At 67.8% G+C, this 114,206-nt stretch carries 100 protein-coding genes, 2 tRNA genes and 1 pseudogene (1 of these 103 running past the window's edge); 62 read left to right on the forward strand and 41 right to left on the reverse strand.

Features of this window, described 5'->3' with window-relative positions; translation table 11 throughout:
- Positions 1-38: 38 nt before the first annotated feature.
- The 3 genes from ACI3KU_RS04150 to ACI3KU_RS04160 are packed head-to-tail and all read left to right on the forward strand — an operon-like array spanning position 39 to position 3,078.
- Positions 39-665, forward strand: a complete 627-nt coding sequence (locus ACI3KU_RS04150; protein ID WP_404921145.1) for a PH domain-containing protein — start codon at positions 39-41, stop codon at positions 663-665.
- Positions 662-2,344: a PH domain-containing protein gene (locus tag ACI3KU_RS04155; protein WP_404921023.1), complete on the forward strand. Its 1,683-nt coding sequence runs from the start codon at positions 662-664 to the stop codon at positions 2,342-2,344. Before ACI3KU_RS04150 ends, ACI3KU_RS04155 begins: the two co-directional genes overlap by 4 nt.
- The gene (locus ACI3KU_RS04160; protein ID WP_404921024.1) at positions 2,341-3,078 is read left to right on the forward strand and encodes a DUF2520 domain-containing protein; all 738 of its coding nucleotides are present in this window, start codon (positions 2,341-2,343) and stop codon (positions 3,076-3,078) included. Before ACI3KU_RS04155 ends, ACI3KU_RS04160 begins: the two co-directional genes overlap by 4 nt.
- Position 3,079: 1 nt before the next feature.
- Here ACI3KU_RS04160 and ACI3KU_RS04165 read toward each other — a convergent pair whose 3' ends face one another.
- Genes ACI3KU_RS04165 through ACI3KU_RS04175 form a run of 3 tightly spaced genes read right to left on the reverse strand, consistent with a single transcriptional unit; the run spans position 3,080 to position 7,598 of the window.
- Complete coding sequence (locus ACI3KU_RS04165; RefSeq protein ID WP_404921025.1) at positions 3,080-6,904, reverse strand: SCO7613 C-terminal domain-containing membrane protein; 3,825 nt, start codon at positions 6,902-6,904, stop codon at positions 3,080-3,082.
- Positions 6,901-7,122, reverse strand: a complete 222-nt coding sequence (locus ACI3KU_RS04170; protein WP_404921026.1) for a helix-turn-helix domain-containing protein — start codon at positions 7,120-7,122, stop codon at positions 6,901-6,903. Before ACI3KU_RS04170 ends, ACI3KU_RS04165 begins: the two co-directional genes overlap by 4 nt.
- A complete protein-coding gene (locus tag ACI3KU_RS04175) occupies positions 7,122-7,598 on the reverse strand; it encodes a DUF2975 domain-containing protein (RefSeq protein WP_404921027.1) in 477 nt (158 codons plus the stop codon). Before ACI3KU_RS04175 ends, ACI3KU_RS04170 begins: the two co-directional genes overlap by 1 nt.
- Positions 7,599-7,883: 285 nt before the next feature.
- Between ACI3KU_RS04175 and lysS the strand changes: the two genes are divergently transcribed.
- The gene (lysS, locus tag ACI3KU_RS04180; protein WP_404921028.1) at positions 7,884-9,419 is read left to right on the forward strand and encodes a lysine--tRNA ligase; all 1,536 of its coding nucleotides are present in this window, start codon (positions 7,884-7,886) and stop codon (positions 9,417-9,419) included.
- 95 nt (positions 9,420-9,514) lie between these two features.
- Here lysS and ACI3KU_RS04185 read toward each other — a convergent pair whose 3' ends face one another.
- Positions 9,515-10,627, reverse strand: coding sequence for a DUF4192 family protein (locus tag ACI3KU_RS04185; RefSeq protein ID WP_404921029.1), 1,113 nt, complete (start codon positions 10,625-10,627; stop codon positions 9,515-9,517).
- A 171-nt stretch (positions 10,628-10,798) separates the two neighbouring features.
- On the opposite strand from ACI3KU_RS04185, the gene ACI3KU_RS04190 reads away from it, so the two are divergent.
- From ACI3KU_RS04190 to ACI3KU_RS04200, 3 genes are all read left to right on the forward strand, one after another.
- A complete protein-coding gene (locus ACI3KU_RS04190) occupies positions 10,799-10,987 on the forward strand; it encodes a hypothetical protein (RefSeq protein ID WP_404921030.1) in 189 nt (62 codons plus the stop codon).
- A 65-nt stretch (positions 10,988-11,052) separates the two neighbouring features.
- The gene (cls, locus tag ACI3KU_RS04195) at positions 11,053-12,501 is read left to right on the forward strand and encodes a cardiolipin synthase (RefSeq protein ID WP_404921031.1); all 1,449 of its coding nucleotides are present in this window, start codon (positions 11,053-11,055) and stop codon (positions 12,499-12,501) included.
- A gap of 41 nt (positions 12,502-12,542) precedes the next feature.
- Positions 12,543-13,271 carry a hypothetical protein gene (locus ACI3KU_RS04200; protein WP_404921032.1) on the forward strand — a complete coding sequence of 243 codons (729 nt, stop codon included), beginning with the start codon at positions 12,543-12,545 and terminating at the stop codon, positions 13,269-13,271.
- A 21-nt stretch (positions 13,272-13,292) separates the two neighbouring features.
- On the opposite strand, the gene ACI3KU_RS04205 is transcribed toward ACI3KU_RS04200, so the two are convergent.
- Entirely contained in the window at positions 13,293-14,285 is a 993-nt protein-coding gene (locus ACI3KU_RS04205; protein WP_404921033.1) for a diacylglycerol/lipid kinase family protein, read from the reverse strand.
- Positions 14,286-14,346: 61 nt separating this feature from the next.
- Here ACI3KU_RS04205 and serS point away from each other — a divergent pair, with 61 nt between their 5' ends.
- The 5 genes from serS to ACI3KU_RS04230 all read left to right on the forward strand — a co-directional run bounded on the left by serS (position 14,347) and on the right by ACI3KU_RS04230 (position 18,147).
- Positions 14,347-15,612, forward strand: coding sequence for a serine--tRNA ligase (gene serS, locus ACI3KU_RS04210; protein WP_404921034.1), 1,266 nt, complete (start codon positions 14,347-14,349; stop codon positions 15,610-15,612).
- On the forward strand, positions 15,609-16,415 hold the full coding sequence (locus ACI3KU_RS04215; protein WP_404921035.1) for an HAD family hydrolase: 807 nt from the start codon (positions 15,609-15,611) through the stop codon (positions 16,413-16,415). The genes serS and ACI3KU_RS04215 overlap by 4 nt, the downstream gene beginning before the upstream one ends.
- 99 nt (positions 16,416-16,514) lie before the next feature.
- Positions 16,515-16,599 (forward strand) — tRNA-Ser (locus tag ACI3KU_RS04220).
- A 75-nt stretch (positions 16,600-16,674) separates the two neighbouring features.
- On the forward strand, positions 16,675-17,967 hold the full coding sequence (locus ACI3KU_RS04225; RefSeq protein WP_404921036.1) for an LCP family protein: 1,293 nt from the start codon (positions 16,675-16,677) through the stop codon (positions 17,965-17,967).
- Positions 17,968-18,053: 86 nt separating this feature from the next.
- Positions 18,054-18,147, forward strand: a tRNA-Ser gene (locus ACI3KU_RS04230).
- A 79-nt stretch (positions 18,148-18,226) separates the two neighbouring features.
- Here the strand turns inward: ACI3KU_RS04230 and ACI3KU_RS04235 are convergent.
- Positions 18,227-19,132: a LysR family transcriptional regulator gene (locus tag ACI3KU_RS04235; protein ID WP_404921037.1), complete on the reverse strand. Its 906-nt coding sequence runs from the start codon at positions 19,130-19,132 to the stop codon at positions 18,227-18,229.
- Positions 19,133-19,378: 246 nt separating this feature from the next.
- Here ACI3KU_RS04235 and ACI3KU_RS04240 point away from each other — a divergent pair, with 246 nt between their 5' ends.
- The 10 genes from ACI3KU_RS04240 to ACI3KU_RS04285 all read left to right on the forward strand — a co-directional run bounded on the left by ACI3KU_RS04240 (position 19,379) and on the right by ACI3KU_RS04285 (position 32,558).
- Positions 19,379-21,808, forward strand: coding sequence for a CoA transferase (locus ACI3KU_RS04240; protein ID WP_404921038.1), 2,430 nt, complete (start codon positions 19,379-19,381; stop codon positions 21,806-21,808).
- A gap of 25 nt (positions 21,809-21,833) precedes the next feature.
- On the forward strand, positions 21,834-22,691 hold the full coding sequence (locus ACI3KU_RS04245; RefSeq protein ID WP_404921039.1) for a crotonase/enoyl-CoA hydratase family protein: 858 nt from the start codon (positions 21,834-21,836) through the stop codon (positions 22,689-22,691).
- Positions 22,692-22,693: 2 nt separating this feature from the next.
- Positions 22,694-23,854, forward strand: coding sequence for a thiolase family protein (locus ACI3KU_RS04250; protein ID WP_404921040.1), 1,161 nt, complete (start codon positions 22,694-22,696; stop codon positions 23,852-23,854).
- Positions 23,855-23,866: 12 nt separating this feature from the next.
- A complete protein-coding gene (locus tag ACI3KU_RS04255) occupies positions 23,867-24,265 on the forward strand; it encodes a Zn-ribbon domain-containing OB-fold protein (protein ID WP_404921041.1) in 399 nt (132 codons plus the stop codon).
- A 30-nt stretch (positions 24,266-24,295) separates the two neighbouring features.
- Entirely contained in the window at positions 24,296-25,708 is a 1,413-nt protein-coding gene (locus tag ACI3KU_RS04260; protein ID WP_404921042.1) for an MFS transporter, read from the forward strand.
- A 460-nt stretch (positions 25,709-26,168) separates the two neighbouring features.
- Positions 26,169-27,203, forward strand: a complete 1,035-nt coding sequence (locus tag ACI3KU_RS04265; RefSeq protein WP_404921043.1) for a LacI family DNA-binding transcriptional regulator — start codon at positions 26,169-26,171, stop codon at positions 27,201-27,203.
- A 62-nt stretch (positions 27,204-27,265) separates the two neighbouring features.
- On the forward strand, positions 27,266-28,612 hold the full coding sequence (locus ACI3KU_RS04270) for an ABC transporter substrate-binding protein (protein WP_404921044.1): 1,347 nt from the start codon (positions 27,266-27,268) through the stop codon (positions 28,610-28,612).
- Complete coding sequence (locus ACI3KU_RS04275; RefSeq protein ID WP_404921045.1) at positions 28,609-29,547, forward strand: carbohydrate ABC transporter permease; 939 nt, start codon at positions 28,609-28,611, stop codon at positions 29,545-29,547. The genes ACI3KU_RS04270 and ACI3KU_RS04275 overlap by 4 nt, the downstream gene beginning before the upstream one ends.
- On the forward strand, positions 29,544-30,440 hold the full coding sequence (locus ACI3KU_RS04280; protein ID WP_404921046.1) for a carbohydrate ABC transporter permease: 897 nt from the start codon (positions 29,544-29,546) through the stop codon (positions 30,438-30,440). The genes ACI3KU_RS04275 and ACI3KU_RS04280 overlap by 4 nt, the downstream gene beginning before the upstream one ends.
- 30 nt (positions 30,441-30,470) lie before the next feature.
- A complete protein-coding gene (locus tag ACI3KU_RS04285; RefSeq protein ID WP_404921047.1) occupies positions 30,471-32,558 on the forward strand; it encodes a beta-galactosidase in 2,088 nt (695 codons plus the stop codon).
- A gap of 54 nt (positions 32,559-32,612) precedes the next feature.
- Here ACI3KU_RS04285 and ACI3KU_RS04290 read toward each other — a convergent pair whose 3' ends face one another.
- The 9 genes from ACI3KU_RS04290 to ACI3KU_RS04330 all read right to left on the reverse strand — a co-directional run bounded on the left by ACI3KU_RS04290 (position 32,613) and on the right by ACI3KU_RS04330 (position 47,509).
- Entirely contained in the window at positions 32,613-34,367 is a 1,755-nt protein-coding gene (locus ACI3KU_RS04290; RefSeq protein ID WP_404921048.1) for a DUF5605 domain-containing protein, read from the reverse strand.
- A 12-nt stretch (positions 34,368-34,379) separates the two neighbouring features.
- Entirely contained in the window at positions 34,380-37,169 is a 2,790-nt protein-coding gene (locus ACI3KU_RS04295) for a family 78 glycoside hydrolase catalytic domain (RefSeq protein ID WP_404921049.1), read from the reverse strand.
- Positions 37,166-38,680 carry a family 43 glycosylhydrolase gene (locus tag ACI3KU_RS04300; RefSeq protein ID WP_404921050.1) on the reverse strand — a complete coding sequence of 505 codons (1,515 nt, stop codon included), beginning with the start codon at positions 38,678-38,680 and terminating at the stop codon, positions 37,166-37,168. The genes ACI3KU_RS04295 and ACI3KU_RS04300 overlap by 4 nt, the downstream gene beginning before the upstream one ends.
- 28 nt (positions 38,681-38,708) lie before the next feature.
- The gene (locus tag ACI3KU_RS04305) at positions 38,709-39,839 is read right to left on the reverse strand and encodes a serine hydrolase domain-containing protein (protein WP_404921051.1); all 1,131 of its coding nucleotides are present in this window, start codon (positions 39,837-39,839) and stop codon (positions 38,709-38,711) included.
- On the reverse strand, positions 39,836-42,241 hold the full coding sequence (locus tag ACI3KU_RS04310; RefSeq protein ID WP_404921052.1) for a glycoside hydrolase family 3 protein: 2,406 nt from the start codon (positions 42,239-42,241) through the stop codon (positions 39,836-39,838). Before ACI3KU_RS04310 ends, ACI3KU_RS04305 begins: the two co-directional genes overlap by 4 nt.
- Entirely contained in the window at positions 42,238-43,089 is an 852-nt protein-coding gene (locus ACI3KU_RS04315) for an ATP-binding cassette domain-containing protein (protein WP_404921053.1), read from the reverse strand. Before ACI3KU_RS04315 ends, ACI3KU_RS04310 begins: the two co-directional genes overlap by 4 nt.
- Positions 43,086-44,969 (reverse strand): dipeptide/oligopeptide/nickel ABC transporter permease/ATP-binding protein, encoded by a 1,884-nt coding sequence (locus ACI3KU_RS04320; protein ID WP_404921054.1) that lies wholly within the window; start codon positions 44,967-44,969, stop codon positions 43,086-43,088. Before ACI3KU_RS04320 ends, ACI3KU_RS04315 begins: the two co-directional genes overlap by 4 nt.
- Positions 44,966-45,907, reverse strand: coding sequence for an ABC transporter permease (locus ACI3KU_RS04325; RefSeq protein WP_404921055.1), 942 nt, complete (start codon positions 45,905-45,907; stop codon positions 44,966-44,968). Before ACI3KU_RS04325 ends, ACI3KU_RS04320 begins: the two co-directional genes overlap by 4 nt.
- Positions 45,908-45,982: 75 nt before the next feature.
- Entirely contained in the window at positions 45,983-47,509 is a 1,527-nt protein-coding gene (locus ACI3KU_RS04330) for an ABC transporter substrate-binding protein (RefSeq protein WP_404921056.1), read from the reverse strand.
- A gap of 191 nt (positions 47,510-47,700) precedes the next feature.
- Here ACI3KU_RS04330 and ACI3KU_RS04335 point away from each other — a divergent pair, with 191 nt between their 5' ends.
- From ACI3KU_RS04335 to ACI3KU_RS04345, 3 genes are read left to right on the forward strand one after another with little or no spacing between them, the layout of a single operon-like run.
- The gene (locus ACI3KU_RS04335) at positions 47,701-48,363 is read left to right on the forward strand and encodes a TetR/AcrR family transcriptional regulator (RefSeq protein WP_404921057.1); all 663 of its coding nucleotides are present in this window, start codon (positions 47,701-47,703) and stop codon (positions 48,361-48,363) included.
- Positions 48,360-50,804 carry a glycoside hydrolase family 2 TIM barrel-domain containing protein gene (locus tag ACI3KU_RS04340; protein WP_404921058.1) on the forward strand — a complete coding sequence of 815 codons (2,445 nt, stop codon included), beginning with the start codon at positions 48,360-48,362 and terminating at the stop codon, positions 50,802-50,804. The genes ACI3KU_RS04335 and ACI3KU_RS04340 overlap by 4 nt, the downstream gene beginning before the upstream one ends.
- Positions 50,801-51,586, forward strand: coding sequence for an IclR family transcriptional regulator (locus ACI3KU_RS04345; RefSeq protein ID WP_404921059.1), 786 nt, complete (start codon positions 50,801-50,803; stop codon positions 51,584-51,586). The genes ACI3KU_RS04340 and ACI3KU_RS04345 overlap by 4 nt, the downstream gene beginning before the upstream one ends.
- 2 nt (positions 51,587-51,588) lie before the next feature.
- On the opposite strand, the gene ACI3KU_RS04350 is transcribed toward ACI3KU_RS04345, so the two are convergent.
- The 3 genes from ACI3KU_RS04350 to ACI3KU_RS04360 are packed head-to-tail and all read right to left on the reverse strand — an operon-like array spanning position 51,589 to position 54,992.
- Positions 51,589-52,341: an IclR family transcriptional regulator gene (locus ACI3KU_RS04350; RefSeq protein WP_404921060.1), complete on the reverse strand. Its 753-nt coding sequence runs from the start codon at positions 52,339-52,341 to the stop codon at positions 51,589-51,591.
- A 9-nt stretch (positions 52,342-52,350) separates the two neighbouring features.
- Positions 52,351-53,487 (reverse strand): alanine racemase, encoded by a 1,137-nt coding sequence (alr, locus tag ACI3KU_RS04355; protein ID WP_404921061.1) that lies wholly within the window; start codon positions 53,485-53,487, stop codon positions 52,351-52,353.
- Entirely contained in the window at positions 53,487-54,992 is a 1,506-nt protein-coding gene (locus ACI3KU_RS04360; protein ID WP_404921062.1) for an amino acid permease, read from the reverse strand. The genes alr and ACI3KU_RS04360 overlap by 1 nt, the downstream gene beginning before the upstream one ends.
- A 278-nt stretch (positions 54,993-55,270) precedes the next feature.
- Between ACI3KU_RS04360 and ACI3KU_RS04365 the strand changes: the two genes are divergently transcribed.
- Together ACI3KU_RS04365 and ACI3KU_RS04370 are read left to right on the forward strand one after the other, a co-directional pair.
- Positions 55,271-56,326, forward strand: coding sequence for a homoserine dehydrogenase (locus ACI3KU_RS04365; RefSeq protein WP_404921063.1), 1,056 nt, complete (start codon positions 55,271-55,273; stop codon positions 56,324-56,326).
- Complete coding sequence (locus tag ACI3KU_RS04370; RefSeq protein ID WP_404921064.1) at positions 56,323-57,723, forward strand: aldehyde dehydrogenase family protein; 1,401 nt, start codon at positions 56,323-56,325, stop codon at positions 57,721-57,723. Before ACI3KU_RS04365 ends, ACI3KU_RS04370 begins: the two co-directional genes overlap by 4 nt.
- A 95-nt stretch (positions 57,724-57,818) precedes the next feature.
- Here ACI3KU_RS04370 and ACI3KU_RS04375 read toward each other — a convergent pair whose 3' ends face one another.
- On the reverse strand, positions 57,819-58,262 hold the full coding sequence (locus ACI3KU_RS04375; RefSeq protein WP_404921065.1) for an Lrp/AsnC family transcriptional regulator: 444 nt from the start codon (positions 58,260-58,262) through the stop codon (positions 57,819-57,821).
- A 108-nt stretch (positions 58,263-58,370) separates the two neighbouring features.
- On the opposite strand from ACI3KU_RS04375, the gene ACI3KU_RS04380 reads away from it, so the two are divergent.
- Both ACI3KU_RS04380 and mmuM read left to right on the forward strand, forming a co-directional pair.
- Complete coding sequence (locus ACI3KU_RS04380) at positions 58,371-59,618, forward strand: trans-sulfuration enzyme family protein (RefSeq protein WP_404921066.1); 1,248 nt, start codon at positions 58,371-58,373, stop codon at positions 59,616-59,618.
- Positions 59,618-60,508 carry a homocysteine S-methyltransferase gene (gene mmuM, locus ACI3KU_RS04385; protein WP_404921146.1) on the forward strand — a complete coding sequence of 297 codons (891 nt, stop codon included), beginning with the start codon at positions 59,618-59,620 and terminating at the stop codon, positions 60,506-60,508. The genes ACI3KU_RS04380 and mmuM overlap by 1 nt, the downstream gene beginning before the upstream one ends.
- Here mmuM and ACI3KU_RS04390 read toward each other — a convergent pair whose 3' ends face one another.
- Complete coding sequence (locus tag ACI3KU_RS04390; protein ID WP_404921067.1) at positions 60,509-61,735, reverse strand: MFS transporter; 1,227 nt, start codon at positions 61,733-61,735, stop codon at positions 60,509-60,511.
- An 82-nt stretch (positions 61,736-61,817) separates the two neighbouring features.
- On the opposite strand from ACI3KU_RS04390, the gene ACI3KU_RS04395 reads away from it, so the two are divergent.
- Entirely contained in the window at positions 61,818-62,123 is a 306-nt protein-coding gene (locus ACI3KU_RS04395) for an ArsR/SmtB family transcription factor (protein ID WP_404921068.1), read from the forward strand.
- Between the two features lie 13 nt (positions 62,124-62,136).
- Here ACI3KU_RS04395 and ACI3KU_RS04400 read toward each other — a convergent pair whose 3' ends face one another.
- From ACI3KU_RS04400 to ACI3KU_RS04415, 4 genes are all read right to left on the reverse strand, one after another.
- Positions 62,137-62,502 carry a VOC family protein gene (locus ACI3KU_RS04400; RefSeq protein ID WP_404921069.1) on the reverse strand — a complete coding sequence of 122 codons (366 nt, stop codon included), beginning with the start codon at positions 62,500-62,502 and terminating at the stop codon, positions 62,137-62,139.
- Between the two features lie 67 nt (positions 62,503-62,569).
- Entirely contained in the window at positions 62,570-63,214 is a 645-nt protein-coding gene (locus ACI3KU_RS04405; RefSeq protein ID WP_404921071.1) for a dihydrofolate reductase family protein, read from the reverse strand.
- A gap of 15 nt (positions 63,215-63,229) precedes the next feature.
- On the reverse strand, positions 63,230-63,523 hold the full coding sequence (locus ACI3KU_RS04410; RefSeq protein WP_404921072.1) for a DUF4287 domain-containing protein: 294 nt from the start codon (positions 63,521-63,523) through the stop codon (positions 63,230-63,232).
- A 21-nt stretch (positions 63,524-63,544) separates the two neighbouring features.
- Positions 63,545-63,901 carry a cupin domain-containing protein gene (locus ACI3KU_RS04415; RefSeq protein WP_404921073.1) on the reverse strand — a complete coding sequence of 119 codons (357 nt, stop codon included), beginning with the start codon at positions 63,899-63,901 and terminating at the stop codon, positions 63,545-63,547.
- Positions 63,902-63,982: 81 nt separating this feature from the next.
- On the opposite strand from ACI3KU_RS04415, the gene ACI3KU_RS04420 reads away from it, so the two are divergent.
- The gene (locus ACI3KU_RS04420) at positions 63,983-64,993 is read left to right on the forward strand and encodes a DUF5937 family protein (protein ID WP_404921074.1); all 1,011 of its coding nucleotides are present in this window, start codon (positions 63,983-63,985) and stop codon (positions 64,991-64,993) included.
- 111 nt (positions 64,994-65,104) lie between these two features.
- Positions 65,105-66,628, forward strand: coding sequence for an ATP-dependent DNA ligase (locus tag ACI3KU_RS04425; RefSeq protein WP_404921075.1), 1,524 nt, complete (start codon positions 65,105-65,107; stop codon positions 66,626-66,628).
- 30 nt (positions 66,629-66,658) lie between these two features.
- Here the strand turns inward: ACI3KU_RS04425 and ACI3KU_RS04430 are convergent, their stop codons facing one another.
- On the reverse strand, positions 66,659-67,585 hold the full coding sequence (locus tag ACI3KU_RS04430) for a Gfo/Idh/MocA family protein (protein WP_404921076.1): 927 nt from the start codon (positions 67,583-67,585) through the stop codon (positions 66,659-66,661).
- Entirely contained in the window at positions 67,582-68,751 is a 1,170-nt protein-coding gene (locus tag ACI3KU_RS04435) for an ROK family transcriptional regulator (protein ID WP_404921077.1), read from the reverse strand. The genes ACI3KU_RS04430 and ACI3KU_RS04435 overlap by 4 nt, the downstream gene beginning before the upstream one ends.
- 125 nt (positions 68,752-68,876) lie before the next feature.
- On the opposite strand from ACI3KU_RS04435, the gene ACI3KU_RS04440 reads away from it, so the two are divergent.
- From ACI3KU_RS04440 to ACI3KU_RS04470, 7 genes and pseudogenes are all read left to right on the forward strand, one after another.
- Positions 68,877-69,623 (forward strand): amino acid ABC transporter ATP-binding protein, encoded by a 747-nt coding sequence (locus ACI3KU_RS04440; RefSeq protein ID WP_404921078.1) that lies wholly within the window; start codon positions 68,877-68,879, stop codon positions 69,621-69,623.
- Between the two features lie 36 nt (positions 69,624-69,659).
- On the forward strand, positions 69,660-70,622 hold the full coding sequence (locus tag ACI3KU_RS04445) for a glutamate ABC transporter substrate-binding protein (RefSeq protein ID WP_404921079.1): 963 nt from the start codon (positions 69,660-69,662) through the stop codon (positions 70,620-70,622).
- A gap of 83 nt (positions 70,623-70,705) precedes the next feature.
- Entirely contained in the window at positions 70,706-71,350 is a 645-nt protein-coding gene (locus tag ACI3KU_RS04450) for an amino acid ABC transporter permease (RefSeq protein ID WP_404921080.1), read from the forward strand.
- The gene (locus tag ACI3KU_RS04455) at positions 71,347-72,222 is read left to right on the forward strand and encodes an amino acid ABC transporter permease (RefSeq protein ID WP_404921081.1); all 876 of its coding nucleotides are present in this window, start codon (positions 71,347-71,349) and stop codon (positions 72,220-72,222) included. The genes ACI3KU_RS04450 and ACI3KU_RS04455 overlap by 4 nt, the downstream gene beginning before the upstream one ends.
- Positions 72,223-72,306: 84 nt before the next feature.
- Positions 72,307-74,058 (forward strand): hypothetical protein, encoded by a 1,752-nt coding sequence (locus ACI3KU_RS04460; RefSeq protein WP_404921082.1) that lies wholly within the window; start codon positions 72,307-72,309, stop codon positions 74,056-74,058.
- Between the two features lie 126 nt (positions 74,059-74,184).
- Positions 74,185-74,283 (forward strand): annotated as a pseudogene (locus ACI3KU_RS04465) (helix-turn-helix domain-containing protein); the annotation flags it as partial.
- Positions 74,284-74,506: 223 nt separating this feature from the next.
- Positions 74,507-75,088 carry a HipA domain-containing protein gene (locus tag ACI3KU_RS04470; protein WP_404921083.1) on the forward strand — a complete coding sequence of 194 codons (582 nt, stop codon included), beginning with the start codon at positions 74,507-74,509 and terminating at the stop codon, positions 75,086-75,088.
- Between the two features lie 23 nt (positions 75,089-75,111).
- Here ACI3KU_RS04470 and ACI3KU_RS04475 read toward each other — a convergent pair whose 3' ends face one another.
- A complete protein-coding gene (locus ACI3KU_RS04475) occupies positions 75,112-75,864 on the reverse strand; it encodes a GntR family transcriptional regulator (protein ID WP_404921084.1) in 753 nt (250 codons plus the stop codon).
- A gap of 175 nt (positions 75,865-76,039) precedes the next feature.
- Here ACI3KU_RS04475 and ACI3KU_RS04480 point away from each other — a divergent pair, with 175 nt between their 5' ends.
- The 6 genes from ACI3KU_RS04480 to ACI3KU_RS04505 are packed head-to-tail and all read left to right on the forward strand — an operon-like array spanning position 76,040 to position 82,565.
- Positions 76,040-76,978, forward strand: coding sequence for a phosphate/phosphite/phosphonate ABC transporter substrate-binding protein (locus ACI3KU_RS04480; RefSeq protein WP_404921085.1), 939 nt, complete (start codon positions 76,040-76,042; stop codon positions 76,976-76,978).
- A gap of 41 nt (positions 76,979-77,019) precedes the next feature.
- A complete protein-coding gene (phnC, locus tag ACI3KU_RS04485) occupies positions 77,020-77,853 on the forward strand; it encodes a phosphonate ABC transporter ATP-binding protein (protein WP_404921086.1) in 834 nt (277 codons plus the stop codon).
- Positions 77,850-79,580, forward strand: coding sequence for an ABC transporter permease subunit (locus ACI3KU_RS04490; protein WP_404921087.1), 1,731 nt, complete (start codon positions 77,850-77,852; stop codon positions 79,578-79,580). The genes phnC and ACI3KU_RS04490 overlap by 4 nt, the downstream gene beginning before the upstream one ends.
- Complete coding sequence (locus ACI3KU_RS04495) at positions 79,577-80,692, forward strand: TIGR03364 family FAD-dependent oxidoreductase (protein ID WP_404921088.1); 1,116 nt, start codon at positions 79,577-79,579, stop codon at positions 80,690-80,692. Before ACI3KU_RS04490 ends, ACI3KU_RS04495 begins: the two co-directional genes overlap by 4 nt.
- Positions 80,693-80,725: 33 nt before the next feature.
- Positions 80,726-81,412, forward strand: coding sequence for an HAD family hydrolase (locus ACI3KU_RS04500; RefSeq protein WP_404921089.1), 687 nt, complete (start codon positions 80,726-80,728; stop codon positions 81,410-81,412).
- On the forward strand, positions 81,387-82,565 hold the full coding sequence (locus ACI3KU_RS04505; protein WP_404921090.1) for a zinc-binding dehydrogenase: 1,179 nt from the start codon (positions 81,387-81,389) through the stop codon (positions 82,563-82,565). Before ACI3KU_RS04500 ends, ACI3KU_RS04505 begins: the two co-directional genes overlap by 26 nt.
- A gap of 7 nt (positions 82,566-82,572) precedes the next feature.
- Here the strand turns inward: ACI3KU_RS04505 and ACI3KU_RS04510 are convergent, their stop codons facing one another.
- Complete coding sequence (locus ACI3KU_RS04510) at positions 82,573-83,418, reverse strand: NAD-dependent epimerase/dehydratase family protein (protein WP_404921091.1); 846 nt, start codon at positions 83,416-83,418, stop codon at positions 82,573-82,575.
- Between the two features lie 83 nt (positions 83,419-83,501).
- Here ACI3KU_RS04510 and ACI3KU_RS04515 point away from each other — a divergent pair, with 83 nt between their 5' ends.
- Together ACI3KU_RS04515 and ACI3KU_RS04520 are read left to right on the forward strand one after the other, a co-directional pair.
- Positions 83,502-84,062 (forward strand): hypothetical protein, encoded by a 561-nt coding sequence (locus ACI3KU_RS04515; protein ID WP_404921092.1) that lies wholly within the window; start codon positions 83,502-83,504, stop codon positions 84,060-84,062.
- A 17-nt stretch (positions 84,063-84,079) separates the two neighbouring features.
- On the forward strand, positions 84,080-84,799 hold the full coding sequence (locus ACI3KU_RS04520; RefSeq protein WP_404921093.1) for a hypothetical protein: 720 nt from the start codon (positions 84,080-84,082) through the stop codon (positions 84,797-84,799).
- Between the two features lie 40 nt (positions 84,800-84,839).
- On the opposite strand, the gene ACI3KU_RS04525 is transcribed toward ACI3KU_RS04520, so the two are convergent.
- Positions 84,840-85,544: an IclR family transcriptional regulator gene (locus ACI3KU_RS04525; protein WP_404921094.1), complete on the reverse strand. Its 705-nt coding sequence runs from the start codon at positions 85,542-85,544 to the stop codon at positions 84,840-84,842.
- Between the two features lie 123 nt (positions 85,545-85,667).
- Between ACI3KU_RS04525 and ACI3KU_RS04530 the strand changes: the two genes are divergently transcribed.
- Together ACI3KU_RS04530 and ACI3KU_RS04535 are read left to right on the forward strand one after the other, a co-directional pair.
- On the forward strand, positions 85,668-87,548 hold the full coding sequence (locus tag ACI3KU_RS04530; RefSeq protein WP_404921147.1) for an FAD-binding monooxygenase: 1,881 nt from the start codon (positions 85,668-85,670) through the stop codon (positions 87,546-87,548).
- Positions 87,549-87,797: 249 nt separating this feature from the next.
- Positions 87,798-89,657, forward strand: a complete 1,860-nt coding sequence (locus tag ACI3KU_RS04535) for an alpha/beta hydrolase family protein (RefSeq protein WP_404921095.1) — start codon at positions 87,798-87,800, stop codon at positions 89,655-89,657.
- Positions 89,658-89,725: 68 nt separating this feature from the next.
- Here ACI3KU_RS04535 and ACI3KU_RS04540 read toward each other — a convergent pair whose 3' ends face one another.
- Complete coding sequence (locus ACI3KU_RS04540; RefSeq protein ID WP_404921096.1) at positions 89,726-90,217, reverse strand: FBP domain-containing protein; 492 nt, start codon at positions 90,215-90,217, stop codon at positions 89,726-89,728.
- A gap of 471 nt (positions 90,218-90,688) precedes the next feature.
- Between ACI3KU_RS04540 and ACI3KU_RS04545 the strand changes: the two genes are divergently transcribed.
- Positions 90,689-91,351, forward strand: a complete 663-nt coding sequence (locus tag ACI3KU_RS04545; protein ID WP_404921097.1) for a copper resistance protein CopC — start codon at positions 90,689-90,691, stop codon at positions 91,349-91,351.
- 422 nt (positions 91,352-91,773) lie between these two features.
- On the opposite strand, the gene ACI3KU_RS04550 is transcribed toward ACI3KU_RS04545, so the two are convergent.
- The 3 genes from ACI3KU_RS04550 to ACI3KU_RS04560 form a co-directional block, all read right to left on the reverse strand.
- A complete protein-coding gene (locus tag ACI3KU_RS04550; RefSeq protein ID WP_404921098.1) occupies positions 91,774-93,219 on the reverse strand; it encodes a DUF6421 family protein in 1,446 nt (481 codons plus the stop codon).
- Between the two features lie 92 nt (positions 93,220-93,311).
- Complete coding sequence (locus tag ACI3KU_RS04555) at positions 93,312-93,869, reverse strand: RNA polymerase sigma factor (RefSeq protein ID WP_404921099.1); 558 nt, start codon at positions 93,867-93,869, stop codon at positions 93,312-93,314.
- Complete coding sequence (locus ACI3KU_RS04560) at positions 93,820-94,332, reverse strand: hypothetical protein (RefSeq protein WP_404921100.1); 513 nt, start codon at positions 94,330-94,332, stop codon at positions 93,820-93,822. The genes ACI3KU_RS04555 and ACI3KU_RS04560 overlap by 50 nt, the downstream gene beginning before the upstream one ends.
- Positions 94,333-94,586: 254 nt before the next feature.
- Here ACI3KU_RS04560 and ACI3KU_RS04565 point away from each other — a divergent pair, with 254 nt between their 5' ends.
- The 4 genes from ACI3KU_RS04565 (at position 94,587) to ACI3KU_RS04580 (ending at position 98,948) form a co-directional block, all read left to right on the forward strand.
- Entirely contained in the window at positions 94,587-95,831 is a 1,245-nt protein-coding gene (locus ACI3KU_RS04565; RefSeq protein WP_404921101.1) for a sensor histidine kinase, read from the forward strand.
- 11 nt (positions 95,832-95,842) lie between these two features.
- Positions 95,843-96,490, forward strand: coding sequence for a response regulator (locus ACI3KU_RS04570; RefSeq protein WP_404921102.1), 648 nt, complete (start codon positions 95,843-95,845; stop codon positions 96,488-96,490).
- A gap of 245 nt (positions 96,491-96,735) precedes the next feature.
- Positions 96,736-97,497, forward strand: coding sequence for an ABC transporter ATP-binding protein (locus ACI3KU_RS04575; protein ID WP_404921103.1), 762 nt, complete (start codon positions 96,736-96,738; stop codon positions 97,495-97,497).
- Positions 97,494-98,948: an FtsX-like permease family protein gene (locus tag ACI3KU_RS04580; protein ID WP_404921104.1), complete on the forward strand. Its 1,455-nt coding sequence runs from the start codon at positions 97,494-97,496 to the stop codon at positions 98,946-98,948. The genes ACI3KU_RS04575 and ACI3KU_RS04580 overlap by 4 nt, the downstream gene beginning before the upstream one ends.
- A 168-nt stretch (positions 98,949-99,116) precedes the next feature.
- On the opposite strand, the gene ACI3KU_RS04585 is transcribed toward ACI3KU_RS04580, so the two are convergent.
- The gene (locus ACI3KU_RS04585; protein WP_404921105.1) at positions 99,117-99,638 is read right to left on the reverse strand and encodes a GNAT family N-acetyltransferase; all 522 of its coding nucleotides are present in this window, start codon (positions 99,636-99,638) and stop codon (positions 99,117-99,119) included.
- Between the two features lie 49 nt (positions 99,639-99,687).
- Between ACI3KU_RS04585 and ACI3KU_RS04590 the strand changes: the two genes are divergently transcribed.
- Positions 99,688-100,260, forward strand: a complete 573-nt coding sequence (locus ACI3KU_RS04590; protein ID WP_404921106.1) for a GNAT family N-acetyltransferase — start codon at positions 99,688-99,690, stop codon at positions 100,258-100,260.
- Positions 100,261-100,264: 4 nt separating this feature from the next.
- Here the strand turns inward: ACI3KU_RS04590 and ACI3KU_RS04595 are convergent, their stop codons facing one another.
- On the reverse strand, positions 100,265-100,774 hold the full coding sequence (locus tag ACI3KU_RS04595) for a hypothetical protein (protein ID WP_404921107.1): 510 nt from the start codon (positions 100,772-100,774) through the stop codon (positions 100,265-100,267).
- Between the two features lie 52 nt (positions 100,775-100,826).
- Between ACI3KU_RS04595 and ACI3KU_RS04600 the strand changes: the two genes are divergently transcribed.
- Positions 100,827-101,465 (forward strand): 2-phosphosulfolactate phosphatase, encoded by a 639-nt coding sequence (locus ACI3KU_RS04600; RefSeq protein WP_404921108.1) that lies wholly within the window; start codon positions 100,827-100,829, stop codon positions 101,463-101,465.
- Positions 101,466-101,469: 4 nt separating this feature from the next.
- On the opposite strand, the gene ACI3KU_RS04605 is transcribed toward ACI3KU_RS04600, so the two are convergent.
- The 4 genes from ACI3KU_RS04605 to ACI3KU_RS04620 form a co-directional block, all read right to left on the reverse strand.
- Positions 101,470-102,492 carry a hypothetical protein gene (locus tag ACI3KU_RS04605; protein ID WP_404921109.1) on the reverse strand — a complete coding sequence of 341 codons (1,023 nt, stop codon included), beginning with the start codon at positions 102,490-102,492 and terminating at the stop codon, positions 101,470-101,472.
- A gap of 215 nt (positions 102,493-102,707) precedes the next feature.
- Positions 102,708-103,721 (reverse strand): hypothetical protein, encoded by a 1,014-nt coding sequence (locus ACI3KU_RS04610; RefSeq protein WP_404921110.1) that lies wholly within the window; start codon positions 103,719-103,721, stop codon positions 102,708-102,710.
- Positions 103,722-103,743: 22 nt separating this feature from the next.
- Positions 103,744-104,814, reverse strand: coding sequence for a hypothetical protein (locus tag ACI3KU_RS04615; protein WP_404921111.1), 1,071 nt, complete (start codon positions 104,812-104,814; stop codon positions 103,744-103,746).
- Between the two features lie 35 nt (positions 104,815-104,849).
- Positions 104,850-105,338 carry a SprT-like domain-containing protein gene (locus ACI3KU_RS04620; RefSeq protein WP_404921112.1) on the reverse strand — a complete coding sequence of 163 codons (489 nt, stop codon included), beginning with the start codon at positions 105,336-105,338 and terminating at the stop codon, positions 104,850-104,852.
- Between the two features lie 104 nt (positions 105,339-105,442).
- On the opposite strand from ACI3KU_RS04620, the gene ACI3KU_RS04625 reads away from it, so the two are divergent.
- Entirely contained in the window at positions 105,443-106,354 is a 912-nt protein-coding gene (locus tag ACI3KU_RS04625; protein ID WP_404921113.1) for a sugar kinase, read from the forward strand.
- Positions 106,355-106,458: 104 nt separating this feature from the next.
- Here the strand turns inward: ACI3KU_RS04625 and ACI3KU_RS04630 are convergent, their stop codons facing one another.
- On the reverse strand, positions 106,459-107,136 hold the full coding sequence (locus tag ACI3KU_RS04630) for a hypothetical protein (RefSeq protein ID WP_404921114.1): 678 nt from the start codon (positions 107,134-107,136) through the stop codon (positions 106,459-106,461).
- 107 nt (positions 107,137-107,243) lie between these two features.
- Positions 107,244-108,110, reverse strand: coding sequence for a spermidine synthase (locus ACI3KU_RS04635; protein ID WP_404921115.1), 867 nt, complete (start codon positions 108,108-108,110; stop codon positions 107,244-107,246).
- A gap of 336 nt (positions 108,111-108,446) precedes the next feature.
- Between ACI3KU_RS04635 and ACI3KU_RS04640 the strand changes: the two genes are divergently transcribed.
- The 5 genes from ACI3KU_RS04640 to ACI3KU_RS04660 form a co-directional block, all read left to right on the forward strand.
- Positions 108,447-109,757 (forward strand): sugar ABC transporter substrate-binding protein, encoded by a 1,311-nt coding sequence (locus ACI3KU_RS04640; protein WP_404921116.1) that lies wholly within the window; start codon positions 108,447-108,449, stop codon positions 109,755-109,757.
- Between the two features lie 13 nt (positions 109,758-109,770).
- On the forward strand, positions 109,771-110,748 hold the full coding sequence (locus ACI3KU_RS04645) for a carbohydrate ABC transporter permease (RefSeq protein ID WP_404921117.1): 978 nt from the start codon (positions 109,771-109,773) through the stop codon (positions 110,746-110,748).
- Positions 110,745-111,575, forward strand: a complete 831-nt coding sequence (locus ACI3KU_RS04650; protein WP_404921118.1) for a carbohydrate ABC transporter permease — start codon at positions 110,745-110,747, stop codon at positions 111,573-111,575. The genes ACI3KU_RS04645 and ACI3KU_RS04650 overlap by 4 nt, the downstream gene beginning before the upstream one ends.
- Entirely contained in the window at positions 111,572-113,065 is a 1,494-nt protein-coding gene (locus ACI3KU_RS04655; RefSeq protein ID WP_404921119.1) for a glycoside hydrolase family 3 N-terminal domain-containing protein, read from the forward strand. Before ACI3KU_RS04650 ends, ACI3KU_RS04655 begins: the two co-directional genes overlap by 4 nt.
- A gap of 238 nt (positions 113,066-113,303) precedes the next feature.
- A protein-coding gene (locus ACI3KU_RS04660; protein WP_404921120.1) for an Ig-like domain-containing protein crosses the window boundary here: on the forward strand, positions 113,304-114,206 show its 5' portion. 948 nt of this gene lie beyond the right edge of the window; 903 of the gene's 1,851 nt are visible here — the first part of the coding sequence; it begins with the start codon at positions 113,304-113,306; its stop codon lies off the right edge, out of view.

Here is a 114,206-nt window from a genome sequence, read left to right on the forward strand (position 1 = left end):
ACGGCTCGGTACCTCCGGTACCGGACTGGGCTCCGGGCGTGGCAGCGCAGCCGTCTCCCGCTCCCGAGTTCCCGCCACCCGCACCTGAGGCCACGCCGGGGCAGGTTCCTGCGCCGCAGGCCCCCGTGCCCGCGGCACCGGCGCTGGACGACGGAACGTTCACAGAGCTGAAGCAGCCGCGCAGTGATGCGCGGCTTGAACTGGACGGCTCGTGGCATCAGATCTCGCGGAAGTACGTCGCCGTGCAGCTGATCACGAACGGCTTCGTGCTGCTCCTCGCGATCGCCGCGGCGATCGTGGTGTGGGTCGTCTTCCAGCAGCTGTGGGCCTTCATCCCAGCAGCCGGTGTCGTGGTCGCCACCGGCTGGGCGATGGCCATCCTGCCGCGACAGGCGCGCGCTTACGGCTACATGCTGCGTGCCGACGACATCGTGTTCCGCCGCGGGATTCTGTGGCAGCGCATGGTCGCTGTTCCCTACGGCCGCATGCAGCTGGTCGACGTCACACACGGTCCGCTGGATCGCGCCTTCGGCATCGCGCAGCTCAAGCTGGTCACTGCTGCCGCCACCACCGGTGCGACGATCCCCGGCCTGACCCAGGCTGGTGCCGAGCAGTTGCGTGACACGCTCATCGAAGTGGCCGAGTCTCGGCGGACCGGGCTGTGAGCGACAACCAGCAGGACCCGAGCGCCGGCATCCCGCCGCAGCCGGACGTAGTGCCGCCGCCCCTGGCGCCCGGTGCTGGCGTGCCGGTGCCCGGCGCCGGATTCCCCGTCGCGCCCGCGGGAGGTGTCTCGCAGCCGCAGCGTGTCGAGAGCGATCTCGCTGATGGCGAGTGGCACCGCATGCACCCGCTGACCCCGCTGATGCAGGGCGGTCTGTTCCTCATCGTGATCATCGGCATCGTGGTCGCGAACATGCGCGACCGGGTGATCGCCCTGTTCGTGCCCCAGTTCCGCGACTACGAAGACCGCTATGCGGGCGATCCCGTCGACTGGATCCTGACGAACAACCTCGTGCTCGTCGCGCTCGGTGTCGTGCTGGCCGTGCTGCTGCTTCTCATCGCCGCCTTCTACCTGTCCTGGCGTTTTCACCAGTTCCGCATCTCCGATTCGGACGTGGAGGTCAAGCAAGGTGTGCTGATGCGCAAGCAGCGCCGCGCTCCGCTCGACCGGGTGCAGGGGGTCAACCTCACCCGGCCGTTCGTGGCGCGCATCATCGGCCTTGCGAAACTGGAGGTCGTGGGCGCGGGTGCCGACGCCAACGTCAAGCTGGAGTATCTGCGCACGGCCGATGCCGAGGCGGTGCGCGCCGACATCCTCGGCCGTGCGTCGGGGCTTCGTCGTCAGCGGGAGCTGCGCCAGAGCGGTCAGCCGGTGCCGCAGACCCGCGCGCAGGAGTTCATCCAGACGGTGGGCGGTGGCATCACCGGCATCATCGACGGAGCTGAAGCCCCCGTTGCCGAGCCGGCAAGCGTCGTGCGCATTCCGGTCGGCCGACTGATCGGCTCGCACCTGTGGAGCCCCACGACGCTGATGCTGCTCGTCTACATCGTGATCGTCGTGGTCGCTTCGATCTTCGGGAGCGAGTACGTCCTGTTCGCGCTGCTTCCGGCGGTGTTCGGTGTCGGTCTGTACTGGTTCCGCAGCCTGATGAAGGTGTTGCGTTACTCCATCGCTCCCACTTCCGACGGCTTGCGGATCACGTTCGGTCTCACCACGACCATCACCGAAACCATCCCGCCGGGTCGCGTGCATGCCGTCGAGGTGCACCAGTCGCTGTTCTGGCGGCCGTTCGGGTGGTACTCGATCAAGATCAATCGACTGAGCGGCAAGAGCGCCGAGAGTCAGCAGACCGACCCGTTCACCACGATTCTTCCCGTGGGAACGCGCGCCGACGTGGAGCGCGTGCTGATGCTGTTGTTCGACCAGCTCGCCACCGCCGATGTCGACCGGATGCTGGTCGACGGTCTCGGCAAGAGGCCGTCCTCCGATCCGTATGTCAACACCCCGACCCGCGCCTGGTGGGTGCACCCACTGAGCTGGAAGCGCACCGGCTTCGTTCTCACGGGCGAGTTCCTGCTACTGCGCCGCGGCGCTCTGGTCCGCACCCTCGCGATGTTCCCCCTCGCGCGATCCCAGAGCATCGATGTGCGTCAGGGGCCGCTCGCGCGTGCGACGCGCATCGGCACGCTTCACGTTCACGTTGTTCCCGGGCAGGTGAGCGGCGTGCTGTCGGGCATCGACCGTGCGCAGCTGATTCCCCTCTTCCAGAACGCGGAGTCGCGCGCCATCAACGCTGCCCGTTCCGACCGGACCCATCGCTGGGCGGAGGCCGTTCAGTGAACGGAGACGGACGGCTCGGCATCGGCGTGATCGGGGCCGGACGCGTGGGTCCCGTCGTGGCGTCCGCCCTCGCCGGCGCGGGCCACGCCGTGACCGCCGTGACGGCGGGATCCGATCCGGATCGGGTGTCTGCGATGCTCCCCGGCGCCCCCCAGGTCGATGCTGTCGAGGTGGCCCGCCGAAGCGAGCTCGTCATCATCGCGGTCCCCCACGACGAACTTCCCGAGCTGATCGCCGGGCTGGCGGCTGTGGGAGCGTGGCAGATGGGCCAGCTCGTGATGCACACCGACCCCGCATACGGCGTGGAGGTGTTCGCGCCCGCTCGGCCAGCGGGCGTCATCCCGTTGGCTGTTCACCCGGCGATCGTCTTCACTGGGACCAGCATGGACCTGCGGCGGCTGTCCGGAGCGTACGCGGCGGTGACGGCACCGGGACCCGTGCTGCCGATCGCGCAGGCGCTGGCCGTGGAGATGGGGTGCGAGCCGGTGGTCGTCGCGGAGGAGGATCGTCCCGCTTACGCGGAGGCGATCACCACCGTCACCACTCTGGCCGCGGAGGTGGTGCGTCAGTCGGCGGACCTGCTTCGCGGCATCGGGGTAGGCAACCCCGGCGGATACCTCGAAGCGCTCGCACATTCGAGCATCGACAGCGCATTGACGGCGGCCGGCCGCGGCGATGAGATGCTCACGGCCGGCTTCCTCGACGACTCGGAGGAGGACGGCGAGGAGGACTGAGTCAGTGGAGATCGCGCAGCCGTGCCGTGATCCCCGCGTCCTCGCCCTCACGTCGTTCGTACGTCACGGCGAGGATCAGCAGCACCGCCCCCACCACGGCCAGTGTGATCCACCAGGGCATCGACTCGATGCCGCGACCGAACTGCACGGCGAACACGAAGACGTTCTCGACCGGCAGCACGATCACGCCGATCAGGAACGGCGCGCGCAGCTTGGCGCGAGCGCCCCAGAGGATGCCGATGAGGGCGAGCACGATGACGAGGATCGCCCGCCAGGTCTGCGGGTCCGTGAACGTCGCGATGATCGATGCCAGCACCGTGATGGCAGCACCCGGACCGAGGATCGGCCAGGACCCCGTGGCGCCAAGCGGCCAGGCCAGCAGTCGCTTCTGATCGGTGATCCGCGGAGCCAGCCCGCGGCCTGGGGCCGCCGGTGCGATCCGATCGCGGAACACGAGGCCCGCGGCGAGGAGGAACAGGCCGAGGGGGAGCGAGAACCACTCCACGCGAAGCTCCCGTGTGGACCACGCCACAATCGAGGTGACGAACGCGAGCAGGAACAGCGCCGGGATCGGGGGCAGGTGTCTGACACCACGTCGCAGCAGCACGCTCACGCCCAGCATGAGCGCAAGTGTCATGATCATGGCCGTCCACATGGTCCACATCGAGATGTCGTCGCGGCCCATCAGGGGCCACGCGCTCGCCAGCACGATGACAACCGGGGCCAGCAGCGCGGCCCCTCGCCACCGGCGCGGAAGGGTGCGCGCAGCGGCTGCCGCGGGGACAGCGGCCACCGTGCCGATGATCAGACCTGCAAACAGCGGCGGGAAGGCGATGTGAAGCGGATCGAGGCCGACACCCCATCTCACGCTCTGCACCACGGCCGCCGTGGCGGCGATGATCGCGATCCCGAGCGTCGGAACGGTGAGGGCCCGCCAGTGCGCGCTGCGCCGGAACAGGAACAGCGCCGCGGCGGCGAGCACCCAGGCCGTGGCGATCAGAGCCCAACTGCGCCACGGGATCGGTCCGTCACCCGGTGTTCCCCGAATCGCGAGGACCACGAGGATCGGAAGGACCGCCAGGGCGAGTCCCGCGCCATAGAGCGCCGTGGCGCGGCGCCCGCGCGCCGCGAGCCAGAGCGCCACCAGCACCGCCGTGATGGTCGGCGGCAGCAGATACGGCTCCAGCTCTTCAACGCCGATCAGGCCCCAGACACACCACAGTGCTCCGGTGGCGCTGGCACCCGCCAGCCACCAGCCGTAAGGTCGGTGCGACCAGATGGCAGCCCCGGCGGCGCCGATCGCGAGGATCAGCAGCACGAGGCTCGCGGTGGGCAGCCCCGCCGCCACACGCCACAGGGCGAGGAGCACGGCGAGCCCGCCGGTGAGGAGAGCTGACGCCTCGATCGCCCATCGACTGACGCCGATGCTCGTTGCGGGCAACCGCCGTGCGATCAGCACATCCTCGATCGTCGAACCGCTGGCCAGGGTGAGGGAAACCAGCACCGCGATGATCGGCAGCGCCACTGGCGATCCGCTGGCGGGGAGCTGCGCGCACAGGCAGGTCGTCATGACGGCGAGCGTGGGTACCAGCAGGAAGGCGGCGGCGCCGCGGATCGGTGTGCTCACGGGGCGGTGGCGGGTGAGCACCAGCGTCAGCGTGAGCGCGAACATCGCGCCGGTGGTCAGCGCCGTCCATCCACTGCGCTCGAAGAACACCTGCACGACCCCGAGCAGGTAGGGCACGGCGGTCACGGCGAGGATTGCCGTCCAGCTCCGCGAGCGCGGGCGCGGGAGGAACGTGGCGGCGACCGCTCCGAGTGAGCCGATCGCCGACGTCACGCACAACACGACGATGTCGTCCAGGCGCAGCAGGTGCAGCCCTACGGCGATCACAACGAGGGCGTACGCGTAGCAGGCGCCGACGTGCAGGAACCGAACGCTGGGCGCGATGAGGGTGGCGCTCGCGGCGATGGCAGCGATGACAGCGAGTCCGAACGTCGTTCCCGACTCGAGCGAGCTCCACGAGACGACGGCGGCCAGCACGAGGGCGACATGGGCGCCGAGCGCGGTGACGATCCGCGTGGGATCGGTGCGGTGTCGTGTGGCCATCCAGCGCGTGCGTTCCAGCAGCGCGAGAGCGCCGACGATGATGAGCGCCACGATGACCGTGCCCGTCGGTCGGAGGACGGGTAGGCAGGCGATGACGAGCGAGGCGGATCCCGTGAGAGCGACGGCCAGCGGTCGGGCGATCGTGGCTGCCCCTGGCGTCCGTCCGGCATCGAGTCGGCCGAACAACGCGACGCCCGCGGCCATGATCAGCAGCGCGATCGCCGCGGCGATGGTGGCCGCGGTGGAGACGGCGTCGTTCGTCCATCCGGGGATCAGCACTTCGCCGATCGTGAGCGCACCGACCCGGAATGCGAGGACAAGGGCCAGCATCGCGGGCCAGGCCGCCACGGCGATGATCCCGCCGAGGAACAGTGTCCGGTTGGTCGCCCGCGGCATCGGCAGCAGGACTCCGATCATCACGAGGGCGAGGGCCGCGCCGGTGGCTGTCATGGCGATGACGGCGTCGTCCTCCGACGGCGCGAAGGCGAGCGCGCCGAAGACGAGGCTTCCGGTCAGGAGCGCGCCGGAGGAAAAGCTCCACCAGCGCGGGAGCGGGTGCGCCACCGATGCCCGTGCGATCAGACCGAGTGCGCCCGCGGTGACGGCTACCGGCACCCACAACGCCGCGCTGTCGGTGAGGGCAGGGAAGTCGCGTCCGGCGAACGGGGCGAGAGGCAGAACTGTCGCCCCGATGACGAGCTGCACCGCGGTGAGAGCGCGCCGTTCGGCGGTCAGGGGCGCCTCGAAGCGGGGTGCGAGTCGTCGTATCAGATCGATCAGGGCGCACGCCGTCGCGGCGGCGAGGATATGGCCCAGCACCTGTCCGGCGCCGCCGAGGGCCGCCCATCCCACCATGGCGGGAACGAGCGACGCTCCCATGAGTCCCATCCACAGCCAGCTGCGCAGACGGATCCGATGCCCGAGGATGATCGCGGCGGGCGCGGCGACGGCCGTGCCGGCGGCAGCGGCGATCCACGGGTAGGTGACGGGCTGTGCGACAGATGCGATCGAGAGCGCCACGAACACCAGGCCCAGGGCACCGATCGCCTCCGCCGAGAAGGCGAGTCGGCGACGGGAGAGCGCCCACGCCAGCACCAGGAACGCGGCGGCGATTCCGCCCAGGATGGGCAGCCGCTGCCAGGGCGACGAGAGGTCGGCGTTGAAGAACGAGAACACGACGGCCGCGACGGCGAACAGGCCGGCACCCGCCACGGCGAGCACGGACTGCAGTGAGGCTGACGAGCGTGGAGCCGACGGACGTGGGGGGTTCATAGCAGCGCGCCCCGGTGTCGGCGCAACAGGCGGACTCGGACGGCGAGCGCCGGAGTTGATGTTGCTGCCGATCGTCGTGTGGCCCGCCGCCGCTGGAGCGGTGGCCATGGCGGGAATCGTGATCGAGTCGCCCCTCGACACAGCGCCTTCTAGCGCCGGCGTCGTGACGGCGGCTGCCTGCCCGACGCTGCTCGAAGCCACCGCATCTGCGTGGGAGGTCGGAATCGTGGCCAGCCATCGGCGTCGCGCAGACAGCGCGTCGATCGAGGCCGCCGTGATCCGCCACAGCTCTGCACCTCGTGCCCCACGGAGGTCCGCCGTGCACGCCAGGCACACGCCCTCACGGACGACTCCGGCGAGGCACAAGGGGCATGTGCGGCGGTCCGACAGCTTCGCGATGGTCCGTTCGGTCCAGGCGGCCCCGGCGCGGACGTCGGGGATCATGCGCCGACCTCCTCATCGGGAACCCAGACCAGGATGTCGCCGGGTTGACAGTCGAGCACACGGCAGATGGCGTCCAGGGTGCTGAAGCGCACGGCCTTGGCTCGTCCGTTCTTCAACACCGAGACGTTCACGGGAGTGATCTCGATGGCTGCCGCCAGCTCCGCGACCGACATCTTCTTCTTCGCCAGCTGTACGTCCAGGTTGATGACGATGGCCATCAGACCACCTCCGACAGGTCGTGCTCCAGTGCAGCGGCCTTGCGCACGAGTCCACGCAACACGATGACGAGCAGGGCGCTCGACACGCCCAGGACCACGCCCAGCAGACACACCAGCAGCACGGAGCCTGAGCCGACGCCGAAGGCGAGGAGTCCGATGGTCGCCGTGATGACGATGCCTGTCGCGATGAGCACCAGCGCGAGGATCGTGTCCACCAGCAGGTACGACCGCGGCGAGAAGATCGTCTCCTCGGCCACCAGCGACAGCAGACGCCACAGGCAGAGGAGGGCGATCTGCACGCACAGCAGGAAGATGTCTGCGACGATCACTCCCGGCACCTGCAGAAACGCCACCTGAGGCTCCTTGGCCGCAGTCACGGCGGCCAGGCTGGGCACCAGGAAGACCTGGCAGGCGACGAGGATCGCGAGCAATACGACCAGCAGGACCTTGAGCGCGATGACGACTCTGACGTGCATGATTCCCCCTGAACCACCGATATCTATCGTTTTTCGATACGTACCTATCGCGAAACAATAGGGAAGCGCTGGGCTGTGCGCCAGCCGCGCACAGCAGATTCCAAGGCAGGAGACACTGGCGGACCCAGACAGCGGGCTGCTCCGCACCCGCGGCGGAGCATGCCATCCGCGGCCCGATATCGAGGAGTCGCGCGCGGGAGCGGGCGGGAGCGGGCGGGAGCGGGCGGCGCACGGGCCGGTTGGCGCGCGTCGATAGACTGGGAGGACTTTCACAAGGAGCCCCGCATGACTGAAACGCCGTCCGCCGCGCCCGGCGGAGCCGCTGACGAGCCCACCGCAGAGGACATCTTCGAGCAGAAGGCGGTGCGTCTGGCGAAGCGTGCGAAGCTCATCGAGCAGCGTTCCGATGCCGCAGGTGGCGCCTACCCGGTCTCCGTTCCGGTCACCACCACGATCGCCGAGCTGCGCGCGCAGTATGGCGAGCTCGAGGCCGACACCGCGACCGGCGTCACTGCCGGGGTCGCGGGACGCGTTGTGTTCAGCCGCAACACGGGCAAGCTCTGCTTCGCGACACTGCAGTCCGGTGACGGCTCGCGCATTCAGGCGATGGTCTCGCTCGCGAATGTGGGGGACGAGTCGCTCGCTGCCTGGAAGGAACTCGTCGATCTCGGAGACCACGTGTTCGTCACGGGCGAGGTGATCTCCTCCCGCCGGGGCGAATTGTCGATCATGGTCGCCGACTGGACCATCGCCGCCAAGGCGATCCTGCCGCTGCCCAACTTCCACGCCGACCTCAACGAGGAGACGCGGGTGCGCAGCCGTTTCCTCGACCTGATCGTCCGCGACAAGGCGCGTGAGAACGTCATCGCACGCGCCAAGACGAACGCCAGCCTCCGCCAGACCTTCGCAGATCACGGTTTCATCGAGGTGGAGACGCCGATGCTGCAGGTGCAGCACGGTGGCGCGTCGGCTCGTCCTTTTGTGACGCACTCCAACGCTTTCGACACCGAGCTGTACCTGCGCATCGCACCCGAGCTGTACTTGAAGCGCGCGGTGGTGGGCGGCCTGGAGCGGGTATTCGAGATCAACCGCAACTTCCGCAACGAGGGTGCCGACTCCACGCACAGCCCCGAGTTCGCCATGCTCGAGGCGTACATGGCCTACAGCGACTACAACGGGATCGCCGACCTCACGCAGGAGATGGTGCAGAACGCGGCGATCGCGGTCTCCGGTTCCCCTGTGGTGACCTGGGCCAATGGCACCGAGTATGACCTCGGTGGCGAGTGGGCCCGCATCTCGATGTACGACTCGCTGTCCGACGCCGCAGGCCGGGTCATCACCCCGCAGACCTCCCTCGCCGAGCTGAAGGCGCTCGCGGACTCGGTGGGCGTGGAGGTCCCCGAGAAGGTCGCGACGCACGGCAAGTACGTCGAAGAGCTGTGGGAGCACTTCGTGAAGGGCGCACTGGAGCGTCCGACCTTCGTGATGGATTTCCCGGTGGACACCTCCCCGCTGGTGCGCGAGCACCGGAGCATCCCGGGCGTCGTTGAGAAGTGGGACCTGTACATCCGCGGATTCGAGTTGGCCACCGGCTACTCGGAGCTGGTGGACCCCGTCATCCAGCGCGAGCGTTTCGTCGAGCAGGCGAAGCTTGCGGCACAGGGCGATGACGAGGCGATGAGCGTCGACGAGGAGTTCCTGCGTGCGCTCGAGCACGCCATGCCGCCCACGGGTGGCATGGGTATGGGCATCGACCGCCTGCTCATGGCCATCACCGGCCTCGGCATCCGTGAGACGATCCTCTTCCCGCTCGTCAAGTGAGCTCATCGGGTGCCGTGGCACCCGGACCGAACGCGGCCCGTCGACCATCCGGTCGGCGGGCCGCGTCGTGCTCACCGCCAACTCGCGCGGCGATATCACGGCTCCGCCCGCGTGAACGCCCAGCCCGGCAGATGCCCGTGCGACGACAACTCTTCGATGATCTCCGCGAGGCGCTGGCTGGGGTCTACCGACAGCGCCGCACGGGCGTACGCGCCGGCGTGCGTTCCCCACCCGAGTGCCCATGCCGCCCAGGCTGCCGATGCCAATGCAGAGCCGCGGAATCGTCCCGTGGCCAGAGCGGCGAGGCCCCGGAGCATGTGCAGCACGCGGTGCAGCCTGGCCGGATCCGGCCGTGGTCCTTCCCCGGCGAGAAACAGGGGACCCGCGGGATAGTCGCCGGATTCCTCCCACTCCAGCTGCGCCTCCAGGACCCGATGCGCGGCGTCTGCGCCATGACACCAGTGTGCGAGCGCGACGTCACGCAGAGACGGACGCGCCAGGCACCACAGCAGCAGCGCGGCGCGTTCATCGGTGAGGATCCCATCGTCAAGAGACGTGAACCGCAGCGCTGTCTCCCACGCGGTTGCGACGTCGGTCAGCTCGGTGAGGATTCGCGCCGCACGTGCATCCAACTCGCCGGACCGATCCGTCGAGTATCGGGCCTGTGTCAGGAGGACGTTCGCGGCCCGTTCGGTGTCCATGAGAGCCGCGGATACGCGTCGTCGACGTTCCTTTGGTGCTCGAACAAGCGTGCTGCCGCCCGCCTGATCGTCCGTGGGTCTGAGAAGGCCGGCCGGTGCTGCTCGCGCGATTTCATCCAATGACCGAGGCGAGGGACGATGATCGTCGCGGTAACTCGCCCACCCGTTCTCCGCGACGGCGAGCGCGTCGATGACGAACAGCCCGCAGGCGTCTGCACGAATGCGCAGCGCCTCCAGAACCTCCCGAGCCCCGCTCGTCGCGAGCTCGCCACCCGTGTAGATGACGAGAACGACGGCATCGACGTCTGGTACTCGACAGGCGGTTCCGATGGTCGTCGCGGCGAACGCATCGATGTCGTCGGTCACCCGATCCACGCGAAGCATGGCGAGCGAGCGGCCGGCCTCGAAGGGGACGACAACCACGCTCTCCCGAGGGACATAGCCGGAGAGATGGGGGATGAGCGCAAGAAGCTCGGCGGAGGAGTCTGCGGTGATGATCGTTCTCATGGGCTCGATGCTCGCAACCGCCGCGCACGGGGATCGGCGCCTGTTGACAGCCTCCGCGCTCAGATCGGCGACATGACGCGGATCGGCGCGCAGCGGTCAGAAAGATCGCGGCCTGGGGAGGAGGCGATGGCTCCGATCCCGCGCCCAGGAGCCGCGGCGTACCATGGGGGCATGGACTTCTGGCTTGCAGCTCTCTGGTCGATCCTTCCCACGGCCGTGGTCCTCGTCGTGTTCTTCTTCGTGCTGCGCGGCATCATTCGCTTCGATCGGTCCGAGCGCAAGGTCTACGCGCAGGTCGAAGCGGAAGAGCGTGCCAAGCGCGGAATGCCGGCGCCGGACGCCACGACGACGGCCGACTGACCGCGCCGGACGACCGCGCCAGGGAGTGTCGTACCCGGACGCTAGGCTGAAGGCCGGGAGGACACGTGATCACATGGTGGGTCGTGGTGGGCGTCGCCGTCGACCTTGCCATCCGCATCGCCGCGATCATCGTCGTGCCGCGCAATCGTCGTCCCACCTCAGCCACGGCGTGGCTGCTCGCGATCTACTTCATCCCGTATTTCGGGGTGCTGCTGTTCCTGCTGATCGGCAATCCACGACTCCCCCGCGCTCGACGTCGTAAACAGTCCCTGGTCAACGACTACATCCGCGAGGCAAGCGCCAACCTTGACGCGCGCTCCTCGGAGGACGACCAGCCGGCGTGGTTTACCTCGCTGGTGCGCATGAATCGTCGCCTAGGCGCCATGCCCATGCTGGATCACAACGACGCCCACCTGGAGCCGGACTACGAGACCAGCATCAACCGCATGGCGGACGAGATCCGCCGCGCCGAGAAGTTCGTCTACATCGAGTTCTACATCTTCCAGGCGGACCACACCACCGAGACGCTGTTCCAGGCCATGGAAGACGCGACCGCGCGCGGCGTGACCGTGCGAGTTCTGCTAGATCACTGGGCCAATCGCTGGAAGCCGTACTACCGCGTCACGCTGCGTCGGCTCGATGCGATGGGCGCGAAGTGGCACCTGATGCTGCCGGTGCAGCCGCTGCGGGGGAAGACGCAGCGGCCGGACCTGCGCAACCACCGCAAGCTGGTCGTCGTCGACGGCGTGGTGGCATGGATGGGTTCGCAGAACATCACCGATTCCAGCTACAACCTGAAGAAGAACATCAAGCGCGGTCTGCACTGGGTGGATCTCATGGTGCGGCTCGAGGGCCCTGTCGTCTCGTCTGTGGCCGCGGTCTTCCTCACCGACTGGTTCACCGAGACCGACGAACTCATCTCGGACGGCGATGTCACCATCGCACCGCCCAGCTCCGGCGGCGATCTGCAATGCCAGATCGTCCCGTCGGGTCCCGGGTTCGAGGTGGAGAACAACCTCCGGATGTTCGTCGCCCTGGTCTACGCGGCGCAGGAGCGCATCGACATCATCAGTCCGTACTTCGTCCCCGATGAAGCGCTGCTGATCGCCATCACCTCCGCCGTGCAACGCGGTGTGAAGGTGGAGCTGTTCGTCTCCGAGATCGGCGATCAGGCCATCGTGTGGCACGCGCAGCGCAGCTACTACGAAGCGCTGCTTCGGGCCGGCGTCCGCATCTGGATGTACCGCCAGCCGTACATCCTGCACACCAAGGGCCTGACGATCGACGACGACATCGCGGTGGTCGGCTCCAGCAACATGGACATGCGATCGTTCGGTCTGAACCTTGAGGTCTCGATGCTGGTACGCGATTCCGGGTTCGTGCAGGAGATGCGCGCGGTGGAAGACCAGTACCGGGAGCTCAGCCGTGAGTTGACGGCCGAGGAATGGTCCAAGCAGCCGTTGCGCTCGACGGTGCTCGACAATCTGGCCCGCCTCACCTCGGCATTGCAGTAGAGGCTCGCGAGACGATCTCGTCATCCGAGACACTGAAGGGTATGAGCATCATGCGACCCCTTCTCATCGGATCCGTGCTGGCCGTTGCCACGCTTCTCACCGGCTGCGCGACCAACGCCGCCGCCCCAGGGGACGCTCCCGAATCTCCGACACCCACGCCGACCGAGCCGTCGATCAGCGATGAATGGACGGCACCGCCGCCCAGCCTGGAGAACGCCACGGTCGTCTGGCTGGACGGCGGAAAGTCGCTGGGCGTGGTCACGTGGGGCAGTGGCAGTCGATCGTGCTACCCCGTGATTCAGGATGTCACCGTCGCAAACCAGGATGTCACTGTCGCGCTCGCCGGCCCGACAGTCAATGGCGTCTGCACGGAGGACCTGCGCGAACAGCTGATCCTGGTGGGGTTGCCTGAGGGCGTCGATTCGAAGACGGCTGCCACCGTGAAACTGACAACCGCCGAGGAGACGCAGGAGATCGCGCTGGCGCCGCGTCCGGCAGACGCCGCCACCACGCCCGCCGGTGAGCCGTCCGCCACTCTCACGCCGATGGGCGTCGTCCTGATCTCCTACGGATCCTCCAGCTGCCCGCCGGTGGTGGACACGATCGACGGCACCACGGTCACCTTCAAGACAATCGATCAGGCGTGCACGATGGACTATTCGCCGCGGGGGACCATGCTGCAGATCGATGGGGCCGCCGTGGGAACGCAGCTGAGTCTCGTGAATCTGGACGGCGCCGCGGATCCGCTCGCCGTCACCGTGCAGAACTGACGTCTCGGTGATGGTTCCCGCTCAGGCGGGGACCATCACCACCAGGCCGCCCTGCTCGATTCGGCCGTCGAGCCCGACCGCCTCGCCCAGCTCATCCCCGTCGAACTCGATCGGCTGAGGTGAGGACACCGCCGCATCCATGCGTGCACCCTGCAGGAACTTGACCGCCTTGCTGCCGCGACTCATCGCGATCACCCGCCGACCGGTGCGGGTGCGACCCAGCACACTGTTCTGCCACCACACCGTGCGCCACACCGCGAGCCACCCCCACCAGGAGCGCGGGCGGAAGATCGCGACATCCAGCAGACCGTCGTCGATCGCGGCCCCGGGCAGGAGTTGAATCCCCGCGGGGAGCTGGCCGCAGTTCGCCCACAGCACGCTGTGCGCGCGGGTGGTGAGGATGCGTTCGTCGTCGACCTGGAACATCACACGGAACGGCGAGACGGTGGTCAGCGAGCGGGCGGCACCGTCGATGTAGGCCACCCAGCCGAAGGATTTCTTCCAATCGTCGCGGGTGTTGCGGATCATCGCCGCGTCCAACCCGATGCCGGCCATCACGACGAACGCGTGCTCCTCCACGGACCCGTCGGCGCGTTTCACGTTCGCGAACCCGATGTCGACAGCGCGCTTCCTGCCGGCGAAGGCGGCGCGGATCATCCGCTCCGGTTCGGAGAGCGGAAGCTGCAGGTTGCGGGCGAGGAGGTTGCCGGTGCCGCTGGGAATGATCGTCAGCGGCGTGCCCGTGCGGGCGATCGCCTCGGACACGGCGCGCACCGTGCCATCGCCACCCGCGACCAGCACCACCGAGGCTCCGGCATCGAGTGCGGCGCGGGTGGCACCCTGGCCCGGATCCTCGACGGTGGTCTCCAGCAGCATCGGCGAGCTCCAGCCGGCACGATGGGACGCGGCGATCACGGCGGAGCGCAGATCAGCGCCGTCCACCTTCACGGGGTTGTAGACAAGTGCCGCGAACCGATCGTCCCTCTCGGCGGCAGAGGAGGACGGGGCGGACATGGGGTCAGCCTAGCCCGCGCACTCGCGCGGCGTGTCCGTGGCCCCGACTACACTGATGAGGGTGATCGATCCCGCACTCCTCCGTGAGAATCCTGACCTCGTCCGCCGCTCTCAGCAGGCCCGTGGCAACTCGCCGGAGTCGGTTGACGAGGCCATTGCCGCGGACACTGCGCGCCGTGCGGCGATCAACACCTTCGAGGCGTTGCGTGCAGAACAGAACGCGTTCGGAAAGACCGTCGCGCAGGCGCCCAAGGAAGACAAGCCCGCCCTCGTGGCACAGGCGAAGGAGCTCTCCGACCGGGTCAAGGCTGCTCAGGGCGACGTGAGCACGGCAGAGGAAGCGGCCCAGCGCGCGTTCGCGCGCATCGAGAACATCGTCATCGACGGCGTCCCCGCCGGAGGTGAGGACGACTACGTCGTGCTGCGCGAGGAGGGCGTCGTTCCGGCGTTCGACTTCGAGGTGCGCGATCACCTGGAGCTGGGGGAGAAGCTCGGCGCCATCGACATGGAGCGCGGCACCAAGGTGTCCGGATCCCGTTTCTACTTCCTGACCGGAATCGGCGCGCGCCTGGAGATCGCGCTCATGAACCTCGCGCTCAACCGCGCCATCGATGCGGGGTTCACCCCGATGATCGTTCCCACCCTGGTGCGCCCCGAGGTGATGCAGGGCACCGGCTTCCTCGGTGAGCACGCCGACGAGGTCTACCACCTCGACAAGGAAGATCTGTACCTGGTGGGCACCAGCGAGGTTGCGCTCGCCGGGTACCACATGGACGAGATCCTCGACCTCGGACGCGGTGCGAAGCGCTATGCGGGCTGGTCCACCTGCTACCGCAGCGAGGCCGGCTCCTACGGCAAGGATACCCGCGGGATCATCCGTGTTCACCAGTTCAACAAGCTGGAGATGTTCGTCTACACCACGCCGGAGGACGCTGAGGCCGAGCACCAGCGCCTGCTGGCTCTGCAGGAGCAGATGATGACCGATCTGGGCCTGGCCTACCGTGTCATCGACACTGCCGCGGGTGATCTCGGATCCTCGGCCGCGCGTAAGTACGACATCGAGGCCTGGGTCCCCACGCAGGGGAAGTACCGCGAGCTCACCTCCACCTCGAACTGCACCACGTACCAGGCACGCCGCCTCGACATCCGCTACCGCCCGGACGGCGGCAAGACCACGCCGGTCGCGACGCTGAACGGCACGCTGGCGACGACGCGGTGGATCGTGGCGCTGTTGGAGACGCATCAGCGCGCCGATGGTTCCGTCACTGTGCCGGAGGTGCTTCGTCCCTATCTCGGTGGACTCGAGGTGATGGAGCCCACCGCGTGACCACTCGTGCGCTGATCGCGCTGGACGTTGACGGCACCGTTGTCCTGGAAGACGGGACGCCGAGCCCGGGAGTCATCGACGCGGTGCATGCCGCTGTTGCCGCCGGACACGAGGTGACGCTGGCCACGGGCCGCAGTTGGAATGCGACGCAGCCGATCCTCGAGCTGCTCGACATCACGCCCGACTACGTCGTCTCCTCCAATGGTGCCGTGGTCTACCGACGGGTCGGCGATGACTACGAGCGCTTCCACACCGAGACGTTCGACCCCACCACCGCTCTGGAGCTGCTGCGCGAGCAGCTCCCCGACGCGCACTACATGGTGGAGCTGGAAGACGGCACCCGCCTGTTCACCGAGGAGATGGAGCACTGGAACGTGAAGTCGGGCCATCAGGTCCCCTTCGCCCAGCTCTCGGCGCAGCATGTGTCGCGTGTCGTGGTCGTCTCCGCCGATCATGACGAAAGCGACTTCGCCCGTCTGATCGAGGACATCGGCCTCAACCAGGTCTCGTATGCCATTGGCTGGACGGCGTGGCTCGACATCGCGCCGCAAGGTGTGGACAAGGGCACCGCGCTGAAGCTGATCAGTGAGTGGGCTGACTTCGACCCCGCGCAGTCCGTCGTCATCGGTGACGGACGCAACGATCTCGGTATGTTCGAGTGGTCGCGCTCGCACCAGGGAACCGCCGTGGCGATGGGGCAGGCGCCGGATGAGGTGCGCGCGGCCGCGTCGATCGTCACGCATTCGGTGGCGGAAGGTGGCGTTGCGCATATCCTGCACCGCTTGTTCCTCGACGCGTCCTGACGTGCACAGCCCCTACTGGGCACCTGCCCAGCGCGCGCCCAGCGCAATCGGGGAGCATGAGGTCGGATAGACTCGTCCTCACGAGCGGTGCGCCGCTTGGGAGGGTTGTCCGAGCGGCCGATGGACCTGGTCTTGAAAACCAGTGGGCAGCAATGTCCCGTGGGTTCGAATCCCACACCCTCCGCTTTGATCCGGTTCACCCCGGGAGCATCCGCCTGCACGCCATGGGGCTGCAGGTCCCGAGGCTGAAAGGAAGCGTGTGAGCGCAGCGTCCCCCGAACGCTCCCGTCGTCGCACGATCGCACGGCACGGTCGGCTTCGCAGTCCGCGACCGATCGCGCAGCTGCTGACCCTGGTGGGTGTTGCTGTGGCCACGGTGATGGTGGCCGGCATCGGCCTCGCCGGGTATCTGACGTACGATCTGGCCTCGTCGTACGCGGCCGACGCCACCGACATCGGCGGAGAGGTGCCCCCGTCGATCGCCGAGATCGAGGGCGGAGCGAACATCCTTGTCGCCGGCACGGATGTGTGTGAACCCCAGTACGCGCAGTACTTCGGTGATCGGTGCCAGGAGGGCCTCGCGGAGGAGGGGGCGCGCAGCGACGTGAACCTCCTCGTGCACATCTCGGAAGAGCCGCGCAAGATCACCGTGATCAGCTTCCCCCGCGACCTCATGGTGCCGATCCCGGAGTGCACCGATGCCAACGGCAACGTTACGTCGGAGATGAGCAAGCAGATGCTCAACTCCGCCTTCGACACCGGTGGTCTGGCGTGCACCGTCGCCACGATCGAGCAGCTCACCGGCATGGACATCCAATACGCCGCGTCGGTGAACTGGGGCGGCGTGATGGCAATCACCGACGCCGTCGGCGGCGTGACGGTGTGTCTGGCCAGCCCGATCCGCGATCCCTACACCGGCATCGACTGGCCGGCCGGCGAGCGCACGATCCAGGGCTACGAGGCGCTGCAGTTCCTGCGCACACGTCATGGTGTGGGCAACGGCGGCGACCTCGGTCGCATCAGCAACCAGCAGCAGTACATGTCCCGGCTCGCGAAGAAGATGATGAGCGCCGAAGTGCTCACCAACCCAGCCACCCTGCTCAAGCTGGCGAAGACCACGCTCTCCGCCATCGACCCGTCGACGTCACTCACCGATCCGATGACGCTGGTCAAGCTCGCGTTCACCGTGAAGGACGTCCCGTTCGACGACATCGTCTTCGTGCAGTACCCCGTGTACGACGACCCGGCCGATCCGAACCGCGTGGTCCCCGATGAGGATGCTGCCGGCGTTCTGCTGACGGCGCTGGCCAACAACAGTTCTCTGCAGATCACGGGCGATGCCGGCATCGGCGTCGTCGCGGAAGGCGCCACGCCCACGGACGGCACGACGCCGTCGGACGGCACCGATACCGGTGCGGTTGACCCTGCCACGGACGGCACCGTGATCGAGCCGACGCCATCCACGGCGCCCGACGGCTCCGTGCTGCTTCCGTCGCAGATCACCGGAACGACGGCGGCGCAGAGCACCTGCTCCAACGGCCAGGTGAACTGAGCCCCTCCCGGGTGCGTGCATTCGCGCATCGCGGCGAGACCCGTTAGTATTGCCAGGTGTGCTTCGCTCGACAGAGTGAAGATCACGGAGACGTCGCATAGTTCGGCCTAGTGCACCACCCTGCTAAGGTGGAGACCCCCTTACGGGGGTCCGTGGGTTCAAATCCCACCGTCTCCGCCACGTTTGTTTCTGACCAAGACCACATGATGTGTGTTGTTTCGGTTTCCGTTCGCCATTCCCGTCATCGGTCGACGAATTCTCACCTGAGGTACGGCACTTGACCGGTCGGGGGAGCCACGGCCGCGGTGATGGCTGAGATCTGGTCGCGGTGAAGCACGTCGCGCGAGCGCCAGGCAAGGCCCACCTCGAAGGTGATCTCGCCGTCGGAGAGCGGATACACGTTCGTCTCACTCAGATCGAAGAATCGCGCGCTCGGCAGGTCGTCGCTCGGTGTGATGAGCATGAGTTCGCCCGTGCGGGCCATCCTGGCCTGCAGCCCCACCATGTCGCGGAGGTCGACCTCTTCTATCGACTCGACCCCGGCTGCGGTGATGCCGTCGAGGAAGATCCGCATCGGCGTCGGCTGCATGATCAACGGCAGCGACAGAATCCGTCGGCCGGCAAGGTCGGACAGCGTGAGCGCGCGGCCGAGGTCAAGCGAGTTGTCGCCGACGGCGGCGACAGAGTAGCTGTACTGAGCGAGCGGGACTGATGAGATCTCTGGATCCTCGACGGGAAGATGGACGAGCGCGAGGTCGAGGTCACCGTGACGCAGTGACTGCAGGAGTATGGACGACAGGTCGGATGCATACTCCGGCTTGCGGCCGGTGACGGCCTCGATCGCTTCGACAAAACGGCGCGTGAGGACGCGGGACGTCCACGGGGTGCCTCCGACGCGGAGGCGCGGCTCGACGTCGAACCCGAGCTGCGCGGCTTCCTCTGCCTGAGCCAGAAGCTCGACGGCGAGCGGCAGGAATCGATCGCCGAACGGGGTGCGCTCGAACTGGTGGTACGTGCGCGTGAAGAGGTCGCTGCCCAGCTGCCGTTCGAGCTCGCGGATCGTGCGGCTCAGGGGCGAGGGCGTGACGTGGAGCTCCTCGGCGGCGGCAGTCACCGTGCCCAGTCGCGACACGGCGACGAAGGCTCTCACCTGCGAAAGCTCCACGCACTCACTCTAGAGCGGCATCAGGTGACCGCACAGGTCCGTTGCGCTCACGCACACATTGCGCGCCAGGACATGTGCTCCGGTCTCCACACGACAGGTCTGGCTTCCCGTCTGGGTCTTGTGTATGTGCCACGTCGTGCTGCGTCGAGATGGCCCACTTTGCGCTGGGCCAACGGAGAGGCCGATGACCAGAGTGGCAGCAACCGGGTCGCGACGATGCCGACACGGTGACACGAAGGAGTGATCATGGCTGACCTCGAAGTCGACCTTCCCCTGACCGGGCTACGCATCATCGACGCTGTGAACGGCCCCCTGCAGAACGTCGGTCGAATCCTCGCCGATCTCGGAGCCGAGGTCGTGCGCGTCGAGGAGCCCGGCGGATCGAGCGCGCGTCGCGAGGGCGTCATCGTCGATGGCCGCAACCTCACGTTCGCACTCAAGAACGCCGGCAAGCGGCGCGTCGAGATTGACGTTGCGACCGAGGAGGGCCGCGGCGCGTTCGCAGAGCTGGCCGCGTCGGCAGACGTCGTGATCCGTGACGGCTCAGCCTGGCAATGGGCCGACCGGGGGCTGTCGGCCGCAGCGCTGCGCGCTGCCAACCCGCGCCTGGTGGTCGTGGAGATGAGTGACTTCGGCAGCTTCGGTGACCGCTCGTCGTGGCAGGCAACCCCCGATGTGCACGCTGCGCTCAGTACCGTGCTGTCGCGCTCGGGTCTCCCCGATGTCACCGAGCCACTGCTGCCCCCGGAGTTCCTTGCCTACGAATCCGCCGCGGTGCAGGCCGCCTGGGTGGTCATGCTCGAACTCGCCCACGTGCGCGCCACCGGTGAGGGTGACACCGCTGACTTCTCAGTGCAGGAGGGCCTCATCCAGATCCTCGACCCCGTCTTCGGGATCGGCGGCAGCGCGCGAGCCGGTGTTCCTCTCCGAGACCTGCCGCGCGGGCGGCCCGACTCGCGTCACCTCTACCCGATCTTCCGCGCCAAGGACGGCTGGGTGCGCATCTGCGTGCTCGCGAAGCGTCAGTGGCAGGGGATGTTCGAGTGGCTCGGGAGGCCGGCGGAGTTCGCCGACCCTCGGTACGACGACACGCAGGTCCGATTCGGTGCCGTGGCGACGCTATACCCGCGCATCGGTCAGCTGTTCGCCGGACTCACGATGGAAGAAGCCGTCGAGCAAGGCCAACAGCTCGGCGTGCCGACCGCCGCGGTGGCCGATGCTGCCGACGTACTCGGCGAAGCAGCGTTCCACGAGAGCGGATCGTTCGCCCCTGCCCCGGCGCTGGGCGAGGGTGCCGTCGCCCACACCGGCTGGTTCGAGATCGACGACGTCCGGGCGGGGGCGCGGTGGGCTGAAGAGGGGGCGACCGATCTGACCGCGAAAAGCACGCCCGGTCTCGTCAGCGTCCACGACGCGCGCCCGGGCCGTCTCCCGTTCGAGGGGATGCGGGTCCTGGATCTCGGCGTCATCGTGGTCGGCGCCGAACTGGGACGGCTGTTCGCTGACTACGGCGCGGATGTCATCAAGATCGAGTCGAGCTCGTTCCCCGACGGATCACGCCAGTCGCCCGGCGGGGAGCTCATCACCGAGGGTGCCAGCTGGGGGATGCGCAACAAGCGCAGCCTCGGCCTGAACCTTCGTACCGAAGAGGGCCGCCGCATCTTCGCCGACCTCGTCACGGCAAGCGACATCATCCTCACGAACTTCAAGCCGGGCACTCTCGCGTCGCTCGGATTCGACATGGAGACGCTGCGCTCGCTCAACCCGGCCATCATCCTGTCCGAATCGAGCGCCTTCGGAAACCACGGTCCGTGGAGCCGTCGACTCGGCTACGGCCCGCTCGTGCGTGCGAGCGCCGGCCTCTCGAAGCTCTGGTCGTACCCCGGCAACGAAGACGGGTTCAGCGATGCGATCACGATCTTCCCCGATCACGTCGTGGCGCGGCTCAACGCCGTTGCCATCGTCTCCCTGCTGCTGCGCCGCGATCGGACAGGACGAGGCGGACGGGTCAGCACCGCACAGGTCGACGCGATCTTCGGCGGCATCGCGGACTGGCTGGCGGCGGAGTCCCTGCAGACCGGTGCGGGGCTGCGCGCCACCGGTAACGACCGGGACGGCGACGCCTTCCGCGGCGTCTTCGCGAGCCGGGGCGACGACGAGTGGCTTGTCGTCGACGCGCGGGGCGACGACCGCTTCGCGGCGGTCGCGCGGATCATCGGCCGCCCGGACCTCGCGGCCGCGCCGCACCTGGCGACGGCCGATGAGCGGTGGGCACACCGTGTCGAACTGCGGGCCGTACTCGCATCGTGGTCAGCCGAGCGCACGGGGACGGATGCCGCTGCCGCCTTGCAGGCGGCGGGCGTGCCGGCCGCACCGATGCTCCGCCTCGACGACCTGCAGACCGATGCACACCTCCGAACTCGCGGCGTGTTCGGGCGCCTCGTTCAGCCTCAGCTACCCGAACCGCTCCCGACGAATCTGGGCGAGGCGCGCACCGAGAGCCTCGCCGACCCCCGGCTCACTCCTGCGCCCCTCCCCGCCGAACACACCCGGAGCGTCCTCGAGGACGTGCTGGGGCTGCCTGCCGAAGAGATCGAGCGTCTGCTCGCCGCCGGAGACCTCGAAGAACATCCCGCCGCGGCGCCGCACGTCGTTGCCACCGCTCCCGCTGTCTGACCCGACGCAACCGAAAAGGGAAGAAATGACCATCTCCACCACGGAACACACAACGACCATCGACCTGCCGGCGACCGTCGTCGAGATCGGAGGTGAGGGCGCGGTCCTCGCCGAGCAGCGCGGACACGTCCTCCTCGTCACGATCAACCGGCCCGAGGCGCGCAACGCTGTCAACCGCTCGGTGATGGTCGGCGTCGGCGAGGCGCTCGACTTCGCCGAAGAACAGTCCGATGTCTGGGCCGTCATCATCACCGGTGCCGGTGACAAGGCCTTCTGCGCCGGCGCCGACCTCAAGGCGGCGGCCGCGGGCGAGCTCACCGACGCGGGCGACGAGCGCCTGCGCCGCTGGGGATTCGCCGGATACGTGACCCATCACATCTCCAAGCCCACGATTGCCGCCGTCAACGGATTCGCGCTGGGCGGCGGTACCGAGATCACGCTCGCGAGCGACCTTGCCATCGCCGCGGATACCGCGAACTTCGGGCTGCCAGAGGTCAAGCGCGGCATCTTCGCCGGAGCGGGTGGAGCATTCCGCCTGCCGCGCGCGATCCCCGACAAGATCGCGATGGAGGCGGTGCTGACCGGCAGACCGATCTCGGCGCAGCGGGCATATGAGCTCGGTCTCGTCAACCGCGTTGTTCCCCGGGATGACCTGCTCGAGGCCGCGTTCGCGCTGGCCGATGAGATCCTTCAGAACGCACCGCTCGCCGTGCAGGTGAGCAAGCGCATCGCAAAGGGAATCACCGATGGCGCGGTTCCCGCAGAGGCGGGCGACTGGGAGCGCACAGGGCGTGAGGGAGCCGTGCTCATGGCCAGCGCGGACGCCCGCGAGGGGATGCTCGCGTTCGCCGAGAAGCGCGCGCCGAAGTGGCAGGGGAAGTGACGATGACGACGACACGCACCGCCATCGCCGGCCTCGGAATGAGCGAGCTCGGCAAGGTCTACGGATACACCGCCACCGAGTTCGCCTCGATCGCCGTGCGCAATGCCGTCGCCGATGCCGGGCTGCAGCTGAGCGATCTGGACGGCCTGATCATGTCCAGCGGGATCAACCCCGGGGTGGGGCTGAACCTGCAGGGTGCGCTGGGGCTCACAGACCTCACCGTCCTCACGTACATGCAGGGCTATGGGTCGACGGCTGCGCAGATGGTGCAGTACGCGGCCATGGCGATCGACGCGGGCATGGCTCAGACGATCGCGATCGTGTGGGCCGACGACCCCCTCCAGGCCGACCGTGGCGCGGGCGCCGCCTACAAGTCGGCAGCCGCCGGCTACTCCGGCTGGCAGGGCATGCTGGCGTCAAGCGGCATCTACAGCGCGAACACCTACTATGCGCTGGCTGCTCGCCGGCACATGCAGAAGTACGGCACGACGAACGACCACTTCGGAGCGATCGCGGTGGCGCAGCGCGAGTGGGCGACGCTCAACCCGCTCGCCCAGCTGAGGACTCCGATCACGCTCGACGACTACCACGATTCGCGCTGGATCTCGGAGCCCTTTCACCTGCTCGATTGCTGCCTCGTCTCCAATGGCGCCATCGCGCTGATCATCACGTCCCTCGATCGCGCCCGATCGCTCGCGCAGCCGCCGGTCGAGATCCTCGGCTGGGCGCAGACGCATCCCGGCCGCACCGGCGTTCGCAACGATGACTTCGGATTGGTCACCGGCGCTGCGCGTTCTGGCCCCGCGGCCCTGCGCATGGCCGATACGACGCTCGACGAGATCGACGTGGTCGAGGTCTACGACTGCTACACGTACACCGCCCTCGTCACCCTCGAGGACTACGGTTTCGTGCCGAAGGGCGAGGGTGGAGCGGCGCTCGCCGAGCCCGGCATGCTCGGCATCAACGGTCGCCTCAAGGTCAACACCGGCGGCGGCGAGCTGTCCTCCTACTACCTCTGGGGAATGACCCCGCTGTCCGAGGGCGTGATCCAGGCGCGTGGACAGGGCGGCGAGCGGCAGGTCGCGAAACACGACCGCGTCCTCGTTTCCGGCAACGGCGGCACCCTCGATCATCACGCGACCCTCGTGCTCGGCACGGTCTGAAAGGAACCAGACATGGCGATCATGCCTGTGCGGCGGGACGCCGCCACCGCGACCTTCTTCGACGGCACCGCGCAGGGCGAGTTCCTGCTCATCCGCGACACGCTGACCGGGGATCTGCTCGATCCTCGCACCGACACCGCCTTCGACCGGCCCCGCTTCGAACACGTCGCAGCGTCCGGGAACGGGACGGTCGTCTCCTGGTCGATCCCGCACACTCGCCTTCCCGACGGGACCACGCAGCAGAGCGTCGTCGGCATCGTGCAGCTCGACGAAGGCCCCTGGTGGTGGACCGAGATCCGTGGGTTCGCCGCCGACGAATCGCTCGACGGCGCCGCTGTCGTCGTGGGATTCGAGCGCTCCGGCGACGGAGAGCACGACGAGGTCATTCCGTACTTCACCAAATCCGACTGACCGTACGAAGCAGTTGACTACGAAAGGACAATGATGTCTGACAAGATCACGCAGTCGCCCGCCGGCCCACCGGCAACGAGTGGTGGGCCGGTGGGGCTCCTGACGGTCGAGGAGACGATCGACAGGATGCCGCGCGTCGGCCTCACCCGCGGCGCATGGATCGCCCTCATGCTGGCCTTCTTCTTCGCGAACTACGACATCGGCGTCTTCGCCGTGTCGATCCCGTCGATGATGGCCGGTATCGGTCTCCAGCCCGGAGATCTGGCCTGGCCGGTTGCTTTGAACCTCGCCGGGTACGCGGTCGGTGCCTACATCTTCGGGCACATCTCCGACCGCAAGGGCCGTCGGATCGGTCTCTTCCTGACCATCCTCCTGCTCGGGACCGGTGGTGCGCTGACCGCGCTGGCATGGGACGCGGCTTCCCTGTCGTTCTTCCGATTCCTGACGGGGGGCGGCATGGGAGCAGTTCTCGCCCTCTGCTCGGCCTACATCGGTGAGATGGCGCCGAAGAACCGCCGGGGCAAGTACCTCGCCTTCCTCTATGTCATCGGCGGAATCCTGAATCTCGTGATCGGCTTCGCATCCCTCCCGGTGCTGGCCGCGATGCCCGAGCACGGATGGCGCGTCCTCATGGCGTTCGGTGGTCTGGTGCTGCTGATCCTGCCGTTCATCAACAGTCGCGACCTCATGGAGTCGCCGCGATGGCTGGTCGAACAGGGCAGGGTCCAGGAAGCGACGGCGATCGTCCGCAAGATGGAGCGCAACGCCGGCCTCGACCCCGCGGAGGACACGGAAATCCTGCGTGTGGCGGACAAACCTGACGTTGACGTCGAGGTTGAGAGCCCGCTGCGTCAGCTCCTTCGTCCGCCGCTCATCCAGCGGCTGCTCATCGTGCTCGGCTTCTGGTTCGTCTTCTACGTCGCGATGTACGGATTCGCCAGCTATCTGCCGCTTCTTCTCGCCGGGGTAGGCGTCGAGACCTCCAACGCCCTTTTCGTGACGGTGCTGACGCGGGTTGCTCCGCTGATCATCGGATTCGTCGTGGTCGCGCTCATCGAGAAGCTCGAGCGCCGCACCATGATCATCCAGGGGACGATCATCTTCGCGCTCGGTGTCGCGCTGATCATCGCCGGGTGGGGCGACATCGCGGCGACGATCGGCTCGCTCCTGGCGACGATGGGCATCGCGTACATGGCGACTCCGGCGTACACCTACACGGCCGAAGTCTTCCCGACGACTGCCCGCGGCACGGCCGCCTCGATCTGCGACGGTCTCGGTCACCTGGGCGGCGCCGTCGCGCCGTTCGTGATCCTCCCGATCTTGATCAATGCGGGCGCTGTCGCCGCCGGCATCACGATGATCGCGCTGCTGATCGTCGCGGCTGTCCTCATCCGTCTCGGCGTGCGGACAAAGGACCGGTCGCTGCTCGAGATCAACAACTGACACCCTCCACGACCCCGAGCATCGCAGCCCAGCTCGGTCGACCGAGGCAGCGCCTCGTGCATGCTCTGCACGAGGCGCTGCTTCTGGGATTCGTGGCCTTGCTCAGGGGGTAGGACACCCGTCGACGTGTCGTTGGCGTGACGTGCGTTCCCTGGGCACCCCGGCTGACACGGTGGGCTCGTTCATATGGTGTTCGTGTGCGCAGGTCCACGCGAAAGACGCCACCGTGAAAGCTGTTGAGGCTGACGTTGCCGAAGCTGCGGGCCGTCATGGATTCGACGCGTCCGGCGCGATCTGTGTGATCGACCTCATCCTCGTGGCCCGATTCGTGGGCTCGCTGTGGGCGATGTGTGGCAGACCGATATGTGCGAGCCCTTCTCCGCGCGTACCTGCAAATACTCCTTGACTACGTAGTCAGAATCCCCATACGATAGCCACGCCCATTCAGAGAGGAGAGGCTGTGAGCGAAGCGGCTCCCCGCACCCGGCGCGTATCCATGACGGACGTCGCGCGTATCGCCGGCGTCTCCCAGAAGACCGTCTCCCGAGTCATCAACGATGAACCGTACGTGACCGACAGCGTCCGCGAGCGGGTGCTCGATGTGATCGACCGGGTCGGGTTCCGTCCGAACGAAGCGGCTCGCGCCCTCGTCACCCAGCGGACCAGGCGGATCGGCGTCGTCGCCCTGGGCGGCACCGGGTTCTACGGCCCCACCTCCGTGCTGGCCGGTGTCGAGTCTGTCGCTCGCGGGGCGGGCTATGCGCTGAGCATCATGCGCACCGACCCGGGTGAGGGAGCCGACATCCAGGCCGCGATCGACGCGCTCGCGGGGCAAGGGGCCGAGGCCATCGTCATCTCGGAGCCAGTGGACTTCGGTCGCGGGCCGCTCAGCATTCCCGACGGCATCGAGGTGCTCACGTTCGGGATGGCTCCCGTGACCAGCAGTCCGCGCGAGCTCGTCATCGGTGCGGATGAGGAGGCGAGTTCGCGTGACGCGACCGAACACCTCCTGGTCCAGGGGCACGCCACCGTGCACCACATCTCCGGCCCGATGAACTGGCTCTCCAGCCAGCGCCGCCGCGAGGGGTGGCAGCGGGCGCTCGCCGATGAGGGCGCCCCGATCACCGAGCCGGTTGAGGGGGACTGGACCCCCGCCGGCGGATACGCCGCGATGGCCGTGATTCTCGAGTCCGGCCTGTGCACCGCCGTGTTCGTCGCCAACGATCAGATGGCGATCGGTGCGATGTCCGCGATCCAGGCCGCCGGTCTTCGTGTCCCCGAGGACGTCGCCGTCGTCGGCTTCGACGACATCGATGTGTCCGCCTACCTTCCTGTTCCCCTCACCACCGTCCGCCAGGACTTCGCCGAGACATCCCGGATCGGAATGCACCGGCTGCTTCGTGCTCTCGACGGGCATGCGCCCGAGAGTGCGCACCGCACCCTCCGCGCTCACCTCGTCATCCGCGAGTCGAGCCGCAGCCCCTCCACTCGCTGACGCTCTCCCCACCCCGGAGACGTCGGCGTCCCGCAGTATGACAACGTAGTCAGGATTTTCGCATGACCAGATCCCCTCATCCACCAGGACTGACACGCAGGGACGTTCTCCGCCTTTTCGCCATCGGCGGTGGCGCCGCGCTGCTGGGCCCGAGCCTCGCCGGCTGCGCGCCCGCCAACACCCGACCGACTACATCGGGCGACATCGACCTGTCGTTCTGGACGCACGACGACGGCTACATCGCCTTCTTCACCGACGCGGTTCCGCTCGCGGAGGCGAACTCGCCGTTCCGCTACCGCCTGGACATCACGAAGGCCGGCGCGTCCGACATCGTTACCAAACTCATCGCGCAGGCCGTCGCCGGCACCGGCACGCCGGATGTCGTGGGACTGGAGATCGGAGCGTTCGCGCGGATGCTCCGTGGCGACATCGCCCCAGAGCTGCTCGCCGACTACAGCGACGCGATCGCCCCGATCGCGGACGATCTCATCACCGCGCGCCTCACCCCGTTCAGCAAGGACGGCAGGGTGTATGCCCTCGACTCCGACACTCCGCTTACCGTGCTCTACCACCGGGCCGACGAGTACAAGCGGCTGGGGCTGAGCACCGACTTCGGCACCTGGGAGGAGTTCGGTCGGGTGGGCGCACGCATCGCGGAGAAGGAGGGCGTCGCCCTCAGCGCGGTCGCGACGAGCGACCCCGGCGGCACGGTGCAGAACTGGCACATCCACTTGCTCCAGCGCGGCGGCGACCTCTTCGACGCGGACGGCAACGCCACGCTCGAGACGCCGGAGGCCGAAGACGCCCTGACATTCGTCGCACAGGGCGTGCAGTCTGGTGCGATCGCCACCGTGGCGGACATGTACGGCCCGAGCGTTCAGAGTGGACTCAAATCCGGCAAGATCCTCGGCGTCAACATGCCGTCGTGGTACGCCAGCTACGGAATCAAGCCGAACGTCCCCGAGCAGTCGGGAATGTGGCGCATCGCGCCGCTCCCGCGATTCGAGGGTGGCGGCGGACGCACGGCTGTCGGCGGCGGCACCGGATTCGGCACGCTCCGCGACAAGACGGCAACGGACGCTGGCATCGCGCTCGTCACCACCGCCTACCTGGAACCAGAGCAGCAGATCGCCCGCTACAAGGCGATGGGCTACCTGCCCACACGGCGTTCGGTGTTCGAGTCCGCGGAACTGGCCGCGTTGGAAGACGAGTACTTCGGAGGCCAGCGCCTCTTCGAGACCTATAAGGACATCGTGGACGACGTGCCCGAAGTCCATCAGAGCGCCAACAGCTCGATCATGACCACCGTGCTGTCCGGGCACCTCCTGCGCGCATACAAGGGGCAGGTCTCCCCGGCTCAGGCGCTGCGCGACGCGGCAGCCGACTACCGAGGGCAGGCCCGCGGATGAGTGCCATCACCTACACCGAGACCAACACTGTTCCCCGACTGCGCGGGAAACGCCCGCGCGGCGGACGCATCCGCGGCGGTGCGGCGCCGTACCTGTTCATCGCCCCGTTCTACGTGCTGTACGGGCTGTTCATGATCATCCCGATCGGCGCGGCGATCGTGCTCAGCCTCACCGAATGGGTCGGGTTGGGTGTGCCCAACTGGATCGGCGTGCAGAACTACGTCGACCTCGCGCACGACACCAGCTTCGGCAACGCCCTGGTGAACTCCGCGATCTACACGCTCATCGCCGTGCTGATCGTGGTTCCGGTCGCACTCCTCGTGGCCCAGGCCCTCAACGCCCGCGGGCTTAAGCTGCGTGACCTGTTCCGTGTCGCGTTCTTCGTGCCGATGGTGCTCTCGCCGATCGTGATCGCCCTGATCTACAGCCTGATCTTTGATCGCGACTACGGCCTCCTCAACGCCACCCTGCACGCCCTGATCGGTGTTCCGAACGTGGATTGGCTGGGGGATCCGACCCTGGCGAAGGGTGCCATCGGCTTCGTGCTGCTGTGGCGCACGGTCGGCTACCTCACGATCTTCTTCCTGGCGGCACTGCAGAACGTGCCGCAGGAGCTGTATGAGGCAGCCGCCCTCGACGGCGCAGGGCCGGTGCGCTCCTTCGTCACCGTGACCCTTCCGTCGATCCGCCCGGTGACGGCGTTCGTCATTGTCACGTCGTTCATCAGCGCGGCGCAGCTGTTCGACGAGCCCTATCTGCTCACCAAGGGAGGACCGGGGGAGGCGACCCTCAGCGTCGCGATGTTCATCTACCGCGCCGCCTTCGAACGGCAGCAGTTCGGCTATGCGGCGGCAGCCGGCGTGGTGCTGTTCGCCGTGGTGTTCATCGTCAGCCAGGGGCTCAACCGCCTGCTCGGCATCGGGAGGGAATCATGACCGCACTCACCGTCGAACGACCCGCGACGGCGCCCGCGGCGTCGCCAGTGAACCGACGCCGACCCACGGGCGCACGAACCACACGACGCGTGCTGCTCTATGCGACGCTGATCGCGCTGCTGCTGGTGTTCATCGCACCACTGGTGTGGGCCGTGAGCGGATCTCTGAAGCAGCGCGGCGACATCTTCGCCGTGCCGCCCACGCTCATCCCGGATCCGGTGACGTTCGAGAACTATGTCAATCTCCTCTCCACGCAGCCGTTCTTGGCGTGGTTCGGAATGAGCGTCGGCACTGCGCTCATCGCGACGATCGTCTCGGTGTTCGTCTGCGCGCTCGCCGGCTACGGGTTCGCGAAGTTCCGCTTCCGCGGCCGGCGGGTGCTGTTCGCCGTGATGTTCAGCTCCCTGTCGGTGCCGTTCGCGGTGATCCTCGTGCCGCTGTTCATCCTCGTGGTCAAGAGCGGGCTGGCCAATCCCTGGTTCTCGCTCATCGTCCCCTGGGTGGCACCGGCGTTCGGCATCTTCATGATGCAGCAGTTCATCGTGCAGGCCGTGCCAGACGACATCATCGAGGCCGCCCGCATCGACGGCTGCAGCGAGTTCGGCACGTTCCTCCGCGTCGTACTGCCGTTGCTGCGTCCCTCGCTCGGTGCGCTCGCGGTGTGGAGCTTCCTGCAGAGCTACAACAGCTTCATGTGGCCGCTGGTGCTGGTCTCGGATGCCGAGCAGTACACCGTCCCGCTTGGACTGAACATCCTGTTCGCCTCGGAGAACCGCTCCTACGACCTCGTTCTGGCGGGTGCCGTGCTCGCCTCCATCCCCACCATCCTGGTGTTCATCCTGCTGCGCAAGCAGCTTCTCGAAGGCCTCACGGCCGGCGCTGTGAAGGGCTGATCCGCCATGACCACCCCCGAAAGGAACTTCATGTCCCACCTCGACGAGTCCGTGCTCTTCGGCGCCGCTTACTACCACGAATACCTTCCGACGCCGCGGCTCGAGGAGGACATGCGGCTGATGAAGGAGGCCGGATTCACCGTCATCCGCGTGGGTGAGTCGGTGTGGTCCACGTGGGAGCCGGATGACGGCGTGTTCGATCTGGAATGGCTCGCGCCGGTGCTCGATGCCGCCCAGGCCCACGGCATCCGCGTCATCCTGGGCACGCCGACCTACGCGGCGCCGCTGTGGCTGGTGCGCCAGCTTCCGGAGATCAACGTGGAGCGTCGTACGGGTCAGCGCATGGGATGGGGCGCACGTCAGGAGATCGATTACGCCCACCCCGCGTTCCTGTTCCACGCGGAGCGCGTGATCCGACGCATCATCGCGCGCTACGCCGACCACCCTGCGGTGATCGGATACCAGGTGGACAACGAGCCGGGCATGGTGCCGTTCGCCAACGATCAGGTGTTCCAGCGGTTCGTCGATGCGCTGCGTCGCGAGTACGGCACCGTCGACGCGCTGAACGAGGCGTGGGGCCTGACGTACTGGTCGCACCGGTTGGCGGACTGGGCCGACCTCTGGCGTCCTGACGGCAACGCGCAGCCGCAGTACTCGCTGGCCTGGCGTCAGTTCCAGGGCGAGATCACCAGCAGCTTCATCTCCTGGCAGGCCGACATCGTGCGCGAGTACGCCCGGGAGGATCAGTTCGTCACGACCTGCATCTCCTACGATCGCGAGACCGCGGACGAGGTGCAGCTGACCCGCAACCTCGACATCACTGCGGGCAATCCGTACTACCGGATGCAGGATGCCTTCGAACTGCCCAGCACCGACGACGCTGCGCAGTACTGGACCAGCACGGGCGTCTGGGCGCTGATCAACTCCGCCGATCGGATGTACGGCACGAAGCAGGCACCGTTCCTGGTCACCGAGACGAACGCGCAGGCCATCGGCATGCCCTGGTTCAATGAGCCGGCCTTCGACGGACAGTGGCGGCAGGCCGCGTGGGCGCTGGTGTCACGCGGCGCCACGATGATCGAGTACTGGCACTTCCACACGCTCCACGCCGGTGCCGAGACTTACTGGGGCGGCGTGCTGCCGCACAGCCAGCAGCCCGGGCGGGTGTACCGGGAGATCGCGCGGCTGGGCGCGGAGTTCGCGACGGCCGGAAACCGTGTCACCAGGCTCACGCCGGCGGCGGACATCGCGATCCTGTTCGACACCGACAGCAAGTGGGCGCAGGCGGAGCATCCCTCCCTCGCGCGCGACGGTGAGCCGGATCGACGCGCGTTCCAGACCGTACGTGATGCCTTCACCCGCGGAGTGTTCGAGGCCGGTCTGCAGGGTCGGGCTGTCCATCCCGCACAGCTGCGCGCGATCGACCCCGCGGCGTATGCGGCAGAGGTTCCGGTGCTGATCGCCGCCGCCTTCACGATCGCGACGGACGCGGATCTGGTGTGGCTGCGCGAGTACGCGGCGGCGGGCGGGCACCTCGTTGTGGGTGTGCGGACCGGGTACGAGGACGAGCAGGCGCGGGCTCGTCTGGAGCGCAAGCCTGCGCTGCTCGACGAGGCCGCAGGGGTCTGGTACGACGAGTTCTCCAACCTGACGACGCCGCTGCCGCTCGCCGGTGCGGAGGGGTTCGACGTCCCCGCCGACGCACACGCGACGCTATGGGTCGACGGGCTGCAGGTCGAGGACGCCGAGACTCTTGCAACGTACGTGCACCCGCACTTCGGACGCTGGCCCGCCATCACCACACGCCAGCACGGCGCGGGACGCGTCACCTACGTCGGCACTGTTCCCGACCGTGCGCTCGCGGCTGCGATCGCCGAATGGGCCGTGCGAGTGGGAGCCGGCGAGGCGGGATGGCGCCCCGATCACGACTCGCAGTCGGTGCAGAACGCCGTCAACGCGGCGGGTGAGCAGATCCACGTGGTGCACAACTGGTCGTGGGAGGCGAGCAGCTACACGCTTCCTGCCGCGGCACAGGACGTGCTGAGCGGCGAGGACTTCCCCGCGGGCGCCGAGGTGGAACTCGGCGCGTGGGATGTGCGGGTGTTCGCCTCGCGCTGACATCACCACGAACGCGGCGGCGCATCGAGTGATGCGCCGCCGCGTTCGTGGGTCTCACACGCGAGTGAGACGAACCGCCATGAACTGCCGACCGGGCAGCTCGATCCGTGCGGACCCGGCCGCGAAGGTGCCGGGCAGCCGGTCGACGGTCATGCTCCAGGTGTCGATGACGTCGATCACCCAGTCGCCCGAATCGAGCATGACGTTGCGGAAGCGGGGACGGTTGAAGCCGAAGTAGCCGACCTTCACCTGGCCGGCGACACCGCCCCAGGGCACATCCCAGTCTCCGGGGAGCGGATCCCAGACACCCTCCGGCGCCTCTGCCAGCAGCTGCTCCAGGAAGCCGATGCGATCGGGGGAGGTGCCGTGCAGGACTCCACCCTTCGACCACCACAGCACCTCGTCGTCAAGACCCAGCGCGGAGGGCAGGTAGGTCTCGCCGTGGCCGACGTAGCCGCCGCGCACCGCGCCCTCCCAGAACCGCCGCACCATCTCCTCGCCGGTGATGTTGCCCCAGCCCTGATCGATGTCGCCCTCGTAGGCGCACTCGTCGATCACGACCGGCTTGCCCCAGCGCTCGCGCCACTCGTCGGTGTTCTCGGCCGTGCGGTAGACGTCCACGCGCTGCACGCTGACATGAGTGATCCACGGCGCCGAATAGTCGTAGAACGGACGGCAGTTGTGGATCGAGTTCAGGTGGCCGAAGGGGTCCTCGGCACCGACGATCGCGGCCAGCCGCTCCCAGTCCTCGGTGTCCTTCGCCCACAGCAGGTCGTACTCATTGGCCATCGACCACCACACGTTCGCGAAACCGGACAGTCGGCGCACGATGTAGCGCAGATAGCGATCGTCCACGGCGGGGCCGAGGTCGGCGAATCCCCAGCGATCGTACGCGTGGAAGAGGATCAGATCGGCCTCGATGCCGAGCTCGGCCAGGTCTAGGATGCGCTGCTCCAGGCGGCGGAAGTGCGCGGGATCGAAGCGCTCCAGATCGAAGCCGTCCGCAAGCGATCCGACGAAGGGGAAGTCGGCCGGCTCATTCGCGTTGTACAGGTACGACTTCGGGAACACGCACATGCGGATCTTCGTGAACGGCGCCTCGGCGAGCGTGCTCAGAGTCTGCGCCTGCAGCTCGTCCGGCTGGTGCGTCCACGCGTACGCCGTCGTGCCGAGGGGACGATGCCGGGTGCCATCCGCGTGCCGGAAGTGGAACCCGTCCACGCGGACGGGGCCGTGGGCTCCCTCGGCGGCAGCACCCACCGTCACCGTTCCCGTCAGTCCGTCCAGAGAGCGCGCCGTCGATCGCGTGATGAAGCTCCACTCGCCCACCGCGTCGGCCAGCGCGCGGATCACGTAGGTGCCGTCCCCGTCGTAGAACCCACCCACACGGATCTCGGCACCGCCGCGCGTGAACACGGCGTCGAGTTCAACGTCCACGAACGGATTGCCGTGGGAGGGGCCCGCGAGGCGGATCTCCAGCGGAGCCCACAGCGTGACGTCGTGCGGCAGCGTCACGGTGGCTGAGGCCCGGGCGACATCCTCCGACTCATACGCCGGATCCGGATCGACAGCGGGTGCGTACGGGGGCCGCACTACATCGTCATCGATCTCGGCCAGCTCCGCCCACAGCTGCGCGCGCGCCTCCTCCGTCTCCAGCGCCGGCACGAGGGCGATGAGGGAACCCAGGCGTCCATCGCGGAACTGCACGGCCATGGGGGAGGCGGCGAAGCCCGGCATCAGCCGTTCGAGAACGGCGCGTGCTGCGGGGTTGTCGAGGGCTTCTCCGAAGGTGGAACGGCGATCGAACATGGAATCTCCTTCTCAGGCGATGGCAGTGGCGGCACGGATCGCGTCATCGACGCGGGAGAGCACCTCGGGCGGGGTGAACATGAGGGCGGTGGACAGCGGTCGTCCCGCTCCCCACACGGTGCCGGCACGGACCGACTCGGCGCGGCCCGGATCGATGGTGGCCAGCGTGTCCAGCAGCGCACGGTACGCGCGCGGGTCGTCAATCACGTCCGCGAGCGACGCTGCCAGACCCGGCAACGGCGGAAGGACGGGTGCCGACTCCGCGCGGTAGCGCCACTCGTGCGTGCCAGCGGCGACTTCGGCGGGTGCCCCCGGCACGGAAACCTCTGCGGTCGTGTTGGCGGGCACCACGGCGGTCACGACGATCTCGTCACCCTCCCGCACCCACGCCACCGACGCCGTCCCATACGGCGTCTCGTGGCGAGCCCGGGCGTGCGTGAGGGCTGCCAGCGGCCGCGGGGCGATCCGCAGCCGACGATACCCGGGCGCCGCAGGCGCGAGACCGGCGACCGAGCGGTGCAGCCAATCGGCGACGGCTCCGAGCGCGTAGTGATTGAACGAGGTCATCTCACCCGGATTGACCGACCCATCCGGCAGCAGCGAATCCCAACGCTCCCACACAGTGGTGGCACCCTGCGTGACGGGGTACAGCCAGGACGGGCACTCGGTCTGCAGCAGCAGTCGCTCCGCCGCCGCGAGGTGTCCCGCGGAGGTGAGTGCATCGGTGACGAGCGGCGTGCCGACGAAGCCGGTGGCGATGCGGTAGCCGCTTTCTCGGACCAGGGCTGCCAGCCGTTCGCCGAGAGCCGCGCGCTGCGCAGCATCCGTCACCAGATCGAACTCGAGGGCCAGCGCATAGGCGGTGACCGCATCGCTCATCATGCGACCAGCCGGCGTGACGTACTCGGCGACGAACGCCGCACGGGAACGCTCGGACAGCTCCGCGTAATGCGTGGCATCCGCGTCATGACCGAGCAGTGCCGCTGCCTGCGACACCTGCCGGAGCGAGCGTGCGAGATAAGCCGAGGCGACGATATCGGAGTCGACCTTCGCCGCACCGGGCTGATCGGCGGGTGCATCCGGGTCGAGCCAGTCGCCCAGCTGCATGCGTCCCGCCCAGAGTCCCCGGTCATCCGCGTCGCGAAGAACCGTATCGACCCAGTCCCGCATGCTCGGATACTGCGCGGCGAGCACCGACAGGTCGCCGAACCGGTCGTGCAGCACGGTCGGCACGACGGTGGCGGCATCCCCCCAGGCTGCGGGGGCTGCCCCGCCGGCGTCGGCGAAACCTGGAAGGGCCGCCGGAATCACCACGGGAACCGATCCACCCTCGCGAGCCTGTTCGTGCGTGAGGTCACGCAGCCACGAGGTGAGGAAGGCATTGCAGTCGTAGAGGAAGCTCGCCGTCGGCGCGAAGACCTGGATGTCTCCGGTCCAGCCCAGCCGTTCGTCGCGCTGCGGGCAGTCGGTCGGGATCGAGAGGAAGTTGCCGCGCATGCCCCACACGACGTTCTCGTGCAGCCGGTTGACGAGCGGATCCGAGCTCTCGAACCATCCCGACCGGGTCATGTCGGTGTGCAGCACCACCGCCTCGACATCGGCGGGTGACACATCGAGCCCGGAGATCTCCGCGTAGCGGAAGCCGTAGAACGAGAACCGCGACTCGAGCACGTCCTCGTCACCGGACAGGTCGAACGTGGCGGTGGCCGCCGCATTTCGGAGGGGACGCAGCGCCAGCTCGCCGTCTTCCAGTACCTCGGCATGGCGGACGACCACGCGCGTCCCGGCCGCTCCACGCGCGCGGATCCGCAGGCGCCCCACCAGGTTCTGACCGAAATCGAGGATGGTCCGGCCATCGGGAGTCGTGATGACGTCGGCGACGGGAAGCGCCTCGATGCGACGCACCGGGGGAGCGATGCGGGCTTCGGGCACCGGGACGTTCTCGAATCCGGGCAGGGCCGCTGCTCCGACGCGAACCGGAGCCCACGACGACGGTGCGCGTCGGAGATCCTGATGCTCGCCGGCGTAGATGCCGCTGTCGACCACCGGTCCGTCTCCCGCTGCCTCCCAGTCGGCACCCGTGGCGGCAAGCGTCTCGGTCGTGCCGTCCGGGTACGTCACACGCAACTGCGCGAGGAACGACGGCTGCGTTCCGTACAAGCGGTTCGTGAAGGTGAAGAACCCGTACTTCTCGGTGTACCACGCGCCCGCAATGGTCGCAGCGAGCTCGTTCACACCCTCACGAATCAGCGCGGTGACATCGACGCTCTCGTGCACCAGCCGATCGCGATACGCCGTCCACCCGGGGGCCAGCACATCGGACGACACCGCCGCGCCGTTGACGGTCGGCTCGGCGATGCCCAGTGCGGTCCAGAACAGCACCGCGCGGGTGACGGGACGCTCGACGGCGAAGGTCGTGCGCACTTCGGCGGGCTGCGCCTCCCGAGGGGGGTCCGCGAGCCCGATCGGCTCGGCGACCCACTCGCCCTCAGCGAGGAATCCGGCTTCGATTGGCAGCGGTGAGCTCCAGTCGGTCTGCGTACCCGAGTCAGCGGTCGCGCGCACGCGGACGGGCCGGATCTCTCCGGCGACGAGCGGGCGGAAGGGCCACGCCACCAGCACGCTGTCGCGCCCATCGATGACGATCGTGCAATCGCCGTCGGAGAGCTCCGCGGAGGCCTGCAGCCAACCCGGTTGGTCCGACGACACGGTCCAGCTCAGCCGGGGGGTCGCGGTCGCGACCACCGCGGTGTCATCGCGCAGTTCGGCCTTCAGCCGGGAGATGCGTGCTGCGGCGTTCAATCGTCGTCTCCTTCCGCGTGCCAGGACAGCAGCGCGACATCGCCCGTCACGGCGTAGACGCCGATGACCCGGCCGGTGAATGATTCGGCGGTCTCCGAGGACAGGAAGCGCCCGTCGACCTGCGCGATCTCGACCCACTCGCCGGCGATCGTCGCGCCCAGGTGGAACACGTCGCTGGTGCGGGGGAAGCCCGCACTCGCCTCCGGCTTGCGTGAGGCGATGTGCAGATCGATGACTCCATCCCCGGCGGGAACCGACCACTCCTGCACGAGATCGGCCACCACAGCACGGGCTGTCACGCGGTCGCCGCCCACTTCCACCTCCACATGGAAGCGCTCGTCGTAGCGCACCGCGAGTCCACCGACGCCCGCACCCGCATCGATGCGGACGGTGACGTCGTTGGTCAGGTGCTCCTGCCGTCGGCCGAGGAAGACCGGTCGGGGGTGGTCGAGCGTGCGGCCGTCGCCATGCAGCACCACGGCGTCCGCCCGCGCGTCCAGGTCCGTGAGCGATACGGGAGTGGCGCGTACGGCGATCCACTCGCCGTCGAGCGTCCGGGTCTCCGCGAAGTCGATGTCGACGCGAGTGCCGGGACGCGCGTTCAGCAGGACTGGATCGATCGCCGGCCAGCCGTCGTCCTCCCAGCGCACGGTCGTGACGAAGCTCTCGCGACCGAGCGCCGAGAAGGCGCGGGTCATGCTGCGGGGTCGCACCCCGAGCAGGACGCACAGCCACTCGTCATCCGGGCCGACCACGAGGTCACCGTGGCCGGTGTTCTGGATCGGACGGATGGTCGATCGGGCGGAGACCAGCGGGTTCTGGGGCGCGGTTTCGAACGGGCCGTCCGGGGCGTCGCCGCGTGCGATGGAGATGCCGTGGCCGCGCTCGGTGCCGCCCTCGGCGATCATCAGATACCACCGGCCGTTCACGGCGTACAGGTGCGGTGCCTCGGGGAACTGCCCGCCGGTTCCTGACCACAGCGAGCGCGGCTCTTCGAGAGCGCGATGGGTGTCCAGATCGACGCGCACCTGCTGGATCCCGAGATGCTGTCCGACGCCCTCACCCGAGAGGATCAGCCCGGAGAAGGTGATGTAGACGGTGCCATCGTCTCCCCATGCGATGTCCGGGTCGATCCCGTCGAGGGAGGCGGAGCCGTCCTGCTTCAGGATCAGATCGCCGTCGCTCCATGGGCCCGCAGCGTCTGTCGCGGTGAAGTGCAGCATGCCGCGCCCCATCGCATCGGTGATGACCAGGTGGAAGACGCCGTCACGGTGTCGGATGGTCGGCGCCCACGCACCGCCCGCAGTGGGAACCTCCTCGACCGCGAGCTGGCCGGGCCGAGTGGCCACGTGGCCGATGAGCTCCCAGGTCTCGAAGTCGGTGGAGCGGTGGATCGGGATGCCGGGCAGGTACTCGAACGTCGAGGTGGCCAGGAACCACTCGTCCCCCACGCGCACCACCGACGGGTCGGGGTGGAAGCCGTTGATCAGCGGGTTGTACAGCGTCGTCATGAGAGTGCTTTCCACATCGGGAGATGAATCATGCCAGGAGGCGACCGAGGTCACGGGCGAGTGCCGTGGCGCGCGGGTCTGCACCGCCGGGCCACGGGCCGCGGGCGATGGTCCAGGCGAATGTCAGGGCGGTGTCGGGATCCACACAGGCGAACGCGCCCATTGCACCGTCGTGGCCGAAGGCGCGAGGCCCGCCGAAGGGCAGAGCCTGGGACGGCTTCTGGAAGACGATCGCGTGCGCGCGGCCGTGTTGGTGGAGCACCTCGTCGTAGCCGCGGATCTGCTGCTGCCCGATGATCTGCGTCGTGTCGGCGCCGAGCAGGGGAGCAGCTCCCTCGACTCCCGTCACCGTCACCGCGAACAGACGCGCCAGGCCCCGCGCGCTTCCGGTTCCCGAGGTGGCGGGATGGCCGTACCGCCAGCTCTCCGGATTCCGCCCCAGGTCCACGTCACCGCCGGGTGAGGCGAAGACGACCGGACCGAGCGCGGAGAACGACGGCGCCGTGGTGTCCGACACCGGACGAACCATCGGCAGCAGCGTGACCAGTCGATGCTCCTGTGTCTCAGGCAGCCCGAGGAAGAAGTCGATGTCGTACGGAGCGCGGATCTCCTGCTCGTAGAACTCATGCAGCGTCCGACCGGTCACCCGGAAGACCAGCTCGTCGCCCAGATTCCCGATCGTGAGCGCGTGATATCCGAAGGCAGAGCCGGGATGCCAGAACGGCCGACTCGCGGCGAGGCGCTCGGCGGCGGCGTGATGATCCAGCAGCTCCGCGGCGGTCAGCGCCGGGGTGGCCTGGGGAAGCCCCGCCTGGTGCGACAGCAGCTGACGCACGGTGACCGCGGCCTTGCCCTTCGCCGCGAACTCCGGCCAGTAGTGCGCGACCGGCTGGTCGAGGTCGAGCTCGCCCCGCTCGACCAGCAGCCCGATCGACAGCCCGACGGTGTTCTTCGTGACCGAGAACGGGACCGTGACAGAGTCCTCACTCAGGTGAGGTCCGCCCCAGGCGTCCAGGACGACGTGACCGTCGTGGTAGGCCGCAACCTGGAAGGAGAGGTCGGCATCGTGGGCGAGGTAGCCCTCCAGGCGCGCGACGACATCGGAGAGTCGATCGTCGGCGCGCCCCTGGAGGAGACCCGTGAGCTCGGAGTGAGTCACTCCTGCGTCCACTCGACGCGCAGCGGAAGCTCGGCGACCGAGGAGCCCACGGCGAGGGTATACGTGCCGGGCTCGACGACCCACTCACCGGTCCAGTGGGCGAGACGGCGGGCGGGGACGGGGATGGTGACCGTCGCCGTGTCGCCGGCCGCCACCTGGGCGACGGCGAAGCCGACCAGCCAGCGGACCGGGCGATCGACGCTGGAGTCGGTGCGCTCGGCATACACCTGAACGACCTGCTTGCCGGTGCGGGCACCGGTGTTGGTCACCGTCACCTCGACGGTGTCGCCGGTGCGGTGGGCCGCATCCCACGACCACTGCGTGTAGCCGAGACCGTGACCGAACGGGAACGCCGGCTCCGCCGCGTTCTTCAGCCAGGCGCGGTAGCCGATGTTGATGCCCTCGTCGTAGTAGAGACGTCCCTCGACCGGGGTGACATCGCTCACCGGCACGTCGGCGAGGGTCGCAGGCCACGTGGTGGGCAGTCGACCGCCGGGTTCGGCGGCACCGGTGAGCACATCCGCGACGGCGTGACCGAACTCCTGCCCGCCGAAGTAGCCCTGCACGATCGCGGCGACGCTCGACGCCCACGGCAGCACGACGGGAGAACCGGCGTTCACCACCACGATCGTGGGGGTGCCGGTGGCGGCGACAGCACGGACCAGGTCATCCTGGCGGCCGGGTAGATCCAGATCGACGCGGTCGTAGCCCTCGGATTCGACGGCCGAGTTCGTCCCGACGACGACGACGGCCACCTCGGCCGCGCGTGCAGCTTCCGCGGCGCGCGCGATGAGGAGGTCGGGGTCCGTGCGCTCGGGGGCGATGCCGAGCGTCACGCTGAGCGCGCCGTCGATGCCACCTCGTGACTCGCGAGTGAACTCGGCGCGGATGTCCACGGGACGACCGGCCTCGACCCGGACGGCGGCGGTGAGCGACGGCGGGTTCAGGAACGCGGCCCCCAGGTCGGTTCCCTCCAGCACGGGGACGTCGTCCAGCACGAGCTTGTCGTCCACGAACACACGGCCGGGGTTCGCACCGGCGAAGCCGAGCTGGATCTCGCCGGTCTCGGTCGGCGTGAAGCGCGTGGCGAGGACGATCGTGCGGCTGGCACCGATCGGAGCGTCGCCACCGAACCAGACCAGTGCCGTGGCGCGGCGATCCTCCGTGAACAGCTCGGTGCCGTCCGCAGCGAGGAACGAGACGCGGAGGCCGGGCTCACCGGTGACGGGGTTGGTGATCGCAGCCAGCGGGAACTCAGCGACCCCCTCCTGCACCACGGCACCGATCTCGTAGCGGACATCAGCGGATGCGAACGACTCGCAGAGCGCATCGAGCGGGGAGACGACGCTCTCGGGGAGCACCGTGGCGGAGCCGCCACCCTGGGTGCGGGCGTCCTTCGCGTTGTGTCCGATGACGGCGATGCGTGTCAGCGCAGCGGGATCCAGCGGCAGAACTCCCGAGTTCTGCAGGAGCACGGTGCCCTCGATTGCAGCCTCCCGAGCGAATGCGGAGGCGTCGAGCGGGGCCGGAACGATGGCGTCGGAGCCCTCGAGTGCGCCGACACGCTCGGCGAGCAGCAGGATGCGCAGCACCTTGCGATCGATGTCTGACTCCTGCACTCGTCCGTCGCGGACTGCGGCGACAAGGTCCGCCCATGCGGGTGCGGGCCCGGGCATCGCGAGATCCTGGGCGGCGGCGATCGCATCGAGCGAGCGCACGGCCGTCCAGTCGCTGACGACCACACCGTCGAAGCCCCACTCGCTGTTCAGCGGGTCTTCCAGCAGCTCGTTCTCGGTCATGGTGACGCCGTCCACCGAGTTGTACGCGCTCATGATCGACCACGCGCCGGCCTCGACCGCACGCTCGAACGGGGCGAGGTACAGCTCCCGCAGCGCCCGATCATCGACTTCGACGTCCACCGTGAACCGATCGGTCTCCGAGTCATTGGCCACGTAGTGCTTCGGTGTGGCGGCTACGCCGTTCTCCTGCAGACCTCGGACGTAGGCGGCACCCAGTTCGGCGGTGAGCTCGGGATCCTCGCTCAGGCACTCGAAGTGGCGTCCGCCGAGCGGCGAGCGATGCAGGTTGATGGTGGGGCCGAGGACGACATCGACACCCTTCCTGCGGGCCTCCGACGCCGCGGCTGCGCCGTAGCGATAAGCCAGGTCGACATCCCAGGACGCGGCCAGTGCTGAACCCGACGGCATGTTGAGGGACGGCTCGCGCTCATCCCACCGCGGACCGCGGACGCCGGCGGGGCCGTCTGACAGCGTGAGCGCACGCAGACCGATCTCCGGCAGCGGGGTGGTCGTCCAGAAGTCGGCGCCCTGGATGAGCGCTGCCTTCTGCTCCAGAGTCAGCTTCTCCAGAAGCGGGCGGAGGTGATCGGTGGTCGCGGTCATGCTGCGTTTCCTTCTGCGGCGGTCTGCGCGTCGATGAGAGCGCGACGGTCGGTGCGCCGCTTCTGCTGCGCGTCGGGGTCGGGGACGGGTGCGGCCAGGAACAGCCGCTGTGTGTAGGGATGCTGCGGACGGGAGGTGACCTGGTCGCCATCCCCGGTCTCCACGAGTTCGCCGCGGAACATGACCGCCACGCGATGACTGATGTGGCGAACGACGGCGAGGTCGTGCGAGATGAAGAGGTAGGCGACGCCCGTGCGCTCCTGGATCTCGATGAACAGGTCGAGCACGCGAGCCTGGGTCGACAGGTCGAGGGCCGATACCGGCTCGTCGCACACGATCAGCTTGGGATCCAGCGCCAGCGCGCGGGCGATCGCCACGCGCTGGCGCTGCCCGCCGGAGAACTCGCGGGGCAGGCGACGGGCAGCATCCGCCGGCAGGCCCACGCGATCGAGCAGGTCGGAGACGCGAGCGAGCGCCTCACGGGAGGTGACCCCCCGCGCGGTGAGCGGTTCGGCGAGGATCTGAGCGATCGTCATCGACGGATTCAGCGAGGAGTACGGGTCCTGGAACACCACCTGGATGTCGCTGGCGAGTCCGCGTCGCTCGCGGCGGTTCAGGTGGCCGATCTCGCGACCCTCGAACTTCACCGAGCCTCCCGTGACGGGTGCGAGGCCCAGGACCGCCCGGCCCAGGGTGGTCTTGCCCGAACCGGACTCGCCCACCAGACCCACGGTCTCACCGGGGCGGATGTCGATCGACACGCCCTTGAGAGCATGGAACGGCTGGGCCCGGAAGCCCTTGCCCGGGTAGGTGACGTTGAGGTCGGAGACCTCGAGCAGGGTGGTCATGACCGGCCTCCTTCGGTGGTGGTCGCGCTCACCAGCGGCCCGCGGGCCGGCCCCTCGTCGAGGATCGCGTCGAGCAGCGACTGCGTGTACGGGTGCGACGGGGTGCGCAGGATGGTGCGGACAGAACCCTGTTCGACGAACAGACCCTGCTGCATCACCGTGACGCGGTCGCACAGGTCGGCGACGACGCCGAAGTTGTGCGTGACCAGCAGCATGGCCATCTGACGCTCGCGCTGCAGGTCTCGAAGCAGGTCGAGCACCTCCGCCTGCACCGTCACGTCGAGAGCGGTGGTCGGCTCGTCCGCGATGATCAGATCGGGATCGGTCGACACGGCACCCGCGATGAGGACGCGCTGCGCCATGCCTCCGGAGACCTCGAACGGATACGCGTCGAACGTGCGCTTCGGGTTGGGGATGCCGACCCGGTCGAGCAGTGCGAGCGCCTTGTCGGTGGCGTCCTTCTTGGAGAGCCCGAGGTGCTTGCGCAGCGGCTCGATCAGCTGATAGCCGATGGTGAACGAGGGGTCCAGGTTGCTCATCGGCTCCTGCGGGATGTATCCGATCCGCGTTCCGAGGATCCCGGAGTACGCCCGCTCGGAGGCACCGGCCAGCTGCGTGCCCTCGAGGAGGATCGAACCGCCGGTGACCTGTCCGCCACGGGGGAGCAGTCCGAGCACGGCGAACGCGGTCTGCGTCTTGCCCGATCCGGATTCTCCGATCAGGCCGTGCACCTCGCCCCGGCGGATCTGCAGGGACACACCGTGGACCACTTCGATGTCGGCGCCCCGCGGCTGCTGATACGCCACCCGCAGGTCGTCGATGGTCAGGATGGGAGCGCCCGCGAGGGCACTGGTGCGGTCATCGTCGGGATGCACGATGGTCTCGCCGATGACCGGCAGCTCCGCCGAGTCCTCGAGAGCATCGGCGTCTCCACCCGAGAGGTTGATCGACGTGGTGACGGCGGCGATCGATCCGGTGGCGGTGGTGACCGCACGACGCCGACGACGGCGGACGACCGTCGTGCGCTCCAGCACGTCACGCATGCCGTTGGCCAGGAGCGTCAGCGCGATCGAGGTGACGGCGATCGCGAGCGAGGGCCACACCATGAGGAGCGGCTGCTTGTAGATGTTGGCGAAGCCGTCGTTGAGCATGCTGCCCCAGGTCGGGACGCTCATGTCGCCGAGTCCCAGGAACTCCAGTCCCGACTGGATCGCGATCGCGATGCCAGTGATGATCGCCGACTGGATGATGATCGGTGCGCGCACGACCGAGAGGATGTGGCGACCGATGATGCGGAGGTCGGAGAGGCCCGACACACGAGCGGCATCGACGTACAGCTCGCCGCGAACGGCCGTCACGGCGGCATGCACGAGGCGGAAGTACGCGGGAGCGAGGAGGATGCCGAAGATGAACATCGCCAGCCAGACGCTCGGGCCGAGGACGGTGCGGGCCGCCAGCAGCACGACCATACCCGGAAGCGCCATCACCAGCGATGTGACCCACGATGCGACCGCGTCGAACCGGCCCCGGTAGTAACCGGCGATCAGCCCCGAGATCACGCCGATGAGGAGGGCCGTCACCACGGCGACCATGGCTGCGGCGAGGGTGATCTGCGTGGCTGCCAGCAACCGGGAGAGCACGTCGCGGCCCGCGCTGTCGGCACCCAGCGGGTGCTCGGCGCTGGGTGCTGCGAGCACCAGCTCAAGCGAGGCGAGGTTCGGGTCGAACGGCGCGATCCATCGGCCGATGATGGCGATCACCGCGACCAGGACGAGGAAGATCAACGAGACGAGCGCGACCGGACGGCGCACGAGCCGGCTCAGCAGCGAGGTCTTGACGGCGGGCGTCGGCACCGCCGGGGGCGTGGCAATGGCGGTCATGAGAGTCGCACCTTCGGGTTGAGAGCGGCCTGCGCGAGGTCGATGACGAGGTTCACGATGAGCACGATCACGGCGAACGCGATCACGACACCCATGACGACAGGGATGTCGCCCTGGGTGGTGGCCGAGACGGTGAGCTGGCCCATGCCCGGCAGGGCGAACACCTGCTCGACGATCACCGCGCCGCCGAGGAGGCCGATGAACTGCACGGCCAGGACGGCGAGGGCCGGACCTCCCGCATTGCGCAGCACGTGCTTGTACACGACGCTGCCCGAGGACAGGCCGCGGGCGCGAAGGGTGCGGACGTAGTCGCGCGACATCGCGTCGGTCACGGAGCCGCGGATCTGCTGCGCCACCGCGGCGATGGCGCCGAGCGAGAGAGCGATGATCGGCAGCGTCACCGAGGCCAGCCAACCGGCGAACGACTGGGTGATCGGTATGTACCCGGTGGCCTTGAACAGATGCAGGTTGATCGCGAAGATCAGCACCAGGTACAGCGCGATCAGGAATCCGGGGATCGCGAACCCGACCACCGAGATGAACTGGACGAGAGCGTCGACCCAGCCGCCGCGTCGGGCGGCGAGCACGCCGAGCACGATGGCCAGCACGGCCGAGATGATCGTCGCGCCGATCACCAGCGACAGGCTGACACTCAGGCGGCCGCCGAGGCTGACGGCGACGAGCTGCCCGTTGAACCACGAGCGACCGAGGTCTCCGGTGAGAGCGGAGGTCAGCCAGTCCCAGTACTGCACGACGAGCGGGCGGTCCAGCCCGAGCTCCGCCGACTTCTGGGCGACGAGCTCGGCCGTGGCGTTCTGGCCGAGGATGCGACGCGCGATGTTCGCGCTGTCGAGGAAGAGGAGTCCGAACGTCACGATCGAGATGACGACGAGCAGGACGACGCCGGAAATCACACGGCGAACGATGAACATGAGCATGCTGCGCTCCTGTGTCTCAGAGGAATCGGGATCCGGCCCGCCCGCCGATGCGGGCGAGCGGGCCGGAGGGGCCGATCAGGACTTCGGCGTGAAGTCGTAGATCGCGGGGTAGGCGTTCGTCGGGAGCACCTTGACCGTCGTGTTCGCGTCCGTCGCGAAGCTGCCCTGCACGCGGTAGAACGGTGCAAACCACGCCTGCTCGACGATGTAGGTGTTCAGCTCCTTAGCGACCGATGCCTGCGTCGCCTCGTCGCCGAACTGGATCTGCTTGATGTACTCGTCGACCTTCGGGTCGTCGTAGTGGAACGGGTTGAAAATCGCGGTGGGGGCGATCATGAACTGAATCAGCTGCCAGTCCGGGTTCTGCTCCAGCGCCATGAAGGACTGCGCGAACTTCGGGGCGAGGAGATCGGCGATGAAGTTGTTGCCGGGGTCCGTGTACTCGACCTGGACGCCGATGTCGTTGAGCTGCTGTTCGATCAGGGTGTACGTGGTCGCGCCCAGCAGAGTGGAGGACGGCATCGACAGCGTGAGTCCGGTCGCGTAGCCGGCCTCGGCCAGGAGCTCCTTCGCCTTCTTCGGGTCGTAGGTGTAGTAGTCATCAAGCGCGGGGTCGTATGCCGCGGACGATTTGGGGAACACCTGCGTGGTCACCGTGCCGTTGCCGAGCTGCAGCGCCTTCAGCAGGCCCTCGCGGTCGAACGCGTAATTGAGTGCCTGGCGGACACGGACGTCGGCCAGCGCCGGGTTCATCGTTCCCGCGCGGTCGAGCAGCAGCAGGCCCTGGAAGTCGAGCTCGTTGGCGTTGACCGTCCATCCGGCACCCTCGACCTCGGCGAGGTTGTCGTTGCTGGCGAGCTTGACGCCGTTGGCCTCGCCGGCCTTGATGGCGTTGAGGGATGCGGTCGCGTCGGCGAGTACATTGATGACGAGCTTGTCGTAGTGCTGCGCCTCCGGGTTCCAGTAGTCCGGGTTCTTCGTGTACGAGTAGCTGGTGCCGGTGACGGTCGCTGCGGCGTCGAGCACGTACGGCCCCGAGCCGACCGGGTTGGTGGCGAGGTCGTCGTTGCCGAGCGATTCGCCGCTGGCGACGAGGCCGGGGTCACGGGTCAGGTAGTTCAGCAGCGCAGGATCGGGGGCTCCCAGCGTGATGGTGACGGTGGTATCGTCCGGGGCGTCGAAGCTCGTCACGCCGGCGAAATAGCTCGCGTCGGGGGACGTTCCTTCTTTGAATCGATTCAGGTTGTCGACCACGACCTGCGCGGTGAGCTTGGAGTCGTCCGAGAATGTCACGTCGTCGCGGATCGTGAGCGTCAGCACGGTGTTGTCGTCGTTGTACGACCACTTGGTCGCGAGCCAGGGCTCGATGGTGCCCTCGGGAGTGGCGAGAAGCAGGGTGTCGAAGACGGCCTGGTAATAGGGGGCACGGTTGCCCCATTCGGCGCCCGACGGGTCGAGGGTGGTCGGGGCGAGGATCGCGCCGAGAGTGAGGGTGCCACCACTTCCGTCGCTCGAACCGTCACCGTCGGTTGCGCCAGCGCAACCCGTGAGAGCGAGAGCGGCGATGGCGATGGCGGCTGCTGTGGCCTTCCAGCGGAACATCTTTGGTCCCTTCATCGGTGGGCGATACCCCTGCGGATCGCCCTCTGTCGAGCGAAGCTAGCAGCAAAAACGAGTAGGCACTAGCTTTTTGGAAGAAAAACCTAGCGCTTCCTAGAATTTCGTTATAGAACGGTTGCCAGGGGCCTCTGCAAGCCCGCACCGCTGCGGGCACCTGAGGTACGGTGACAGCGATGACGAAGGCTACGACGACAACAGCACCGCGGCGGGCGCGCGGAGAATATGCCAAGACGAAGGAGCGCCGCGAGGCGATCCTCGACGCCGCGCTCGAGGTGTTCGCCGAGGGCGGCTACCGCGCCGGGTCCCTCCGCGAGGTCGCGCAGCGCGTGTCGATGAGCGAAGCCGGACTGCTCCACCACTTTCCGAACAAGGTGGCGCTCCTGCAGGCCGTGCTGGATCGACGAGATGAGATGTCGCGCCGGCTGGTCCCGATCGAGGGGGATGACGGCGCGGCTCTGCTGCGGGGGCTGGTGAGACTTGCTGCGCACAACGCGTCGGTGCCCGGCGTCGTCGAGCTGTTCTGCACGCTGTCGGCGGAGGCGACATCGCCCGACCACCCGGCTCACTCCTATTTCGTCCGCCGCTACGACTACACACGACACAACATCACTCGCGCCTTCACGTCTCTCGCGGCGAAGGACCACGTCGCCCCGGGCATGAGCCCCGAACGCGCGGCGATCACGCTGATCGCGATGATGGACGGTTTGCAGGTGCAGTGGCTGCTCGACCGCGATGTCGTCGATATGGCGGAGACGTTGCAGAGGTTGATCGCGAGCTTCGTGGACATCGATTGGGACGTCGAGGACCCGCCCGCCCGAACCGAGGAGAGAAAATGATCCGCGTCCCCTTCCACGACGGATGGAGCGTCGGCCCGAAGCTGGGTGCGTTTGAATCGCGCACCGAGGCCACCGCGGCAGTTCCCGTCACCCTCCCGCACGACGCGCTGCGCGATCTGCCTCGATCTGCGGAGAGCGGGCAGGGCGTCCACGCTGGCTACATCCCGGGAGGTGTGTTCGAGTACGTCCGCCAGTTCGAGGTGCCGCTCGAGTGGGCGGACAAGAGCGTGCGCATCGAGTTTGAAGGTGTCTATCGTGACGCGACGGTCTTCCTCAACGGCGATTTCGCCGCACACGAACACAACGGCTACGCGGCGTTCGTCGTCGACGCCGATCCCTTCCTGCGCTTCGGCGAGGAGAACACGATCTCGGTCGAGGCCCGTGTCCATCGCGACAGCCGCTGGTACACGGGCGGTGGCATCTACCGCCCGGTGCATCTCGTCGTCGCAGATCCTGTCCACATCGCACTCGATGGCACGACAGCGACCACTGCAGACATCGATGGCGAACGCGCCGTGGTGGAGATTGCGACGATCGTCGAGAACGACACTCGTCATACCGCAACCCGGCGGGTGCGATGGGCGATCGCGGACGCCGACGGCGCAGACGTCGCGTCAGGCAATGCGCCGATCACCGTGCTTCCCGGCCACAGCGCGACCGCACGGCTCCGTGTCGCCGTCGAGAATCCTCGTCTATGGGGGCCCGATTCCCCCCATCTCTACCGCGTTCGCACGGAGCTCGCGGATGCTGCGGGCGTCGTTGTGGATGAAGACGAGACCCGACTCGGCATTCGGCGGCTGCAGCTCGATGCGGCCCGTGGTCTCCGAATCAACGGCGAGAGCGTCGATCTGCGCGGAGCGTGCATTCATCACGACAACGGTCCGCTGGGCGCGATCTCGGTCGCGGATGCGGAGCAGCGCCGGGTGCGTCGGCTGAAGGACGCCGGGTTCAACGCCATCCGCAGCGCCCACAACCCCGCCAGCCGCGCTCTGCTGGACGCGTGCGACCTGCACGGCATGCTCGTGATGGACGAGCTCGCCGACGTCTGGACGAAATCCAAGACAGCTTTCGACGGCTCGGTCGGGTTCGACGAGCGCTGGCGCGGAGACGTGGCGGCTCTCGTGGTGAAGGACCGCACCCATCCAAGCGTCATCCTCTACTCCATTGGCAACGAGATCCTCGAGCTCGCGACGCCGCACGGCGCCACCTGGAGCCGTCGACTGGCGGAGGAGTTTCGTCGCCTGGACCCGACCCGCTTCGTGACCAACGGCATCAACGGGATCATCGCGAACCTGGGCCACCTGGCCGAGATCGCCGCCTCCGATCCGAACACGATGATGGCCGACATGGGGGAGCAGATGGCTCTGATGAACGCGTCCCCGTTCATCACCGATTCGATCGAGGAGTCGGCGGCCGTCCTCGACGTCGTCGGCTTCAACTACGCCGACTCGCGCTACGACCTGGATGCGGAGCTGTTCCCGAACCGTGTGATCGTGGGGTCGGAGACCTTCCCCGACCGCATCGCCTCGCTTTGGGCGGACGTGCGGCGCCTGCCCCACGTGATCGGCGACTTCACCTGGACCGGATGGGACTACATCGGCGAGGCGGGCATCGGGCGGGTGGACTACACCGATGCGCCCGGCTATGAGCCGACCGGCACCGCCGGGCCGTTTCCGTATCTGCTCGCCCAGTGCGGCGACATCGACATCACCGGGCATCGCCTGCCGGCATCCTTCTACCGCGAGATCGCGTACGGCCTTCGCGCCGAGCCGGCCATCGCCGTGCATCGCCCCCAGCATCACGGCCGTCCCGTCGCGAAGACGCCGTGGTCGTGGGATGACGTCGTGTCGAGCTGGAGCTGGGATGTGGAGCCAGGGTCGGCCGTCACGGTCGACGTGTACGCGGACGCGGAGGAGGTCGAGCTGCTGGTCGACGGTGTGTCGATCGGTCGATCCGCGGTCGGGTCACCACGCGCCCTGATCGCGCGATTCGAGACGACGTATCGGCGCGGTGAGCTCACCGCCATCGCGTATCGAGACGGTGCGGAGATCGGACGCTCATCGCTGCGATCCGCCGCCGATCCGGTGCTCACGGTGCGAGCGGAGGGCTCGGAGATGTCGGCCGACGGGGTGGGCTACGTCGAGATCACGATCGCTGACGCCGACGGGGTCCTCCTCTGCGACGCGGACCGCCTCGTCTCCGTCACGGTGTCCGGTGGCTCGCTGGCGGGGATCGGGTCGGGGCGAGCACGCACGGAGGAGTCCTTCGGGGCCGATGCGGTCACCACCTTCGACGGACGGGCGTTGGCCATCGTGCGGGCCGATCCCACGGCAGACCAGGTGCGCATCAGCGTGACCGCCGATGGCCTCGAACCAGCGGACGCTGTCTTCGCGGTGCGTCAGGCATCGAGCAGCTCCCGCCCCGATATCATCGCGGTGTGAGCCTGCCTGATGACACCATCGCCGAGCGGACCAGCATGGGCCGCGGCATGGACGTCATTTCGTGCCTCGCGGATCTGGCCGCCGGCGGTGAGCAGGGCGTCTCGGTTCAGGACATCGCGCGGGCGCTGGAGCGGGATCGGTCGCAGATCTCCCGCACGCTCACCGCACTGGCGGCGGAGGAGCTCGTCACGCGCGGCTCCGACGGCCGCTACCGACTGTCGTGGAGCTGGTACGCCTCGGCGGAGCAGCTGGTCGAGCGGCGGCTACGCGTCGAAGGCCGCACCATCCTTGACGAACTCTCTGAGGCCGCGGGGGAGGCCTGTTTCCTTGGCGTGCTCGAGGGCGATGCGACCGTCACGATCGTGGAGAGCGTCCCGCCGGCTGCCCGACTGATCGGATCCTGGATCGGCCGCGCCTACCCCGCCTTCTGCAGTGACGCCGGTCAGGCGGTGCTGTGGGACGCGTCGGACGACGAGGTTCGCGGCGTCTTCAGCCGCACCGAGTTCCGCAGTGCCGGACCGAACGCGGCCACCTCGGTCGAGGAGTTCCTGGCGCGCCTGGTCCGGTCGCGGGAACGCGGGTACGCCATCGTCGCGGAGGAGGCCGAGCCGGGACTGTACTCGGTGTCGGCACCCGTGTGGGACTTCCGCGGCGAAGTGATCGCCGGGATGCAGATAGTGGGAGAACGTCGGCGACTGGAGCCGAGGTCGCAGGCTCTGGGAGAGGCGTGTGCCGACGCCGCGCGCCGTCTGTCGGAGTTGCTCGGCGCTCGCGAGAGCTGAGCTCAGGAAGCTTGGACCAGCCGGCTCAGGTGTGCGGCGGCACCGCGCACGGCGCTCTGGGCCTCCTGTACGCGTCGCTGCGACAGCGTGCCGGCGCTGATCCCGATCGACACCACGATTCCCCGCTGATCGCGGATCGGCAGGGCGAAGTCGCGGACTCCTTCGACGTACTCGTCACGGGCGTCGATGATGCCCGATTCGCGATCGCGGTCGAGCAGCTCCTGGAGTTCGTCGACCGAACGTGCCGCGCCCGGACCGCCGACGCCGACGAACTGCACGTCCGTGAGGAGCGCGTCCAGGCTCTCGCGGGTGTGGTCCCACAGCAGCGCGCGGCCGGCTCCCGTGCACCAGATCGGTGTCAGGCTTCCCGGACGCAGGTAGTCGGCCGAGACCCCGGGACCCTTCTCCGTGCGCAACAGGATCGCACCGGGTCCGTCGGCGGCGACCAGCTGGGCGGAGACGCCCAGCGTGGATGCGAGGACGCGCAGGCTCTCCCGTGCGGCGCGAAGCCACGGCCGGCTGAGCGCGCCGGCGGCACGGAAGTAGCCGTCGCCGGCTTTGAGCACCGCGGCCTCGTCGCGATCGAGGTAGTCGAGTTCTCGCAGCTCACGGGTGAGGCGCGAGACACGACTGCGTTCGATGCCGGTGGCCTCGGAAAGTCGCGAGGCGTTGTGTCCCTGCCGTCCGGATCGCTCCTGCGCGACTGCTGCCTCCAGCAGGGCGAGTCCCTGCAGGAGGGAGGACGGGGGAGCCATATCTGATGCCTATCGGATCGCGGGAGTCGGCAGATTCACGACGACCCGCGGGTTCAGCCGGGCCCAGGCCGCATACGCGGTGGCGGCGATGCTGCCGCTTGCCCGTTCGATGTCCGCAGAGCGGATCTCCGCCGATCCCTGCCGCCCGTACAGTACCACTTCGTCGCCGATGCGGACTGCGGGGACGTCCGTCACGTCGATCACCAGGCTGTTCATCGCGAGCCGGTCCACGACCGGCACGAGAATCCCATGCACCAGCGCATGACCGCGGCCGCCGAGCGTGCGCGGGTAGCCGTCGGCGTAGCCCACGGGCACGACCGCCAACCGAGTCGGACGATCAAGTCGAGCCGTGCGGTCGTATCCGACCGTCCGACCGGCGGGATACGGGTTGATCGCGGCGATGCGCGACACCAACCGCATCGCCGAGCGCAGTTCGGGAACGGACGCGGACGTGTCGCCGTACAGGGCGGCGCCGATCCGGACCAGGTCCAGCTGCGACTCCGGCACTGTCAGGGCAGCGAACGAGGTGGCGCTGTGCAGCTCGACGGCCGCGCCGGCACCCAGCATCCGAGCGGCAGAGGCGGCCTGCCACCGGAACGCTGCGGTACCGGCGCGGACATCGTCGGCATCCTCGCACGGGAAGTGCGAGCAGATGCCGGCCACCGCGAGCTCCGCACTCGCGGCGATCTGCCGCAGCTCGGAACCCGTCTGCGGATCATCCAGGTCCATGCCGTCGCGGCTGAGCCCGGTGGAGTTGAGCGAGACATGGACGCGGATCGGACGCCCGACGGTGCGGGCGGCGGCGGTGACGACGCGTGCGTGATCACGGCCGCCCAGCCACTCCTCGATGCCGAGTTCGCCGCCTTCGACGATCTCCTCGCGCAGGGCCACCCGCACGCGGATGATGCGCCCCGCGAAGCCGAGCTGCCGCGCCTCGGCGGCCTCGTCGTTCGAGGTGATCCCGATGATGTCGACGCCCGCTGTCATCAGGACAGGGAGGGTGGCTGCGATGCCGTGCCCGTACGCGTCCGCCTTCACCACGCCGCAGAACCGCGTCGTGTCGCCGAGTCGGCCACGGATGACGTCGAGGTTGTGGGCGATGGCTCCGGCGTCGATCTCGACCCAGACAGGAGCGGCGACGTCCATCAGCGTGACAGATCGGGCGCCGGGCGCTCTGCGTCGATCGGCGCTTCCTCCGACATACGGGCGACGGGCTGCGCGCCGCGACGACCGTAGCGCCACCAGAAGTACAGGTAGCAGAGCCCCACGAACGGAACACCGAAGTACAGCGCGGCGACCTGGTTCGGGTCGAAGGCGATGGCCACGAGGGAGATCGCCAGCAGCACGAACGCGACGATCGGCAGCACCGGGTACAGCGGCGTGCGGTAGGCCAGCGTCGTGATGTCGCCACCCTCGCGGACGAAGCGGCGGCGGTGGAAGAACAGGGACGCCACGATGGACATCCAGACGGCCACCACCGCGAAGCCGGCGATCGAGACCAGCACGAGGTAGACGGTCTGCGGGGCGATCACGCTGGAGATCAGCGAGACGAGGCCGAGGCCCAGGCTGACCGTCAGCGCCACCAGCGGGATTCCCCGGCGGGTGAGGCGCCCCAGCACGGCAGGCGCGTGTCCTTCCTCGGCGAGCGAGAAGAGCATCCGCGCGCAGGAGAACAGGCCGCTGTTTCCGGCCGAGAGCAGGGCGGTGATGATGACGAAGTTCATGATGTCGGCGGCGTAGGGGATTCCCACGTACGCGAAGACGTCGACGAACGGGCTGCTGGTGAGACCGGCGTCCTCATACGGCAGGATCGCGGCGATCACCGTGATCGATCCGACGAACAGGATCAGCAGTCGAAGGACCGTGGAGCGGATCGCCTTGGGGATGTTCTTGCCCGGGTCCTTGGTCTCGCCGGCAGCCACACCGATCAGCTCCGACCCGCTGAAGGCGTAGAAGACGGCGAGGGCGGTGACGACGACACCGGCGATGCCGCCCGGGAACAGACCGTCCGGCGTGGTGAAGTTGCTGAACAGCACCGCGGCGGGGTGCTCGGTGGACAGCGGCGTGAATCCGAAGATGGCCATGGCGCCGAAGATGATGAGCGCGACGATCGCGACCACCTTGATCAGCGAGAACCAGAACTCGGCCTCACCGAACACACGCGCCGAGATGGCGTTGATGCTGAACAGGCCGACGGCGAAGATCAGGCACCACACCCAGACGTCGACGCCGGGGAACCAGCGCTGCATGAGGATGCCGGCGGCGGTGAACTCCGATCCCAGGGCCACCACCCAGCACAGCCAGTACAGCCAGGCGGTGGTGAAGCCGGTGGCGGGACCGATGGAGCGGGACGCGTAGATGTGGAACGCACCGGAGACGGGGTAGGCCAGAGCCAGTTCACCCAGGCACGCCATCACGAGCCACACGACGAACGCGCCGATGAGGTAGGCGATGATCGCGCCGAGGGGGCCGGCCTGACTGATGGTGTACCCGGAGCTCAGGAAGAGCCCCGAGCCGATGACGCCACCGAGGGCGATCATGATCAGGTGTCGGGCGTCCATGGAGCGCTGCAGTCGTCGCAGCGGCACCTGGGTCGCGGTGGTGTGGGGGAGCGCGTTGGGCAGCGCACTCTGTTCGGGCAGCGGGCTCATGATTTCTCGCATTCGAGGAGGAGATCAGGGTGGGAGCTACTGTGCTACATCTTCACAACTTTGTGTCAATGATGCACGTGGCGTGTCGGCAGACTACCTGCGTGTGGTGAGCGGCACAAGCGATTCCCCGGAATCCGGCTCTGACGAGGGCGATTCGAGCGAGCGGTTCGTCGGATGGTCGAATCGACATCCGCGACGAGCGATCCGACAGGCGCGCACGGACCGGATCGCCGGAGAGGCTGAGCCCATCCTTCCCTGATCTTTCAAAGGAGCCCGACGTGAACCGTCATGACATTGCACTGATCGGCTTCGGCGGCGTGAACCGCGCGCTGGCGCAGATCATTCTCGATCGCGGTGACGACCTCGCGACCGATCTCGGCTTCGTGCTGCGCGTGGTCGCCATCACCGACCTCCGACTGGGTTCGCTCATGCAGGCCGATGGCATCGACCTCGCGCACGTGTTCGCCATGACGGACGGCGAGACCTTCGCCGGCATGTCCGGCGGCGCGGCAGAACCGCAGAACGAGTACGTGATCCGCAACACCACGGCCGACATCGTCGTCGAAGCCACCTTCACCAATCCGATCGATGGTGAGCCGGGCATCTCCCACGTCCGTGCGGCGCTGGAGAGCGGCAAGAGCGTGACTACCACGAACAAGGGCCCCGTCGCCCTGGGCGGGGTCGAGCTCAACCGGCTGGCGGCCGCGAACGGCGTCACCTTCCAGTACGAGGGGTCGGTGGTGAGTGGTACCCCGATCCTCCGCTTCGCGTCCGAGACGCTCACGGGCCTGCAGATCAACGCGGTCGAGGGCATCCTGAACGGCACGAGCAACTACGTTCTCGGCCAGATGGAGTCCGGCATGACCCTGGACGCCGCGGTGGCCGAGGCGCAGGCTCTAGGCTACGCCGAGGCTGATCCGACGGCCGACATCGAAGGCTCGGATGTGCAGCTGAAGGTCGTGATTCTCGCCAACGAGATCCTGGGCGCGAACCTCACCACCGCGGACGTCAGTCGGCGCGGCATCTCGGAGCTCTCCGCCACGGACATCGTGGAGGCCGCCGCGCAGGGCAAGCGCTACAAGCTGATCGGGTCGGCGTTCCGCAACGCGGCCGGCGGGGTCACCGCGAAGGTGGAGCCGATGGCGCTCCCGCTGACCCACCCGCTGGCGAGCATCAGCGGGCCGACGAACGCTGTGTCGTTCGACACCGATCTGCTGGGAACCGTCACTGTCTCCGGTCCGGGTGCCGGCCGTGTCGAGACCGCCTACGCGCTGCTCTCGGACATCATCGCGATCGACGCCCACCAGCGTGCGCAGGCCGAGGTCTCCTCATGAGCGACGTGGTCAGCGTTTCGACGCACCCCGACCTCGTCGTCACGAGCCCCTTCGATGGCGCGACGATCGGAGTGGTCCCGCAGAGCGGTCCCGACCAGGTCGACGTGATCCTTGAGCGTGCCCGCGCGGGGCTGCAGCGCTCGCGGACCCTGTCTCGGTTCACGCGGCACGCGATCCTCGATCGCGCCTCCGCGCTGTTGCGCGAGCGTGCCGAGACGGCCGCCGGCCTGATCGTCAGCGAGGCGGGCAAGACCATTCGCCAGGCGCGTCGCGAGGTCGCGCGTGCGGTCATGACGCTCTCGCTCTCCGCCGACGCTGCCCGCTCCGATGCGGGGGAGGTCATTCCGTTCGACGCGTTCGAGGGGTCCGAGAACCGCCGCGGCTGGTTCACGCGTGAGCCGCTGGGCATCATCGTCGCCATCACGCCGTACAACGACGCGCTGAACCTCGTCGCGCACAAACTGGGCCCGGCGATCGCGGGGGGAAACTCCGTCGTGCTCAAGCCGTCCCAGCTCACCCCGCTCACCGCCCGGTTCCTGGTCGACCTGCTTGTCGACGCGGGGCTGCCGGAGGAGGTCGTCACCGTGGTGCACGGTGATCGTCACCTGGCTCAGGCGCTCATCTCGGCGCGCGACGTGCGCATGGTGTCGTTCACCGGCGGCTTCGCCACGGGTGAGGCGATCGCGCGCACCGCCGGCCTGAAGAAGCTCGCGATGGAGCTGGGTGGCAACGCTCCGGTCATCGTCTTCTCCGATGCCGACATCCCTGCCGCCGTCGAGGCGTGTGTCTCCGGCGCGTTCTGGGCCGCAGGACAGAACTGTGTCGGAGCGCAGCGCATCCTGGTGCAGCGCGCTGCCTACGAGGAGTTCCGCAACTTGTTCGCCGTTCGCACGGCCGCGCTGAAGGCGGGCGACCCGTGGGATGAGGCCACCGACGTCGGTCCGATGATCTCCGTCGCCGCCGCCGAGGGTGCCGAGCGACTGGTCGCCGATGCGGTGGTCGCGGGTGCACGCGTGCTCGCGGGCCAGCGACGCGAGGGTGCCGTGCACTGGCCGACCGTTGTCGAGGGTGTGCCGTTCTCGTGCGAGCTGTGGTCCGACGAAGCGTTCGCACCCGTGGTCGTGCTGACGCCGTTCGACACGGAGGAGCAGGCGATCGCGCAGGCCAATGAGATCGACTACGCGCTGCATGCCGCCACCTTCACCCGCGACCTGGGTCGCGCGCTGCGGGTGTCGGAGCAGCTGGAGGCCGGGGGCGTGATGATCAACGACTCGTCCGACTACCGCATCGACAGCATGCCGTTCGGCGGCGCGAAGTACGGGAGCATGGGCCGCGAGGGTGTGCGGTTCGCGTACGAGGAGATGACCCAGCCCAAGGTCGTCTGCATCAACGCCTGACGAGCGTATGCCCGCGTCCGCGATCAGTCCTCGTCGACCTGATCGCGGACGTGGGCCGGCTCCTCCGCGTGTCGACCCTCCGTGCCGCGGGCGTGTCAGTGCCGATCGATGGCGCGCGACAGCGACACAGCCGTCACGGTGTCGGCAACGCCGGGCAGCGCCGCGATCTGCTCCCAGATCTGGCCGACGCGATCCATCGAGTCGGCCTCCACGGTGACGAACAGATCGTACGCGCCGGAGAGCACGTCGCAGCGCGTGACCTCCGCGATACCGCGCAGTGCATCGATCACGTGCTCCCCACGCATGCGGTCGGCGCGATAGACCATGACCATCGCCGTGACACGTGGCCGGGCTGCGTCTCCGCGCAGGACCGTGTAGCCGGCGATGACACCATCGCGCTCCATGCGCTCGATGCGCTGGCGCACGGCGTTGCGCGACAGGTGCACCTGGGTTGCCAGCGTGGCCATCGATACCCGCGCGCTCGCTGTCAGCGCGGCGAGCAGGTGCTGGTCGATGTCATCCAGATTCGATGCGCGCATTTCGCTCCGTGCATTATTAGCAATTGCAAGTGTTAATCGCACACGTTATCGTAGATCCGCGACGTCGTCCAGGACGGTCGATGCCGCTCAGTGGAAGGTAGGAATGCAATGTCGCAACGACCGGACCGCCGACGAGCCGAGACCCTGTCGGACCTCAGCCTCGCCGTGCACGCTGGCAACCGCATGGACTCCACGAAGGCGCTGCGTACGCCGCTCGTGATGGCGAACTCGTACGAACTCCCCGAGGACCCGAGTGAGATCAGCTGGTCGGCGACTGCGCCAGGGCTGTACACCCGCAACACCGGGGTGAACCAGGCGGCTCTGCAGGACAAGCTCGCCGCGCTCGATGGTGGTGAAGACGCCGTCGTGCTGGCGTCCGGTGTCGCCGCCCTGCACGCCGTGTTCTTCACGCATGTCCGCATGGGCGACCACGTCGTGGTGGGGGATGTGACCTACGAGGCTACCTGGCGGCTGTGGACCGAACTCCTGCCGCAGCGATACGGCATCGAGGCGACGTTCGTGGATGTCGGTGATCTGGACGCACTGCGCGCGGCCATCCGCCCCAACACGAAGCTCGTCTGCATCGAGGCCATCGCGAACCCCACCACGAAGGTGTCGGATGTCGCGGCGATCGCGGAGATCAGCCACGCTGCCGGAGCCATCCTCATGGTGGATTCCACCTTCACCCCGCCGCCCTTCTATCGTCCCATCGCCGACGGCGCCGACCTCGTGGTCCACTCCCTGACCAAGTACATCAACGGCCACGGGGATGCCATGGGCGGTGCGGTTGTCGGCACGCGCGAGCTCATCGAGCCGATCAAGGCGGACGCGATGGTGGACGTCGGGGGCGTGATCTCGCCGTTCAACGCGTGGCAGATCCATCGCGGCTCGGTGACTCTTCCGCTGCGGCTCGCTCAGCACCTGAAGTCAGCGCTCGCCATCGCCGAGTTCCTCGAGCGTGATCCGCGCGTCGCCTACATCTACTATCCCGGCCTGCCGTCGCACCCCGACCATGAACTGGCGACGCGGCAGTTCGGCGGTCGCGGCTACGGCGGGACGATGGCGTTCGCGGTGGTCGGCGATCCCGACACGCAGAACCGATTCGTTGCGAACCTCCGACTCATCACCTCCGGGTTCTCTCTCGGGCATGACGACTCGCTCATCGTGCACACCGGAACCGAGGGAGGACGGGTGCCCAGCTATCCGCTGCCGTTCCGCACCCTCGGACACCTGCGGCTGTCGGTCGGCATCGAAGACACCGACGATCTGCTGGCCGACCTGGCAGCGGCGCTCGACGCGACCTTCCCCTCGCGCGTCGACGTCGATGTGACCACCGCCGAGACGGTGTCCGCGTGATGCGGCGTTCCGTGATCGTGCTCGATGGGGGGCTCTCGAACGCGCTCACGGAACGCGGCCACGACCTCACTGACGACCTCTGGACCGCGCGACTGCTGCGTGACGCCCCCGATGAGATCGCGGCGGTCCACCGCACGTACTTCGAAGCGGGGGCACGAGTCGCGACGACGGCGAGCTACCAGGCCAGCGTCGCCGGCTTCGAACGCCACGGCATGATCCGCTCCGAAGCGGAAATGCTCATCCGGCGTAGCGTGACGATCGCGCGCGATGTGCGGGGCGAGGTAGCCGCCTCCGCGGATGACGGCGTGGCCCGACTCGTCGCCGCCTCCGTCGGTCCCTATGGTGCAGTTCTCGCGAATGGATCGGAGTACCGCGGGCGCTATGGGCTCAGCCACGCTCAGCTCCGCGATTTCCATGCGCCCCGACTGGAGCTGCTCGCCGACGCGGGACCGGACATGTTCGCCCTCGAGACGATCCCCGATCTCGATGAGGTCGCCGTGTTGGTCGCGCTCGCGGACGAGTTCGCGATCCCCGCCTGGCTGTCGGTGACGGTCGCCGACAACCGACTCCGCGACGGCAGTCCGGCAGCTGAGGCCTTCGCGCTTGCTGCGGATCATGACGCCATCGTCGCCGTTGGCGTCAACTGCTGCGCTCCCGGGGACGTGCTTCCCGCCGTGCGTTCGGCGGTCGAGGTGAGCGGCAAGCCCGCCGTCGCCTACCCCAATTCAGGGGAGACCTGGGATGGCGTCGCACGCCGCTGGTTCGGCGAGTCCGAGTTCGACGCATCGCTTCCTGCGTCCTGGGCCGATGCCGGAGCCACGTTCATCGGCGGGTGCTGCCGCGTGGGTCCCGCGAGCATCGCCGCGATGGCCCAGGCCCTCGGCCGGTAGTCAGCCGCGCCGGCGTGCCCGCATCGTGAAGGCGGTGACGGCGAGGGCGATGACCACGATGCCGTAGCCGGTGCAGACGGCGTCGAGGCCCACGATTCCCACCAGCATTCCGGCGACGACCGCGGGGACGCCGAATGCCAGGTAGGCGAGCAGGTAGATCACGGCGAAGGTATCGGCTCGGGCGTCGGCGGGGATGCGCGGCGCGAGGGAGGCGACAACTCCCGCGAACGCTGTGCCGAATCCCATGCCTGTCACGGCAGCGGCCACGAGGTAGAACGCGAGAGATCCGGACCGCAGGGCGATGAGCGACAGCAGGGTGCCGATGGCGAGGGCCGCGGTGCCGAACAGCACGGTGGAGCGGGCCGAGACCTTTCGCAGCACCAGTGCCGTCAGCGCTCCGGTCCCGGCGAGCAGGGCGACGGCGAGCCCCTGCCAGAGGTGAGCCTCGCCGCCGAGCTCGGTGCGGACGATGTTGGCGCCCAGGGAGAGGAAGAGGCCACCGGTCGCCCAACCGGCGATCACGGCGGGTGCCGCGCGCCAGAAGTCGGCGCGGATGGGCGCGGGAATCGAGAGTCTGAGGCTGAGCGATGCCCACGCGCCTGGCCGCAGCGGAGCGGTCTCCGGTGCCAGCAGGAACAGTGCGGCCAGGATGATGTACACGGCAGTGAGTGGAGCGAAGACGTCGAAGAGCGGTGCACTCGTCAGATCCAGCACGATTCCTGACACCAGTGCGCCCGACGCCAGTCCGATACCCGGGCTCAGCGCGTTCCAGAGCGCGGCGATTCCCGGTCGACCAGCAGGTGCCAGATCGAGCGCGGCCGCGGACAGCGCCGAGATCAGCAGGCCGCTGGCTGCACCCTGCAGAGCACGCGCGAGGACGAGGAGCAGCACGGTGTCGGCATGCCAGAACAGCACCATGCTGGCGGCTAGGAGGACGAATCCGGTGATGGCGACCGGCCGACGACCCACATGATCGGACAGCGACCCGGCGGTCAGCAGGGTCAGCAGAAGCACGACCGCATAGACAGCGAACACTGCACTGATCACGCTTGCATCGAACCCGATCTGCTGCGCTAACACCGGGTAGAAGGGCGATGGCGCGCTCGCGGCGAACATCATGATGATCTGCGCCACGATCGCCAGCGCGAATCCGAAGCGTCGGCGCTGCGACAGTGTGGCGTCCGCGGTCACCAACCGGGGCGAGGCGATGGGCTCAGTGGTGGTCATGGCAGGCTCCTCAACAGTTCGAATAACATCGAACTATCGGAGACTACTCGCCTTCGAGCAATTGTTCAACTATTCTCGAACTATGCCTGGTGACCTTCCGCACCCTGAGCGTTCCGAGCTCCAGCTCGTCGATGTGCTCTTCGCCCTCAGCGACCCGGAGCGTCTCGCCATCACGCGTCAGCTCGTCGACGGCCCGCTCGATATGGCAGCATGCCATGCCACCGACCCGAACCTCCCGAAGTCCACGAAATCCCACTTCATGAAAGTGCTGAGGGAGGCGGGCGTGATCCGAAACGAGCCCAACGGGCGGCGTCGGATCCTCACGCTGCGGCGTGAGGATCTCGACGAGCGCTTTCCCGGACTCCTGGACGCCGTTCTCAACGCCTGATCGAGTGGCAGCGTCAGCCAGCGTTGACGACGCCCTCGAACAGGCCGATGTGATTGCCGTCGGGGTCGACGATCACAGCCCACGCGCTGGTATCGGTGATGGGCTGCTTGGCCTGCGCGACGGTGGCTCCGGCCGCTTCGGCGAGGGTGATCGTCTCGTCGATCGAGTCCACCTCCACATAGGACCGAGGCTCCACGAAGCCCTCGCCGCGCGGTGCCAGCCCACCGCCGGAGATGCCGTTCGGCGCCTGCCACATCGGGTAGTCCTCGAACCCCGGGATCTCCGCGATCTGCCAACCGAAGAGCTTCGAGTAGAACTCTGCCCCACGCTTCAGATCGCTCACCGGGATGTCGATGTGGGTGATGTCTCCGTGTGCCATGATGCTTCCTTTCGTCGTTCTGAGGAGCCCAGTCTGAACCTGGCCTCCGACACTGGCAAGAGCCGGCTCAGCGGCGGGTGAAAACCACGTGTGTCGTGCCCGACTCGGCCACCTCGCTCGTCACGTCGTAGCCGTCTTCAAGCCCGCGCAGTCCCTCCCAGATCGACTCGCCTCGGCCCAGGACGATCGGCGCGATCGCGAGGTGGAACCGGTCGACCAGGCGCGCCTGCAAGAACTGGCGTGCCGTGTGGACGCCCCCACCGACACGCACATCGCCACCGTTCGCGGCCTCGGTCGCGCGAGCGAGCGCGCCCTCGGCCGTCGTGTCGACGAAGTGGAAGACCGTTCCATTGTCGAATGAGATGGACGGACGCGGCGTGTGGGTCAGCACGAACACCGGGACGTGGAACGGGGGCTCCTCGCCCCACCAGCCCCGCCAGTCCGGGTCGTCGCCATGATCATGCAGTCCGAACATCCCGGCTCCCATGACCTCAGCGCCGAGGTCCTCGAAGTACTGCTGGGCATACTTCTCGTCGATCCCCGTGGTTCCGGCGCCGGTGGTGTCGCCGAGCACGCGGGTGCGGAACGTCCGCGTGGCGGTGTAAGCAGAGACGAGCCGACCCCAGTCCTCGCCGAATGGGTTCTCCGGAGTCTGGTCGGTGGTGGTGGCGTATCCGTCGAGGGACACGTTGAGGTCGATACGCACTGCCATGGGTTGCTCCTTGACTCAGGTGTTCGCGGGGTTGGAGGCTGCGCCGTCGAGCCACAGCTGATCGGATGCGTCGGCGTGCACGCCGCCCGAGCCGACGTGCTTGTCGCTGATCTGCTGGCCCTTGGTGATCACGTGCACGAGCGCCATGCCGTATCCGCGGGAGAGATCGTAGTCCTCCTTCAGCCACTCCAGAATGGGGGTGGCCTTCGTGCCCGCACCGAAGCCGCGCTCGGTGGCGAGTTCGATGAACTGGCGCGGGGTGAGACCGGTCTTGGTCTCGATGTTGTCGAGATATGCCTGGAACGACATGTGTTCTTTTCCTGTCTTTGATCAGTCGAGGTTGGTCTGGAGGATCACCGGCGACGCGTGGATGCAGATGAGTCGCATCGTGTCGGAGCCGGTGTTGAGGAACTGGTGAGGGATGAACGCCGGGCCGGTGACGGTGTCGCCGGCAGACGCCTCGATCGTCTCGTCGCCGACGCTGAAGGTGACACTCCCCTCGATCACGACCCAGGTCTCCGGGTACGGGTGCCAGTGACGTCCCGAGCCCTGGCCGGGGCGGTTCTCGACGAAGAAGTATGACACCGCGGCACCGTGATCGCTGCCCTGGAATCGCCGACTGTTGCCGGTGCCGATGCGGATCTCCTCGGGGGAGACCCGGGAGACGGTGGTGGACGTCTCGATCATGTGCGCTGCTCCTTCGACGTTGCTGGTCCTACTCTTTCGCTCGCCGCGCGCGGACCGTAGTGTTTCGATGTGGATCGAATCATGCCGCGAGACGGAGTCGAACACCCCGACCACCGGGTGGATTTCCGGTTGAGTACGGGGGATATCGAGGCGGTGCGGTTCGGCGTCTCGCCGGGCCATGAACTCGCCCACGCGGTGCGCGCACTGCTGCGGCCCGCGCAGTTTCCGCTGCAGTGGGGCTGGTTGAAGCGGGTGCGCGATCACCTGCCGCGCGAGGCGTTCGGACTTCTGGCCCAGGTGATCGGTCCCGACGGCTATATGCCCGATTTCCTGACGGCTGACCCGCGGTGGGACATGACCCCGCAGGCAGAGTTGACGGCGCTGCGAGCGGCGCCCGTGTCGGGCATGATCGTGGATCTCGACAAGATGATCGCGCGGTCTGCGGGCGAGCGTCAGGAGATGCTGCGGCGGATGCGCGCCGATCCGCAACGAGCGCGCGAGCGCATCGCCGATGCCTGGGAGCAGGTGTGGGAGGCGGTGATCGCCCCGTTCTGGGGTCCCCTCGAGCGGCTGCTGCGCGCCGACATCGCGGTGCGCTCACGCGTGGTGGCCGTCGATGGCCTAGCGACGATGGCCTCGGGGCTCCATCGAAACGTGCGATGGAATGACGGCGCGGTGAGCGTCCGTCTCCGCCGGCATAGCGAGGACGTGGACTGTCGGGGTAGCGGGCTGGTGCTGGTGCCGTCGGTGATGTCGTCATGGGGGTGCATGGTGATCACCGAGCCTCCGGCGCAGCCGACCCTGTTCTATCCGGCGCGCGGGGTCACCGAGGGGTGGGCGCGAGAGAGTGGTGATATCGCGGCCGCCCTGAGTGCGTTGCTCGGTCCGGTGCGCGCCGGAATCCTGCTCCGCGCTCACGTGGCGCGAACGACCTCGCAGATCGCGGTCGATGCAGACGTCGCGATCTCGACAGCCTCTCATCATCTGGCCGTGCTGCGCGGTGCCGGGCTGCTGATCAGCACCCGCGAGGGCAACCGCATGATGCACCTGCGCACCCCGCTGGGCGAGGCGCTCGTGGGCGCCGGACTCTGATCCTCAGGGGCGTGGGGAAGCGCGGTCGCCGCGGCTGGCGCTGTACGAAACGGTTCGGTAGGAAAGCACGCGTCCCTGGCCGGTGTCGGACCCCCCTGCCACAATGACCGCATGAAGCTCTCGGTGCTGGTGGATGCGGCTGCGGAGGTCGGCGCGACCTCCTCCCGACTCGCGAAGATCGACGCCCTCGCACGACTTCTCGCGCACCCGGAAGGTGAGGAGATCCGCGCCGTGATGGGGCTGCTTCTCGCGTCTCCGCGGCAGGGCCGGCTCGGCGTCGGATGGCGCGGTCTCGCCGCCCTCGCTGTGAGTCATGCCGGTGAACCCACCCTCACTATCGACGACGTCGATCAGGTCTTCGAAGCTCTCGCACACGCTTCCGGGGTCGGGTCGGCGAACAGGCGCACGGAACTGCTCACGTCGCTGGCCTCACGTGCGACGGCCGACGAATGGGACTTCCTCAGCCGCGCGATGCTCGGCGAACTGCGCACGGGTGCGCTCGCGGGTGTCCTGCTCGATGCGGTGGCCCGCGCATCGGGTCGTCCGATCGCCACGGTCCGACGCGCGGCGATGCTCTCCGGCGACCTGGGGGAGACCGCCGTGATCGCCCTCACCGGAACCCCCGACGATCTCGAGGGTGTCGGCCTGCGCGTGGGGCGTCCTGTGCTGCCGATGCTCGCGGCCACGGCGGCCACGCCGAGTGCCGCGCTGGAGATCACCGGCCTCGCGTCCGTCGAGTACAAGCTGGACGGGGCCCGCATTCAGGTCCACCGCGCCGGCGACGAGGTTTCGGTCTACACCCGCAATCTCGCCGACATCACCCACCGGGTCCCGGAGATCGTCGATATCGTGCGCGCGCTGCCGGCGAACGACCTCATTCTCGACGGCGAGACTCTCGCGCTCGACGAGGATGGTGGCCCTCGCCCCTTCCAAGAGACCATGTCGCGCTTCGGAGCGGACGTTGCCCGTGACCTCGCCCTGCAGCCCTGGTTCTTCGACCTGCTGCACCTCGACGGCCGCGACTTGATCGACGAGCCCCTCTCCACCCGGTTGCAAGAACTCGACAGGATCGCAGGGCCCTGGCGGATGCCGGGAATCGTCACCGGGGATCCCGCTGCTGCCGAGGAGCTGTCCCGCCAGGCGCTCGCCGCCGGCCACGAGGGCGTCGTCGTCAAAGGGCTGGATTCTCCGTACGCGGCTGGTCGCCGCGGGAAATCATGGGTGAAGGTCAAGCCCGTCCTGACCTACGACCTCGTCGTCCTGGCCGCGGAGTGGGGGTCGGGACGACGACAGGGCATGCTCTCGAACCTGCATCTGGGAGCCCTCGATCCGACGGGCGAGTTCGGCGATACGGGAGGTCTTGTCATGGTCGGCAAGACCTTCAAGGGCCTCACCGACGAACTTCTGCGCTGGCAGACCGAGACCTTTCCCGGATTGGAGACCCACCGCACCCCGTACGCGGTGTTCCTGCGGCCCGAACTCGTCGTCGAGATCGCGATCGACGGCGTTCAGCGATCGCCCCGATATCCCGGCGGAATCGCCCTGCGCTTCGCGCGCGTGAAGGGATACCGACCAGACAAGAACGTCGCGGACGCCGACACGATCCAGAGTCTGCGGGCTCTGCTGCGCGAGTGATCACGGTCTCTCGGCGCCGCCCCGGTGTCGTTAGAGCGGAGAGACTTCGCCGGTGCGGACCGCGTGGAGGGCGCCCTCGGCCAGATGCACGGCACGAGCGCCGTCCTCGGCGGTGACCACCGGGACAGACCCGTCACGCGCGGCGAGTGCGTCGCGAAGCTGGCGGGTGTACGGATCCTCGCCCGGGATGCCGGATACCGGGTCGTTCGAATCATCAGCAGCTATCGGCCAGCTCAGGGACCCCGCGGTCCCGTCGATTGCAAAGCCCGCGTGGAAGGGACGCGGTGTCCCGGTCCAGCCGCCCTCGATCGTGCTCGTGACACCGTTTTCGTGCTCCAACACCAGCCGGGCCAGGTGTCGTCGTCGGGCGGGATCAGACTCCTCCGTTCCCGAGATTCTGACGATCCGCCCGAGCATCCACTCCGCGACGTCGAGGTCGTGGATGAACAGGTCCATGACGGCGCCACCGGACGCGGCATGATCGTGGAACCAGGGGGCGTCGGGTCCTTCGCCGATGCGGGTGAAGGCTGCCGATCGCACCTCGCCGATCCGTCCCGCGCGCAGGTGATCGCGGGCATCGGCCCACGGGGTCATGGCGCGCACGACGTGCGCCGGATACAGCAGCACTCCGGCTTGCCGTGCGGCCTCGACCAGCGCGTCAGCCTCCGCACCGGTGCGGGCGAGCGGCTTCTCGCAGATCACGTCGACGCCAGCGCCGACCGCCGCGAGCACGTACTCCGGGTGCGTGAGAGTGGGGGAGGTGACGTCGAGAACCTGCACCGCGGCGAGCAGCTCCGCGAACGAGGACGTCGTTCGGGTGCGGTGCGCTGCGGCGAAATCCGCGGCGGACCGCGGAGACCAGACGATGGGCTCCGCTCCGAGTTCCCGCCAGGAGGCGAGATGTCGCACCGCCATGCTTCCCGTGCCGACGATGCCGACTTCGATGTCCGACGTCATCCCGTGACCTCCGCGTCAATTCGATCCTCGTCGAACACATGATCCAGGATGATTCGGGCTGCGCCCAACAGTCCGGCGTCGGGACCGGCCGCGGAGCTCACGATGTCCACCTCTGCGGAGATCATCGGCAGGCACTCCGCGTACACCGCTGCGCGCACACCGGCGACGAACGCATCGGCCTCTGAGATCGCCCCGCCCAGCACGAGCTGACGCGGGTTGAAGAAGTTCACGATCGTCGCGAGGACGGTGCCGGTGCGCATCCCCGCCTGACGCAGCAGCGTTGTCGCCTGCGGATGACCCTGTCGACCGAGCTCCACCAGCTCGTGCATCGTCACCTCGATGCCGGCCGCGGCCATTGCCGCGACCAGAGCGGAGCCGCCAGAGATAGCGTCAAGACAGCGACGACGCCCGCACGAGCAGGCGACATCGGGCGCTTCGGGGACGGTGACATGACTGATGTCACCGGCGAAGCCCGTGGTGCCCCGGTAGAGGCGGCCGTTGGCGATCACTCCGCATCCGATGCTGGCGTCGACCTTGACGAAGACCAGCGACTCCACCGGCTCGGCATCACTCACCGCCTCGCCGAGGGCCATGATGTCCGCATCGTTGTCCACGATCACCGGAAGTCCCGCCGACGCGCTCAGGAGCGCGGCCACATCAACGCCGTCCCAGCCCGGCAGCTGGGACGGTGTGACCAGACGATGGCTGCGCGAATCGACGGGGCCTGGCAGTCCCACACCGAATCCGAGGAGCGGCCCCGCCGCGGCGCGCTCGGCGAGCACGCGGGCGTGTTCAGCGATGATCTCGAGCGAACGCTGCGGGCCGGCCGTGAGGTCGACCCTCACCACATCGCGAGCCAGGATTCCGCTGGCGAGATCCAGAATGCCGATGGTGGTGCCCGTCGCGCCGATGTCCACCGCCGCCACGACGCCACCGTTCGGGTCGATCGCGATGAGACGCGGACGACGGCCGCCACGCGACGAACCCTCCCCGGCATCGCGCAGATATCCCGCGCTGATCAGGTCGTCTACACGCTGGGTCACTGTGGTCCCCGACAGGCCGGTGAGGCGCGCGAGGTCCGCGCGAGTCGACGCGACGCCCGAGCGCACCAGGCTCAGCAGCCGGCCCGCCGAGGGCGGGGTCATCATCTCCGATGTGGCCAGCATGCGTCTCCTGACTTTGTCCAAAATTGGAAGAAGTATCGTCATTATTGCGAAAAGATTCGAGAATAGCTAGTGTCGCCTTCACGCCAACCACTCGGGTGGCGCAGTCAGCAAGGAAGCGGCGCAACATGTCGGAACCGACGGTCATGGTGAGTATTCGCGACGTCGACAAGTACTTCGGCGAGAACCATGTGCTGCGTGCGGTGACACTGGACGTTCACGAGGGCGAGGTGGTGGTCGTCATCGGGCCCTCGGGCTCGGGAAAGTCGACGCTGTGCCGCTCGATCAACCGGCTGGAGACCATCGACTCCGGTCAGATCCTCGTCGCGGGTCGTCCGCTCCCGCAGGAGGGCGCGGAACTCGCGCAGCTGCGTGCGGACGTCGGCATGGTGTTCCAGCAGTTCAACCTGTTCTCGCACCTCAGCATCCTCGACAACGTGATCCTGGCGCCCACCCTTGTCCGCAAGACCGACAAGGCGTCGGCCCGTGCCGAAGCGCTCGCGCTGCTGGACCGCGTCGGCATCGCTGACAAAGCCGACCGCATGCCGGCGCAGCTCTCGGGCGGTCAGCAGCAGCGTGCCGCCATCGCCCGGGCCCTCGCGATGAAGCCGAAGGCGCTGTTGTTCGACGAACCCACCAGCGCCCTGGATCCCGAGATGGTGGGCGAGGTGCTGGATGTCATGGCGGACCTCGCCGCTGAGGGGATGACGATGATCGTCGTCACCCACGAGATGGGCTTCGCGCGCCGGGTGGCGAATCGCGTCGCTTTCATGGATCACGGCGCCATCGTCGAACTTGCCACCCCCGACGAGTTCTTCGAGAACCCGACCACCGAACGCGCCCGCAGCTTCCTGGCATCGATCCTCCCGCACTGACACCTTCGCAATCACACGAAACAGAAAGGCACTGACATGTCGCGTATGCGCCTGCACCGCCGCCTCATCCTGGCCGGCGCCGTGGCCGCCACGGCCGCGCTGATGATGACCGCCTGCTCCTCCGGCACCGCCCTCCCGGGCGATGACACCCCGGCCACGGGCGGAGCGTCCGACGGAGCCTCTTCCGCGTCCGGCCTACTGGCCGATGCGCCGGTCGCCGGCGACGATCTCATCGTCGACGGCTCCACCATGGCCGCCATCAAGGAGCGCGGCAAGCTCATCGTCGCCGAGGCGCTGGATGCCCCGCTGCTGTCGCAGCAGGATCCCACCAACCCCGACAACGTGACCGGCTTCGACGCCGAGCTCGCCAAGGCACTGGCCGTCTACATCCTCGGCAAGCCGGAGGTGGAGATCGTCCCGCCCGCCTCGCAGACTCGCGAGGCGCTGCTGCAGAACGGGACCGTCGACGTCGTCTTCAACACCTACACGATCACGGAGGAGCGCGCCCAGCAGATCTCCTTCGCGGGTCCGTACTTCGAGTCGGGTCTGGCCGTTGCGATCAAGAAGGGCACCTCGGGCATCACCAGCGAGAAGGACCTCGACGGCAAGACCGTGATCGTCGGGGCGAACACGCCTGCCGTCACCGCCGTGCCCGAGATCGCGCCGAAGGCCACGCTCGTGCAGTTCGACACCGACCCCGCGGCCGTTCAGGCGTTGCTGCAGGGCCGAGGTGACGCATACGTGCAGGACTACACGCTGCTCGCCAGTGATGCCGCCAGCGAATCCAACCTTCAGGTGGTCGGCAATCCGTTCACGAAGGAGCCCTACGGCATCGGCCTCAAGCACGATGACGCGGAATTCAAGAAGTTCATCAACGATTGGCTGGTGAAGATCCAGAAGTCGGGACTGTGGGCCAAGATCTGGCAGGAGACGCTCGGCACGGTGACCGTGGGCGATGCGCCCACGCCGCCGGAGATCGGGTCCGTCCCGGGTTCCTGACCCCGATCGATCACTGAATCGGGACCGGCCGGGTGCAGATCCGGCCGGTCCGCCACCCACATCAACACGAGGAGCGGGGACAGATGAACGCACTGCTCGAGGGCATCGGCCCTCTGCTGCAGGCCGTGGGCGTCACCGTGATGCTCGCCCTGCTCGCGGGCATCGGCGCGATCGTGCTGGGCGTGCTGATCACGATCGCGCGCGTCAGCCCGATCCCGATCCTGCGCTGGGCGGCATTCGCCTACGTGCAGTTCTTCGTGAACGTGCCGCTGCTGGTGCTGCTGATTCTGGCGGTGTTCGCCCTGCCGGACGCCGGGATCCTGCTGCCGCTCACGCCCACCGCGGTCATCGTGCTGGCCGTGTACGAGGCGGCCTACGTGGCGGAGGCGATCCGCTCCGGCGTCAACAGCATTCCGCCTGGACAGGTGGAAGCCGCGCGCGCTCTCGGGCTCACTCTCGGTCACACCCTCACACGCGTGATCGTCCCGCAGGCGATGCGCTCGGTAGTCCAGCCGCTGGGCAACGTGATGATCGCGCTCGCGATGAACACGGCGCTCGCGGCGGCGGTCGGCGTGGTCGAACTGACCAGTCAGGCCAACCGCATCAACCTGGTCGCAGCGCAGCCCATCGCGATCTTCACCATCGCCGGGCTCATCTACATGGCCATCGCCCTCGTCATCGGACTCAGCGCCGGGGCGATCGAGAAGAAGGTGGCGTTCTCACGATGACTGCGGACATGCTCATCCCCGACCGTCCGGTGCCGCGCCCGCGGGCTCGACGCACTTCACCCACCGCCTTCATGTACGACGCCCCGGGCCCGCGCGGTCGGCGACGGATCGTGATCGGCTCGATCATCAGCGCGGCCGCCATCCTCGCGCTCGTGGTCCTGATGCTGATCCAGTTCGGTGCGAACGGGCAGCTTGCCGCGGAACGCTGGACGCCCTTCACCGACGTCCGCATCTGGGGCTACCTGCTGGTCGGTCTCGGTGGCACGCTGCAGGCGGCCGCGATCGTTGCCGTACTGGGCAGTGTGCTCGGACTGCTCCTCGCGCTCGGGCGCGTCAGCAACCGCCGCTGGCTGCGCACGATCTGTCGCGTCTACACCGAGGTGGCGCGGACGCTGCCGGCTCTGCTCCTCATCTATCTGATGATGTTCGGCCTGCCGCAGCTCGGTCTAAACCTGCCGACGCTCTGGAAACTGGTCGTCCCGCTGACGATCTCGAACGCCGCCGTCTTCGCCGAAGTCGTCCGTGCGGGCATCCTGTCGCTGCCGCGCGGGCAGACCGAGGCGGCCCTGAGCCTGGGGCTGCGGCCCTGGCAGGTGCAGAGCCGGGTGGTGCTGCCACAGGCCCTGCGCAACGTGTCGCCGGCGCTGGTCACGCAGTTCGTCAGCCTGATGAAGGACACCTCGCTGGGATATGTGGTCGCGTTCACCGAACTGCTGTACCGCGGGCAGGTGCTGGCGTCCTACCTGCACCTCTTGATTCCGACCTATGTGGCCGTGACCGTCATCTATCTCGCCGTGAACGGCGCGCTCACCGGAGTGGCGGCGCTCCTGCAACAGCGTCTCGATCGGAAGCGGGCAGGCTCCGCGCGCTGAGGTTATGCACAGGCTCGTCACGAGGTTGTTCGCATTGTCGGGCGCGGAGGCTGCGCGTGCGTGATTTCCCGCGAGGATAGCCGTATGTCTACGAGCAAGAAGCGCCGACGCACACCGTCCGCCGCGATGCCCACCTCTCTTGCCCTGAATGTCGCGCGCCGCGAATTCGAGCGCTGGCTCGCGTCGAGGAATGGCATCGTCGCCGATGAAGGCCGCGCGACTCTGCTGAGTGTCGAGCTGTTCCGGCTGACAGAGAGGGCGCAGATCAGTCTGCTGGAGCCGGACAAGATCGACGATGCGATCAGCCTGCTCCTCGACGCGGACGAGCACGGCGATGAGCTTCTCGACATCCTGCACGACTACCTCCACTTCCGGGTGGAGACGGCACCCGATCACGCGACCTTCGTGGCGTGGGAGGCCGCGCATTCGCACTACGAGAACACGGTGGAGGAGCTGGATCAGGGAGTTCCTGCGGTGGTACAGGAGGCGATGGATGCGGACGCGCTGCTGGATCCGGACGTTCGCCGGGATGCCGTGTCGAAGATCACTCCCGTCGCTCAGGTCGCGGCGCTGCTGGAGTGGATCGGCAAGGGACGAACGCTGACCACGACGGGATCGCTGCGCCGGATTGACATCGAGCCGGTGGCCGCGCTCCTGGGTGTCTCTGCGATCGGCGGTGCTCGCAGCGGCCGTGACGCCACGGGCGCGCGGGTCGTTCAGAGCATGTGGGATCTGCCCGAGTTGGGAGCCTGGTGGGAGACCTTGATCATGTGTCGCCTGATCGAGGTCGCTGGCACCCGGCTGCGTCTCGGAACGGCGGCCCTGGATTGGGGGCAGCCGGGCGCGGAGGCGGCGGAGGCAGCCGAAGCCGTGGCGATGTTCTTCATCATGAACCTGCTCAATGCCCAGGGCCCGAGCGCAGCCTATGAGGCGGTCTGGGTGGGAGTACGCGCGCTGGACCCGTCGGCACCTGTCCCGACGCCCATCGATGATGTCGAGGTGATGCTGGCCGAGTTCGCCCACGAAGACATCGCGGAACTCGAGCAGTGGAACATCGTCACCACGGATGGCTTCGGGAATGTGACTGTCCCAGAAGCGCTGCGCGGATTGTTCGCACGAGCGCTGACCTTCACGATGGCGGTCGCCGATCGGAACGCAGGCCTTCTCAGCGACGAACCGGACGCGGATGCCTTGCCCGACAGTATGCCTTCTCTGCGGGGTCGTGCCGGTGGACCCGATGTCGTCCACGTGCCAGGCATGGCGGCGGACATGCTGAACAAACTCGCTCCTCTCCTCGCGGAGGACGGCTTCGATATCGACAACATCGCGGACATCGACGCATTCCAGGACGCGCTGACGCGCGCTGCGGAGCGCTACAACCTCGAATTGCAGACTCCGATCGGTCCTCAGCGAGAGAGTGCATTGCAGACGCTGCGGACCTTCGCGATCGACACTCACGAGGGCTTCGATGCCGACACGTGGACGCTGGCTGAGTCCATTCCACCCGAGACTGAGTCCGACACGGCCACCGTGGCACAGGTGATCGGCACGGGGGCCGGGTTGCTGGACTCGTGGGGCATCACGCCGCCGTTTCTCCTCACCGTTGCACGGGTGCCCGCGCCGGGCTGGGCGGAACCCAGCCGTCGTGCGATGCGAGACGTGCTGCGCCGCGCTGCGGACCGTGGCGCTTTCGACGCGACGGGCGAGCTGATTCTGCAGTACGGCGGTGAGGCGACGCTGCACGCGGTGCTGGTGGCCGTCGCCACCACGGTGATCGCCCTCGCCGATGCCGATCGCATCGACGTGACGGAAGCCGTTGCACGCTACATCCGCTGAGCGATACCGCGTCCGGGTCCATTCTGGGAGCCGTGCCCTGCACTGGTTCACCACGACGTGTGCTCCGACTGACGGGCGATCAGCGGAGACAGCGTGAGCTGGAACGATGAACGGTATCCATGTGTCATGGATGTGAACGAGGCTGCCACCCTGCTCGGGGTGACGCCGCGGCGCGTGCGAGCGCAGATTGCCGCTGGTCGGCTGCCCGCGCACAAGGATGCCCATCGCTGGGTTGTGGAATCGCTTCGCGCGCCAGCGAAGGGCGTCCGCTGTCGGAAAGTCCCGTGCGGCACTCGCGCATGCGCTTCAGTACCGAACCTTGACCGGCCTTTCGGGGCAGGAGCGGGCGCGTGCCGCCGCGAGGGTGCGGCAGTTGCGTGCGTCAGACGATCCGGCCGGCCTGTTGACCTCGTGGTGGGGCGGACAGCCCCCGGAGGTACGGGACCACATGTCCAGCCTGGTCGCGAACGCGACCGACGGCGACCGTGCGTTCGCCCGCGAGTCCCTGCATCGCACACGCCGCGAGTATCTCCGGAAGTGGTCGGATGTCGCGGATGTCGTCTCGACAGAACGAACGATCAGGCACCAGACGCCCACGCAGCTTGCCCTCCTTGCCGGCGTTCCGGTGCGCACGGTGATCGATATCGAGAAAGGACATCCCATCATCGGCAATGCGGACACGCACGCGAAGAACTACTCCCTGCTGCTGCGTCCCGATGGTGCGTCCCTCGCGCCGCTATATGACCCGGTGCCCGTGGGCCTGTACTCGAGTTACGAGCAGGAGCTGGCAATGCGGATCGCCGGTGCCCGTCGTCCTCGTGCCGCAACACCGGATCACTGGCGCAAGCTGGCACGCCGTTCCGGGCTCGATCAGGACGAAACCGTCGACATCGTCGCCAAGGTCGCGACCGGCGTGCTGGAGCACAATCATGACGCCTGGGATGGCCTGGACTCTGATCAGCGCGATCTTCTGCGACAAGCGGTGCGTCACCACGCTGAGGTGGCCATCGGCGCCGAGACGGCGCATTGATGATCAGCCGCACTCGCGTGCCGCTACAGGGCGCGCAGGGGACGGACGTAGGCGTCGCCGGTGCGGGAGCGGCCCGACGCTGACACCGTGAAGCGGATCACGTCCGGCAGGTAGCGATCGTCGCTCGCCTCGAAGATGCGTCCCTCGGCGTCGTGGCTGATTCGTCGCAGTCGCAGGATGGGGGAGCCGATGGGCACCTGCAGAAGTTCCGCGTCCACCTCGTCGGCGGCAACCGCGTCGATCTCGTGGTCGATGGAGTACGACGGGTGGCCGCGCTGCTCCAGGTACTCCGTGATGGAGACGGTGTCCAGATCGACGTCGAACAGGACACGACCCACATCCTCCAGGAACGTGAGGCGCTCGAGCATGGCGGGGCGTTCGTCCAGGTGACGCAGCCGCAGGACCTCGACGATCGGCGCGCCGACCTCGACGCCGAGCAGCGCCGCCTTCTCGGCGCCGGCGCGGCGGAGAGACACCTCCTGCGTATCCGCTCCCGGCACGGCGCCGATGCCCTCGGCCCAGCGCGTGAACGGGATCGACACGTCGACCGCCTGATTGGGCTTACGGGACGTGACGCGCGCCGGTCGTCCGCGACCCGTCTCGATCAGCCCCTCCTGACGAAGAGTCAGCAGCGCATTGCGGATGGGCCCGCGCGACGTGTTCCACCGATGCGCGAGCTCCGCCTCCGTGGGCACATCGGCACCGGGCGCGAGCAGGCCGGAAAGGATGCGTTCGCGCAGCTCATCCGCGATCTGCTTGTACACCACTTCGGCCATGTCGCCATCCTATGAGCCGTCCCGATGCGCCGTCGGTCGAAGGTCCGGCTTGTGGTCGTCGTTCACCCGATCGACAGTTAGGTGAACAAGTCTCGAACTGTTCCGAGATAGGCATACATGTCGCGACGGGGCGTGTCAGTCTGTCCGAGGTTCCATCCGTCACCGAAAGGCAATCATGAACCTCCGTGCAACCAAGGCGCCCCTTCTCCTCGCGGGCGCCACGCTGCTCGCTCTCGGCCTCGCCGCCTGCTCCGGCGACGCCTCGGCTTCCCCGGCCACCGACGGCGCAGCCACCTCCGCAGAGGGCGGCTACGCGATCGACGCGAACACCCTGGTCTTCGGCGTCGTCCCCGACTCCGCCGCCACCCAGACCAACTACCAGCCCCTCATGGACTACATCGCCCAGGAGACGGGCAAGAAGGTGGAGTACCACGAGTCCACCGACTACGCCGCCCTCATCGAGGCCGCCATCGCCGGCAAGGTGGATGTCGCCTCCTTCTCCGGCTTCACCTACGTGACGGCCACCAACAATGGCGCGAAGCTCACCCCGATCTCCTCCATCGTCACCAAGGAGGGCCAGGAGCCCGGCTACTACTCCGAGGCCATCGTGCCGAAGGGTTCGGACATCAAGACGATCGCGGACATGAAGGGCCACAAGGTCTGCTTCGTGGACCCGTCGTCGACGTCCGGCTACCTGTTCCCGTCCTACAACCTGCTGAACGCGGGCGTGGACCCGGAGAAGGACATCACCCCGGTCTTCGCGGGCAAGCACGACGTCTCCGTCGCAAAGGTCGGCGAGGGCAAGGAGTGCGAGGCCGGCTTCGCCGAGGACAGCGAGGTCGCCAAGAGCGACAAGGTCGAGTCGATCGACCAGACGATGGTCCCTGGCGCCCCGCTGGTGTACTCGACGACGCTGCCGAAGGAGACCTCCGACAAGCTCGTCGAGATCCTCTCGGACGTCACCATCGACCAGATCATCGACGCCGGCATCACCAGCGCCGACACCGAGGGCTTCCGCAGCGTGTTCTACGAGACCAAGCCGGTCGATGACGCGTACTACGACCTGATCCGCGACATCTGCAAGAAGACCAACGCGACCCAGTGCCAGGCCTGATCCGTCACCATCGGATCCGCACGAATCACGAGAGATAGAGCATGAGCGACGCGGCGACCTCCCCCCTCATCGAGGCCACGAACCTGACGCGCGTCTACGGCGCCACCACGGCGTTGGATGACGTGAGCCTCACGATCGACCGCGGCGAGATCGTCGTGCTGCTCGGCCTCTCGGGATCAGGCAAATCCACCCTCCTCCGGCACCTGAACGGCCTCGAGACCCCCACGTCCGGGTCCGTCCAGGTGCTGGGGGAGGAGGTGCCCTCCCTCACCGGACGGAAGCTGCGATCCCTGCGATCGCGGGTCGGCTTCATCTTCCAGCAGTTCGAGCTGGTGCCCTCCCTCAGCGTGCTGGAGAACGTGCTCACCGGCTCGCTCAGCACGGTGCGCGGGCCACGCCTCGGACTCTTCTCTTACTCCCGCACCGCCAAGCTGGCCGCACTCGGACACCTCGATCGGGTGGGACTGCTCGATCGGGCGTACCAGCGCGCCGACACCCTCTCCGGCGGGCAGCAGCAGCGCGTCGCGATCGCCCGCGCCCTGATGCAGAACCCGGAGGTGCTGCTGGCCGACGAGCCGGTCGCCTCACTCGACCCGGAATCCAGTGAGCAGGTGATGGGACTCATCCGACAGATCGCCGCGGACGACGGACTCACCGTGCTCTGCACCCTGCACCAGGTGGATCTCGCGATCTCGTGGGCCGATCGCATCGTGGGCCTCCGCCACGGCCAGCTCGTGCTGGACCTGCCCAACGACGGACTCACCAAGACGCAGGTCATGGAGATCTACGGCCGCGTCGCCACCACGACCGCCGAACTCGCCGCGGTGCAGACGGAGCTGCTCGGCGGCGAACTCGCGCCGGAGTCCGTCGCGTGAGCACCACCACCGCACCCGCGTCGCTGCGGCCGAACGCCACGGCCGGTGTCGCCGAACGCGCCCCGAAACGACCGATCAGCCCGGAGCGCATCTCCGCCGCCGTCACGCTCGTCGTGATCGCCGGTCTCGCCGTCGTCTCGCTGGCCGAGGTGAACATCTCGATTCCGGGAATGCTGGCGAGCTGGTCCAATGCGGAGCACTTCTTCACGCGCGTCGGATCGCTCTCCTTCCCCGAGTTCGGCGACCTGCTCGGACAGATCTCTCTCACCCTGGGTCTCGTGCTCACGGGTACGCTGCTCGCCGCCGTGATCTCCGTTCCAGTCGCCTATCTCGCGGCGGCCAACACCACGCCGTCCGCGACCTGGCGCGGCATCGCCCGCTTCGTCGGCGTCTTCACCCGCGCGCTGCCGGACGTGGTCCTGGCGATGGTGTTCGTGCTGATGTTCTCCCTCGGCGCCCTGCCCGGCATCCTCGCGATCGGCATCCACTCCGTGGGAATGATCTCCAAGATGTTCGCCGACGCGATCGAACAGATCGATGAGGGACCGCGCACCGCGATCCGCGCGGCTGGCGGAACGAAGCTGCAGCAGTTCTCGGCGGGGATCCTGCCGCAGGTGCTGCCCAGCTGGATCGCCACGGTCCTTCACCGCAACGACATCAACCTGCGCGGATCGGTCGTGCTCGGCTACGTGGGCGTCGCAGGGCTCGGCCTGGAGATGTCGTACGCGTTCAAGTCGCTCAACTACGGACTGGGCCTCGGGATCGCCCTGGTGATCTTCCTGCTGTGCGTGGTGATGGAGATCGTCTCCTCGTCGGTGCGCGCGGCGATGCTCGGCCGCGCCGCGACGCAGCGCACGTGGGCGGATCGGCTCGTCGCGCGCTTCCGTCGCAGCGCGTCTGCATCGGCTCCTGCCGCCCCGAGCTGGGCTGCCAGCCCCACGACAGCCCTGCGTCGCCCCTGGACCGCCGCCCGCGTGCGCAATGTGGCAGCGGGCTGGATCGCGGTGGCGCTCATCATCGCCGGTGTCTGGGTCTGCCAGATCACCTGGGGCGACTTCCTCACCGTGTGGGCGCGGATCCCCGAGGTGGCGGTGCAGTTCTGGCCGCCGAACTTCGGCGCGTACGGCTTCGACACCATGCTGGAGGCGATGCGCCAGACCATCGCCATCGCGCTCGCGGCCACACTGCTGACCCTGATCCCGTCCGTGATCCTCGGTTCTCTCGCCGCCCGAAACGTGGCGCCGAACCCCGCCACCCGCGGTGTCGCCCGCTTCCTGCTCGTCGGTATCCGCGGCATTCCGGAGCTGATCCTGGCCATCGTGCTCATCGTCATCACTGGACTCGGCATGCAGGCCGGCACCATCGCGCTCGCGGTGGGCGGCATCGGGCTGCTGGGCAAGCTGCTCGCCGACTCGTTCGAGGAGGTGCGGCGCGGTCCCGAGCTGGCGCTGGTCGCCACCGGTGCCACACGTTTCCAGGTATACGCCGGAGCGACAGTTCCGCAGGGTGCGCGCGCCATCATCGGCCACGTCTTCTACCTGCTCGACACGAACGTGCGGGCGGCCACCATCCTCGGTGTCGTCGGCGGTGGTGGCGTGGGCTATTACCTGCTCAACGCGAGCCAGGGTTCGAACTACGGCATGGTCACCGCGATCGTGCTGATGATCCTCATCACGGTGCTGGCCATCGAGGGAATCTCGATGTGGATGCGGAAGGTGTTCCGATGAACGACTCGTATGACGTTGCCGTTGTGGGCGCCGGGATCATCGGCCTGGGTGCCGCGTATGCGGCCGTGCGTCGCGGGCAGCGGGTGATCGTGATCGATCGAGCCGCCGAGCCGAACGGCGCCACGATCCGCAACTTCGGACACCTGTGCATCGGAGCGCAGGCCGGGGCCGCGCGGCGCTATGGCGACAAGGCCCGTGACATCTGGCTGACGCTCGCCCGTGAGGCCGGCTTCTGGCTGCGCGAGTCGGGAACGCTCGTGGTGGCCCGACACGAGGATGAGCTGGCGCTGCTGTCGGCGGCGGCAGAGACGGGCGGCATCGACATCCTCTCTGCTGGCGAGACGGAGTCCCGCCTGCCGATCGCTGCCGGCACTGCGGTGGGCGGCGCGCACATTCGCACGGATCTGCAGACCGACCCCCGCACGGCGTCCGTGGCGATCCGCCGCTACCTGGCGGATCAGGGCGTGGAGTTTCTGCTGCGCACCTCCGTCCGGTCGGTATCGGAGGGGCGTGTCGCGACGTCGCGCGGCATCATCAGCGCGGGTCTCGTGGTCGTCGCGGTGAACCATGACATCGATCAGCTGCTGCCCGAGCTCGCCGAGGCGGCGGGTGTGCAGCGCTGCGGCCTGGACATGCTTCGTGCTCGCGCCGACCTCCGGGCACCGTTGGCGGCACCGCTGCTCACCGGCTGGTCGCTCACCCGCTATGGGCGGTTCGCTGCGCTTCCCGAAGTCGTCGCGGTGCGCAAGCGTCTGCACACCGAGCGTCCCGACCTGGCCGCGCTCGACCTGAATCAGATGTACACGCAGCTTCCGGACGGCACCCTCATCGTCGGCGATACTCACGTGCGGGGAGACAGTGTCGCGCCGTTCCAGCCGGAGACCGCCGCTGAACTCCTGGTCTCGGAAGCCGAGACACTGTTCGGCGTCCCGCTGCGCGTGATCGAGCGCTGGCAGGGGGTCTACGCCAGCGCCCCCGAGGACTTCCTCGTCGACACCACCATGCCCGGCCTCGCGGTGCTCGCCGCGACCACCGGGATCGGCATGACCACCGGCCTCGGCCTCGCCGAGACATCGCTTGCCCCTCTGCTTCCCGCCCCGGCCACGGCCTGACGGACGCTCAACCTCGCTGAAAAAGAAGGAAACATGACCAGCACCCCCATCGAACTGATCGTCCTCGACATGGCGGGCACCACGGTGCGTGACGACGGCGTCGTCGAGCGCGCGTTCCAGCGAGCAGCCGAGGCCACCGGCGTCGCCGCCGCGCAGGGCTGGGATGCGGCGCTGCAGTATGTCCGCGACACGATGGGACAGTCCAAGATCGACGTCTTCACTCATCTCGCCGGCGGCGACCGTGCGAAGGCTGAGGAGGCGACGGCGGCATTCGAGGCCGCGTACGCCGACCTCATCACCACCGAGGGCGCGGAGGCCATTCCGGGTGCCGAGGATCTGTTCCGCACGCAGCGTGCCGCGGGACGCACCGTCATTCTGACCACGGGGTTCGCCCCCGTCACGCGCGACGCCATCATCGACGCGCTGGGGTGGCGAGAGCTGATCGACGGAGCGCTGTCTCCCGTCGACGCCGGGCGGGGACGTCCGTACCCGGACCTCGTGCTCACCGCGGCGCTGCGCGCGCGAGTGTCGTCGATGTCGGCTGTTGCTGTGATCGGAGACACGGCCAGCGACATCGGCTCGGGAACCTCCGCGCGGGCGGGCCTCGTGATCGGCGTCACCAGCGGCGCTCACGACGAGGGCGTGCTCTCGACCGCGGGCGCCGATCTGGTGCTCGGCTCCGTCGCCGAGGTCCGTGACGTCCCCGCGCTGGCGGTCTGACGTGGCGGCACCTGCGCCTGCCACCGCGGTCCTCACGCCCGCCCCTGCGATGACTGACGTACGGCTGTCGCCGGCCGCGTTGGCGAAGGTGTGGATCGGGGAGGGCCGCCCACACGAGACGATCGCGGTGCCGGGCGTGGTGCTGGCGGCGGGCGAGGCGCTCGTTCAGGTGGAGTTGGCCACCGTCTGCGGCTCCGATGTGCACACGGTTGCCGGGCATCGAGCTGCTCCGATGCCTCTGGTGCTCGGTCACGAGTATGTGGGGCGGGTCACCGCGCTCGGCGCGGAAGGCGCCCGCACGGTCGACGGCAGTCGGCTCAACATCGGTGACCGCGTCACCTGGTCGATCTTCGCCGCCTGCCGTTCGTGCGATCGGTGTCGGCGCGGGATGCCGCAGAAGTGCCGCGCGCTGCGCAAGTACGGACACGAGCGCGTCGAGGCGCACTGGGAGCTGACCGGCGGTTTCGCCACGCACGTGCACCTGCGTGCCGGAACGGCGATCGTCCGCGTGGCCGAGGAGCTGCCCGGAGCGGTGCTGGCTCCAGCCGCGTGCGGCACGGCGACGGCGTGGGCCGCGGTCGCGGCGCTCGACGACGTGGTGGACCTGGACGGCGCGGTGCTGCTGATCAGCGGGGCCGGACTCATCGGGCTGACCGCCACCGCGATCGCCACCGAGCGCGGCGCCCGAGTGATCGTGAGCGACCCCGATCCTCGTCGTCGCCAGCAGGCGCTGCGCTTCGGGGCCGCCGCGGTGCATGCGCCGGGGGAGGATCTCACGGACGTGATCGCCGAGCTCTGCGAGAGCGAGGTGCACGCCGTGCTGGAGGCTTCCGGCGCGCGCTCTGCCGTGCTCGCGGCCTTCGACGCGGTAGCGGTGGGCGGAGCGATCGCGCTGGTCGGCAGCGTGTTTCCCACCGAGGCCGTGCCCCTGGATCCGGAGCGCATCGTGCGCACGTGCCTGACCGTGCGCGGCATTCACAACTACGCGCCGCGGGATCTCGTCGATGCCATCGCGTTCCTGCGTGGCGCGGCGGGGCGCTATCCGTTCGCGGAGCTGGTCGGCGCGGTGTTGCCGCTGTCCGAACTCGACGACGCGATCGCGCTTGCCCGCACCGGCGAGCACGTGCGGGTCGGCATCGATCCTCGTCGCTGAACGGGCGTCAGACCTCGTCGCGCCAGGAGTGCAGCGGCTCGTAGCCGAGCATTCGGCGCGCCTTGTCGATGGACAGCAGCGTCGTGTTCTCGCCGATCTCACCGTGTACCGGGACGTCGGGGAAGACGGCGTCGAGCAGTGCGGAGTTCGGCGTCGTCATCACGGTGTCCGCGGCCGCGATGATGTACGCGTTGAGCCCCGGAATGGCCGCTTCCAGCGCGCGTTCCACGGCCTGGGCACCGTCGCGGGCATCGATGTAGCCCCACAGGTTCCACTTGCGCAGCAGCGGATCCGCGTCGAACGACGGGAAGCGGGCGTAATCCTCCGGGACCATGACGTTGGAGAAGCGCAGCGCGGAGATCGACACCGCCGGGTTCCAGCGGGTGAGCTGGACCGCCAGCTGCTCCTCCAGATGCTTCGAGAGTGAGTAGGTGGATTCCGGGCGCGCGGGGTATTCCTCATCCACCGGCACGTAGGGCGGCGGCACATCGAACGGCAGGCCCAGCACGGTCTCGCTCGACGCCGTGACGATGCGGGTGATGCCGAGGCGCACCGCTGCCCACAACACGTTGAACGTCGCGGTGATGTTGTTGTGGAATGTCGCGACGTCGGCGCGGATGCCGGGTGCCGGAATGGCACCCAGGTGCACGACTGCGTCGAATCCGTCGTGGGTGTCACCGACGGCCGTGAGCGCGTCGATCACCTGTCCGTAGTCGGTGAGATCCACCTGCACGAAGTCCGGGGCACGCGTTCCGACCACGTCGAGTCCGATGACGGTATGTCCCTGTGCTCGCAGTTCACGAGCGACGACGGTCCCGAGCTTGCCGGAGGCCCCGGTGAGAGCAATGCGCATAGCTCCACCGTAGGCCCTGCGCGGGGCGGTCGGCGGTGTGGACAGTGGCAGCGGAAATCCGCGGGTGCGTCTAACTTCGGAGGATGCCGACGCTACGACCCGCCCTTGCTCTGAGCATCCTCGCGTGCGCGATGCTCGCGCTTGCTGGGTGCGATGGGCGGGACGCGTCGACTCTTGCGACTCCGGTGCCAACGCCGTCGTACCACGCGTCAGCGTCGGACACGGCTTCCGCTGACGCCGATATCGCGGAGGCGACGGCTGCGCTCGACGCGTACACCGAGGCAAGCAACGGCATTGATTGGAGCGATGAAGCCTCCCTGGAGCGCTTCTACGCACTGAGCACCGGCAAGCAGAACGAGGTGGATCGACGTACATACGGGGAGTTGTTCGATGCCGGATGGCACTTGGAAGGCGAAGCACGATTCACAGTCGTTGATGCAGAACCAGGTGACGGCGCGGGCCAGGTGTTGCTCGCGGTCTGTTCGTCTACGGACGGAGTGAGATTCCTCGATGCATCAGGCGTGCAGCAGGTGCGAGCGAGTTCGAGTCCCGTAGCGGAGCGCACGGCGGTTGCATCTCGGGGACAGGACGGGGTCTGGCGCATCGCGGACATGACGGTGAGAGTGAGCCCACCGAAGTGCTAAAAGTCGCATCCTTGTTCATGCTCGTGAGCCTCGCTGCGGTGTCGTCGACCAGCTTCGCCGACGTCGCTGGCCTGGACGACTGCAACGTGATCTCCTGTGAGGTCGACAATGATGGTGGCAGCGTCGGCATCGGAGGTAGTGGATGGAACCCGATCACGAATGAACCGTCGGACCCGACCGCGGGAACTGAGCCAGACGGCCCGCCGGAACCGGGGCCGTCCACTCCCTCGTGCACGGTAGAGAATTTCCGCGATACGGCATGCGTGGTGGTCGTGCTGCCCGACTATCCCGACACGATCTACAACACGGATCTCATTCACTTCACGCCACACGCCGCCAGCGCGAGCACCGCGAACGAGGGCATGACACTCGTGACCTCACCGGCTTCCGTGTCTGTGGCTGCAGATGCACACATCCTGACAGGAACGCTGCTGGGCTACTCGGTCACGGTGACGTTCACGCCGGTTCAGGTGGGGATCGAGTTCGGTGATGGCAGCAGCGCAGCACACACGGGGGCGAGTGCCGTATTCGATCACACGTATCCGGCCCGCGGAACCTACGCCACGACCCTCATCGCCGAGTACACCGCGACTGTCACGTTCTCCGATGGCACACCGCGCCCCGTGATCGGCACCATCACGTCCCGAAGTCCCGGTCCCGACATCCGCGTGCTCGCCGCCCGCACTGCCCTCACCCACGACACCTGCATCACCACGCCCCGCGCTCCCGGCTGTTGACCGCCGAGCACGCGCTCTCCGTCACCAGCCGACGCCCGGGTCAGCGGTCGCCGAGGGCGTCACGCACGGCAAGAACCGCGCGGTGCAGCCGCGCGACGATGGCAGGGACGTCCTCACGATCGCCGATGTGAACCACCGCGATCGCCGCCGGGCGCTGGCCGCGCACCTGCAGCGGCACAGCGATGGCGCGAACCGTCGGGATCACCTCGTCGTGGCTGGTGGCCCACCCGCGTGCGCGGGAGTCGTCGACTTCCGCGATGAGCTCCGGCGTCGGCGGGAACGGCCACTGCTGCACCGGAAGCTCCGTCAAGATCGCCTTGCCCGGAGCGCCGCGCCACACCGGGTGGCTTCCGCCCGGGTGCTGCACCATGGTGGCGACCGAGTGATGCGGCTCGACGCTTGCGAGCGTGACGCACTGGTCGCGGTCGAGCACGGCCAGGAAGCAGGTCATGCCGAGATCGTTCGCCGTCGCCGTGAGTTCGGGGAGGGCCGCCGCCTGCAGATCCCGGGAGACCGCTGCGGCCAGGGACGCCAACCGGGGAGCCAAGGAGACGAGACCCGCCGGATCACGGGAGACCAGAGCGTGCTCCTCCAGGGTGCGCAGCAGTCGGTAGACGATCGAGCGGTGCAGGTCCAGTGCTGCGGCGAGCTCATCGATGGTCATCGCCGACGGCGCATCGGCCAGCACCTCGAGGATGCGGATGCCGCGACTGAGCGTCTGCGACGGGGGAGCGGATGCGGTCATATCTCTCGCCTCTTGCGGCCGGGGACCCGCGGCCCTATTCTTGCCGCGTTCATTATGAGAATTGCAGATTCGCATATCGAATACAAGCTGGCAATCGACACCGCTGTCGAAGGGATCGTGACGATGCAGTTCCACCACCACGGGTACGTCTCCGGGGATCCGCGGGTGCGTCCCGCAGCGGGCAGCGGCGTGAATCGCCCCGCAGAGCTGCCCGAGGAGATCGATGTTCTCATCGTCGGCTCGGGGCCCGCGGGCATGCTTCTCGCCGCGCAGCTGACCGAGTACCCCACTGCGACCACGCGCATCATCGAGCGTCGACCGGGCCGGCTCGTGATCGGTCAGGCCGACGGCATCCAGGCGCGCAGCAACGAGACGTTCCAGGCGTTCGGCTTCGCCGAGGCCATCATCGCCGAGGCGTTCCAGCTCACGGCGATGAACTTCTGGACCCCCGACCCGGAAAACCCCGAGAACGTCATTCGCACCGCGCGTGAGGCGGATGACCCGCACGGCATCAGCGAGTTCCCGCACATGATCGTGAACCAGGCGCGCGTGCTCGACTACTTCGCCGCCTACGCGAAGAACGGTCCAGCACGCATCGAGCCGGACTACGGCTGGGAGTTCCTGGATCTCGAGGTGGGGGAAGGGGAGTTCCCCGTGAGCGTGAACCTGCGCGGGACGGCCGGCGCGCAGGAGGGAACTTCACGCACGGTGCGGGCGAAGTACGTCGTGGGAGCCGATGGTGCCCGCTCTCGCGTGCGTGACGCCATCGGTCAGAAGCCCGTGGGAGATCAGGCCTTCCACGCCTGGGGTGTGATGGACGTGCTGGCCAATACCGACTTCCCCGACATCCGCACCAAGTGCGCGATTACCTCGATCCACGGCAGCATCCTGCATATTCCGCGCGAGGGCGGGTACCTGTTCCGTAGCTACGTGGATCTTGGTGAGGTGTCGCACGCCGACAACCGTGCGGTCCGCGAGACCAGCATCGAGCAGATCATCGCGAAGGCGAACGAGATCCTGCATCCGTACTCGCTGGACGTGAAGAACGTGGCCTGGCACAGCGTGTACGAGGTGGGTCACCGCGTCACGCCGAAGTTCGATGACGTGCCGGAGGAACTCACCGGCACGCGCACGCCGCGGGTGTTCATCCTGGGCGACGCCTGCCACACGCACTCCGCGAAGGCGGGTCAGGGCATGAACGTGTCGATGCAGGACGGATTCAACCTGGGCTGGAAGCTGGGTCAGGTGCTGGAGGGGCGGAGCGACGCTGCGCTCCTGGACACCTACTCGGGCGAGCGGCAGGTGATCGCGCAGAACCTCATCGACTTCGATCGCGAATGGTCGGCCATGATGGCTCGCAAGCCGGAGGAGTTCTCCAGCCCGCAGGAGCTTGCTGATTTCTACACGACCACGGCGGAGTTCCCCGCGGGGTTCCGCACCCAGTACGTCGCCTCGCCGATCACAGGTGATCAGGTCAACCAGGAGCTGGCGACCGGATTCCCGGTGGGTAAGCGCTTCAAGTCGGCACGGGCGGTCCGCGTCGCCGACACGAACCCGGTGCATCTCGGACACCACGCTCGCGCCGATGGCCGCTGGCGCATCTACGTGTTCGCGGATGGTGGCGACGCGTCTGCCGCGACGAACCTCGCCGATTGGCTGGCGACAGCCGAGGATTCGCCGGTGCTGCGTTTCACACCGCTGGGTGCCGACGTCGACTCCGTGTTCGACGTCAAGGTGATCTACCAGCAGCCCCATACCGCCGTGGACATCTCGCAAGTGCCGGCGATCTTCCTGCCGCAGTCGGGACCGTTCCAGCTCACCGACTACGAGAAGGTCTACGCCGTGGATCCGGAGCGCGGGGACATCTTCGACGAGCGCGGCATCTCACGTGAGGGAGCGATCGTGGTGGTGCGGCCGGACCAGTACGTCGCCCACGTCCTGCCCCTCACGGCGCGCGAGGCCCTGACATCGTTCTTCGCGGGCAGCATGATTCCCCAGCGCTAACGGCCGCCGAGACACCCAAGCAAGTCCGACAAACCCCGCGTTGCAGGGTTTCTCGGACTTGCCTGGGTGTTTCGCGACGGCCGCGCGAGCAGACGGTGGGTCATGGCCGGCCGCACCCCGGCATGCATCTTGCACATTTGTGCAGATTCGCGGAGGACTTCGGCCGCGGTTGCGCGCGCCGAGTACGTTGAGCCAGACCTGGGAACTCGCTGAGTTCCACGCACTCTCAACAATGACGTTAGGAATCCGATGAAACGCATCGCCGCGCGCAACAGCTTCTGGCTGGTCCTCTCGCTCGCGCTCTTCCTCCTCTCCGGTCTCGGGTCAGCTCTCGTCCAGACCGCCGGCGGTTCCGTGACCATGAAGACGCTCACCTGGGAGACTCCGAGCGGCCTCACGCAGAGCGCGTATCTGTTCGTGCCGAACGATGCCTCGGCGGAGGATCCGCGTCCGGCGATCGTTCTGGCGCACGGGTACAACAACCAGAAGCAGATGCAGGACAACAACTACGTCGAGCTCGCCAAACGCGGATACGTCGTCATGTCGATCGACCGCTACTCTCACGGCGACTCCTCGAACCAGACGGCGGCTGCCGCGATGACACTCTCCGACAACGCGGCGGGCGTCTATGACTCCGTGATCATGCTGAGCGGGCTGCCCTACGTCGACACCTCGCGGATCGCCGTGAGCGGCCACTCGATGGGCTGCATGTCGTCCAACGCAGCGATCGCGCTCGACAACGAGGCGCCCCAGCAGCTGATCGCGGCCGCCTACCTCGTCGACTGCAGCCCGGTCACGACGGATGCCGACGGCGCATTCGCTGACATCTACGGCGGTCGCGACGTCGCGGTGTACGCCGATCAGTACGACGAGTTCTTCTTCCGCTCGTACGATGCCGATGGCGCGCTCGTCACGACGCCGCGCGAGTACATCACGACCGCTGAGGCGCAGTCTTTCCTGCGCTTCGGGGTCGACCCCGCCGGCGAGGAAGCGCGCGAGTCGTACACGTCGTACACGCAGAGCGTCGATGGGCAGGAGGCGATTCGTCGCATCGACAACCCCGCAGAGATCCACCCGTGGGCGACGTTCTCCACCACGGCCGCGCATGACATCGTGACGTTCTTCGACGAGGCGTTCGGCGCCCCGCATCCGATCGACGCCTCATCGCAGACCTGGCAGATCAAGGCCGCGTTCAACGGACTCGGCCTCGTCGCGCTTGGAATCTTCGTCGTCGCCTTCTCGAGGGCGCTGCTCGCCACGCGGCTGTTCGCGGGACTCCGAGCCGACACCACGGATGTTCCTGCGTCGCCGAAGGGACGCGACCTCGCCTGGCTGTGGGGTTCGCTTGCGCTGTCAGTCGCGATCTCGGCCGTGAGCTTCCAGCTGCTGGCGCAGAGCCCGTGGTCCGAGACCTTCACGTTCACCGGTACGCCCGGCATCAACCCGCAGGGACCGACGTCCTTCATCGGGCTCTGGGCCGCGTTCAACGGACTCGTTGCGATCGCGCTCATGTTCGCGTCATACCGGCTGTTCGGTGCGCGGCGCGGTCAGGACCTCCGCGCGATCGGGGTGCTCCCCGGGTGGCGCAAGTTCTGGCTCGGCGTGCTCCTCGCCGCCGTGGTCGTCCTTGCGTTCGTGCTCATCCTGTTCGTGACCGAGTACTTCTTCCAGTCCGATTGGCGTCTGTATGTGCTGGGGATCGCGACGTTCAACGCCGACAAGATCGGGCTGATCCTGCTGTATCTGCCGCTGTTCCTGGCGTTCTACGTGTTCAACTCGGTCGCGATGAACAGCTTCAACCGGTTCACGGTGGCGGGTCGGGAGTGGCTGAACACGCTGATCCTCGCGACGGTGAACGCGTTGCCGGCGATCATCCTCGTGGCGATCCAGTACATCATCTTCGCGATCACGGGCGAGCTCGCGTGGCACGACGGGGAGTCGCGCATCGCGGGGATCTGGCTGCAGTTCGTGATCCCGTTCCTGTTCGTCGCGGTCATCATCTCGCGCAAGATCTACCGCTCGACGAACAACCCGTACATCGGCGGCATCATCATGGCGGCGATCGCGACGATCGGCAGCGTCAGCACGACCATCACCATCGCGGGCTGAATCAGTCCCGCGCCCCTCATTGCGCGCACTTCGCTCCGGATTCGGGCGAATTGCGCGCAATGAGCGCATCAGACGGTGTGGTCGCGGACGTCGCGCAGGAACGCCTCGACCGTCGTGCCGAGAGCATCGATGCGCTGCAGGCGGGCGGCCTCGCGATCGAAGCCCGGATAGGGCAGTGGCGGAAGCTTGCGGACGTTGCGCGAGCACTCGAACTCGCTGCACACCAGGGTGCCGACGGTGTCGCCGCGGCGACCGGCATCGCCCGCGCGTCGCGCCGCGAACAGCACGACATCGTTGGGGAGGGTCACGTCTGTGCACCACGTGCACTGGGCCCGGCTGCGCGGTCTGGTGTCGCTCTGGCGCAGCATCACGCCGACGGGTTCGCCGTCGACGATGCCGACCACGTATCCGAGCTGCGGCTGCTTCCGGTCGCGCCAGCCCAGATAGTCGAGCTTGTCCCAGACGAGTTCGTTGAACTCGGGCATGCTCGCACGGGTGCGCTCAGAGCGGGTGGTGTTGATGAAGGAGGCGCGGATCTGCGCCTCGGTGAGGTTCTGCATGGTCGTCTTTCATCGGCGTCTCGATGAGCGGCGCGGATGCGCATGGCATCACGTGGTTCCGGTCAGCGGGAATGGTCTCGGGATGAGCGGCGCGACGGCGCGAATCGCTGTCGCGGCGACGGCGCTCGCTGCATGCGGCAGCGAGCGGGTGCTTCGCTGGGCTCGCCCGAAATCCGATGAGGACCGTGATCACGTCGTCGATCAACGAGGGATGCGACGAGGCGGAAAATCGATTCTGGCGGGGCGAGTCAGCGCGCGAGGCGCGCGCCTCTGTCCGCGGCGCGGAGAACGCCACGGACCTCCCTGCTCCCGATCACGGGATTCATCAACGACATACTCCGATCGTACTCCTTCCTCCACAGGCGGAGGCTGTGCACTCTGCGCCGTCGTCCAGCGGGAACCGACCAGAATGGAAGGGCGTCCGTCGCCTTCTCGCTCAGGGCGATTTCCGTTCGCTGACAGGAGTTCTGCATGTCCACCCTCATCCGCCCCGCTCTCGCACGCCCGCGCACCGCGCTGCTGGCGGTGCTGGCCCTCATCGCCACGATGATCGGCGGTCTGTTCGCGGCGACTCCCGCCCTCGCGCACGATGAGCTGGTGGCCACAACGCCATCGGCGGGCGAGACGGTGACCGCCGCTCCCAGTTCGATCGGTCTGGAGTTCTCCCAGGAGATGCTCCCGGAGGGAACCTTCGCGGAGGTACGTGGCGAAGACGGCGCGGACTACGCCGACGGAACTCCGACGGTGGAGGGCACGATCGTGACCATTCCGCTCAAGACCGGACTGCCGAACGGCGTCTACACCGTCAACTGGCAGATCACCTCCAGCGACGGGCACCCCACGCAGGGCAACTGGACCTTCACCCTGGCTGCCGAGCAGACACCCGCCACGCAGCAGGCTCCCGCGACGGACCCGACACCTGACCCCAATGAGGCCACACCGGTGACCGCCTCCACCGAGCCGACCACCGCCCCCACCACGCCGACGGAGACGTCGGGGTCGGCTTCCGCCGACGCGACGGCCGCCGACAGCGGATCTCCGGTGCTGGGAATCATGATCGGCCTCATCGTGATCGCCGCCGTCGTCGCCGCGCTGGCTGTGATGCTGCTGCGTCGTCGCGCGACCCGCGGATGAGTCCCCGGGGGTGTGACGGGTGACGTTTTGGGCACCGATTCCAAGGCGCGCCGCATCCGCGATTGACACGCGGGTGGACGGCTCCGTAACTTTTAACTATCGGGCGGACCTGCAAGACGATTCGTCATGTACGTCCGGTCGACAACATCTCCACTCGAGCGACGACTTGTACGTTCGGGGGGTGAATCGGAAGTCCTGGGCAATCGGGACGGTGCGCTGAGACTTTGGTCCCGGCAAACCGTGCGCAGGAGGACGGATCCATCCGCGGAGACGCTCGACGGGGGCGGCTGTGGAGGTGCATGCATCCCCTCGCATTCACTGGCCCGCCGCCCTCGTCGAGCACCTACCTCGTCCCGCTGGCAAAGTCCTCGCCCGCGCGGTGAAGGCCCCCGCACCGGTCGGTGCAGGGGCCTTCACCGCGATCAGTCGGTGCCGCGGATGCCCTGCGTCGACGCGATGACGTCCGTCATCTTCTTATCGAGCGCTTCGAAGAACATCGATAGCGGGAACTCGTCGTCCAAGACAGCATCGGTGTACCCCTTCGGGGCGCCGAGGAGGATCTCGTCAGACAGACCGCGGCTCCACTGTGATGCCGGGTGGGGCGTGACGACCGAGCGCACCAGGTCATACGCGGCCAGCCAGTGCACCGTCTTCGGACGGTCGATCGAGCGCCAGTACAGGTCGTCGATGGCATCGCCCAAGGCGACGACGGCGTCGGGCAGGCGATCCCACTCGACAGCCAGCGACACGTCGGTCCAGTGCAGCACACCGCGCTGGTGCAGCCACGCGAACAGCAGCTGGCCGCCGAGTCCGTCGTAGTTGCGCACGCGTGTTCCGGTGAGCGCGAAGCGGAAGATGCGGTCGAACAGCACGGCGTACTGCACCAGTGCCGCCTTCTCGAGCATCTCCTCCTCGGCGTCGGTGATCGCCTCGCCGGTGTCCTTGCGCGCCTGGAGAGCTCGCTGGATCTTGACGCTCTCGCGGAACGCCGTGAGGTCGCAGCGCATCTCCTCCAGTGAGTAGAGGAAGAACGGCATGCGCTGCTTGATCATGAACGGATCGAACGGCAGGTCGCCACGCATGTGCGTGCGGTCGTGGATGATGTCCCACATCACGAACGTCTCCTCGGCCAGCTTCTGGTCGGTGAGCATGCGCGCGGCGTCCTCGGGCAGCCCGAGCTTGGTGATCTCGGCCGCAGCATCCACGACACGGCGGTAGCGGGCAGCCTCGCGGTCCTGGAAGATCGCGCCCCACGTGAAGGTGGGGATCTCACGCATCGACACGGTCTCGGGAAACAGCACCGCCGAGTTCGTGTCGTAGCCGGAGGTGAAATCGATCAGGCGCAGCGAGACGAACAGCTTGTTGCCGTAGTCCCCCGCCTCCAGCTCGGCGATGAACTCGGGCCAGATGACTTCGACGATCAGCGCTTCGACGTGACGATCGGGCGAGCCGTTCTGCGTGTACATCGGGAACACCACGAGATGGCGGATCCCGTCGACGCGGTGCAGTTGCGGCTGGAAGGCGACCAGCGAATCGAGGAAGTCCGGCACACCGAAGCCCTCGTCCGCCCAGCGCCGGAAGTCGGCGACCAGAGCGGTCAAGTACTCCGCGTCATGCGGGAACAACGGCGCGAGAGCCTCGACGGACGAGACGATCGTCTGCACCAGCTCGGTGGCGCGCGCGTGATCGGAGGACTCGGGAACGGAGCCGTCCTTCACCTGCAGCGTCTGCAGCTCGGTGGCGGCACCCTTCAGGGCGAGCCATTGCGGCGAGTCCTCCACGCCGACTGCGCGACCGTCCTCGACAACCTCGGGCTCTCCGACGACGGCCTTGTGATCACGCGTTTCGTGAGTCTGGCTGATGGACATGGGAACCTCCGATCTCGAGGCTCGGGCCGCTGCACTGCGACGTGCTGCCACGTCTTGTGAATGCGGCGGCGGGTGAATGGGCTGCGACGATCCTAGCGGGTTCCCCCTGACGACGGCTGAGTTCTACGGACTCTCACGATGTGCTCGTCGTCATCGGCGAGTACCGCTCGAAGCCGCTGTCGCGCGCGCTCGTAGCGCGTGCGTACCGTCGACGGATTGCGGCCGAGGATGGCAGCCGCCTCGGCCTGAGTGAAGCCCTCCCAATGGACGAGCGTGATGATCTGTCGGTCGAGCTCCGCGAGTACCCGCAGCGCCCCTCGCACGCGGTCGGCGTCGTCGCTGTCGGCGAAGCCGGAGTACGAGTGTCCTTCAAGCTCGCTGCGCAATCGCTGCGTCGCGGCCTCGCGCCGCGCCCAGGAGCGCCGATGGCGCTGCAGCACTCGATGCGCCACACCGAACAGCCACGGCCGCAGCTGACCATCGTCGCTGGGTGCGTCTCGAGCGCGACGCCAGAGCACCAGCATCGTCTCCGACAGCAGGTCGGCGGCATCCTCGCGGGCAGGCACCCGGCGAACGAAATAGGCGAGAAGATCGGGTGCCTCACGCTCGGCAGCCGCGGCGATGCGCGCTCGAAGATCGTCGCGGCTCATCCCAGTGCCCGGGTACGCACGAGAATCCCCATGCCTGGACGAGCGGCACATCGGCCGGTGGTGCCAGGACGAGGTCAGATCCGGGCAGAATCGCCGCACGTGGAATGATCGCGGTGACGAAACCGGGGACCCACCGCGTGAACTCCTCTCCCATGCGTTCTTCCCCGTCATTCGAATTGCTGAGATCCGGGTGGCCCGCCGCATTGTCATAGAGCGACTGCCCGAAGCCCGACCAGTCGCGAGCTGCAATCGCCTCGTTGAGCGCTCGGACCTGCTCGGGGGTAACCTGGGTCAACTCGACGTAGCCGCCGCACTCCTCGTGCACGCCGTCGATTGTCGTGAACACGAGCGGAATCGGCACCGAGGTGCGTGATGCGCCGTCGGGCAGCTGAACGAACGGCCACGAGTTCAGACCGAGTGCCGTCGCCGAAGCCGCCCCCGTGAGGACGACGGCTCCGATCACGAAAAGCGGAACGATCCTGCGCCGTCGGGACTGTGAGCGCACAGCAGAGCGAGCGACGTCTCGCGCCGCGTGCGTCAGCCGCTCATCCGGCGCTGCGACCACCGCGTTCAATCGCGCTGTGAAGTCATCGTCCATATGTCTGCACCACCCTCTCACTGCGACATGCCCGCTCGATGCCGTGGTGTCTCATCAATGTCACATCCGTACATCCCGAGACGGATGTGGCAGCATCGCACCTCCCGTAGCGTGGAGGGGTGTTCCGTCCGCTTCGCCGTTCCCAGCTGGTCTGGGACATTGTCGGCGCCTCGCTGCTGCTCCTGATCGGGTGGCCGGTGATCGGCGTCGCCTCGGCGACGGGCATGGAAGCGACCAGCGGGTGGACGGCGCTCGGCGCGGTCCTGAGCACGGTGCTCGCCGCCGGTGCGGCCGCGATCCGTCGCCTTTCGCCGCCGTTGGCGCTCATGATCGCGTGGGTTGCCGCGTTGATGACGATGGCGTTCGTGCTCATTCCGGGAGTGATCATCCCGGTGGTCTTCATGGTGCTGTTCGCCACGTCGGCCTATGGATCGAAGCGGACGATGTACTGGGGACTGGCGTCGGTGGTGGTGGGGTCGCTGCTCGCGTCCGCATATGTCACTCTCGCGACCCTCGCGGGTGCGTTCTTGAACCCGTCCGTGCCCACGGAGAAGCCGGGCACCACGCTGGTCCTGGTGATCACCGCGGCGATGTTCGTGGCCTGTATCGCGTCGATGGGGCTGAGTTGGGCGTTCGGTCTGCTGCTGCGCAACCGCCTCCGTACCCGTCGCGTGGAGCGCGAGCGAGAGATCGCTGAGGCGCTGGCCGTCGCGGAACAGCAGCGCACACAGATCGCGCGGGACATGCACGATGTCGTCGCGCATTCCTTGGCCGTGGTGATCGCGCAGGCCGATGGCGCTCGCTATGCGTCGGTGGCCCGCCCGGAGGCGGCGACCGAGGCGCTGCGGACCATCGCGAGCACCGCGCGCGGTGCGCTGTCGGACGTCCGACTGCTGCTGACGCAGCTACGACACTCGCAGGCCGAGGGGCCGCAGCCGACCCTGGCCGATCTGGAGATGCTCTACACGCAGGTGCGTCAGGCGGGCGTCGATCTGCGCGTCGATATCGATCCGATCCCACGAGGCGACCCGCCCGGCGCGATCCAGCTGGCCGTGTACCGAATCCTGCAGGAGGCGTTGACCAACGCGATGCGTCACGGCGACGATTCCGGCGTGGACGTCTACCTCTCCTGGTACCCGGATCGCGTCGATCTCGGAGTCATCAACGTGATCAACCTGCAGGATTCGTCACGCCCTGGCGGACACGGCCTGATCGGCATGCGCGAGCGCGCGCAGCTCGTGGGTGGCACACTCGATGCGGGGGCTGACGCTACCGACGGACGGAATCGCTTCGTCGTCCGCGCCAGCATCCCGATCACCGAGATCGCAGAGCCGGCCGAATCAGCCGCCGGCTCCACCAGCTGAGGAGCGTAAGCATGGCCGATTCGATCCGGGTCGTGCTCGTTGACGATCAGGCGCTGTTCCGCGCTGGCATCCGCATGCTGGCCGATTCCCAGCCAGACATCGACGTGGTGGGGGAAGCGGGCGATGGGCGCGAGGCGCTCGACGTCGTGGCGCGTACGAAGCCCGACGTGGTGCTGATGGACATCCGCATGCCGGTCATGGACGGCCTCACCGCCACCGCGGAGATCCTTCGCACCGCCAATCCGCCGCGGGTGGTGATGCTGACGACCTTCGATCTGGACGAAGCCGCCGCACGCGCGATCCAGCAGGGAGCCAGCGGATTCCTGCTCAAGGACACCGAACCCGAGGCGCTGCTTGCGGCGATCCGCACGGTTCATTCCGGGTCTGCGGTCATCGCGGCCGCCGCGACGCAGGATCTGTTTGCCCACTTCACGAGCCCGCAGACGGCGCCGCTGCCGGCCGAGTACGAGACGCTGACCGAGCGGGAGCGGGAGATCTTCGCGCTCGCGGCGCGGGGGCTCAGCAATGCCGAAATCGCCGCGCGAGAGTTCCTTTCCGAGGCCACCGTGAAGACGCACATCAGCCGCATCCTCACCAAGCTCGGCCTGCGCGATCGCGTGCAGCTGGTGGTCTTCGCCTTCGAACACGGCCTCGCGTGACGCGTATCCCGTGAGGCGTGACCCGTCACCCGTGTCGCACTGCCCGCGTCGCGCTGCCCGTGTCGCTCGATCGCGTGTGGGAAACCCCGCGAGACTTCCGTCTCTGGGCGAGAATGACCGCAACGCGCGAATTGTCGCCCACAGCCGGAAGTCTCACGGGCAGGGGCGCGGATCATCCTCGCGATGTAGGGGGATCGGGCGCGGGGGCGATGTGCGTGCACCGCGGGTCGAACGAGGCTGGAAGCATGCAGATCACGACCTCCGACCTCGGGCTCGCCGCCCGCGTCCAGCACCTCACCAAGACCTACGGTTCGGGCGAGGGCGAGGTCCGTGCGCTCGACGACGTGAGTGTCGGCGTGCGTCGCGGACAGTTCACCGCCATCATGGGGCCGTCCGGCTCGGGTAAATCCACCCTCATGCACATCATGGCGGGACTCGACTCGCCATCCAGCGGCAACGTCTGGATCGGGGACACCGACATCACCGACATGGGCGACACCGACCTCACGCTGCTGCGTCGTCGTCGGATCGGTTTCATATTCCAGTCGTTCAACCTGGTGCCCACCCTCGACGTCGCCGGCAACATCCAGCTGCCCCTCGACCTCGACGGCCGCAAGCCGACGGCGGAGGAGACCGCGCGCATCGCGATGCTGGTTGACACGCTGGGACTCCGCAGCCGCCTCACCCACCGGCCGCACCAGCTGTCCGGCGGTCAGCAGCAGCGCGTGGCGATCGCCCGCGCGCTCGCCACCGCACCCGACCTCGTGTTCGCCGATGAGCCGACCGGAAACCTCGACTCCCGCACCGGGCGCGAGGTGCTTTCCCTGCTCGCCGCCGCGAGTCGCGAACACGGACAGTCGATCGCCATGGTGACCCACGATCCGATCGCCGCTTCTTACGCCGATCGCGTGATCTTCTTGGGCGACGGCCGCATCGTCGCCGACAAGCCGCGCCAGACGCCCGAGCAGATCACGACCTACATGCTCGCCGCCGAGGTGAACGCATGACCGCCGTTGCCCTCGCGCCGGCGAAGAGCGCGGCACCCTCTCTCGGCTGGTTGCGCGAGCGGGGCATGGGATCGAGCATCCTCATCGCCGCTCTCAGCTCCGCGTTCGGCGTCGTGCTGGTCACGGTGACCGGCTACATCGGCGCGGTGATGATGGACAATCCGGTGCTCGGGGAATCAGCCACGGCGATGTTCGTCGTGGTCATGCTCAGCGTGTTGCTGGTGGGTGTCGCCGTGTACGTGGCCTCCATCGTGACGGCCAACACCTTCGCGACCATCGTGGCGGGCCGCACGCGACAGATCGCGCTGATGCGCCTCATCGGTGCGTCGGCGCGCTCGGAGCGCACAGCGATCGCCCGTCAGGGGCTGGGCGTCGGCGTGATCGGTGCCGCCATCGGCCTGGTGCTTGCGACCGCCGCGACCGCTATCGCATTGCCTCTCGTCAATCGGGCCCTCGGAGTGGGCGAGCTGTCGTTCAGCGTGCTGCAGCCGTGGATCGTGATTCCCGCCGCCGCCGTGGCGCTCACGACGTGGGCTGCGGCATGGGTGGGTTCACGTCGGGTGCTCACGGTGACCCCGCTCCAGGCGCTTGCGGGCTCCCAGGAGCGTACGGCGGATGACATGCGCCGTCCCGCGCGCACAGCTTCGGCGGTCGCCCTGCTTGTGGTCGGGATTGCTCTGCTGGTGGCGGGGCTGCTGTTCGGCACCTTCATCAACCCGATGGGCGTCGCGATCGCCTTCCTCGGCGGCGTGCTCTCCTTCACCGGCCTCGCGCTGGGCTCCACGTTCATCATGCCGCCGGTGCTGGGCCTGGTCGGCCGGATGTTCGGCTCGTCGCCCACGGCGAAGCTGGCCGCGGAGAACGCGATGCGCCACCCGGAGCGATCCGCGCGGATGACGATCGGCGTGGTCATGGGGGTGACTCTGGTGACGATGTTCTCCGTGGCGAGCGAATCCGCCAAGGCGATGATGGTGCGCGGCGCGGACTCGGAGATCGGTGCCCAGATCAGCCAGGTGATGGACAGCTTCGCCGCCGTGATGATGGGGCTCGTCGGCGTCTCGGCGATCATCGCCGCGGTCGGTCTCGTCAACCTCTTGACGATCGGCGTGGTGCAGCGCCGCCGCGAGTTGGGACTGCTGCGCGCCCTCGGATTCACGGCGAAGCAGGTTCGACGTATGGTGCTGCTGGAGGCGGCGCACATCTCGATCGCCTCCCTCGCGACGGGTCTCGTGCTCGGCGTCGCGTACGGCTGGGTCGGCGCACAGTCCACGCTGGGCTCGCTTCCGGTTCCCCCCGAGATGACGGCGCCGAACTTCGTGCTGCCCACGATCCCGTGGGCGCTGGTCCTCGGCGTCGTCGCGGCCACGGCGCTGCTGACGGTGGTGGCGTCGCTTGCTCCGACACGCCTCGCGACACGTGTGGTTCCTGTCGAGGCACTTGCCACGGACTGACCGACGCGCGTCGCCGCGACGTCTGCTCCGAAAAGAGGACCATGCGCTGAGATGAGGACGGATCGGCCGTTTTCGTCCTCATCTCGCGACATCATCCTCTTTTCGGCACGCCCCAGAGCCGGGAGAGCACGGAACCAGCACCCGGGATGCACCGGGTCCGGCCGCGCGTCAACCCTCGTCGCGAACCATGCGCAGCTCGCGGATCGGGACACCGTCATACTCGTCGATCTTCTCGGCACCATCGAAGGCGAAGCCGTTGCGACGGTAGAACGCGTGAGCGCGGGGGTTGTCATCCAGCACCCACAGTGATGTCGGGCGGGAGAAGTCGGACGCGAGGTCCAGCAGGGCCTGCCCCGCACCCGATCCGTAGGCATCGGCGAGGACGTACACGGCATACAGCTCGGCGTGCGCGGGCATGTCCTCGTCGCGCGACGGACCGATCGAGATGAACCCCAGGACGCGACCATGGTCGCCCTCGGCCAGCCAGGAGCGCCACGGTGCTTCCGGCTCGGCCTCCGACGTCAGGATCCGCTGCCAGGAGGTGACCCGGTCCGACACCGATAGGCCGTCGAGCAGGCTCTGCGGCATCCGTCCGGCGTACGCCTGCCGCCAACCGAGGACATGCACCTCGGCGAGAGCGTCCGCATCCGACAGAACTGCCTGCCTGATGTCGAAGCGAAGAGGGGTCATGACGGGCCAGCGTAGTTCAACGTCGGAGGCCCGTGCCACACTGAACCGCATGAGCATCGAGGTGCGACCGGCGGTCGTTTTCGAAGACATGGCCGCGGTGGTCGGTCCGAAGAAACCCACGTCCAACGTGTGCTTCTGCCTGAGCTATCGGATCGGCAACAAGGAGAACGTCTCACTCCGAGGTCAGGCGCGTGCCGATCGGGTGAAGGAGCTCTGTGCGCAGGATCCGCCGCCGGGAGTGCTCGCCTATCTCGACGGAGAACCGGTGGGGTGGGCGGCGGTGCACCCGCGCGCTGGAACGAGTTTTGCCCGCAACCGGCTGATCCCGCACGTGGACGACCTCGACGTCTGGTCGCTGTGGTGCTTCCGGGTGAAGCCCGGTTATCGCAAACAGGGCGTCCTGCACGCTCTCGTGGACGGGGCCGTGGAGCACGCCCGTGTCAGCGGTGCTGCCGCCATCGAGGGCTACCCCGTCGACAACGGCGGGAACCGGGTCAACCTCACCATGGCCTACGTGGGCACACGGAGCCTGTTCGAGCGGGCCGGATTCACGAAGGCTGCCGACACGGAGTCGGTGCTCGACGGCTTCCCGCGGGTGCTGATGCGCAGGTCCCTGGTCTGATCGGTCAGTCCGCAGACGGTGCGGCGCTCTCGGGATCGAAAGCCCACGTGGGTGCGAGCTTCGTGATGCGCGCCTGCCGCAACTGCCACGACGCCCACAGCGTGGGCCAGAGCGCGGGCGCGGTCGCCCCGCGCACGGTGAGGCGGTCGCGCCACAGCGTGCGATCCGGACGCCCGGGAACGGCGCTCACTGCCATCTGGTGATCCCAGACATCCAGCGACGCCAGCGGGCCGGTCAGCGGAATGCCCGAGTCACGCAGAATACGTACCCGCACGCCGTCATGGACGAGCTCGCGATCAGTGGTGTGGATGAGCTGCTTGCCGATGCCCACCGCTCCCATCATGAGCATCTCCACTGCGGTGTCGCCGCCGTGCTCGAGCTGCGTGGGGATCGGCGTCATCGGGCGCAACGCGATGAGCGGGCTGTAGAGCTCGGCGAGCACCGCAGGGGAGTGCAATGCGCGCCACGCGGCATCGGCGTCGCAGTCGATCTGGAACTTGAGCATCACGCGCATGGCTCCATCCTGCCCCGCCGGTCGATGCGCCACCGGTGAATAGCATGGAGGGATGAGTTCCCCCTTCACCCAGGACACGTATCAGGTGCGCATGGATTGGGGGACGACGGGGCTTGCCCGTCTCGCACCGGCGGACGTGGTCGTCGTCGTGGACGTGCTCCGCTTCTCATCGGTGGTCTCCGAGCGCACCGCCGCGGGCGAAGAACTCGCGCTGGCAGATCTTGCACCGCGCTCTCTCAACGGAGCGGCCGTCGCCGCCTACGCTGCGGCGCAGGAGCATACGCCGGTCGTGTTGATCGGGTCCCTTCGTAATGCCTCGGCCATCGCAGATGCCATCGTCGATCTGCAGAACCTGCGTAGCGCTCGCACGGCGGTGGCCGTGATCGCGGCAGGAGAACTCACCTCCCGAGACCCCGACGCTCACGTGCGCTTCGCCGTGGAGGATCAGCTCGGCGCGGGCGCGATCATCGATGCGCTGAGCGCGCGCGGCCTCGATCACACCTCGCCGGAGGCCGCGGTCGCCGGTGAGGCGTATCGGGCGCTCGCCGGTGCCGTGCGCCACTTGCTGGGCGCCTCGGGATCAGGACGGGAGCTGATCGCGCGGGATGAACGAGCTGTCACCGCTGCGGCCGCCACCGTGGACGTCGACCGGGTCGCGCCACGGCTGGTCGACGGCGTCATCCGCGGCTAACGCGCTACTGCTTGCGCAGCGTCGCCACGGGATCTTGGCCTGGGAGCCAGGTGACGACCGTGCGGAAGTACTTTCCGGACGGGGCGGACGATGGGTCGAACTCGTCGCTCGGATAGGTCCAGGTCTGCTGCTCGCCGTAGACGAGTTCGTCGCGGCAGGACGAGGACTCTCGGTAGGTCGAAGCGTCGGCCGCTGGCCCGATCAGAGTGACCGCATAGACGCAATGCAGATCCTGACGCTCCACCGCCCATAGGGAGGTCAACCCGAACACGGCGACGGGCGTTGCGTGCGGTCCGCCGAGCTTGAACACGATCTGCGCCGTGCGTTCCACGACTGCGTTCGGTTCCAGGGGCGCTGTCGTGGTTTTCACATCGACCCACGTCGACATGAGCCGTGCCGGCTGCGCGTCCGTCCACCAGGCGTCGACGACTTCCTTCGCCGAGTATTCGTCCGCCGTGACCGGGTACGACGAGAGCCGTGCGCCGTTTTCCGTCTCGGGCGCGCACGCGAGGACTTCAGATAGATGCGTGCCGTTGGTCTCGGTGAGTGGCGCGGCGATGAAGCACCGGGTCGCGCGATCCGTTGAGCGGGCCTCCCACACCGCGGCATCGAAGAGCGTTCCGATGTAGACGAGAGTCCCCGGATCGGTTTGATTCGCGAGTGCAGCCCGTGCGACGACTCGTGTTGCCGCGATGGAATCGCCCACGGCCACCATGCCCGCCGCGGAAGTCGACGCGGGAACCCAGGCGTTCACCGCCCACCCGGCGGTGAACGCTGCAACCAGTGCTGCCGCCGTTGCAAGGAGCGCAAAAGCGCGACGCGGGCGACGCGCGAGGGAGGGGAGTGGCTGTGGCACCGATGCATCGTTCACGACTTCGGCGTCATGGCGACCGGCCGGAGGACCATCGAGCTGGGGCTGCATGAGCTCCGTGAGGCGCTGCGCCTCCGCCGGCTCCAGTCCAGCGCCCTCGCGGCCATACGCTGCGGCGAGCAGGCGCCGCCGCTCCTCCGCTGACATCTGGTTCATCGTTCTCCCTCTTTATGGACCGGCGTCTCCCGCTTCGGTACCCAGATCATCGTAGAAATTTCGCCGCGAAGAGAAGCAGCACAGCTTCGCCGCCCGTGTACCCGAGCCGCGCGTCCCTCACTGACCACGTGCGGCATCGATCCCGTTTCCCCGCGCGGCGCCGACCATGATGCGCGAGCGATGAGTCGGCGGCGCATCGATCGGGCTGACACCGCCTACTCGGCGAGGAGCGAAGCGACGGGCTCCTCCCCGGGGACCCAGGTGATGACCGTGCGGACGGGCGGTGCGTCGGGGGAGTTGAAGTCGGGACCGGGGAAGGTCCACGTCGGCGACTCGCCATCCTCGCGGCACGAGGAGGCGCTTTCGAAGCCTGCCACGTTCACGTCCGATCCCGACAGCGTGATCGCGTAGATGCAGCGTGGTCCGTCGCGCTCCACCGCCCAGAGGGCGGTGAGCCCGGAGACGGCCACAGGCGTCGCGATTGTGCCCTCGCCTTCGCTGGGCGCAGCCCGCGTGCGATCGATGATCACGCTCGGCGCCAGCGGAGTCACTGTGACCTCCTGCCACATCGGCTCGAGCTGGGCCGGCCGCTGCCCGCCCCACACCGCCTGGATCGTCCCCCGCGCCGTGTACAGCTCCCCGGAGGCGGAGGTCGACCACAGCTCGGCAGCGCCCGCCGATTCCGGTGTGCAGGTCAGGAGGTCGGCACCGGCCGGCTGGCTCGCGTCGGGAATGGTGGCCAACACAAAGCAGCGGCTGTCGCGATCCGCCGAACGGGCTTCCCACACGACGGCACCGTTCAGCATCCCGATGTTCACGAGCGTGTTGGGATCCGCTTCGTTGGCGACTTCCCCGCGCGCGGCGTCGAGGGTGGCGGCGACGGCTGCGTCCACGGGGATCTGCGCCTCATCCGTCGCGGGCACGGGTATCCAACCGCGTCCCACCCAACCGACGGCGAGGGCCACAACTGCCACACCCACGATCGTGAGGAGGCTCACGAGGAGACGGCGGGGGTGCTGCGCCGTGGCCGCCGTGGACAGAGCGACCGTTTCCACAGGGTGTGCGAGCGCTCCGGCGTCGTCCCGCTGGTGAGTGTCCGCCAACGGCGAGTGAGCACTTCGGAGGAGCTCGGTGAGCCGCTGCTTCTCCACCGCATCGAGGCCCGCTCCCTCGCGCCCATACGCCGCGGCCAGGAGGCGTCGACGTTCCTCGTCCGAGCTATCGTCCATGATTCCCGTCCGTCCCCCCATCTCACTCCTGCCAGATCGGAACCAACGTCGGGGTGCCGTCCACGGGCCATTCGACGCGCCAGAACCAGGTGGGCTGCGTGTCGTCCACCGGTGCGTCCGGCAACATCAGGCGAGGATCCAAGTCCACCGACGATTCTCGAGGACCGCCCTGCGGATCCTGCTGGTTGTCCAGGTAGCTGATGATCGTGTTCTCGGCTGTCGCGACGACGACCGCACGGGCGCCCTGCGCCGTCCCCGCCCAGTAGCTGAAGCTGACCGCGCGCGCGTCGGACACTCCGGCGGTGAGCGAGAAATCCAGCAGCGTCGGAGGCGCATCCCACTCGGTGATGCCGAACACTCGCGCGCGATCCTCCGCAAGCTCGCCGAGGGCCGCGAACGTGAGGGCGCTGCCGAGACTTTCAGCCGTCGGTTGCGCCGACGCGGTCAGACGGGCGATCGAGTCGGAATTCCACGCAACACTCGTCGTGAATTCGGTCTGCGCGCCGCCCTCGGCCGTGTGAACGTCGGTCTGCAGAACCATGTCGGTTGTCTTCGGCGGGGTGCACAGCGGATCAGTCGGTCGGGGCATGACGGATATGGAGACGGGAAGCACGCAGCGCTCGCCTGATTCGGGCACGCCCGCGAAGTAGTCGATTCCGTTGAGCGATCCGGCGTAGTTCCAGGTCACCCAGCCATGCGTCGCCGCGATCTTCTCACCCGTTTCGACCACCTGCTGCAAGGCTTCGGGGGCGGTGGGAACGGTGGCACGACCCACGAAGAACGCGGCAGCGAGCGCAGCGAACAGAGCGAAGACACCAACAGCGGCCACGACGATCCGTCCCCGACGTCGCGAGGGCGCGGACCGCACGGCGGGCACCTCCGACTCCTCACCGATGCCGCCCAGGAGATCACGGAGGTCCTCCGCACGCGCCGTCGCATCCGGCGGGACGACCTGGGCCGGGGCGGCGGATTCTTCAGCCCGTCGTGTCAGCTCATCGAGGCGTCCCAGCTCCGTGGTTCCCAGCACATCTCCGCGCCGGAACACACGCCGCTGCAGCTCGCGGAGTTCTCGGGCATCGTCGTCGCTGAGCATGCCCCCATCTTCGCCTAACCGCGCGCACTCACCATTCAGCGCGGAGCGACGGCCGCCCGTCGTGTTGCGGCGGAGATCTCGCGCCGTGTCCACGTGAAGTGAAAGCGCGGGTCGTATTGCGCCGCGCACTTCACACATGAGGCGAGTCGTGTGGGTTTGCGGTGCCGATATGCGAGATGGCCCGCGGGGCAGACGCCCACCCAGGGCGCGAGCTCGTTGGCTGTCTCCCCGCGATGGGTGGTGCCTCCGACGTATCCCAGATCGCGTGCGATGCGCTTCCACCGCGGCCCGTGACCTGCGGCAGGACCGGCCAAGGCATGGGCCACCTCATGCAACAGCGTCTGGTGATTGGTGTCGTCGTCGTACCGGGCCGCCAGGTAGCGCGAGACAGAGATGCGCTTGCGGTTGTAGTCGCACAGCCCCGCGCGACGCTTCGCATTGTCGAAACCGAACGTCCACGAGGGGTCCAGATGAGTGTGGATGAGCGCGTTCGCCCAGACCTCCACGCGCCCCAACTCTGACATGTTCTCAGCTTACGGCGGGCCTCCGACAGTGGGCTCGAGCGGCGAGCGGCGAGGGCTCGCTGACTAGAATGACATCACCCCCATCCGCCTGATGAGAGCAGAGCATGAGTGATTTCGCACCGTCCCCCGTCGGCGTTCTGTGTGTGGGGGAGACGATGGGCGTGGTCACCACGAGCGATGCGTCGCCGGTGGTGACGGGGACGAGCTTCCTGCTGGAGACCGGTGGCGCCGAATCGAACGTCGCGGCGCACCTGGCGACGCTGGGTGACCAGGCATCGTGGTTCAGCGCGCTCGGTGCGGACGCGGTCGGAGAGCGCATCCTCCGACGCCTGCGCGCCGCGGGCGTCGATGTCTCGCTCGTCGAGGTGCGTGCGGGCGAGCGGACCGGCCTTTACGTCAAGGACCCGGGTAACGGCGTCGTCTACTACCGCGCCGGCTCCGCCGCGAGCCGACTGAACGCGGACGACGCGCGTGCGGTCCCCATCGAGCGCTTCCGCGTGCTCCACCTCTCGGGCATCACCCCGGCGCTGTCGCCGTCGTGCCGCGAGTTCGCCCTTGTGCTCATCGATCGGGCGCGCGAGGCCGGCGTCCTGGTGAGCTTCGATGTCAACCATCGCGCAGCGCTGTGGCCCGACCTGCAGACCGCGTCCGACGTGCTGCGGGAGTTCGCCGAGCGCGCCGACATTTGCTTCGTGGGACTCGATGAGGCCCAGGGGCTGTGGGATGTGGAGACGCCCGCCGACGTTCGGGCGCTGCTGCCTGACGTGCCAACGCTCGTGGTCAAGGACGGCCCGATCGGAGCTACAGAGTTCGATGGAGACTCCGAGACCTTCGTGGCAACGCCTCCCGTGGAGGTCGTCGAGCCGGTGGGTGCCGGCGACGCCTACGCGTCCGGATGGCTGCACGGTTTCCTGGCGGGTCAGCCCGCGGAGGAGCGTCTGCTCACCGGTCATGTGCGCGCGGCTCGCACGCTGCGTTCCGCCGGCGATCTTCCCGACGACATCCCGCGCGGCTGATCCCGGGCGCTGCGCCGACAGAAACCGGCGTGGGAGAGAGAAAAGGCCTCCCCGCGTGCGCCGGGAGATGTGTTTTCGATCTCCGTTGCCGCAGGGGTGCAGCGTCAGCGAACGGCGGCGTCCTCGGCGTCGCGCGAACGATTCTCCACCGGGCGACGGATCAACGACTCCCGACGCGCGGCGTCGACGCGTGGCTTCTCGGCCGGAGCGTCACCGGCGGACAGCCGAGCCTCCAGCGCATCGGCAACCGGCGTGGCCTGGTGCGCGGCGTCTCGCGCCCAACGACGATCGGCGGCGTCCACGTACATCAGGATCGACTCCAGCTCACCCTCGTCCGCGCCCGCCTGCTGGCGGAGGAAGAGCGACTTCTTGAAGTCGTGCCGAGCCAGGGAGTATTCGGCGTTGTCGAAGTTGAGTCGGCCGCGGTGCTGCACGGCGAAGGCGGCGATGCCGTGCCATCCCTGTGCCTCGGCCTCTTCGGCACACATCGTCAGCTCCTGCTCTGCGGCGCTGCTGCCACCGCGAGAGTGCACCACCGTGGCGTGCAGGATGCGGGCACGCAACAGGTCCTTGCGGGTGCCGGCCATACGCGCTTGACGCACGGACTGCTCCGACACCTTGAGCGCATCGTCGAATTGACCGAGCACCTTCAGTAACCACACGCGCTCCAGGAGGGCGGGGAGGCTGCGCTGGGCGCTGATCTCCTCGAGCCGAGCCTCGCACTCCTTCGGGTCGATCAGCTCGCGCAGAGTCTCCGGGTCATACCCGCGGATCAAGCTCACTCGTCGCTCCCTTCCCGATGGCGCTGTTCCTAGTGTGTCAGCGGTCCGCCCCGTGGCGCCTGTGGCACACCGATGACACGTGTCGCGATGCGCAAAAGGGCGAGAAATCAGCGATCGAAGATCGACGCATTGGGTCGCGGTGAGGCAACGGCGTCGGCATCCGTGACCGGCAGAGCACCCGACGCGAGCTGATCCACTTCGCGATCCGTGGCGATCTTCGCGGGATGAGGGCCCGCCGCAAGCAGCCGTGGAAGCCAGTCGGTGGGCAGTGGTGTGCGAGACGCTGCAAGCACCAGATTGCCGAATCGACGCCCCTTCAGCACCTGCGCCTCCGCAAGCACCGCGACGTGGGGGAGCACCTGGCGCAGCGTGGCGATCTGCCGGCGCGCGTAGGCCAGGCCCGGTCCGTCCGCCACGTTCACGAGGACCACCCCGTCCGCCGCGAGGAGTTTCGCGACGGAGGTGTAGAACTCCACGGAGGTGACGTGTGCCGGGGTCTGTGCTCCCGCGAACACATCGCTCACCACCAGATCCACCTGGCCGAGGATGCCGCCGGGTAGCTTCTCCACGCCGGCGCGGGCATCGCCGATCCGAACGCGAATCGCCGCACCGCGCGGCAGTGGAAGATGTTCGCGAACGAGGTCCCAAAGCCCGGGTTCCAGCTCGATCACCTGTTGGCGAGAGTCGGGTCGGGTGACGGCGATGTAGCGGGGCACGGTCAGAGCGCCACCGCCGAGGTGCACCGCGGTGAGGGGCTCACCGGCGGGCTTCAGGACATCGATCACCGCTCCGATGCGGGCGATGTACTCGAAGTGCAGATGCGTGGGGTCGTCCAGATCGACGTGGGACTGAGGCGTCTCATCCACCAGCAGCTCCCAGCCGCTGGTGAACTCGCTGCGCGCGACGCGCGCGAGCGTTCCATCGCTCAGCCGCACCCGCGGGGAGTCGGGCTCTTCTCTGCTGCGTCGTGCCACCCCTCGAGCGTACTCGCGCCGGTGACGGCGCCGCCGCGGCGGGTGGGCAAGCGTGTGCGGAAGGCGCCTTTCTGTGCGCGGAATCCCCACCGCGCAACCGCAATCAGGCCGCGTCGCGGGCCATCTTGCCAGCGAGAGGACCCCGAAATTCCGCGCGTACACTCGGCGTCGCGCCACATTCTGTCGGAGTGTCACGAATTTCCACACTTGATAACGATCCTGAAAACTTTTTGTCATTTCGACCGGCGGTCCGTAGACTCACGAGAAATGTAAGTGCTCCTAACAAAGCACGTCCACAGCCTCCCGGGCCGCCCGGGTTTCAACGAGGAGACAAACGTGAACAAGCGCATGTTGACCGTCGCCGCATTCGGCGCAGTCGCGGCCTTCGGCCTGACCGCCTGCTCTTCCGGTGGTTCCACCGGTGCCGGCGAGGCCACCGTGAACCCTGACGACAACAAGGACGTGACCATCACGGCCTGGATCATGCAGGGCACCAACCCTGACTCCAGCGCGTACCAGGAGAAGGTCGCTGCGGCCTTCAAGGAGAAGACCGGTGCCACGGTCAAGTTCGAAGAGATCCAGTGGGCCGACGGACACGACCGATTCGTCACGAGCATCGCCGGTGGCACCACCCCCGACGTCGCCGAGACCGGCACCACCTGGACCCCGGAGTTTGCTGACGCCGGCGCGCTGCTGGAGCTGGACGACTACGTCGACTCGGTCGATGGACTGAAGAAGGACCTGGTTCCGGGTCTCGAAGAGGCCGGCACCTATGACGGCAAGCTCTACGGCATGCCGTGGTACGCCGGTGTGCGCTCCATCATCTACCGCGCCGACATCTACGAAGAGCTCGGCCTGTCGGCTCCGAAGAACTGGGACGACATCATCAAGAACGGTGAGGCCATCAAGGCGGCGCACCCCGAGATGGCCGCGTTCGCGGTTCCCGGCAACGCCGAGTTCCAGGTCTACCCCTGGGTCTGGGGCGCTGGCGGCGAGGTCGCCGTCAAGGACGGCGACAAGTGGAAGAGCGAGCTGGACTCCGAGAAGTCGGTCGAGGGCTTGCAGTTCTATACGGACCTCGCCACCAAGTACGGCTTCTCCACGGCGGGTGCCACCACGTGGAAGGAGACCGACGTGCGTGACGCGTTCACGAGCGGCACGGTCGCCACGATGATCTCCGGCTCCTGGACCCCGAAGTCGCTGCTGGAGAAGAACCCGGAGCTCGAGGGCAAGATCGGTGCCGCGGTCATTCCGGCCAAGGACGGCGGCATCGCCGGTTCCGTGCTCGGCGGCTCGCACCTGTCTGCGTTCAACACCACCAAGCACCCGGAGCTCGCCTGGGAGCTCATCAAGATCATGACCACGGGTGAGCTCGCCAGCGAGTGGGCCAGCCAGACCGGCTACTTCCCCGGCATCAAGAGCGGCCTCGACGAAGCCCTGAAGTCGACCGACCCGCTGGTGGCTCCGTTCGCCGAGCAGATGGTCGACGGCGGTGCCTCGGTGCCCGTCACCCCGAAGTTCGGTGCGGTTCAGGCCAAGCAGACCACCAACACGATGATCCAGTCGATCCTCAGCGGACAGAAGGACGTCGCCACGGCGACGAAGGACGCCGCTGCGGAGATGACCGACATCCTCAACCAGAAGTAATCCGGGGCGCGCCTTGAGTTCCATCCAGGCGCCCGCTCCCGCCCCGGGCGCGGCGACTTCGGTCGCCGCGCCCTCGGGCGCCGGGCGTGGCCGACGCTTCATCACCATGGCCAAAGCACGGCCGTGGCTGCTTCTCGCACCCGCCCTGGTAATCCTCGGCGGCCTGATGATCTGGCCGCTGATCCGGGTTGTCATCATCTCGCTGCAGAACTACGGTCTGCGCGAGATCAACACGGGCAAGTCCAACTTCAACGGCGTCGACAACTACACCGAGGCGTTCAGCTCGCCGACGCTGTGGACCGTTGTGCTTCCCAACACCGTCGGCTTCGCGATCGTCTCGGTGCTCGGCACCGTCGCCTTCGGAACGCTCGTCGCGTTGCTGCTCGCTCGCCTCGGCACGACGTGGCGCACCATCGTCTCCAGCGCGATCATGGTGGCGTGGGCGATGCCCGCCGTCACCGGAACCTACGTCTGGACCTGGGTCTTCGACGCCGACAAGGGCCTCGTGAACTCCCTGCTGCAGGGTGCCGGGATCATCGATGAGCCTGTCAACTGGTTCACCAACCGCTGGTCGTTCTACGGCATCGTGCTGCTGAACGTCATCCACCACGGCTTCCCGTTCATCGCGATCACCATCCTGGCGGGCCTGCTCGGCGTCTCGAAGGAGATGCTCGAGGCCGCAGAACTGGACGGCGCGAACGCCTGGACGCGGTTCTGGCGCATCACCTTCCCCACGCTGAAGCCGGTCTTCTCCGTGGTCGTGATCCTCTCGACCATCTGGGACTTCAAGGTCTTTGCGCAGGTGTACCTCATGCCCGGCGGCGCCGGCTCGAACCGCGAGGTGCTGAACCTCGGCGTGTGGAGCTACATCGAATCCTTCGGACAGAACCGCTACGGCTTCGGCTCCGCACTCGCCGTCCTGCTCACGCTCGTGCTGATGGGCATCACCGCGGTCTACATCCGCACACTCTTCAAGGAGGACCAGCTGTGAAGCAGAAGAGCCTCACCGGCAAGGTCGGGATCGGTGTCGCTGTCGCGGCGCTGCTGATCTTCACGCTGTTCCCTGTCTACTGGATGATGAAGTCGGCCTTCGACAAGCGCGCGGGCGACGGCGGATCCTCCTTCCTGCCGAAGGAGTTCGGCTGGGACAACTTCGCCTACGTGCTGGGCGACGCCGGCTTCGGGCTGTATCTGCGCAACTCGCTGATCGTGGCCGCGGTCGTGGTCCTCATCAGCGGCTTCGTCGCGCTGCTGGCCTCCGTGGCCGTGGCGCGCTTCCGCTTCAAGTTCCGCACCACCATGCTGATGATGATCCTTGTGATCCAGATGGTGCCGCTCGAGGCGCTCGTCATCCCGCTGTTCCTGCAGGTGAAGAGCCTCGGACTGCTCAACTCCCTGCTGGGCCTGATGGTGGTCTACGTCGCCCTCTCGCTGCCCTTCGGCATCTGGATGCTGCGCGGCTTCGTCGCTGCGGTTCCGGTCGAGCTCGAAGAGGCCGCGTATGTCGACGGTGCCTCGTGGTGGCGCATGTTCCGCTCGGTCATGCTCCCGCTCACAATGCCCGGCCTCGTCGCCACCAGCGTCTTCTCCTTCATCACTGCCTGGAACGAGTTCATCTTCGCGATGACCATCCTCGGCTCTGAGAGCGACCAGTACACGGTGGCCATTGGCCTCAAGTCCTTCTTCGGACTGCACTCCAACGACTGGGGCTCCATCATGGCGGCTTCGACGCTGATCACCCTCCCGGTGATGATCTTCTTCGTGATCGTGCAGCGTCGCCTCAGCTCGGGCGTTGTGGCGGGAGCGGTGAAGGGATGACCTCCGAGGACGACCTTCGTCGCCTGGCGAACGGGGTGCTGTGGCCGGGTTTCCTCGGCCGTAGTGCACCGGCCTGGCTGCTGGATGAACTGCGAGCGGGACTTGCCGGTGTCGTGTACTTCGCTCAGAACGTGGGCGACGATCTGGCGCAGCTGAGCTCCGACCTGCGCGATGCGAATCCGTCGATCCTGATCGGCATCGACGAGGAGGGTGGCTCGGTCACGCGGCTCGAGACCACGCACGGCTCCACGGTGCTCGGCGCGGCTCAGCTCGGCTTCCTCGACGACCTCGACGCGACCCGTGCCACGGGGGCGGAGATCGCACGTCGCCTGCACGCGGTGGGCGTCAATGCGCAGCTCGGACCCGATGCGGACGTGAACACCGACCCGCGCAACCCCGTGATCGGTGTGCGGGCGTTCGGCGACGACGTCGACCTGGTCTCTCGTCACGGCGTCGCACAGGTGGAGGGCATTCAGGCCTCCGGTGCCGTCGCGGCGTGCGTGAAGCACTTCCCGGGGCACGGCGACACGCACCTGGATTCGCACCACGATCTGCCGACGCTGCGTCTCACGGAGGCGCAGCTGGCCGAGCACCGTGCGCCGTTCGTCGCCGCCATCGCGGCGGGTGTGGATATGATCATGACGGCGCACATCGTGATCCCGCAGTTCGGACCGCTGCCTGCGACGCTGAACGCCGAGATCCTCGGCGGCCTGCGCACGGACGGCTTCGACGGTGTCATCGTCACCGACGCGCTCGACATGGCCGCCATCCGCGAGACCTACGGACTCGGTGCCGGTGCCGTCCTGGCGCTGCAGGCGGGTGCCGATCTGCTGTGCATCGGCAACCCCACGAACCCGGGCGATGCGATGGCACCGGATCAGGACGAGCGCGACTTCTTCGCCGTGCAGTCGGCCGTGATCGCCGCTCTTCGCGATGGGACGCTCGCGCCCGAGTCTGTGCAGGCCGCGGCCGATCGTGTCGCGGGTCTCGGACGACGCCTCGCCGCGTCAGCCCCGGGCGACGATGCCGCCGCTTTCGATGCTCAGGATCTCGCTGACCGTGCCGTGACGGTGCGTTCCGGTGCGAGCCTGGTGCCCGCCGCATCGGCCGTCGTGGTGGATGCACGCAAGCGCGCGTCGTTCGCTGTGGACAGCGCTGCCTCGTATGTCTCCACCGTCCTTGCGGCGGAGGGAAGCGTGCTGCGGGTGGATCCGGATCGCGCGACGGATGCCGAGCGCACCGCGGCGATCGCCGCGGCCGTGACCGATCCGGCGGAGCGCATCATCGTGCTGGTGGATCGCGTGGCGGTGGATCCTGCGCAGCGCGATGTCGTCTCGGCGGTGGCATCCACCGGTGCCGACGCCGTCGTGGTCAACACGGGCATCCCGGTCAGCGCGGACGCAGCGCAATGGCCGATCCCGCTGGTGCAGGTTCGGGCGTCGAGCCGACTGGCAGCTCTCGCCGCACGGAAGATCCTCGTCCGCGACTGATCTTGCTGACGACGGGCGCATCTCCTTCGGGGATGCGCCCGTCGTCGTTCGCGGACTTATCCACAGATGAGCCATATGAGGGTGGCAGGACCGGCCCGGCTGTTAGCGTCGGACGACACGATCGGGGCCTGGGGGCACCCGATGGTCTTCTGCTCGGGACGTTGGTGCATGCCGGCGTCCGGTCGCGACGGATTGTTCCGTCACCTCGCGAGCATCCATCACGATCTGGGGGTCATTTATGCGCCGAATACTGGCGTCCGCATTCGTCGCCGCCGCTCTGGCCGCGGGGACCGCTCTGGCGGTCGCGCCCGCGGCGAGCGCGGCTGAGCGACCGGTCGAGATCACAAATCCGCAGGTGCTGCTCGGGGGCGAGCCTGTCGACCCGAGCACGCCGCTCACCACCGATGACCAGCTGCGCTTCCAGGCGGACTGGCACGTCGCAGGACAGGTGAACGCCGGCGACACGTTCACGGTTCCGCTGCCCTCCAGCTTCGAGCTGGTGCAGTCCGCTCCGTTCTCGCTGCTGGATGAGACCGGCACACCGATCGCACGGTGCGAGTACCAGGCCACGGCCATCCTGTGCACGTTCCTTCCCGACGGTCCCTACCGCGACCCGCAGGGTGACATCTGGTTCGTCGGCACGCTGGAGGAGACGGCCGAGGGTGAGCCGGGGCCGGTCTGGGAGGTCGGCGGCGGGGCGATCCCGCTGCCCGTCCCCACGCCCGCCACACCGGGGGAGTGGCGACCGGGGTTCGGCACCGACAAATCCGGTTCGGGCGAGATCGTCGACGGCAAGGCGGTCCTCATGTGGAACATCCTGATGTGGCCGGGCAGCAGTCCCGATGACGCCCAGGCCGTGCGTCGCTTCGACGTGAGCGACACGCTGACGTCCACGTCGCCGAATCAGCCGCACACGCTGGTCGCCGACTCGTTCGTGCTCACCCGTTACCAGCAGGACCCCACCGACCCGACCAAGGGCCTCATCGAGACGCGCATGGATCTGCCGCTGGACGGCAGCTACGTCGCCGGATACTCCAACTTCCTCGGCGAGACGTTCAGCGCGCCGACGGTGGACGACTCCGCCACGAGCTTCACGTTCTCGATCGACGACATGGCCTTCGGATATCAGTACCGTCTGCGC

Origin of the sequence: Microbacterium sp. ZW T5_56 (genome assembly GCF_044987425.1) — a bacterium.
GTDB lineage: Bacteria > Actinomycetota > Actinomycetes > Actinomycetales > Microbacteriaceae > Microbacterium.

Excerpts from the sequence above, each read along its gene's own strand:
- ACI3KU_RS04165 (WP_404921025.1), bottom strand. The coding sequence starts at position 6,904 with ATGATCCCCGACGTCCGCGCCGGGGCCGCCTGGACCGAACGGACCATC.
- ACI3KU_RS04170 (WP_404921026.1), bottom strand. The coding sequence starts at position 7,122 with ATGGCCATCGTCATCAACCTGGACGTACAGCTGGCGAAGAAGAAGATG.
- ACI3KU_RS04175 (WP_404921027.1), bottom strand. The coding sequence starts at position 7,598 with ATGCACGTCAGAGTCGTCATCGCGCTCAAGGTCCTGCTGGTCGTATTG.
- lysS (WP_404921028.1), top strand. The coding sequence starts at position 7,884 with ATGACTGAAACGCCGTCCGCCGCGCCCGGCGGAGCCGCTGACGAGCCC.
- ACI3KU_RS04185 (WP_404921029.1), bottom strand. The coding sequence starts at position 10,627 with ATGAGAACGATCATCACCGCAGACTCCTCCGCCGAGCTTCTTGCGCTC.
- ACI3KU_RS04190 (WP_404921030.1), top strand. The coding sequence starts at position 10,799 with ATGGACTTCTGGCTTGCAGCTCTCTGGTCGATCCTTCCCACGGCCGTG.
- ACI3KU_RS04200 (WP_404921032.1), top strand. The coding sequence starts at position 12,543 with ATGAGCATCATGCGACCCCTTCTCATCGGATCCGTGCTGGCCGTTGCC.
- ACI3KU_RS04205 (WP_404921033.1), bottom strand. The coding sequence starts at position 14,285 with ATGTCCGCCCCGTCCTCCTCTGCCGCCGAGAGGGACGATCGGTTCGCG.
- ACI3KU_RS04240 (WP_404921038.1), top strand. The coding sequence starts at position 19,379 with ATGGCTGACCTCGAAGTCGACCTTCCCCTGACCGGGCTACGCATCATC.
- ACI3KU_RS04245 (WP_404921039.1), top strand. The coding sequence starts at position 21,834 with ATGACCATCTCCACCACGGAACACACAACGACCATCGACCTGCCGGCG.
- ACI3KU_RS04250 (WP_404921040.1), top strand. The coding sequence starts at position 22,694 with ATGACGACGACACGCACCGCCATCGCCGGCCTCGGAATGAGCGAGCTC.
- ACI3KU_RS04255 (WP_404921041.1), top strand. The coding sequence starts at position 23,867 with ATGGCGATCATGCCTGTGCGGCGGGACGCCGCCACCGCGACCTTCTTC.
- ACI3KU_RS04260 (WP_404921042.1), top strand. The coding sequence starts at position 24,296 with ATGATGTCTGACAAGATCACGCAGTCGCCCGCCGGCCCACCGGCAACG.
- ACI3KU_RS04270 (WP_404921044.1), top strand. The coding sequence starts at position 27,266 with ATGACCAGATCCCCTCATCCACCAGGACTGACACGCAGGGACGTTCTC.
- ACI3KU_RS04275 (WP_404921045.1), top strand. The coding sequence starts at position 28,609 with ATGAGTGCCATCACCTACACCGAGACCAACACTGTTCCCCGACTGCGC.
- ACI3KU_RS04280 (WP_404921046.1), top strand. The coding sequence starts at position 29,544 with ATGACCGCACTCACCGTCGAACGACCCGCGACGGCGCCCGCGGCGTCG.
- ACI3KU_RS04285 (WP_404921047.1), top strand. The coding sequence starts at position 30,471 with ATGTCCCACCTCGACGAGTCCGTGCTCTTCGGCGCCGCTTACTACCAC.
- ACI3KU_RS04290 (WP_404921048.1), bottom strand. The coding sequence starts at position 34,367 with ATGTTCGATCGCCGTTCCACCTTCGGAGAAGCCCTCGACAACCCCGCA.
- ACI3KU_RS04300 (WP_404921050.1), bottom strand. The coding sequence starts at position 38,680 with ATGACGACGCTGTACAACCCGCTGATCAACGGCTTCCACCCCGACCCG.
- ACI3KU_RS04310 (WP_404921052.1), bottom strand. The coding sequence starts at position 42,241 with ATGACCGCGACCACCGATCACCTCCGCCCGCTTCTGGAGAAGCTGACT.
- ACI3KU_RS04315 (WP_404921053.1), bottom strand. The coding sequence starts at position 43,089 with ATGACCACCCTGCTCGAGGTCTCCGACCTCAACGTCACCTACCCGGGC.
- ACI3KU_RS04320 (WP_404921054.1), bottom strand. The coding sequence starts at position 44,969 with ATGACCGCCATTGCCACGCCCCCGGCGGTGCCGACGCCCGCCGTCAAG.
- ACI3KU_RS04325 (WP_404921055.1), bottom strand. The coding sequence starts at position 45,907 with ATGCTCATGTTCATCGTTCGCCGTGTGATTTCCGGCGTCGTCCTGCTC.
- ACI3KU_RS04330 (WP_404921056.1), bottom strand. The coding sequence starts at position 47,509 with ATGTTCCGCTGGAAGGCCACAGCAGCCGCCATCGCCATCGCCGCTCTC.
- ACI3KU_RS04335 (WP_404921057.1), top strand. The coding sequence starts at position 47,701 with ATGACGAAGGCTACGACGACAACAGCACCGCGGCGGGCGCGCGGAGAA.
- ACI3KU_RS04340 (WP_404921058.1), top strand. The coding sequence starts at position 48,360 with ATGATCCGCGTCCCCTTCCACGACGGATGGAGCGTCGGCCCGAAGCTG.
- ACI3KU_RS04350 (WP_404921060.1), bottom strand. The coding sequence starts at position 52,341 with ATGGCTCCCCCGTCCTCCCTCCTGCAGGGACTCGCCCTGCTGGAGGCA.
- alr (WP_404921061.1), bottom strand. The coding sequence starts at position 53,487 with ATGGACGTCGCCGCTCCTGTCTGGGTCGAGATCGACGCCGGAGCCATC.
- ACI3KU_RS04360 (WP_404921062.1), bottom strand. The coding sequence starts at position 54,992 with ATGAGCCCGCTGCCCGAACAGAGTGCGCTGCCCAACGCGCTCCCCCAC.
- ACI3KU_RS04370 (WP_404921064.1), top strand. The coding sequence starts at position 56,323 with ATGAGCGACGTGGTCAGCGTTTCGACGCACCCCGACCTCGTCGTCACG.
- ACI3KU_RS04375 (WP_404921065.1), bottom strand. The coding sequence starts at position 58,262 with ATGCGCGCATCGAATCTGGATGACATCGACCAGCACCTGCTCGCCGCG.
- ACI3KU_RS04380 (WP_404921066.1), top strand. The coding sequence starts at position 58,371 with ATGTCGCAACGACCGGACCGCCGACGAGCCGAGACCCTGTCGGACCTC.
- mmuM (WP_404921146.1), top strand. The coding sequence starts at position 59,618 with ATGCGGCGTTCCGTGATCGTGCTCGATGGGGGGCTCTCGAACGCGCTC.
- ACI3KU_RS04390 (WP_404921067.1), bottom strand. The coding sequence starts at position 61,735 with ATGACCACCACTGAGCCCATCGCCTCGCCCCGGTTGGTGACCGCGGAC.
- ACI3KU_RS04395 (WP_404921068.1), top strand. The coding sequence starts at position 61,818 with ATGCCTGGTGACCTTCCGCACCCTGAGCGTTCCGAGCTCCAGCTCGTC.
- ACI3KU_RS04400 (WP_404921069.1), bottom strand. The coding sequence starts at position 62,502 with ATGGCACACGGAGACATCACCCACATCGACATCCCGGTGAGCGATCTG.
- ACI3KU_RS04405 (WP_404921071.1), bottom strand. The coding sequence starts at position 63,214 with ATGGCAGTGCGTATCGACCTCAACGTGTCCCTCGACGGATACGCCACC.
- ACI3KU_RS04410 (WP_404921072.1), bottom strand. The coding sequence starts at position 63,523 with ATGTCGTTCCAGGCATATCTCGACAACATCGAGACCAAGACCGGTCTC.
- ACI3KU_RS04415 (WP_404921073.1), bottom strand. The coding sequence starts at position 63,901 with ATGATCGAGACGTCCACCACCGTCTCCCGGGTCTCCCCCGAGGAGATC.
- ACI3KU_RS04420 (WP_404921074.1), top strand. The coding sequence starts at position 63,983 with ATGCCGCGAGACGGAGTCGAACACCCCGACCACCGGGTGGATTTCCGG.
- ACI3KU_RS04425 (WP_404921075.1), top strand. The coding sequence starts at position 65,105 with ATGAAGCTCTCGGTGCTGGTGGATGCGGCTGCGGAGGTCGGCGCGACC.
- ACI3KU_RS04430 (WP_404921076.1), bottom strand. The coding sequence starts at position 67,585 with ATGACGTCGGACATCGAAGTCGGCATCGTCGGCACGGGAAGCATGGCG.
- ACI3KU_RS04435 (WP_404921077.1), bottom strand. The coding sequence starts at position 68,751 with ATGCTGGCCACATCGGAGATGATGACCCCGCCCTCGGCGGGCCGGCTG.
- ACI3KU_RS04440 (WP_404921078.1), top strand. The coding sequence starts at position 68,877 with ATGTCGGAACCGACGGTCATGGTGAGTATTCGCGACGTCGACAAGTAC.
- ACI3KU_RS04445 (WP_404921079.1), top strand. The coding sequence starts at position 69,660 with ATGTCGCGTATGCGCCTGCACCGCCGCCTCATCCTGGCCGGCGCCGTG.
- ACI3KU_RS04450 (WP_404921080.1), top strand. The coding sequence starts at position 70,706 with ATGAACGCACTGCTCGAGGGCATCGGCCCTCTGCTGCAGGCCGTGGGC.
- ACI3KU_RS04455 (WP_404921081.1), top strand. The coding sequence starts at position 71,347 with ATGACTGCGGACATGCTCATCCCCGACCGTCCGGTGCCGCGCCCGCGG.
- ACI3KU_RS04460 (WP_404921082.1), top strand. The coding sequence starts at position 72,307 with ATGTCTACGAGCAAGAAGCGCCGACGCACACCGTCCGCCGCGATGCCC.
- ACI3KU_RS04470 (WP_404921083.1), top strand. The coding sequence starts at position 74,507 with ATGTCCAGCCTGGTCGCGAACGCGACCGACGGCGACCGTGCGTTCGCC.
- ACI3KU_RS04475 (WP_404921084.1), bottom strand. The coding sequence starts at position 75,864 with ATGGCCGAAGTGGTGTACAAGCAGATCGCGGATGAGCTGCGCGAACGC.
- ACI3KU_RS04480 (WP_404921085.1), top strand. The coding sequence starts at position 76,040 with ATGAACCTCCGTGCAACCAAGGCGCCCCTTCTCCTCGCGGGCGCCACG.
- phnC (WP_404921086.1), top strand. The coding sequence starts at position 77,020 with ATGAGCGACGCGGCGACCTCCCCCCTCATCGAGGCCACGAACCTGACG.
- ACI3KU_RS04495 (WP_404921088.1), top strand. The coding sequence starts at position 79,577 with ATGAACGACTCGTATGACGTTGCCGTTGTGGGCGCCGGGATCATCGGC.
- ACI3KU_RS04500 (WP_404921089.1), top strand. The coding sequence starts at position 80,726 with ATGACCAGCACCCCCATCGAACTGATCGTCCTCGACATGGCGGGCACC.
- ACI3KU_RS04510 (WP_404921091.1), bottom strand. The coding sequence starts at position 83,418 with ATGCGCATTGCTCTCACCGGGGCCTCCGGCAAGCTCGGGACCGTCGTC.
- ACI3KU_RS04515 (WP_404921092.1), top strand. The coding sequence starts at position 83,502 with ATGCCGACGCTACGACCCGCCCTTGCTCTGAGCATCCTCGCGTGCGCG.
- ACI3KU_RS04520 (WP_404921093.1), top strand. The coding sequence starts at position 84,080 with ATGCTCGTGAGCCTCGCTGCGGTGTCGTCGACCAGCTTCGCCGACGTC.
- ACI3KU_RS04525 (WP_404921094.1), bottom strand. The coding sequence starts at position 85,544 with ATGACCGCATCCGCTCCCCCGTCGCAGACGCTCAGTCGCGGCATCCGC.
- ACI3KU_RS04530 (WP_404921147.1), top strand. The coding sequence starts at position 85,668 with ATGCAGTTCCACCACCACGGGTACGTCTCCGGGGATCCGCGGGTGCGT.
- ACI3KU_RS04535 (WP_404921095.1), top strand. The coding sequence starts at position 87,798 with ATGAAACGCATCGCCGCGCGCAACAGCTTCTGGCTGGTCCTCTCGCTC.
- ACI3KU_RS04540 (WP_404921096.1), bottom strand. The coding sequence starts at position 90,217 with ATGCAGAACCTCACCGAGGCGCAGATCCGCGCCTCCTTCATCAACACC.
- ACI3KU_RS04545 (WP_404921097.1), top strand. The coding sequence starts at position 90,689 with ATGTCCACCCTCATCCGCCCCGCTCTCGCACGCCCGCGCACCGCGCTG.
- ACI3KU_RS04550 (WP_404921098.1), bottom strand. The coding sequence starts at position 93,219 with ATGTCCATCAGCCAGACTCACGAAACGCGTGATCACAAGGCCGTCGTC.
- ACI3KU_RS04555 (WP_404921099.1), bottom strand. The coding sequence starts at position 93,869 with ATGAGCCGCGACGATCTTCGAGCGCGCATCGCCGCGGCTGCCGAGCGT.
- ACI3KU_RS04570 (WP_404921102.1), top strand. The coding sequence starts at position 95,843 with ATGGCCGATTCGATCCGGGTCGTGCTCGTTGACGATCAGGCGCTGTTC.
- ACI3KU_RS04575 (WP_404921103.1), top strand. The coding sequence starts at position 96,736 with ATGCAGATCACGACCTCCGACCTCGGGCTCGCCGCCCGCGTCCAGCAC.
- ACI3KU_RS04580 (WP_404921104.1), top strand. The coding sequence starts at position 97,494 with ATGACCGCCGTTGCCCTCGCGCCGGCGAAGAGCGCGGCACCCTCTCTC.
- ACI3KU_RS04585 (WP_404921105.1), bottom strand. The coding sequence starts at position 99,638 with ATGACCCCTCTTCGCTTCGACATCAGGCAGGCAGTTCTGTCGGATGCG.
- ACI3KU_RS04590 (WP_404921106.1), top strand. The coding sequence starts at position 99,688 with ATGAGCATCGAGGTGCGACCGGCGGTCGTTTTCGAAGACATGGCCGCG.
- ACI3KU_RS04595 (WP_404921107.1), bottom strand. The coding sequence starts at position 100,774 with ATGCGCGTGATGCTCAAGTTCCAGATCGACTGCGACGCCGATGCCGCG.
- ACI3KU_RS04600 (WP_404921108.1), top strand. The coding sequence starts at position 100,827 with ATGAGTTCCCCCTTCACCCAGGACACGTATCAGGTGCGCATGGATTGG.
- ACI3KU_RS04605 (WP_404921109.1), bottom strand. The coding sequence starts at position 102,492 with ATGAACCAGATGTCAGCGGAGGAGCGGCGGCGCCTGCTCGCCGCAGCG.
- ACI3KU_RS04610 (WP_404921110.1), bottom strand. The coding sequence starts at position 103,721 with ATGGACGATAGCTCGGACGAGGAACGTCGACGCCTCCTGGCCGCGGCG.
- ACI3KU_RS04615 (WP_404921111.1), bottom strand. The coding sequence starts at position 104,814 with ATGCTCAGCGACGACGATGCCCGAGAACTCCGCGAGCTGCAGCGGCGT.
- ACI3KU_RS04620 (WP_404921112.1), bottom strand. The coding sequence starts at position 105,338 with ATGTCAGAGTTGGGGCGCGTGGAGGTCTGGGCGAACGCGCTCATCCAC.
- ACI3KU_RS04625 (WP_404921113.1), top strand. The coding sequence starts at position 105,443 with ATGAGTGATTTCGCACCGTCCCCCGTCGGCGTTCTGTGTGTGGGGGAG.
- ACI3KU_RS04655 (WP_404921119.1), top strand. The coding sequence starts at position 111,572 with ATGACCTCCGAGGACGACCTTCGTCGCCTGGCGAACGGGGTGCTGTGG.